The sequence below is a fragment of the Williamsia sp. DF01-3 genome, from assembly GCF_023051145.1.
Lineage (GTDB): Bacteria > Actinomycetota > Actinomycetes > Mycobacteriales > Mycobacteriaceae > Williamsia.
Genome location: NZ_JALKFS010000005.1, coordinates 57,341 through 168,003, shown reverse-complemented (window position 1 = coordinate 168,003; position 110,663 = coordinate 57,341). Strand labels below are relative to the sequence as shown.

Below are 110,663 nucleotides of genomic sequence, written 5' to 3'. Positions count from 1 at the left end.
TCCATCTGGATCTGGCACGACGTGGAGGGTCGAGCCCCTTACTTCGATGTTCCGGATGTGTTCGCCGACTTCGACGACGGCAAGAGCGCGGACGACTATTACCCATCGTTCCCCGTCGGTGTCCTCTACCGCGAGCGGCTCGAACTGCATCCGCAATACATCATGGAAAACGGCGTGGACTTCGCCCATTTCAAGTTCGTGCACAAAACGCCGTTCATCCCGGAGTTCACCCGGCAGGATTTCGACGAGCCGGTCTCGTATGTCGACTTCACGGTGGCCTTCGACGATGCGGTCTCCGAAGACGATGTCAGCAGCGGGGTGGAGGCCATCAACGGGGGACTCGGCGTGGCGGTCACCAAGAGCTGGGGCATGGTCGACAACCGCACTCTGTCCGCGGTGACGCCCGTCGACGACAGCACGTCCGATGTCCGGTTCACGGTGTGGATCGGGCGCAAGCCCGGTGACCAGTCCGCCGAGATGAACGATTACGCGAAGACGATGGCGAACTACATCATCGAACAGTTCGCGGCCGACATCAACATCTGGGCGCACCAGCGGTACTCCGACCCACCGGCCCTCTCGCGCAGGGAGTTCGAGGGCTTTCGAGCCCTGCGCGCCTGGGCCGCGCAGTTCTATCCAGATGAGCAGAACCGCACCCACACTCACACGTCGACAGTCGAGGCCACATCGTGATCGGTGGTCGAACCGCCGGTCCGAAGATCGGTACAAAAGCCGAGATCAACAGGGAGACAACACATGAGTACTGCTGAGAAGATTCGCGTATTCCAGGTGGCCACAGGAAATGTGGGAACCGAGATGATCAAGCGGATCGCAAGTCATCCCGACCTCGAGCTGATCGGCTTGCACTGCTACACCCCGGAGAAGGTGGGCCGGGACGCGGGCGAGATAGCGGGCCTGGCGCCAAACGGGGTCATCGCCACCGGGTCGGTGGACGACATCATCGCTGTGAAGCCGGATGTGTTGACCTTTCACGGGGTGTTCCCGGACGAAGAGCTATACGAGCGTGTGCTCGAAGCCGGCATCAACATCGTCACCACGGCCGACTGGATCACGGGGCACCACAGAAATCAGAACCATCCGCACCCGTCCGGTAAGAAGACCACCGAAGTGCTCGAAGCCGCCTGTCAGCGTGGAGGTTCCACCTTCTATGGCACCGGTATGAACCCGGGACTGTGCCAGATCCTCGGAGTCGTGCACTCCGCCGATGTGGCAGACATCGAAAACGTGACGGTCATCGAATCCGTGGATGTGTCGTGCCACCACTCGGTGGAGACGTGGAAAGAGGTCGGGTACGGACGTCCCATCGACGACCCGTCGATCCCCGGATCACTGGAGAAGTACACGAGAGTGTTCTCCGACAGCGTCTACATGATGGCCGACTGTTTTGATCTGAAGCTGGACGAGGTCAAGTTCTCCTATGAGCTCGGTGCGTGCACCAAAGACGTGGACCTGGGGTGGTATCAGATGCCGAAGGGTTCGCTGGGCGCCAATTACATCAAGTACCAGGGCATGGTGGACGGTGTGCCGCGAGTGGAGTCACACCTGGAATGGCAGATGACACCGCACACCGCGCCCAGCTGGGATATCAAGGGTTGCTACATCACCCATATCCAGGGCGACCCGAACATCTACAGCAAGCACATGATCTTTCCGAAACCGGGAGTGCGGCTTGACAACCCCGAGGATTTCGCATCCATCGGCATGACCGTCACAGGTTTGCCTGCGCTGAACTCGATCCGTTCGGTGGTCAAAGCGCGGCCAGGAATCCTCACGAGCGCCGACATGCCCTTGCGGGGCATGGCGGGCCGTTTCAAGCTGTGAACCCGCAGCGATCAGGACGCGTCCTGTAGGCCGGGGGCGCGGCGGATGTCGACGACCGGAGCGGGTGCTTCGGTGAGGAGGCGCTCGTCGGCGAACAGCTCGAGCACCTGACGGGCCGGCCGAACCGGTGCGAAGACCCTGAAGCTGTCGGGCCGGCGAGCGTACGCATCGAGCACCACATCGATGGCGGCAGAGGAAAAGAAGTTCACCTGAGACAGGTCGAGTACCACCTCTGAGTAATTGGTCATTGCTGCATTGATCACCGCCAACAACTGCGGAGAGGTGACCATGTCGGCGTTGCCACTCACCCGGACGACTGCGTGAGCGTCGGTGAACGATTCGACACTGATCTCGAACGGCCATTCGTGGTCGGAGAACTCGGTTGCCAGGAAATCTGTGCTCATTGTTCTGCCTTTCTCGTTCGATACGCCGAATCCACGCAAACTCGGGCGTCAGGTTGGTGGCTCTGTCTGAACACTAGAAAGTTGCGCTCACCCAAGCAATGCGCAACGAGCTTCGGCGCGCAATCGTGACGAACGGTAACGGACAGGTAACGGCGGTCGAGGTGCGCCCCGGATGTGCAACCGCGGCGCCGGCGCGCACCTCTGCCGGTCTCAATCGGTCACGGCGCGACGAATCCGCCACCGCCCGGCAGGGAGGGTTGGCCCGCATTCGGGTAAGCGGACGATCCCTTCAACGAAACCGTGAAGGCAACCGGCCCCGATCCGGTGTTCACCGTCTGGTGCGTGGGGGCGGGATCAAGGAAGTAGCGGCAGGGTTTGACCGTGCTGCTCCCGCGAATGCCGGTGGAGAGATTGATGTAGTTGATCTGTACGAGTGCGCCTGCTGCAGTGGTCGAACATGTCACCGGGCTCGCAGGGGCGGAGAATGTGGTGAGTCCGGGGGCTTGTGCACTTGCCTGGACCGATGCCAGGAGAGGGCCGCCGGTGAGAAGGCCACTGATCTGCAACCCGATTGCCGGAATCTGGTAGACGGTGACCGGCGCTGCGGTGAGCGTCGGTCCGATTGGAGCGGCACCTGCGGCCGGCGCGGTCGCCACCGAGATGGCAAGCGCTGTCGTCGCGGCCCCTGCTGCTGCCACACATTGTTTTACAAATCGCATTTCTGACCTCCACGCTGTTCGGGATTTTCAAACGGATCTTGATTTCGTCGAACAATCGCAAAAGCGGAAATGCAATGCGATTGTTTTGTCTTTATCGAAGAATCCCGGCCGCCGTGTTACCGACCGAACAAAGGTGGTCCAAGTGAATGACGTCTGTTCGATCGAGCCGTGTGGGCGAGCTTCCCGGATCGGGCTAACCGCGAAATGTCTCGACCACGTCCGCAACCCGCCTGAGTTGGCTGAGGTCTGAACTGGTCGGGATGAGGTGGATTTCGTCGGTGCCGATGGCAGCGAACTTCGCCAGAACCTCGGCAAGCTGATTCTCGTCGCCCGCCAAGCCTGTGGTGGGAGCGATGGCGTCGACGAAGTCGGCAGGTATCCAGTTCATGTACCGACGTAGGTGATGGTGGATCTGCGCACGGGCGGGTTCGGGGTCGCCGAGTGCGAACCAGAAGGATGTCGCCAGATGCGGTGGTTTTTTGCCTGCCTCCGCCCACGAGGTGGTGGCGACGTCGAACAACTCTGTCTGCTTGTCGACGTCCAGGTCAAGCGTGGTCCCGGCCAAGCCCTCGGCCCAATGCGCCGCAGAGCGAACCGTTTTCGGGCCGATGGTTCCCACCATCAGCCGAGGTCCACCGTCCTGCTCGGGTGAGGGGCCAACGGGGAGTACCGAATCGGTGATCCGTTCGCCGGCCCACACCCGTTTCATGATCGCGACGCGGTCGGCCATGCCGCGGATGGTCTGACTCTTCGGGTCGGCGCCGACTGCTCGATAGTCCTCGTGCCGTCCGCCTACCCCGAGTCCGACCGTCAACCGCCCGCCGGAGAGCATGTCGCCCGTTGCGAGCGCCTTCGCCAGCATGACCGGGTCGTGGAGCTGGGGCACGATCACCGTGGTGACCAGTTGCACCCGGTCGGTCCACGCCGCAACCGCACCGAGCATCGTGAGACTGTCGGGGTTGTCGAAAGCCATGCGCTCGCCCCAACAGATGGACGAAAAAGGCCCATCGTCAACGGCTTTCGCCCATTGCTTGAGAACAGTTGCATCGAGATCCGGTTCCATCACCGGCAACGTCATTCCGACCTGCACGAACCTGATCCTCCATGATCACCCCGGGCGGGGTGCCGGTTTCGCCGATCTTCAGATCAGTCCCTGCGCGAGCATGGCGTCGGCAACGTGGGTGAAGGCGCTGATGTTTGCTCCCGCGGTGTAGTTGCCGGGAAAGCCGTAGGCCTCTGCGGTGTGCAGGCACCGATCGTGGATCGAACGCATGATCTCGGCGAGCCGTTCCTCGGTGTGGTCGAACGACCACGAATCCCGGGACGCATTCTGCTGCATCTCGAGAGCGCTCGTCGCCACCCCGCCGGCATTGGCTGCCTTGCCGGGCGCGAAGCGCACACCGGCGTCAGAGAACAGCTTGATGGCCTCAGGTGTGGTGGGCATGTTCGCGCCCTCGGCCACGATGCGGCAGTCGTTGGCGATGAGCGCTTTCGCGTCATCGGCGTCGAGTTCGTTCTGCGTGGCGCAGGGCAGCGCGATGTCGACCGGAACGTGCCAGATACTCCCGGCCGTGCCGAGCTCGGCACCCCGGCCTCGTGCCTGCACGTAATCTGCGATCCGCCCGCGCTGATCGATCTTGACGTCTTTGAGAAGCTCCAGGTCGATGCCGTTGTTGTCCACCACGTATCCGCTCGAGTCAGAGCAGGCCACCGCGATCCCGCCGAGTTGCTGGATCTTCTCGATGGCATAGATGGCAACGTTGCCCGAGCCGGACACTGCGACACGTTTGCCGTCGAAGGAGTCGCCCATGGCGGCGAGCATCTCGCTCACGAAGTACACCGTGCCGTATCCGGTGGCTTCGGTACGGACCTGCGAACCTCCCCACGACAAGCCTTTCCCGGTCAGCACGCCGGACTCGTAGCGGTTGGTGATGCGTTTGTACTGTCCGAACAGATATCCGATCTCCCGTCCACCGACACCGATATCACCGGCGGGGACATCGGTGTGCTCGCCGATATGCCGGTAGAGCTCGGTCATGAACGACTGACAGAACCTCATCACCTCGTTGTCGGAGCGGCCCTTCGGATCGAAATCCGCCCCGCCTTTGCCGCCACCGATCGGCAAGCCGGTGAGGGCGTTCTTGAATATCTGCTCGAAGCCGAGGAACTTGACGATGCCGAGATACACGCTGGGGTGAAAGCGCAGACCGCCCTTGTAGGGGCCGAGTGCAGAGTTGAACTCCACCCGGAAGCCGCGGTTGACCTGTACGCCACCGTCGTCGTCGGTCCACGGCACTCGGAAGATGATCTGCCGTTCCGGTTCGCAGAGGCGACGGATGATCGCAGCGTCCGTGTAGTGAGGGTGTTTGGCCACGACCGGACCGAGACTGTCGAAGACCTCGCGCACGGCCTGGTGGAACTCACCTTCGGCGGGGTTGCGGGCGACGATGTCCTCATACAGGTCATGCAGCTTCTCATCGATCACGTGGAACAGTGCTCCCTCTGCGTTTCTTGTCGAGGCGTCGGACGGGCTGTGTTACCCGACCAGCCTATCGATCGACAGAAATTGCTTATCGCCGGAGATGTCCATCGCTCAGTGTCTATCCGCGCTCCGACCATCGTGAGAGAGTTGCGCCGACCATGTGACCGAGGGGGCGAGTGTGCCGTTGTACTACCCGTACTGGTGGGGGATGTATTGGTGGGGGCCGTACATGCCCTACGTGACACTCATCGTGCTGATCTTGATGATCGCCTCGCTTGTCGACATCGTCGGCGGTGAAGGTGAGCCGAAAGGCATGCCGCGGTGGGGCTGGCTGCTGTTGGTGATCATCCTTCCGTTTGTCGGACCCGTGGTGTGGTTTCTCAGCGGTCGCCCCCGCGCCCGCAATCGTCGCCGGCCCGCCGACCGCGGTGCCGGGTCATTGTTTCCTGAATATGACCGCAAGGGCCGGTTCGTCCCGCAAGACCCCGTCGCGGACGCGGAGTTCTTGCAGCGCTGCCGCGAACGAGCTGAACAGCAGCGGCGGGACGCCGATCTGGAATGGCGGCGCCGTCGGCGCGAGGAGCGCTGACAGCCCGTTCCGGTCACGCGAAACCCTTCGGACCTGCGAACCGGGGACGTACCGTTGGCAGAGTCGTCGAAGAGGGGCCCGATATGCGCTCACTGGTCAAGACATCCGCCGCCGCAGGTCTGGCAGCCGGCATCGGCGCGCTGGCGTCGCAAGATGTGAACACCCGCTGGTACCGCAAGCTGTCGAAGCCACCGTTCCAGCCACCGTCCGTCGCGTTCCCGATCGTATGGACCGCGCTCTACAGCGATGTCGCCATCAGCTCGGCGGTGGTGGTCGACCGGCTACATGAGCAGGGTCGGCACATCGACGCGGCTGCCTTCGAACGAGCGCTGTACCTGAATCTTGTCCTCAACGGATCCTGGACCTGGGTCTTCTTCAAAGCGCACCGTCTCGACGCTGCGACCGCGACCGCAGCTGCCCTCACGCTGAGCTGTGTTGACCTCGTTCGGCGCGCGCAGCCAGGGTCGCCGATTGCTTCAGCGGCGCTGGTTCCATACGCCGCGTGGTGCGCTTTCGCCACGGTTCTGTCGGCCGCGATCTGGCGGCGTAATCGCTGACCTGCGTTTGGGCGTCGGTATCATGTGCCGGTGCCCGAGGGTGACGACGATCTGACGGCCCGGCCCATGGAGTACCCCGGCCGAGCTGTCGCCGGCACCGGCGTGCTCGTAGGCGACGAGTACCGACAGCTTGCCACGGTCGAGGACACCGAGCGCGAACTGCGCAGGGCGGCGAAACCTGAACTGTCGCAACGCCGGCCGGTGGTCGCGGTGGGTTCAAATGCCTGTGCGGCAGTGATGAGGCGAAAGCTTGCGGAGGTCGATGGGTGTGTTCCCTTTCTCCGTGGCGCCGTCAGCGACATCTCGGTCGGCCACAGTGCTCACCGCAGCGTCGCCGGATTCATCCCCGCGGCCCCGTTCGGTCGCCCCGGCCCACCGATCTCGGTGGTGATGACGATGTTGACGCCGGAGCAGCTGAGCGCCGTCGACCGCACCGAGCCCAACTACCGCCGCGTCGAGATCGAGTGCGACATCGCCGGGCTCAGAGTCGGTACCGCCGAGGTGTACGTCTCGCTGTGGGGTGTGATCGCACCACCGGGCGAGGAACCGTTCGGGGTGACACCACAACAGCACTTGCACAACGAATTGCGAGCCCGCTGCCCACGATTCGGCGTCACCGAGCCTCCTTGCGCAACCGTCGCCTTGTCGAGGGTGCTGGCGGAGGAGGGCTGGGTGGCCGGCAGCAACTTGTGACTCGGGCGTCGTGCGGAACGACCTCAGCGAACAATCTCGAACACCGCGGCCAAACCCTGACCGCCGCCGATGCACATGGTCTCCAGCCCGTATCGCGCGCCTCTGCGGCGCATCTCCCGGGCGAGGGAGGCAAGCATCCGCCCGCCCGTCGCGCCGACCGGGTGACCGAGCGAGATCCCGGAGCCGTGAACGTTGGTGCGGTCGAGGTCACCGGCACCAAACCCCCACTCCCGCATCACGGCGAGGGCCTGGGCCGCGAAAGCCTCGTTGAGTTCGATCAGATCGATGTCGGACATCGTCAATCCCGCCTTGGCCAGCGCCTTCTCGGTCGCCGGGACGGGACCGATGCCCATCACTTCCGGCGCCACGCCGGCAATTCCCCACGACACCAGCCGGACCAGCGGATCGAGGCCGAGCGCGGCCGCCTTCTCGGGAGTGGTCACCACGCAGAGCGAAGCCGCATCGTTCTGTCCGCTGGCGTTGCCTGCGGTGACGGTGGCATCGGGGTCGTCAGCAGCCATGATCGGACGCAATGCACCGAGCTTCTCCATGGTGACGTCGGCACGTGGATGTTCGTCGGTGTCGATCACCTTCTCGCCGCCGCCGCGAACCGAGACACCGACCGGGATGATCTCTTCGGCCAGGACGCCGTCCTGCTGTGCCGCCACGGCGCGTGCATGAGAAGTCACCGCGAGCTGGTCCTGTTCGATGCGGCTGATGCCGTACCTGCGGCGCAGATTCTCGGCAGTTTCAATCATGCCGCCGGGCACCGGGTGGTGCCTGCCACCAGCCGTGGACCGGGCGCGGACGAGACTGTCGTGCATCCGGACGCCCGTTCGCGCGGCGCCCCAGCGCATGTCGACCGAGTAGAACGATGCGTTGCTCATCGATTCGGTGCCACCGGCGACCACGAGTTCGTTGTCGCCGTTGCCCACCTGGAAAGCAGCCTGGATGACGGCCTGCAGACCTGATCCGCACCGGCGGTCGACGTGCATTCCCGGCACGGTCACCGGTAGGCCGGCGTCGAGGGCCACCACGCGGCCGATTGCAGGGGCTTCACTGTTGCCGTTGCAGTGGCCCAGGATCACGTCTTCGATCAGGTCGGGTGCGATGCCGGTGCGATGGATCAGGCCGGTCATGGCGGCAACACCGAGATCGACGGCGGTCAGCGACTTGAACATTCCGCCATACCGACCGATCGGGGTCCGAATCGGTTCACAGATCACCACATCGCGCACACCGGCTCCTCTCAGCGGATCCATCATGCACGCTGAAGGCCGAAAACATGGTGGGTCGGTGCATATGGACGTTCGGGCCGATGCCGGGCAGGGTGTTCCCATGACCATTTGCCTGCATCCCGTGGACCGCCTGCGGTGACCGACGTGCCGACCTCGCCACTGAAGGGGCTGCGGATCGTGGAGGTGTCCAGCTTCGTCGCCGCCCCTCTCGCGGGAATGACACTGGAAGCACTTGGCGCCGAGGTCATCCGAGTCGACCCGATCGGCGGCGCTGCCGACTACCATCGTTGGCCGGTCACCGACGAAGGCGAGTCCATCTACTGGGCGAATCTGAACAAGGGCAAACGATCGGTCGCGGTCGACTTCCGCGACCCCGAGGCGGTCGCACTGATCCGTGATCTCATCACCGAAGCCGGTGTGCTCGTGACGAATGCGGCCGGACGAGATTGGCTCGACTACGATTCCCTCGCCGCGATCCGTCCTGATCTCATCCACGTTCAGGTCCTCGGCCGCGCCGACGGTTCGGGTGCCCTCGACTACACGGTCAACGCGGCCACGGGTTTTCCGCTTGTCACCGGCCCATCGACCACGGCGGGCCCGGTGAACCACGTGTTGCCGGCATGGGATGTGGCATGCGGTCTGTACGCGGCGCTGTCGGTGACCGCGGCGGTGATCCGTCGATCCGAGACCGGTGCCGGTGCACGGGTGGTGCTGCCGCTGGAGGATGTCGCGTTGGCCACCACTGGGCATCTCGGATACCTGGCCGAGGCGCAGCTCGGCGGCGACGATCGACCAAGGGTGGGTAACGGGATCTATGGCACGTACGGTTGCGACTTCTCGACAGCCGATGGTGAGCGGCTCATGGTGGTTGCCATCACGCCGCGGCACTTCCGCGACCTCGCCGAGGTCACCGGAACTGCCGATGCGGTCAGAGCGGTGGAAACTGCACTGCGCGTGGACTTCACGAAAGATGGCGACCGCTACCGTCATCGCCGGGTACTCGACGGTTTGTTCGGGGTGTGGTTCGCCGAACGGCACGCCGACGAAGCGGAAGCAGCCCTGGCGGAGACGTCGGTGGTGTACGAGCGCTACCGCACCTTCGCGCAGGTTGCCTGCGACCCAAAGGTAATGGACAACCCCATGTTCGGCCTGGTCGAGCAGCCGCGCATCGGCAGCTATCTGGCACCCACCACGCCGATGACGTTCGAGGGCGCACATCCACCCGCCCGTCCCGCACCGGCCAACGGCGACGATACGGCACACGTGCTGTCGGAGTACCTGAACCTCACCGACGCGCAGATCGACGACCTCCACAACCGCGGCGTGGTGCGCGCAACCACTCGACCGACCACGAAGGACACCGAATGACCCGACTCGCGCAAACCCCAGGCCTCACCGACGTGCAGAAGGAAATCCTTTCCACGGTGCGCGGTTTCGTGGAGAAGGAGGTGATCCCGAACGCCCAGGAACTCGAACACTCCGACACCTACCCTCAGGCTCTGGTCGACACGATGAGCGACATGGGACTGTTCGGGTTGATGATCCCCGAGGAGTACGGGGGACTCGGTGAGTCGCTGCTGACCTACGCCCTGTGTGTCGAAGAGCTGGCGCGCGGGTGGATGAGTGTGTCGGGTGTGCTCAACACCCACTTCATCGTGGCGTACATGATCCGGCAGCACGGCACTGCCGAACAGAAGTCGCACTTTCTGCCGCGGATGGCGACAGGGCAAGTGCGCGGCGCCTTTTCGATGTCAGAGCCCGAACTGGGGTCGGACGTGGCTGCAATCCGAACCCGCGCCACACGCGACGGCGACGACTATCTGGTCAACGGACAGAAGATGTGGCTCACCAACGGTGGAAGTTCTACCCTCGTCGCGGTTCTGGTGCGCACCGACGAAGGGTCGGCGAAGGCGCACGAGAACCTCACCACGTTCCTGGTCGAAAAGCCCGTAGGATTCGGCGAGGTGGCGCCGGGACTCACGATCCCCGGGAAGATCGAGAAGATGGGCTATCGGGGCATCGACACCACCGAGCTCTTCTTCGACGACTACCGGATCTCGTCGGACATGGTCCTCGGCGGCAGCCCCGGCCAGGGTTTCCGGCACATGATGGACGGCATAGAGGTCGGTCGCGTCAACGTGTCTGCCCGCGCATGCGGTGTCGCGTTACGCGCGTTTGAACTCGCCGCGCGCTACGCCCAGGAACGCAGTACTTTCGGCAAACCCATCGCGCAGCATCAAGCCATCGCGTTCTCGCTGGCGGAGATGGCCACCAAGGTCGAGGCAGCGCACCTGATGATGACCAACGCTGCGCGGCTCAAGGACTCGGGAGAACGCAACGACGTCGCGGCCGGTATGGCCAAGTACCTGACGAGTGAGTACTGCTCCGAGGTGACCCAGGCCAGTTTCCGTATCCACGGCGGGTACGGCTACTCGAAGGAATACGAGATCGAGCGTCTGATGCGAGAGGCGCCGTTCCTGCTCATCGGTGAAGGCACCAGCGAGATCCAGAAGACCATCATCAGCAAGGGTGTGATGCGCACGTACGCCCTGTGAATTACCTGTCGGACGCGTAAGCCGTTCAGCCGTGAGCAGATTGGCGTCGAGCCGAGCGTCTGCGGGCGAGTTCCCGGTACGTTCGCTGGAACAGGGACGAGGGTGCCTGCTCTGGATCCATCAGCTCGTTCTCGGCGAGGGGGTGCTCCTCGCCGTCGATGGCCTCCCGGTCGAACTCCACCAGCGTCTTGCCTTCTCCGCGAAGCGCATCGACGGTGGCCACCAGCGATTTGTGTTTCCCGAGCGCGTCCATGAAGCCCTCGGTCCCGACGTCCAGGTGCTCGCCGAGGAGGCGATCGCGAACGTGTCGAATGCTTGCCCGGTGTTCATCGGCGGTGGCATCGTCATCGCGGATCTCGACGGCGAGGTCGCATTCACTGTCGAAACCGAGCGAGCGGTTGTTGAGGTTGGACGAGCCGACCCGCAGGATGCTGTCGTCCATGATCAGGATCTTGGCGTGGACGTAGATCGGCTCACCGCCGGTGGTCACGGGATGGAACGCACGGAAACGGTTGTGCACGTCCGCATTCCACAGGAGCTTGAGCAGTCGGTGGCGGGCGCCGTCCATGGTCTGCTGTCCGAGCCAGCCTTCGGCGTTGCGCGGCAGCACCACCATGATCTCGGGTCCGTCGGACTCGCCGAGACGCTCGGCCATCGCTTCGGCGATGGTCCGTGATGCCAGATACTGGCTCTCGATATAGAGATAACGCCGCGCGCTCGCGATGGCCGCCAGGTAGAGCGCCTCGATCTCCCGCACCTCGTCGCGGCCCGGGATCTCCGGCAGTGTGCGTGCAACGGCCACGTCCACCGACTCCAGCGTGGGGACCAGCCCCTTGGGCCACTGGTCACCCTCGGAATCACCGGCTATCTGCTCGAGCGTTGTCCCGGTCGCGGCCTTCCACCGGTCGCGGGCCATCTCGCCGATCGCTCGTGCGGCATCCCCATCGACGGCAGTGGTCGCGTCATGCCATGGGCCGTAGGACTTTCCGCTGGGTTTGGTCCGGAAGTCGTTGCTGTCCTTGTGGTCTGAGGTGTCCCACCGGTCGACCGTCATGTCGATGCCGCCGCAGAACGCCAGCTGGTCGTCGATCACCAATATCTTCTGGTGATGTGCGGCCCCCACGGGGTGCGCACCGTCGAGTTCGAAGTGCAGGCTTTCGTCGGTCAGCCAGTTCTCGATGAAGATCGGGGCCATTCCCCGGGTCATCGCGGTCAGGGCGCCGAGATTCCACTTCAGCAGGTGGATGTCGAGGCCGGGCCGGTGCTTCGGCAACCACTTGAGAAAGTCGCCCAGACGATTGGGGCCTTCGAGGGTTTGGCCGCCCGGCTCGAGCTTGATGCGGGTGTCGAAATCCCAGCCGATCAGAATGATCCGATGGCGCGCCTCGAGCATCGCTGACTTGGCGTGAAAGAAATAGTCGGCGGCATCGATGATGCAAGCGAGGCGATCGGCTCGAGCGATCTGCCAGCAGGTGTCGCCGGGAACCAGCACGCGGCTGTCTTCGGTCACTGAGTCCTCGACTTCTTCGATGAATAGCGATGCTAAAAGTACATGGTCCCGTTGGACTCATCCATTCGGCGGCGCTGACCAGCGGCGCGAGGGTTGTGAGGGTGGTCAGTCTCCGCGATGGCGTCGGCGCCGGTCAACGACCCTTCTGCGCTACCCATGCAGGCTTTGTGTTCGAATGCCGGCGTTGCAGTGCCTGCGGGCAAACACAAAACCTGCATGGATCGGTGAGGTCGCGAGATCAGCGCTCGCTGTCGAGCATGGCCATCTGTGCCTCGGCATACCGATCGCCGGCGACCGCATCGGGCGGAACCGCCGATTCGATGGTGGCCAGTTCGTCGGCAGTGAGATGGATGTCGAGAGCCGCAACGGTCTCGTGTAGCCGAACCACTTTTCGGGCCCCGATGACCGGCACGATGTCGTCGCCCTGGGCAAGCACCCATGCGATGGCGAGCTGCGCCACCGTCACCCCACGTTCCTTTGCGATGGTGCCCAGGGTGTCGACCAGCGTCAGGTTTCTCGCGAGGTTGTCACCTTGGAACCGCGGGCTGTGCGCACGGAAGTCGTCGGCGGCGAAGGTGCTCGCCGACGAGACGCTGTCACTGAGCAGGCCCCGCGACAACACTCCGTATGCCGTGATCCCGATCCCGAGCTCGCGCGCGGTCGGCAGGATGTCGGCTTCGATACCCCGGGAGACGAGCGCGTATTCGATCTGCAGATCGGCGATCGGATGCACGGCTGCCGCGCGACGGATCGTCTCGCTGCCCAGCTCCGACAACCCGATGTGCCGCACGTACCCGGCCTGCACCATCTCGGCGATGGCGCCGACCGTGTCCTCGATCGGCACCGCGGGATCAAGCCGGGCCGGGCGGTAGATGTCGATGTGGTCGACCCCGAGGCGCGTCAATGTGTAGGCGAGGAAGTTCTTCACCGCCTCCGGTCGTCCGTCGAAGCCACCCCACCCGTTGTCGGGGGAGCGAAGTGCGCCGAACTTCACGCTGAGCTGCACGTCGTCGCGGCTACGGTCTCGCAGTGCCCGGCCGATCAGCATCTCGTTGTGCCCCATGCCGTAGAAGTCGCCCGTGTCGATGAGGTTGACGCCGGCGTCGATGGCGGCATGGATGGTGGCGATCGACTCGGCGTCATCGCTGGGGCCGTAGACGCCGGACATGCCCATCGCACCGAGGCCGATGCGCGAGACCGTGGGACCAGTTTTTCCAAGGGTTACCTGTTGAATGTTCATGCATTCACCTTCGGCCGGTTGCCGACCCGGCGGCAGAGACCGGTCATCGGGGGACGGCCGATCCCTGGTTCAGGTGGCGCGCGAACGGCACAGTGGTGGATGTGAGTCAACGAATGGATCGCGCCGAGCTGGCCGACTTCCTGCGCCGACGACGCGCCGCCCTGGTGCCGCGCGATGTCGGGTTGCCCGAGGGCGTGCGCCGCCGCACGCCAGGCCTGCGTCGCGACGAGGTCGCCGTGCTGGCCGGGATGTCCACCGACTACTACACCCGGCTCGAGCAATCTCGTGGTCCACATCCTTCAACCCAGATCGTCGCCTCGATGGCTCGGGCGCTGCGGCTCACCGATGACGAACGCGACCATCTCTATCTGTTGTGCGGGCATGCTCCGCCCCCGCGTATCGGCGGCGACTCCCACGTGGGTCCGGGCCTGCTGCACCTCCTCGACAAACTCGACGACATCCCGGCGTGCGTGATCTCCGACCTCGGCGAGACGCTGGCCCAGAACCGGATGAACCTGCTGCTGGTCGGCGATCAGTCGACGGTCACGGGTCTGGACCGCTTCCACACCTGGCGCTGGTTCACCGACCCCGCGACGAGGGAGCGGTTCAATTCCGAGGACTGGGCTCGGATGAGCCACAAACACGTCAGCGATCTGCGAGCGATCGCGGCCAAACGTGGCGACGACGCCACCGTCACCGAGCTGGTCGGCGCCCTTCACACAGCCAGTGACGAGTTCGCGGCTTTGTGGTCCGAGCACCACGTGGCCACGCGGACCAGTGCTCTCAAACGGTTCATCCACCCGGAGGTCGGCGAGATCGCGCTGTTGTGCGAGACGCTCGTGACGCAGAAGGAGGACCAGCATTTGCTGGTCTACTTCCCACAGCCCGGCACCGAGGCCAGGGAGCGACTGGACCTTCTCGGTGTCATCGGAACCCAGTCGCTCAGCAGTTAGAGTCGCTGGTGTGACTTCCACCTACACCGCACCTGTTGTCGCTGCCGGACTCATCGGTGGCTTTGCCGCCGCCAGGTACTCAGGACGCCGCGAACTCGGCGGGGTCGTCCTGGCCGCGGCCGGCGCCTGGAGCACCGCCCAGTGGTGGCAGACCAAGGGACCTGCCGTGGCGGCCCCGCTTCTCGGTGGCTATCTGTTCGCATTCGGGGCCTCCCATCCTCTCGCCAAGAAGATCGGCGCGTGGCCGTCGGTGCTGACCGTCACGGCGGCAACCTCCGCTGCCGCATACGCCCTCGGCGACCGCTAGTCGGGTCGCGAGCGTGATGACCCGCTGATGTCCGGCATCGCGCTCACCCTCGCGGTCATCGCCGTCCTGCTCGTCGTGGTGGCAGTACTGGCCCTGCGCGTGCGCACCCGGCCGACGCTGACCACTCCCGCCGAACGCGTCGTTCACGCGACACTTCACACGGCTTCACTCGCGGCTGTCCCGTTACGCCGCGGCCTGGGCGCCGATTCGGCGGCCGAAGCTGCGCCGCATCTACGGGAGCTGACGTCTGCGGATGCCCTCGGTCTCGCCGACGCAGACGGAACGCTCCTGGCCTGGACGGGACCACATGAAGCGCTGACCGACACCTTTGCCCAGGCTGCGGTGCGCGCCGCCGACGAAGGTCGCCGCATCCTCATCAAAGCTCCCGACCTCGACGAGCCCGGGGTGCGCGCGCTCATCGTGCAGCCGCTGCTGCTGGAGGATTCCGCGTCGGTGGGGGTGATGGGGGTGGTGACGCGCATCCAGCCGGGGCCGGGCATGTTGTCGGCGATCACGGAGGTCGCCCGATATGCGGGGAGCCAGATCGAACTGGCCGAACTCGACGCCTCGCGGGCCCGGCTCGACCGCGCCGAGGTGCGGGCTCTGCGCGCACAGATCAGTCCACACTTCATCTACAACGCACTGAACACGGTCGCGTCCTTCGTGCGCACCGATCCCGATCAGGCGCGCGAGCTGATCCTCGAGTTCGCGGACTTCACCCGGTACTCCTTCCGGTCGGCAGGTGAATACACCGTGCTCGCCGACGAACTCCGGAACATCGATCGCTACCTCACCCTGGAGCGGGCTCGTTTCGGCAGCGCACTGCAGGTCCGCCTCCAGGTGGCCCCCGAGGTGCTCAACGTGGTGCTGCCCTTCCTTGCCCTGCAACCGCTGGTGGAAAACGCTGTACGGCACGGTATCTCGAGCAAACCCGACGGTGGCACGGTGATCATCGTCGCCGCCGACGAAGGCACCGACTGCGTGATCAGTGTCGAGGACAATGGGGTGGGAATGGACCCGGATCTGCTGCGATCGGGTGACCTCGACGCCATCGTGTCCGGTGCCACCGCGACCGCGACCGAGTCCGCACACGTGGGTTTGGCCAACGTCGATGACCGGCTACGGGCAGCATTCGGCAACGATTACGGTCTGGTGGTCGAGACCGCGCCGGGAGCGGGAACCAAGGTGAGCATGAGGGTGCCGAAATTCCGGCCGGGCATCTCCGCGTGAGAAGAGCCGCGCGGACCGGTGTGCGTGGCACGATGGATGCGTTGTGACGCAGACACCGAACAGTTCAGGACGACCGGGCCGGCATGCGCTGACCGTGCTCGCCGTGGACGACGAATGGCCCGCGCTCGACGAGCTCAGCTACCTCTTGCGTGCCCAGGAGGCCGTCGGGGAAGTGCTGACAGCGGGCGATGCCACCACTGCCCTGAGATTGATCAAGGATCGACCGGGAGCGATCGACGCGGTGTTTCTCGACATCAACATGCCCGGACTCGACGGACTAGAGCTAGCGGGTGTGCTGGCCGCGTTCGCGCACCCGCCGGCCGTGGTGTTCGTGACCGCTCACGAGGACCGCGCCGTCCGGGCGTTCGATCTCGGGGCCGTCGACTATCTGCTCAAACCACTGCGCGCGCAGCGGCTGGCGGAGGCCGTCCGCCGGGTGCTCGAGCACAGGGAGCAGCGTGGGCCATCGACCCCCGCAGCTTCCCGGCCGGACTCTGCGGCGAACGGCGACACCGATGAGGTGATCCCGGTCGAGATGGGCGGGACCACCACGCTGGTGCCCCGATCGACGGTGAACTGGGTGGAGGCCGACGGCGACTACGCCCGGTTGCACACCGCCACCGGTTCGCACCTGGTCCGCATCCCCATCTCCACTCTCGAGGATCGTTGGCGCGACGCCGGATTCCTGCGTGTCCACCGGTCCTATCTCGTGGCCTTGCCTCTGGTCACCGGCATCCGCACGGTGGGGTCCGGGACCGTGGTGTGCCTGCGTTCGGTCCGGGACGGGCGGCCGGTCGAACTCCCCGTCAGTCGTCGGCACACCCGCGAGCTGAAGGACCGTCTGGTCCGGATTCCCCGGCAGACCCGGAACGCGCCGTGACGTCGCCCGCCGAGGGGCAGCCGCGGCCCCGTGAGCGGGTGGTACTCGCCAAGCGGCGCGGAGCCCGCCGGGTCCGGTCCCGGGTGGAGGTGCAAGAGCAGACCGAGGTCGGTGACGCCCTCATCCGCGGGTTGATGCGGGCGCAGCTGGGACTGGCTTTGCGGCTCGCCGGGTTCACTGTGGCGATGTTGTGTGCGATCCCGTTGCTGTGGGCGGTTTTTCCCGATCTGTCCGAGGTGACCGTGTGGGGGATCCGGCTGCCCTGGCTGGTTCTGGGAGTGGGTGTCTACCCGGTGCTGCTCGGGGTCTCGTGGATGTACAACCGGCTCGCCGACCGCAACGAACAAGAGTTCGCCGACCTGGTCGACGATTGACCGTCCGCCATGGAGACCATCACCGGACAATCGGTACCGACTGCGACCTTGCTGGCGCTGATCGCCGCGGCGGTGGCGACCGTGGCGATCGGGACGTACGGAGTACGGCTGGCCCGCACCACTTCTGACTTCCTGGTTGCCTCCCGCAGTGTCGGGCCGAACTGGAACGCCGCCGCGATCTCCGGTGAATACCTCTCGGCTGCATCCTTTCTGGGTGTGGCGGGCCTGATCGCGAAGTACGGAACCGACGCACTGTGGTATCCGATCGGATTCACCGCAGGCTACGTCGGACTGCTGTTGTTCGTCGCGGCACCACTGCGGCGATCAGGGGCCTACACCGTCCCCGACTTCGCCGAATTCCGGCTCGGATCAACACTGTTGCGCAAGCTCGCAACCGGCGTGGTGGTGTTGATCTGCATCCTCTACATGGTCCCTCAGCTCCAGGGTGCCGGGCTGACCCTGAACATCTTGCTCGGTACGTCGCCGTGGGTGGGGGCAGTGCTGGTCGGGGTCATCGTGATCGCCAACGTGATCGGCGGCGGGATGCGGTCGATCACCTTCGTCCAGGCATTTCAGTACTGGCTCAAACTCACGGCCATCGCGATACCTGCGATCGTGCTGGCGATCCACTTCTACGGAGAAGACCAGGAATTGGGGTCGGCCGCCCCTCCCACCGTCGCCGAACAGACCACCGTCGACGTCACCACCGACGTGGTGGTGCAGGTCAACAGCGACCTCTGGGTCACCGCGCACGGCACGGTCGACGGTGGGGAGGTGAGCGGCCCGATCAGGCTGACCGCCGGCGACCATGACGTCAGTGCCGGTACGTCATTGGTGCTGGCGCCGGGTGCGGCCGTACCGGTGGTGTCGGGTGCGCCGGCCACGCACGATCAATGGGCCACTCCCGGATGGGGATTCGGGGGCGACCACCCGATGTATCAGGTGTATTCACTGATCATCGGCATCTTCCTCGGCACCATGGGATTGCCGCATGTCCTGGTCCGCTTCTACACAAACCCCGATGGGCGGGCCGCCCGCGCGACCTCACTGGCGGTGGTGGGCCTACTGGCGGTGTTCTATCTGTTCCCCACCCTGCTCGGCGCATTCGCTCGGCTGTGGGTGCCGCAACTGCTGATCACCGGTGCATCCGACGCCGCGGTGCTGCTCCTTCCTGGATCGGTGGTGTCCGGGCTGGGCGGACAACTCCTGGCCGCGCTGGTGGCCGCGGGAGCGATCGCGGCGTTCTTGTCCACCTCGTCGGGGCTGCTGGTGAGTGTGGCCGGCGTGCTGAGTACCGATGTCTTGCGTGGTCGGGTACGGGACTTCCGGATCGCCTCGCTGCTCGCCGGATTGGTGCCGTTGCTCCTCGCGGTGGCCGTGACGTCGATCGATCTGTCGCGCACGGTGGGCCTGGTGTTCGCAGTGGCCGCGTCGACCCTGTGTCCACTGCTGGTTCTCGGCATCTGGTGGCGTGGCCTGACGGCGGCAGGCGCCGCAGCGGGGCTGATCGTCGGCGGGGTGGTCGCCGGGGGTGCGGCGCTGGCCACGTCGATCACGGGCATGGCCGATGTCCTGCAGGAAGGCTGGATCGCCACGATCATCGGCTATCCCGCAGCGGTGAGTGTGCCCCTCGCGTTCGCTTCGATGGTGCTGTTCAGCAAGCTCACCCCGCACCAGATCCCAGCCGATGTCGGCCGACTGCTCACCAGGCTCCATGCGCCCGAACGCCTTGGTGTCGGGAAGGACCGAGAGGCGAATCTGCGGCCGGAGTAGGTGCCGTTCGTCGCGCTCAACCGACCGTTCATCGCACAGTTCGACAGCTCGCCGTGTGACTGCGGCCACATCCTTCTGCTGTGACCGGCATCTCACTAATGTCCGATACGAGCTTTTCCCTTCACCCCAGGAGTCGTCATGACCACATCCGACCTGAGCCCGGAGGCGTCGCCACAGCGACCCGCGCCGGACGCGCAGGCATTCATCGACATGCAGGCCAGCCCTGAGTTCCAGGACCTGCGTCGCCGCCTACGCGTCTTCGTCTTCCCGCTGACGGCCTTTTTCCTCGCCTGGTACATGCTCTATGTCCTGCTCGCGACATACGCGAGCGACTTCATGGCCACCAAGGTCTGGGGGAACATCAACCTGGGCATCATCCTCGGTCTGGGTCAGTTCGTGTCGACGTTTGTGATCACTGCCATCTACGTCCGGTTCGCCAACCGTGACCTCGATCCCCGCGCTGCCGCGATCCGCGACGAGCTGGAAGGGCCGCTCAAATGACCTCGCTCGCTGCAGGCGCCGCCTCTGTCGGCAACCCCGCGCTGAACATCGCCATCTTCGTGGCGTTTGTTGTCATCACCATGACGATCGTGATCCGCGCAAGCAAGACCACCAAGAAGGCTTCTGACTTCTACACCGGTGGCGGCCAGTTCTCCGGACCGCAGAACGGCTTCGCGATCGCCGGTGACTATCTGTCGGCCGCGTCGTTCCTCGGGATCGCCGGTGCCATCGCGGTTTACGGCTATGACGGCTTCCTCTACTCGGTGGGCTTCCTCGTCGCGTGGCTGGTCGCTCTGCTTCTCGTTGCCGAATTGCTCCGCAACACAGGCCGTTTCACGATGGCCGACGTGTTGAGTTTCCGGCTTCAGGAGCGCCCCGTGCGGATGGCTGCCGCACTGTCGACGCTGACTGTCTCGTTGTTCTACCTGCTCGCCCAAATGGCCGGTGCCGGTGGACTCGTGGCGCTGCTGCTCAACATCGACGGCAAGTTCGGCCAGGGCGTCGTCGTCGCAGTCGTCGGTGTGCTGATGATCGCCTACGTCCTCATCGGCGGCATGAAAGGCACCACCTACGTCCAGATGGTCAAGGCGGTGCTGTTGATCGCCGGCGCCGGCGTGATGTTCTTCCTGGTGCTGTTCGCCGTGAAGGGCAACTTCTCGCAGTTGATCGCCGATGCCCAAGCCACCGTGAGTGGTTCGGCAAGCGAAGCCGTCGCCGGTCGTGACATCGCCGCGCCGGGCGCCAAGTACGGCATCAGTGACATGTCCAAGCTCGACTTCATCTCGTTGGGCATCGCCCTGGTCCTCGGTACCGCAGGCTTGCCCCACGTGTTGATGCGTTTCTACACAGTGCCGACCGCCAAGGAAGCTCGTCGCTCGGTCACCTGGGCAATCGCCCTGATCGGCGCGTTCTACCTGTTCACCCTGGTGCTGGGTTACGGAGCCGCCAAGTCGGTGGGACCGGACAAGATCCTCGCGGCGCCGGGCAAGGAGAACTCGGCGGCACCGTTGCTGGCGTTCGAACTCGGCGGAACCATCTTCCTGGCGGTGATCTCGGCGGTCGCCTTCGCGACGATCCTCGCCGTGGTGGCCGGCCTGGCGATCACTGCGTCGGCATCGTTTGCCCACGACATCTACGCCAGTGTCATCAAGCGCGGCAACGCCACCGAGGAACAACAGGTCCGTGTCTCACGAATCACCGTGGTCGTGATCGGCGTGGTCTCCATCGTCCTGGGTATCGCGGCCATGGGGCAGAACATCGCCTTCCTGGTGGCTCTCGCTTTCGCGGTCGCCGCGTCGGCCAACCTGCCGACGTTGCTGTTCTCGCTGTTCTGGAAGCGGTTCAACACCACCGGCGCACTGTTCAGCATCTACGGCGGTCTTCTCACCTGCATCGCGCTCATCGTGATCTCACCTGCGGTGTCGGGCAAGCCGACCTCGATGTTCCCCGACGCCAACTTCGACCTCTTCCCGATGTCGAACCCGGGCATCGTGTCGATCCCGGCCGGCTTCCTGCTCGCGGTGATCGGCACCTACATCGGCGGCCGTCGCAAGGAGAACGCTGCCAAGCAGGCCGAGATGGAAGTTCGATCGCTGACCGGAGTGGGCGTCGAGAAGGCAGTGTCGCACTGATCCTTCTGCTCGCTCCGCTCGCTTTGTCGGACGTGGCCATCAGGCGGTAGTTCTTCCCTTCTCCTCACATCGCTGCGCTCGCTCGTCGGCAGTCCAGAACAACCGCGGCCACATCCTCCGAAAGACTCGGCCCCACCAATACAGAAATGGTGGGGCCGAGTTGGTTTGTCCGCAGGCTCCGGTTGCAGTCGGAGGTTGTGTGGCCGTGGGGGTAGTTCCTCCGATTGCGGTCAGATGCTCCGGTTGCAGTCGGAGGTTGTCGCCGGAACCGGAGGGTGTGCGCTACCCAGCGCTCAGGCTCCGGTTGCAGTCGGAGGTTGTGTGGCCGTGGGGGCAGTTCCTCCGATTGCGGTCAGTTCCTCCGGTTGCAGTCGGAGGAAGTCGCTGGAGTCGGAGAGTGTGCGCCGTGTTGGTCAGATGCCGGGGATGTTGGGTTTCCATCCCAGTCGCACCGACCGCTTGCACGTGTCCGCTGCGTCGCCTGCACCGGTCAGCAGCGAGGTGAGCATCGCCGCACCGTGATGGATTGCCTGCGGCGGCAGCGGTCCGGTGACCACCAGCGACACCAGTCCGTGCCCAACCATCCAGCATTGCGTCGCAAGATCGAGTGGGTCGACGTCATCACGCACCCGTCCATGCTGTCGGGATCGCGCCACGGCCTGCACGAGATGCTCCAAGGTGTTGTCGGCGGCAGCGGGATCTTCCAGTGCGATGCCGTCTTCGAACATCACCCGGTAGAGGTCGGGGTTGTGTGCCGCATTGGTGACGTACGCCGCAGACAGTGCCACAAGGTCTTTGACCGGGTCGCGGGTGACCGGGACCTCTTGCAGAAGTGCCTCCAGCCGGGTGAACCCCTCCTGCCGCACTGCCATCCGCAGGCCGTCCATCCCGCCGAAGTAGGTGTACACCGCCATCGTCGAAACACCTGTCCCGTCGACGAGCGCGCGCAGGGTGATGGATTCGCGCTGACCCAACATCACCGCTGCGCGCTCGACCAACAGGGCACGTACTGCCGGATCTCTTCTTCTGACCACTTCTCCACAATACATAACACTGCTATGGTTTGAGGGACCGCAGGACCTCGAGAAGGAGATTGCCATGCCCGTGACACTGATGAACCCTGATGGCTTGCCGAAACCCGATGTGTATCGGCAACTCTCGGTTGCCACCGGATCCCGGATGGTGTTCCTCGCGGGGCAGGTCGCTCGCGATGCCGATGGCAAACCTGTGGGGGAGGGCGACCTCGCCGCACAGGTGGAGCAGGCGTACCTCAACATCGCCACGGGACTGGCCGCAGTGGGTGGCACCTTCGACGACGTCGCCAAACTGACTGTCTACGTAGTGGATTGGAGCGAAGAGAAGTTCCCGCTCCTGGGTGAAGGCGTTGGCCGCGCGGCGGCGAAGCTGGGGGTGGACCCCACCAAACCCATCACGCTCCTGGGTGTTGCGTCCCTGGGCGAGCCTGATCTGCTGGTCGAGGTGGAGGCCACCGCGGTACTGCCCTGAGCGCTGCAGCTGTGCGCTCGTGGCCTCGGGCCCGGAGCAACCAACTACAGGTCAGACGAGCAGTCGCCACAAACCGATCAGGCCGACCAGGACGATCACGCCCCGCAACGCCGACGGTGACAACTTCCGGCCGTACTTGGCGCCGATCACTCCACCGAGGAGCGAGCCGATGGCGATGAGACCGGCAGCGGCCCAGTTGATTCGGTCGAACGCAACGATGGTGTAGGTGACCGCGGCGACGACATTCACGATGAGGGAGAGCAGGTTCTTGGCGGCATTGAGGCGTTGCAGGTTGTCGGAGACGAGTACGCCCATCGCGCCCATCAACAAAATGCCTTGTGCCGCAGTGAAGTAACCGCCATAGACACCGACGAGCAGTGTCGCCCCGGTGACCAGCGCCAGGCGCGTGGGACTGAGCACAGTGTCGTTGTTGTCGTCGACGGGTGCCGAGGCCATCCGAGAGGCTGTCCAACGCTGGATCCTGGGCTGAAAGATCACCAGTGCCAGGGCGAGGACGAGGAGCACCGGGACAATCGTCTCGAATGCCTTTTCCGGTAGGTGCAGCAGCAGCCAGCTGCCGATGAGTGCTCCGACGAACGAGGCGGGGATCTGCCACCGCAGCCGCGGCCACTGTCCGCGCAGTTCACGCCGGTAGCCCCACGTCCCCGATACGCCACCGGCCACCAACCCCACGGCGTTGGTCATCGTCGCGGTCACCGGGGCGAACCCGAACGCAACCAGGGTGGGGAACGTGATGAGTGTTCCGCTGCCGACCACCGCGTTGATCGCTCCGGCGCCCACGCCGGCGATCAGGATCGCGACCACTTCCCAGACAGACATTGCTTCACCGTGCCACGGGCGTCGAAGCGGGTTGGTGGCGGCCTCGCGTAGATGTGGCCGGCGTGCGATGACGCGGACGGGCGGTCCCCGGCCACGCCCGTGCCTGAACTAACGTGGGCCAGAAGGTTGTGATCGTTGGGTCGAGGGGGTGATGGATGTGGCGTGGCTGATCGTCGTCGCCGCGGTGGTCGTCGCCGTGCTGATGCTGCTCGGGGGCCTGTGGTTCGCCTACGACTCCAACAAGCGGGTGCGACGGTTTGCCCGCTCCACCGACCTGGTCCCGGGCAAGCCTGGGCGGGCGCCCGCCGAATGGACCACAGCCACGGTGCCAGAGGCTGTCCTGCACCGACGTATCCGCTACGCGATGGGCCTGGTGTACGAGAACCCTTCGCTGCGCAGTGACGACGAACTCCTGGCCGCACGAGGACGCCTCGACGATGCGGTGTTCGAGCTCGATGACCGACTCATCGCTGCCGCGGCGATGCCGGAGAAGAGCAGCGACACGTTGCGCGACATCGGGTGGTCGGTGCGCTGGCTCGAGTTGCTTCCCGGCGAGATCTTCTACGCGTCGAAGACGAAGGCGCTCGCCGATATCGACGCGACGATCGCGAACCTGCGCCGTCCGGTCGAACCCCCGCCCGAGGAACCGGAAAATCCCGACGATCCGGACAACGACCGAATTCTCTAGCGATCATCCACGATCGACGCCACAGCCTCTGCGATCGACAGGCAGGACGTCAGGCCGGGTGATTCGATGCCGAACAGATTCACCAGTCCGGGCGTCCCGTGTGCGGCGGGGCCTTGGATGAGGAAGTCGCTGTCCCCGTCGCCTGGGCCAGACAATTTGGGCCTGATTCCGCAGTAGGCGGGTACCAGTGAGTCGTCCGGCAGGCCGGGCCAGTAACGCCGGATCGCTGCGTAGAACTGATCTGCTCTGGCGGCGTCGACGTGGTAGTCGATGTGGTCGGTCCACTGGACGTCCGGGCCGAACCGTGCCTGGCCGGTGAGGTCCAGTGTGAGGTGTACGCCGAGACCGCCGCCGACAGGTACGGGATAGACCAACTGCGAGAACGGAACTCGGCCGCTGTCGAGAACAAAGTAGTTGCCCTTCGCCAGAAATCGCCTCGGGATGGTCTCTGGTGGTAGACCTTCGATGCCTCGTGCGACATCCCAGGCGCCGAGCCCGGCGGCGTTCACCACGTTTCTGCAGCTGATCGCTGTGCCGTCTAGCTCGATGGCGAGCTGCCCGCGCCCGATGTGCCCGCGCGTCATCTTGGTGCGCAGAGCGGTTGTCGCACCGGCGTCTTCGGCATCGCGATGCAGGGCCCTCATCAGTCCGTGGCTGTCGATGATGCCTGTCGACGGGGAGTGGAGCGCGCCCGCACAGTCGAGCCCGGGTTCGATCGAGGCCAGGTCGTCCCCACTCAGTAGCCGAAGGTCGTCGACCCCGTTTACGGCCGCCGCAGCCGCGATCGCGTCGAGGCGGGCGAGCTGGTCGGAATCAGTGGCGACGATGAGCTTGCCGATCCGCCGGTGATCGATGCCCCGGTCGTTGCAGTAGCGGTACAACATCTGCCGACCGACCACACAGTGCCGGGCTTTGGCGCTGCCCCGCGGGTAATAGATGCCGGCGTGGATCACCTCGGAATTGCGCGAGCTCGTCTGTGTGCCGATCGCATCCGCCTCGTCGATCAGCACCACGTCCCGCCCGCCCAGGGCCAGGCGCCTCGCGACAGCCAAGCCGACCACACCTGCGCCGATGACCAGGCAATCGACGGTCACGGTCATGGTGACAGTCTGACGCATCGCTACCGTGCCGGCGAGACTGTTCGGCCAGGTCGGCGGACGAGGCGCTCTGGAATCTTCGTACCGTATGGTGATACGGTACGAACATGAGTGAAACTAAACCGGGTCGCAGCCGCCGAGCGGGCGGTTCGAGGCGCACGGCCGTGCTCGACCAGGTGATCGCGACACTCGCGGACCGCGGGTACGGCGGTACCCGCTACACCGACGTCGCCGTCGCGTCGGGTGTGGCGGTGAGCACGCTGCAGGGCTATTTCGGCTCCCGTGAGGACATGCTGATCGAAGCCTTCGATCGTGCCACTTCCATTGCGGTGGAAGCAATGAACGAGTTCGCGGCACGATTCGACGATCCGTGGGAGCAGCTCGTAGCGATGGTCGACCGCGGCCTGGCCACGGACGTTGCCACCTGGCGAATGCTGATGGAATTCTGGACCGCTGCCGCGCACGATGTCGAACTGCAGCAACATGCCGCCACGCTCGCAGAGCAGTACCGCAAGCCCTTCGCCGATGCTGTCCGGCGCGGGATCGATGCGGGTGACTTCCGCCCCCGCTTCGGCGCGGACGCCATCATCGAGGTGGTGGTGGCGAACATCGTCGGTCTGTTGTATCCGGTTGTGCTCGAACATCTGTCACCAACGGACGCTGACTACCGCGAGGTGGTTCTCGCTCAACTTGCATTCGCCCTCAACACAACAGAGCACAACCCGACCGACGTCTGAAGGACGTCTCGATGAGAAACAGGTGAAGTCATGTCCCACACCATCGTCAACCCCGAGGGGCTGCATGACCCGGTTCCGTTCGGGTACAGCCACACTGCGAGCGTTCCGTCCGGCGCAGAGCTGGTGTTCGTCGCGGGCCAATACGGATCGGGCCCGGACGGCATGGTCACCTCGCCAGACTTCGCCGGACAGGTGAAGCAGGCCTTCAGCAACCTCGGTGTCGCTCTCGCCGCCCACGGACTCGATCTCGGCAACGTTGTCCAACTCAGGACCTATGTGGTGGATCCCGACTTCGAGAAACTCGGGGTGATAGGCCAGGCAGTGCAGGGCAGCGGCGCCGCACCGCCCACGCAAACGGTCATCGGAGTTGCAGGACTTGCAATGCCGGACATCCTGTTCGAGGTCGAGGCGGTGGCTGCCCGGCCCCTGCCTGACCAGACCTAGCCCAGCCTCCCGCGCGAAAGTGTCGACACCGCCTCGCCTTTGCGGTCGCGGGCCACGGACTTCACGATCTCCCCGGTGCGAACGGCGATGTTCGACAGCAGTGACGACGAGATGCCGTGCGTGTGTTCGGTTCCGCCCTGCAAGAAGATCCCGCCGGGCAGGGGTGAGGTGGTGATGAGGCGGTAATCGCGAGCGACCTGGGGGCCGGCAGCGTCGTAGGCCACGCTGTCCGTCAGATCCCCCAAGATCTCCTTGAGGTCGAGCGGATCGAAACCGGTGGCGCACACCACCGCATCACAGACGATGTCCTCGGTGAGGCCTGTCGGCTCGTGACGAACGGTCACCGTCACGTCGGTGTCCGATTCGACCACCTGGGTCACCTCGGAGGCGCCGTGGACGAACAGGCGCCGTTGGCCGCGCACTCGTTCGTCGTATTCGCGGGCGTACAACTCCTCGATGAGCGGGAGGTCCACCGCTGAGTAGTTGGTGCTGCGGTGATAGTTCTGCAGCCGACGGCGGAACTCGGGAGCCGACGAGTGGAAGTCGTTGACCGCGTTGGGATCAAAGATCCGGTTCGCATAGGGACTGTCGTCGGCGGGCGTGTATCCGTACTTGGCGAACACCGCGTGTACTTCCGCACCGGGATAGTTGGTGTGCAGGTACTCCGCGACCTCGGCTGCGCTTTGGCCGGCGCCGATCACCAGGAAACTGTTGGCGGTGGGCTCGGGCAACTCGGCGAGGTGTGGCAGTAGTTGGTGGTTGTGGAAGACCCGCTGCGACGCTGTGATCCCGAGGGGGAGCCTGGCCACCAACCCGGCTGCGACAACGATGTTGCGGGCCCTGACGATCCCCGCGTGCCGCCCTTCCACGTGGATCTCGAAGCAGTCTCCGGAGTTCTCGATGAGCACAGCCCGGGTGCCGTACGAGACGTCGGCATCGACCTTGCGAGCCGCCCATTCCAGGTAGTCGTGGAACTCGTGACGGGTAGGAAAGAAGGTCTGGAAGTTGACGAACTCCGTGAGCCTGTTCACCTCCGCGAGATAGTTCAGGAAGGTGTACTCGCTGCGAACGTTGCGTTGTGTCGCCAGGTCTTTGAGGAATGACACCTGCATCGTCGTGCGAGGCAACAGCATTCCGGGGTGCCAGCGGAACTGTTCTTTGCCCTCCACGAATCGGGCGGTGATCCGCTGGTCTGGGTCCAGTCCGGAGTTCAGTTCCTCCACTGCAATGGCGAGTGCGAGGTTCGACGGACCGAAACCGATTCCGAGGACGTCGACGACCTCCGTGTTGTGGTCATTCATTGCTCCGCGTCCCTTCCGTGTCCTTGGATCGTCCATGCCGCCCACATCCGGGCGAAAAGTCCTTCAGAAGCCAGCAGTTGAGCCGGCGTTCCCTGTTCGATGACCGTGCCGCGATCGAGCACGACCACCTCGTCGCACTGCATCGCCTGACTGAGCCGGTGCGCCACCACCAACGTCGTTCGTCCGGCCGTGGCAGCAGCCGCCGAGCGCTCCAGATCTCGTGCGCCGAGACTGCCCGCCTCGGCGGTGGCCTCATCGAGTACGGCGATCGGCGGGTCCACCAGGACCAGCCGGGCGAGTGCTATCTGCTGAGCCTGCGCATCGGTGAGCTGATGGCCGCCCTCGCCAACCACTGTGTCCAGACCACCGGGCAGCTCGCGGACCCACTCGAGTGCCCCGATGGTGTCGAGCGCGGCACAGACCTCGGCCGTGCCGGCCGACGGCCTGGCCAGACGGAGATCGTCGATCAGTGGTCCGGCGAAGACATGGACCTCTTGACTGACGGTGGCCACGTGTTGCCGGACGACGTCGGTAGGCAACGTGTCCAACGGGACGCCGCCGATCATCACCGATCCCGATGTCGGGGTGAGGTTTCCGGCGACCATGGCCGCCAGCGTCGACTTGCCCGCGCCACTCGCTCCGATCAGCGCCACTCGGGTGCCCGCCTCGATGCGAAGATCGATCCCCCGAAGAACGGGCCGGCGTGCGTCGTAGCCGAAATGAACGGCGCGCACTTCGACGGTGCCTTCCCGAGGTGTCGCGCCGCCGATCAGCGTGTTGTCGATCTGGGTGTCGGCGGGGGCGTCGGAATCGACGTCGGTCGAGATGGCCACGCCGATCAGCCGGGACAGGCCGGCCGCTGCGAGCTGGAGGTCGGCGAAGCTGTACAGGATCATGCCGATCGGATTGAAGAGGCGATGGAACAGCAGCGCGGCGGCTGTCGTTGCACCCACCGACACGGCACCGTCCTCGACGAGCATGAAGCCCACCACCAGAACTGCTGCCAGACCGACGAACTCGGCACGGTTGACCCGGCCGACCATGCGGGTGAACACCGTGAATGCGGCAATGGAGATGTCGCGGGCCGCAGCGGACTTGGTCTCGACGATGCTCGCCTGCGATGCCTCGAGTCCGTACGCGTGCACGGTGCGAAGGCCGGTGAAACTTTCCACCATGGCCTGGGAGCGCTCGCCGACTGCACGCCGTTCGGCAGCGTAGCGCGGGGACGACCGAGGCAGGTACCAGTGCAGAGCCAGCCCGTAGAGCGGCAAGGCGGCAGCACCCGCGAGGCCGAGGCGCCAGTCGAGACCCACCATCGTGGCGATGCTCACCGCGGTGAGGATGGTCGCGATCACCACGGTGGGCAGCACGGTGATCACGGCTTTGGTTACGGCCGCAACGTCATTGGTGACGCGCGACAGCAGGTCGCCCCGCCCGGTTTCTTCGATCACCCGGGTGGGCATGCGGAGCGCCCGCCGGACCACGCTCTCACGGAGGTCGGCAAGCAGTCCGGCCCCCAGAGAGGCCACGGAGTAGACCGACAGTCCCGCAGCCACTCCGCCGACCAGCGCGGCGGCAGCGGCAACCGCGGCGATGGACAACAGGACGGAGGTACCGGCACCGGCGACCACACGATCGACCAGCACTCCCAGGGCCAACGCCGGAGTCACCGATGCGATTGCGGCAAGGGCGGATACGGCGATGACACGGGCCACCGCCGCGCGATGGTGGGCCAGGGCAGCGGCGAGCCACGACCTGGTCTGTCGTCCGGTAGCGACCGGGAGGACCCGAGTTTCCTCGTGCAACTCAGGAGTCATCGCAGGACCGCCTCGCGGTACCGGTTGTCCATGGCGGTCAGATCGGCGTGCGCGCCGTCGCGTTCGGCCCGGCCTCCGTCGACGAGCACAACACGGTCCATCACCGACAGCAGGGTTGGGCTGCTGGTGATCACAACAGTGGTGCGGTCGGCCCGTCGCTGATGCCGAAGACGATGGACATGGTGCGCCACAGTGCGTTCGGTGACGGCGTCGATCGATGTGGTGGGGTCGTGCAAGACCAGTACAGCGGGGTCGGCGAGCAGCGCGCGGACAAGTGCCAATCGCTGTCGCTGCCCTCCCGACAGGGAGTAACCACGGTCCGCGACCACGTGATCGAGACCGTTCGTGTGGGCGGCGGCCACGTCTTCACCGGCCACCGCCCGTAACACCTCGGCGACCGCGCTGGGGTGGAGGTTGTCGTCACCGGCGCGGAGGTTGTCCATGACGGATCCTGTGAAGAGGTCAGTCGCATGCGGAGCGATCAGCAGCGGTCGCGGCCGTTCGGATGTGTCGGTGCATTCGGCGGGCACGTTCGACACCCAAACGCCACCCGCCGACCGTGTGGCAACGCCGGACATCAGGGCGAGTATCGCGTGGGCGTCGTGGGCGCTGGTGGCGACGATGCCCACGCATTCACCGGGTTTCACGATGAGGTCGAGGCCGCGCAGGCTGTCGTACTCGACGCCCCGGAACTCGATGCCGTGGGGTCCGGGTCCGAGCGGCATGGTCGCCCGGGACTTCACCACGTCGGCGTCTGAGATGAGCGCGAGTCGTTCGGCTGATGCGCGGGCGGTCGACACCTTTCCTGGCAACATCGAGAGCACGGCGAGGGGCTCGAGGAAGAACTGCGCGATCCCCAGCACGGTCACGAGCTCGCCGACGCTGATCCGGCCACTGAGCGCGAACCATCCGGCAGCCGTGGCGACGCCCACCGCGAGGATCGCGCTGATTCCTGCGGCCGCCCCCATGAACATGCCCTGCCCACGCGCTGCGCGCCGCATCGCAACCAGCGCATCTTGGCTCGACGTCTGGTAGCGCGACGCGGCCGCTTCCTCGGCCCCGATACCGCGCAGCGGTCTCAGGCCGGCGATGAGGTCTGCCGCTGATCCCGACGTCTCGGCCACGCCCTGTTGCTGAGTGATCATCTGTCGCGTCAAACCTGGTGCGGTGAGCTGTAATCCGAGCAGCAGCACCGGAACGCCGACGAACACGGCCAGTCCGAGTGGGATGTCGATGACCAGCAGCGCGCCGCCGCACACCGCGACGGCGGCCAGGGCACCCGCTGCCTGTGGCAGGTACCGGAGCAGTGCCGCGGTTTCGTCTGTATCGGTGCCCGCCACCGCCATCAGTTCCCCGCTACGCAGATCGGTGTCCAGCATCGCGCGGTCGAGCACACGGCGGGTGGCCTGAACACGTAGCCGATGCGCCTGATCGAGGGCGGCACGCATCGCGAGCCGTGCGCCCAGTCGGTAGCAGATCGTCAGCGCCACGAACACCGCGGCGAGCCAGGTGATTCCGGTGGCGAGAGAACCAAGATCGCCGTTGGTCACCGCCCGGTCGATGATCACGCCGATCAGCACGGGGACCGCAACCTCACAGGCCTGATGGAGGCACAGCAGAAGTGCTGCGCCGGCCAGCAGCGGGGCGTTGCTTCGCACACTGTCGCGGAGAATGGTTGCACCGGACCGTGTGTGCCGAGGCCTCATGTCAGTGTTCTCCGCCGACGAGTGTCACGTCGGACCGGCGGGCGAGATGACGTGCGATGAAGGGGCCGGCGAGACGAAGCGCGGCGGGGCTGCACATCTGCCAATGGGTGAACGGGATGGCAAGCGTGGAGATCTCACCTTTCACATGCGACAGCCACGAGTCGGCAGCAGCCGTGGACCCCGGCGAATCACCGTCAGCAGTGACGAAGAACAGGTCTCCGGTGTAGATGCCCGGTGAATGCTCCCGCAGCAGTGTGCTGTTGTGCTCGGCGAAGTCGACCAGGCGCTGAACCTGATGACGCTCGATGCCGTGTGGCAGATCCTCGATCACCGCGAGTACGTCGTTGAGGGAATCTGCGGACGTTGCTCCCAGTTGCTCCAGTACGGCACCGCCGAATCCGAGTCCCGCCAGCAGATCTCCCGCGTGGACGGATTCGTCGGCTGCGGGCACCGGTGGTGATGCAAAACTGTCCAGCATCACCAAGCTGGCCACTTGGCCACCCTGTTCTTCGATCAGCACAGCCATCGCATGCGCGAGGACGCCGCCGAGGGACCAGCCGAGCAGATGGTAAGGGCCGTCGGGCTGTATACGCCGGATCTCCGCGACGTAGCGTGCGGCCGTCGCCTCTATGGACCGTGGTGGCTCGGTGTCGTCGGTCCCGGGTACCTGGATGCCGTAGATCGGCCGATCCAATGGCAGATGCTGCACCAGAGGTCGATAACACCAGGACAATCCGATGATCGGGTGTATGCAGAAGAGCGGTGCTGCCGAGCCGGTGCGGCGGATCGGCAGCACCACGTCGAGGGCGGCGTCGTCCTGAACGGGATCGGTCAGGTCGATCCGTCTGGCCAACGCCATCGGGGTGGGGTCGGCGAACAGCCACTGCAGCTGGACTCGTCGGCCCAGTTGCTCACCGATCGCGCCGACCATGGCGATGGCCGACAGGGAGTTGCCGCCGAGTGCGAAGAAGTCATCGTGCACGCCGACTTGCTGTCGTTCGAGTGATCGAGCGAAGGCAGCCGCGACGACGACTTCGGTATGTGTGTTCGGAGCTCGGTACGGAGTCCGAGATTCGAAAGTTGCTGCGGGCAGGCGTTGTTCGTCGAGCTTTCCGGTCGGTGTGACCGGGATGGCGGCCACCGCGACTATTGCGGCAGGCACCATGTGCCGGGGAAGGAACTCGCTGACAAACCCCACGAGGTGCTCGGTGTCCGGCGGGTTGGAGTGTGTCGATGGCACCACATACGAGACCAGGGCCGGCTCGCCGGTGGGGGTGGCGGTGCCGACGGTGACGGCTTGTCCGACCGCCGGATGTTTCAGCAGAACCGCGTTGATCTCGTCGAGTTCGATGCGGTGTCCGCGGATCTTGACCTGGCTGTCGGTGCGTCCGTGATAGCGCAATTCCAGTTCTGCAGTCCAGGCGACCGTATCGCCGGTGCGGTACATCCGGTCGCCCGGTGCACCACATGGATTGGCGACAAACCGTTCTGCTGTCAGGCCGAATCTGCGGTGGTAGCCGCGGGCCAGGCCGGGGCCGGTGAGATAGAGCTCGCCGGGCACCCCGACCGGGACCGGATTGAGGCGGCCGTCGAGCACGAGGAGCGTGAATCCGTGCACTGCAGCGCCGATGGTGACCGGTTCGCCCGGCCGCAGATTGCCGACGGTGGCTATGTCGGTGGTTTCGGTCGGCCCGTATCCGTTGCGCATCTGTCGGCCGGCAGCCCACCGGTCGACCAGCGCTGCGGACACTGCCTCACCGCCGACACCCAGCACCCTGACATCGGGAAGGTCGTCGGAAGCGAGCGCGGCAAGCATCGTGGGTGTCATCAGGGCGTGGGTCACTCGCTCCGACCGGATGAAGTCGCCGAGCGAAGCCGGTGACAGGTGCGGGGGTGAGATGACGAGGGTGGCGCCTGCGGAGAGTGCGGCGATTTGTTCGCCGATGGCCATGTCGAAGCTGGGTGAGGTGTTGTGGAGGAATCTCGAGTGGGGTTCGACGAGGTAGTTGTGTTTTCTTTCGGCGGCGAGGTTTGCCAGTCCGCGGTGGGTGATGACAACACCTTTGGGGGTCCCGGTGGAGCCGGAGGTGTAGATCATGTACGCGGGATGGTCCGGTGAGACCTGGGGTTTCGGCCCGAATGGGATGCCATCGCCGGGGGCGGCGAGCTGTTTGTCGATCACCAGCCACTGCACCGTGTCGGGTAGCTGTGAGCGGAACTCGCTGGTGGTGATGCCCAGTCGGGCGCCCGAGTCGGTGAGCATGTGTGCGATGCGGTCGGCCGGATAGTGCGGATCCACCGGGACAAACGCCGCACCGGTCTTGGCAACCGCCCACATACTGCGCACCGAGTCCGCAGACCGGGGAAGTGCGATGGCGACGAAACGTTCTGGTGCGGCACCATGTTCCTGCAGGACTCGGGCGCAGCTGTCGGCCCAGGCGTCGGCCTCTTGATAACTGTGCGCACGGCCATCCCAGATGACCGCGTCGTCGTCGGGGCGTTGCCGCACGGCCGTGTCGATCAGTTGGGCCATCGACGCTGCCGGTACAGATGCCGGGCCGCGTACGGGTACCAGCTTCGCGTTCTCCTCGGCGGTCAACAGCGGCAGGTCTGCCAGGGGCGCGGCGGCGTCAATGGCCACCGCATCGAGGATCTGAACAAGACGGTCGGCGAAATCTTGTGCCGAGCGGCGATCGAAGAGGTCGGTTGCGTAGCGCAGGGACCCACGCAGGCAGTTGTCATCCGGGGCCGGCTCGGTGATGGAGAACGCGAGTTCGAACTGGGCGATACCTGGGTCGAGGGGGACGGGAGTCACAGTGAGGCCCGGGAGCTCGAAGCTGTCGGGTAGCCCGGGTTCGAAGTTCAGAACCACTTGGAACAGCGGCGAATACGCCTGGGTGCGCGGCGGTTGCAAGATGTCGACGAGACGCTCGAATGCGACATCACCGTGGGCGTACGCACCGAGGTCAACGGCTCGGGTCTGGGTGAGAAGGTCGGCAAAACCGGTTTCGAGGTCCACCTGTGTCCGCAGGACAAGCGTGTTCACGAACATGCCGATGACGTCGTCGAGCTGTTCCTCGCCACGACCTGCGATCGGCGTGCCGATCGCGATGTCCTCGGTACCGGACAGCCTTGCGAGGAGGGTGGCCAGTGCGGCGTGGACGACCATGAACATGGATGCACCACGTTGTCGCGCGAGTTCACGCAGCGCGGCGCCGGTCGAGCCGCTGATCTCGAAGTCGACGGACGCTCCGCGGTGTGAGGCGACGGCGGGCCGTGGGCGGTCGGTGGGCAGATCGAGCACCGCGGGCAGGCCTTCGAGTGTTTGTAGCCAGTATCGGACCTGCTGTGCGGCAACAGAATCGGGATCGTTTTCCGAGCCGAGGACACGATGTTGCCACAGCGTGAAATCCACGTACTGGACGGGCAGCTCGGGCCAGCTCGGCGTAAGCCCTTCGGTGCGTGCGTTGTAGGCGAGCATGACGTCGCGAGCGAGTGGTCCCATGGAGACGCCGTCGGCGAGGATGTGGTGGATCACCAGTACCAGCGTGTGGTCGTCGGCGGCGCTGCGAAGCAACCGGCTCCGGATGGCGACCCCCGCCGCGACATCGAAACCGTCACGGGCGAGCGTCAGCACGGCCGCGGCGATATGGTCGGCCTCGATCGGTTGCGGGGTGAGGTCGAGCGACACCGCAGTCGGTGGCAGAACCACCTGCCTGGGTCCTCCGTCGTCACTCGGGAATGTGGTGCGCAGCGACTCGTGGCGGCGGATCACGTCATCGACAGCTGCCGTGAGGGCACTCGTATCGAGTTCTCCGGTCAGTCGGACGGCCAACGGAAGATTATATGTTGCAGCCGCAGTGTCGAACTGGTTGAGGATCCACATGCGCTGCTGCGCCGGGGACAAGGGTAAGCGGGCGGGGCGATCGCCCCGTCGCAGAGGCGGACGCGCTGTCTGCCCGGTGGTTCCCGCCGCCGCGGCGATGCCGGACACAGTCGGACTCTCGAAGACCGTGCGAACGGTCAACCCGGTGCCCAACTCTGCATTGACGCGGGAGACCACCCCCATCGCGGACAGTGAGTTGCCGTGCAGGTCGAAGAAGCTGTCGTCAGCCCCTACGTCCTCCTGGCCGATGTTCAGCACCTCGGCAAACGCTGCTGCGACAACACGTTCGGCGTCGGAACCCGGCGCACGGTAGGCGCTACGGGTGAGTTCGGGTAGAGGTAACGCCCGTTCGTCCAACTTGCCGGTGGGGGTCAGTGGTAGCGCGTCGATCAGCACGACCGCCGCCGGTTGCATGTGGCGGGGGAGGTTGCGCGCGGCCAACTCACGAAGACGGTCTGCCGAGCGCGGGTCACCCACCACATACGACACCAAAGCCAGATGGCCGTCGGCGAGTTCGCGTACCGCTGTCCGGACGTGCCGGACATCCGGAGAGGACCGGAGCACCGCGTCGATCTCGCCCAGTTCTATTCGATGCCCACGAATCTTCACCTGGCTGTCGGCTCGTCCGTGATAGCGGAGCTGGTGGTCGGCAGCCCAGCTGACGACGTCCCCGGTCCGGTACATGCGATCGCCGGGGCTGCCGAACGGATTGGCTACGAACCGTTCTGCGGTCAACGCATGTCGCCGGTGGTAACCACGGCCGAGGCCGGGTCCGGCGAGATACAGCTCGCCGGGTACACCGGCAGGCACAGGTTGTAGGCGGGCGTTCAGTACCAACAGTTCGAAACCGTGCACGGCGGTACCGATCGACACCGGTTTGTCTGCCCGCAGGATGGAGACGGTGGCGATGTCGGTGGCTTCGGTCGGTCCGTATCCGTTGCGCATCTGTCGTCCGACGGCCCAGCGGTCCACCAGGTCACCGGTCACCGACTCGCCTCCGACCCCGAGCACCTCGAGGGAGACCAGCGCGTCCGGATCGAGCGCCGACAGCATGGTCGGGGTGATCAACGCGTGGGTGATCCGTTTGGCGACAATCCAATCGGTCAGCTCTGAAGGGCTCAGGTCAGGGGGTGAGATGACGAGGGTGGCGCCTGCGGAGAGTGCGGCGATTTGTTCGCCGATGGCCATGTCGAAGCTGGGTGAGGTGTTGTGGAGGAATCTCGAGTGGGGTTCGACGAGGTAGTTGTGTTTTCTTTCGGCGGCGAGGTTTGCCAGTCCGCGGTGGGTGATGACAACCCCTTTGGGGGTTCCGGTGGAGCCGGAGGTGTAGATCATGTACGCGGGATGGTCCAGCGAGACCTCGACGTCCATTGCGCCGGTCGTCGACGCGGTTACCTCGCTGTCGATCTCCAGTTCGTCGATCACCAGCCACTGCACCGTGTCGGGTAGCTGTGAGCGGAACTCGCTGGTGGTGATGCCCAGTCGGGCCCCCGAGTCGGTGAGCATGTGTGCGATGCGGTCGGCCGGATAGTGCGGATCTACCGGGACAAACGCCGCACCGGTCTTGGCAACCGCCCACATGCTGCGCACCGAGTCGAGCGACCGGGGCATAGCGATGGCAACAAACTGCTCGGTGGATGCGCCGGCATCGTGTAGCTCTTGGGCCAGTTGATCGGACCAGGCGTCCACCTGGCGATAGGTAAGCGTCGTGTGCATCTCCAAGGCGACGGCATCCGGGCCGGTCAGCACTGCGGCCCTTGTCATTTCGTTCAACGTTGCCGGAGGCACGGCCGCCGGGCCACGAGATGGCACAAGCGCGCGGCGATCGTCGGCTGTCAAGACATCGAAGCCGTCGACGGCAGCGTCGGGTGGGGCTGTGGCCATCGTCTGCAGGAGCGTGACGAACCGGCGGTGGTGTGCGCGCAGCTCATCGTTTCCGTAAGCGTGCCGGTTGGCCTCGAAGTCGACGCGGGTGTTGCCGTCGGCACTCGGGTAGAGGTTCACCGACAAGTCGTGGACCGGACCGGTCGACAGGATCTGGAACCGCCCGGTGACCGGCCCCAGACGGATGTCCGACGGGAAGTTCATGATGTTGATGACCGGCCCGTAGAAGCCGCGGGAGTCCTCACCTGCACCGAGGTCGCGTCGCAGATCCTCGGCCCGATAGCGCTGATGGCGCAGGGCCCCGGTGAGCTCGAGCTGGATGTGCGAGACGAGGTCCCCGACTGTTGTCGTCGGCGTGATCGACGCGCGGATGGGCACGATGTTGGACACCATCCCGCCGGACTTGCGAAGCACCGCGTTGGTCCGGCCCGACACCGGCAGGCTCAGGACCACGTCCGCCGAACCGGTGGTTCGGGCGATGTACACGGCGAGGGTTGCGATCAAGAGTGGTGTCTCGAAGGTCTTCAATCTCGTCGAAGCGGCCTCGAGTTGCCGGGTGACCTCGGTTGAGAGGAGCTCACCGACTCGCCGTGGTCTGACGTCGGGCGCCGATTCGAACGGCGACAACGATTGCGGCTCGGGGAGATTCGCGGCCTTGGCCAGCCAGTAGTCGCGGTCGCGCTGGAAACGGCTGGACGACCGGTAGTCGTTCTCGGAGGTGATCAGCGCCTGCAGTGGAGGGACAGCCTGGGTGTCGGCCTCGCGTCCGGCCAGCTTTGCGGTGTACATCTCGGCGGCACGATTGATGAACAGGATGGCGCCGTAGCCGTCGATGACGATGTGGTGGATGCAGGAGTACCAGAGGTAGTGCTCGTCGCCGACGCGGAGCACCGCACCCTTGATCAGCCGATCGGAGAGCAGATCGATCGGCGCCGAGTAGTTCGCGTGAATCCATTCCTGCGCGGCCAGTTCGGGATCGTCCTCGCCGCGCAGGTCGATTCGCTCGAATCGATCCGAGAGGGTCTGGTCGACCACCTGGAACGGCTCACCGTCGATCTCGACGAGGCGGAGCATCCCGCAGTCGATCTCGTGCATGCAGGCGCGGACCACGTCATCGAGCAGATCAACGTCGAGTGGGCCATGGATCTCCGCGTAGTTCGCGATGACGATGGGCGTGTGGGGCATCAGGTGCTGGGCGAACCAGATACCGCGTTGGGCTGCGGTCAGCGCAAACGGTGCCGATCCGGCAGCTGGAGTGGTCGGGGAAGGCGCCGAGGGGGTGGGGTTCCCGGTCAAGGTATGTGCGGAATCCACCTGAGGATCTCTTCTGTCCGGAGCGCGCTGACCCACTCGGCGAGGCCCCGTTGCATCGCTGGGTGAGTTTAGGGAATGCTGCACTAACTTCAATGGTGAATGTAGGTTTGCATAACCTATCTCTGTCGGTCAAGCTGAACGCACATTTGTGGTGCACTCGCGGGCGCCACGTACTTCCGACGACTGAAGAGGCCAGTTTCATGCGAGTAGCGACCTTTGGCTACCAGACCTGGGGACACAAGACTCTCGAAGCACTCATCGAGTCGGATCACGAGGTGGTCCTGGCCGTCACCCACCCGCCGAGTGAGCACTCGTACGAGTCCATCTGGTCGGACTCCGTCGAGGAACTGGCCCGGGCCAACAACATCCCCGTCCACCTCGCGCAACGACCCGACAGCGAACTGATCGAGCAGGTCAAGCACGCCGAGCCCGACATCATCGTCGCGAACAACTGGCGCACCTGGCTACCGCGTGAACTCTTCGATCTACCGCCGCACGGCACCCTTAACCTGCATGACTCATTGCTGCCCAAGTTCACCGGTTTCTCGCCGGTCATCTGGGCGCTGATCAGCGGGGAGAAGGAGGTGGGCCTGACCGCCCACCGCATGGATGACGACCTCGACACCGGTGATGTGGTGGTGCAGCGGGCCGTGCCGATCGGGCCTCGTGACACGGCCACCGATCTCGTGCGCGCAACCATCGACATCATCCCCGAGGTCCTGATCGAGGCCCTCGACCTCATCGAGTCGGGTGAAGCCGTCTGGAAGCAGCAGAACCTCGCCGACCGCACCTTCTTCCACAAGCGCGCGGACATCGACAGCCAGATCAACTGGAACTGGCCCGCCGAGGACATCGATCGCCTCGTCCGCGCCCAATCGGATCCCTACCCCAACGCCTTCACGCACTTCCGTGGCGAGCGCATCCGGATCACCAAGGCCTCGGTCTCGGCAGGCATCTACGGCGGCACCCCCGGCCGGGTGTTCATCCACGAGGGGGACGGCATGGTGATCGTGGCCGGAGCCGACGCATACCGCGGAAAGAACCACGGACTGGTCGTGGAACGACTGCGGACCGAAGACGGTGTGGAGCATGCGGGCAAAGACTTCTTCCCACGCGGTGGCGGCTATCTGACGTGACGCCGCGCGCGGCCATGAGTCAGGCCCGGTCATGACCCGAACCGCATAACATGATTCGAGTTGTGAACAAGCGGGTATCGCTGCGCCGTCTTGCAGCGAAAGGAGTTGACACCGAATGACTGCACCCGGCCGGCCCCATGTGTTGATCGTGGGTGGAGGATTCGGAGGTCTCTACGCGGCAAAGCGCCTCAAGCGCGCCGATGTCGCGGTGACCGTTGTCGAGCGCGGCACCAGTCACGTGTTCCAGCCGCTGCTGTACCAGTGCGCCACCGGCCTGTTGTCGGAAGGCTCCATCGCAAGTCCTCTGCGGCACCTGCTGCGCAATCAGGACAACGCACACGTTGCGCTCGGCGAGGCGAACGCCATCGACACCGAGGCGCGAGTGCTCACAGCGAGCCGCTTCGACGGATCGACCTTCGAGCTGAAGTACGACTACCTCGTGGTCGCTGCAGGAATGCAGCAGGCGTACCACGGTCACGAGGAGTACATCCAGTGGGCGCCGGGTATGAAAACTCTCGACGACGCGCTGACCATCCGCCGAAAGTTGGTGGCCGCCTTCGAGATGGCCGAATCGCTGCCCACGCCTGAAGAACGTAAACCCTGGCTGACGTTCGCTGTCGCGGGCGGGGGGCCGACCGGTGTCGAGCTCGCCGGGCAGATCCGCGAATTGGCCACGCGCGCACTGACACACGAGTTCCGGTCGATCGACCCGGGTGAGGCGCGAGTGCTACTCCTGCACGGTGGTGAGCGAGTCCTGGAGTCGTTCGACAGCAAACTCAGCGACAGCGCGTTGCGCACACTCGACAAGGTGGGCGTCGAGACTCACCTCGGCGTGCACGTCACCGACGTGACCGCGACGGACGTGGAGATCACCACCAAGGCCGAACCGAAGACCAAGACCCGGTTCGACACCCGAACGGTGTTGTGGACGGCAGGCGTGGAAGCGGTACCGTTCGCACGGACGCTGGCCACCGCCTTGGGCGCCGAGCAGGACCGGTCAGGGCGAATCGCAGTCGAGGCGGACCTGTCCGTTCCGGGCCACCCCAACGTGTTTGTTGTCGGAGACATGATGTCGCGCAACAAACTTCCCGGCGTCGCCGAGGTTGCCATGCAGGGTGGGCGGCACGCCGGGGCGGTGATCGCCGCCGCGGTGGAGGGCAAGACCAAGAAGAGGCGGCCGTTCAAGTACCGAGACCTGGGCAACGCGGCGTACATCGCACGGCATCACGCGCTGGTGCAGGCCGGTCCGCTCCACATGTCCGGGATGATGGGCTGGCTCTCGTGGGGAGTCATCCACATCGCGTTCCTCTCCGGTGCGCGCAATCGCACCGGCACCCTGATGAACTGGGCGGCCACGCTGGCGACCGGATCGAGACGTGAACGCGCGATCACCTATGGCGATCCCGAGACGGCTCGTAAACCGTATACATGACGGGCCGGTCGGATCGCGTGAGATGAGCAGCAACACTGAGGTCACCGTACTGACGGCGACAGACACGGTGGCGCCGATCGACTTCTACAGCGATCCGCCGGACGGTGTGCGCGTCAACATGGTGAACACGCTGGACAACGAGGCGGCATTCGACGGCCGCGTCGCCGCGATCTCCGATCCGACCGACCACCAATTGCTCCTGGATCTACGTGCTTTCGCTGATGTGTTGCTCGTCGGAGCGGGGACAGTGCGTGCGGAGTCGTACGGTCGAGTGATCCTGACGGAGAGACAGATAGAGCTCCGCCAAGCCAAGCTGGGTCTCACCGGCCGGCCACCGGTTGCGGTGGTCACCTCCAAAGGGCGACTGCCGAAGGAATCTCGGTTGTTCGGTGTCGAGCCCCGGCCGTTGCTCATCACGACCGCGGTGGCCGCCCAGGAGGGTGCGCCTGATGACGCTCAGGAGACGATCGTCGCCGGCCACGACCGAGTGGATCTTCCGCAGGCGATAGATGCTCTGCGGGAGCGTGGATTTCGGCGGATCCTGTGTGAGGGTGGGCCGTCGCTGCTGCATACCCTGGCAGAGCACGACCTGATCGATGAGATGTGCGTGACTGTGTCACCCATGATTGCCGGCGCGCAGGGTGGATCACCGAGGCCGGGGACCACTCTGGATGGACCTCGGCGGATGAAACTGGCACATGTGCTCTCGCACAACGATTTTCTCTATCTGCGGTACACCCGCTGATCTTTGAAAGCCGTTTGGCGGGCGGTCAGTAGGGCGGGTATTGTGCTGACCTCAGCTGCGCGGCCAGATGGGCCGCGTTCCTCGCCACGGTGGCAGTGGTGGTGGCCACGGGCTCAGGTGTGTCATCCAGGTCGTTGTAGTCCGTCCCCTGCATCGCCTCACCGTTCCAATAGGTTCCGCCCTGCGCCGGAATCGTGAAACCGATGTCGTTCAGCCCCTGGAAGAGATCTGCTGTGATCTTGTGTGCGCCGTCTTCGTTGCCGACCACCGCCGTCACCGCGACCTTGCCCACCATGGCCGGCCGCCCCTGATCGTCGGTTTCCGACAGTTCTGCGTCCAGGCGCTCGAGGACACGTTGGGCGACACTCGACATGTGACCGACCCAGGTCGGGGTCGCCACCACGAGGATGTCGGCTTTCCGGATCGCGTCGCGGATGACCGGCCACTCATCGCCGTCGCCCATGTCGCCTTCCACTCCGGGCTTCACGTCGTGGTCCACCACGCGAATCTTCGAACCCGACACCCCATGGGTCTCGAGTTGGGCGAGCACCTGTCCGGCGAGCAACTCCGTACTCGACGGCGCCGGTGACGGCTTGAGGCTGCAGATCAGGGCGAGGGCACTCAGTTCAGACATTGCTCTGGGATAGCCATCGCCGACGTACCCAAAACATGGAGACGGCCGGTCGGGCGGCTACTCGCCGGACGACTTCGCCCGATCGACGAGTATGCGCACCGACGCAGCAACTGTGGCGGCCAGAACGTCGGGCGGGTCGCCTTCGAACACCCGCTTTGTGGCCTCCACGGAGCCGTGGTCGAAGACGCCGAACCAGACCGTACCGGGTTCCTTGTCCTCCTGCGGTTCGGGTCCGGCCTCTCCGGTGACCGCAACTGCGAGGTTGGCACCCATCAGCTCTGCCGTACTCCGTGCCATCGCCAGAGCCGCTTCTTCACTGACGACCGGCCCCTCGGGCACCTTCAGCAGCGAGTACTTGACCTCCTTGCGATAGGCGATCACGCCACCGCAATACCAGTCGCCGGAATCTGTTGCCCGCCCGAGCTGCGATGCCAGGTTGCCCGCCGTCAACGATTCCGCGGTGGCAATGGTCAGCTCCTTCTCGCCGGCCAGCTTCGCCAGTTGCTCGCACATCTCCTGCACCTCGTCCTCGGTGGGGACGCGGTCGTCTGGGTCGGAAATCATGTTTCTTCACTCTCCTCGAGCATGGTGGATGGCCGTTGCAAACATATTGCAACAGTTGCCATTCGGTTCGCGGGAGTGGTCTGCCCCGGTTACGGTTGAGCTATGTATTCCCTCAAAGACACAATCCGAAACGAGTTGGATGTCCGCGCCGACATCGATGTCGCCGCGGAGGTCGAGAACCGGGTGCAGTTCCTGGTCGACTACGCGCAGAACGCCGGAGCAAACGGTTTCGTCTTGGGTATCAGTGGTGGGCAGGACAGTTCGCTGGCCGGCCGCCTGTGTCAGTTGGCAGTCGACCGGATCAACCAATCGGGAGGTTCAGCCGAGTTCGTGGCGGTCTTGCTTCCGTATGGCGTACAGGCTGACCAGGCCGACGTCGACACCGCTATCGACTACATCAAGCCGAGCCGCACGATCAGCGTGAACATCAAGGACACCGCCGATGCCGCGGCAAAGGCCACCGCCGCTGCGCTGGGTATCGATGAGCTCACGGACCTGGTCCGTGGCAACGTCAAGGCTCGGGAGCGGATGATCGTGCAGTATGCCGTGGCCGGCCAGTTGAACCTCATCGTCGTGGGCACCGACCATGCCGCCGAGGCAGTGACCGGATTCTTCACCAAGTACGGAGATGGCGGCGCTGACGTGGTTCCCCTCTCGGGATTGACGAAGGGGCAGGGAGCGCGGCTCCTGGAACATCTGGGGGCACCCGACAGTCTGTGGACCAAGGTGCCTACCGCCGATCTGGAAGACGACCGGCCCGCCATCCCGGACGAGGAAGCCCTGGGCGTCACCTACCGCGAAATCGATGCGTACCTGACCGGAGAGGCCGTCTCCGACGAGGCGGCCAAGACCATCGAGCAGGCCTTCGTCAAGACCAGACACAAGCGCACCGTTCCGGTTGCCCCCACCGACCTGTGGTGGCGGGATCCGACGGGCTGATCGGCGCCGATCCGGGAGATGGTGTGCGAGTGCACAACTCGTCGGAAAAAGTACTTGGCACTCCCCGGTGATGAGTGCTAAAAAAGTAGTGCACAGTGATTGGCTGCCCGCCAGGGTGGCGGGCCGAAGTGTCGAGCAGGAGGTGGGTTGCTGTGCTTCGGTTTGATCCTTTCAGTGATGTGGACACGTTGACGCGGGGACTGTTGACCGGCCAGGCGGTGGGGTCATCTCGAACGCCGAGGTTCATGCCGATGGACCTCTACAAGGTCGAGGACCATTACGTTCTCACCGCCGACCTACCGGGCGTGGACCCCGGCTCGGTGGATGTCAGTGTGGACAACGGCACGCTGACCCTGACCGCCCATCGGACGGCACGGTCGGAAGATTCCGTGCAGTGGATGTCGAGTGAACGGTTTTACGGCACATATCGCCGCCAGCTGACGCTGGGCGACGGAATCGACGCAGCGGGCATCACGGCGAGCTACGAGAACGGTGTGCTGTCGGTGACGATTCCGGTAGCCGAGAAGGCCAAGCCTCGCCGCATCTCGATCAACCACACGGACTCGCAGAAGTCGATCGAGACGAGTTCCTCCTGAGAACCACTGACTGACATCGCAATTGGTCGACCGCGAAAGAGGGGTGATGCTGTGGAGTTGGATGAAACCGTGATCTGGCCCGAGCCCAGTCCGTTGAACGACTGGTGGGCGAATGTCATGACAACCTCGAAATAGTGCAACACGCTTGTGCCCCCGGTCATTTGGCCGGGGGCACATGCGTGAGAACTCGTCAGTGCACAATATCAATCGGCGGTGACGGGCAAGCTGAGGGTCAGCAGCATCAGAACGAACAAGAACCACCCAGCTCCTTGCCACACGGGCCATCCGCCCCCGCGCTTCCATACGCGGTAGGTCTGGATGAACGCACCCAAGCCGCCCAGGAGCAAGATTGCCGGCACTCCGATCGCCCACACCGAACTGTCCGGGTCGGTCACCAGGTAGATGATCAGCCAGCCGAATGCCGCAGCGATCACCGCAAGGTCATAAAGGACGGCAGCGCGGTAGGCCGTTCGGTCATTCCAGCGCTTTTCGACGTCATCGGTCATCGACAAGCCTCGGGTCCCTGAATGGTCAGCGGTTCTTTCGCGGGTACTTTGCGCGATAGCGCACCCGGTCACGGCGTGCCTTGAGCTCAGACACGTGATTGTCTTTGAGACTGTCAGTTGCGCGGAATGCGAAATATGCCCACCCGAACAACACGACTGCGCCCACCGCAAGGATGACGGCAGCGATCATGTGGCCGCCGGCAAGTGTCAAGATCGCCATTGCGACACAGGCCGCGCCACCCGCGAGGGCCACAAATCCCGACCAGCCGACTGGCAAAGACAGTTTGTTACGAGTTTCGTCTTTCGTGCGCTGATCCATGTCGTCCTCCAAGTTGACGCCAGTCCTTCGGATGCCGGGTACCCGGCGCGGCGCCGCCCGAAACACCCCCTGCTGGCCGTTTGCCGCGATTGACGCGGAGGTACCTCTCAGTGAGGTGCCGGTCGAGTCTCGTGAGCGGGCGCCGTCGGGGTGGAGGGGCCTGAGGAGGTGCGCGGTGGCGAGTACAGGAATGGATGTCCCGACCTTCGGGGTCGAGGAGGAGTTGCTGCTCGTCGAAGAGTCAACGGGTGAACCGTTCATGGAAAGCGCTGCGGTTGCCCACGTCGCGAAAACCCTGGGACTCGACCTGGATCTCGAATTGACGCCGTGCCAGATCGAGACCGCCACGCCGATACTCGACTCCATGGCTGACCTGAGGGGGCACCTCGTGGAGAGTCGAGGCAAAGCCGGTGTCGCGGCTCGGGAGATGGGCGGACAAGTGCTCGCGGCAGGTGTGCCGCCGATCGTCGGAGACCGTCAGCCGGTATCGAAAACCGACCGCTACCAGCGCATCGCGCAGAACTTCGGCATCATCGCTGCCGAGCAAGGCGTGTGTGGATGCCACGTGCATGTGGCGGTGCCCGACCGCGCACGGGCAATCGAGGTGAGCAACTCGTTGCGACCGTGGTTACCCGTTCTGGTTGCGCTGACCGCCAATTCGGCCATCCACCGATCATCGGACAGTGGGTACAGCAGCTGGCGGACCATGCTCTGGTCGCGATGGCCGAGCGCGGGCGCTCCTCCTCATCTCGCCTCGGAGGAGGAGTACGACGCCGCCATCGCTCGGCTCCTCGAGGTGGGCGCTGCGCTGGACGCAGGCATGATCTATTGGGATGTGCGGCCGTCCAGCAACTTTCCGACCATCGAGGTCCGCGTAGGCGACGTTCCCGCCACGGTGGGTGAGACGGTGCTCTACGCCACCCTGGTGCGAGCGCTGGTGATGACGGCGCTTGCCGAAGGCCCCACCGCGGCCGGGAGTGCGATCAGTTCGGACGACGTTCGCCTGGCAAAATGGCGGGCAGCACGCGACGGCCTGACCGGTGAGTGTCCGGACCTGCTCTCGGGGAGGATGGTCTCGACGCGCACCGCCGTGGACAGGATGCTCGCCTACATCGGTCCCGCGCTCGACGCCCTGGATGAGCGTGTGGCAGTCGAGGATGCGCTGAACAGTCTGTTCCGCAATGGGAACGGTGCGATGCAGCAACGCGAGGTATTCGAGCGGTGCGGCGCTCTGGCGGTTGTCGAGCATGTCGCGGCGCGCACCTGAGGGTGGCTGCGATGGTCACCCGGCGCGGAAGGTCGCCCGGTACTGGCTTGGCGTGGTGTTCATCAACCGGGTGAAGTGATGTCGAAATGTCACAACAGATGCGAATCCCACCAGCGCCGCAACGCGTTCCACCGGTTCGGATGATGTCTCCAGCAGTTCCAGGCTCACATCGATCCGGCGAGCGATCAACCACTTTATGGGTGTGGTGCCGGTGGTCTTGGTGAACTGGCGCAGATAGCTGCGCCTCGACATCTTCGACTGGGCTGCAAGGTCGTCCAGGCTCAGCGGACGGTCGATGTGTGCGAGCGCCCAGGCCATGCTGTCGGTGATGGAGGTGTCCTCCTCGACGGCGGGAAGGGGATTCTCGATGAACTGGGCCTGGCCGCCGGAACGATGCGGCGCTATCACCAGGCTTCGCGCCACCTCGTTCGCCACGGACGGGCCGTGGTCGTTGCGCACGATGTGCAGACACAGATCGAGCCCGGCCGAGCAACCGGCACTGGTGAGTACATCGCCCTCGTCGATGTAGAGGGGTAGGCGATCCACCTCGATGTCCGGATGCCGCTGCTGGAGCTGCTCTGCATATCGCCAGTGGGTGGTCGCCCGTCGCCCGTCCAACACCCCGGCCGCGGCCAGCACGAAGGCACCCGAACAGATGGAGACCAGACGTGCCCCACGCCCCGCGGCGTGTCTGACCGCGGAGATGACATCGGGGGAGATGGGGGCATGTATGTCGCGGATGCTGGGGATGATGACCGTGTGTGCGGCAGCCAGCTCATCGAGTCCGAAGGCCGCCTTCAGGGTCGCCCCGCCGACAACTCTCACCGGATCGGCCGTTTCCGTGCACAGTTGCACCGAGTACCAGGGCCGCACCATGCCCGGCCAGAATGCTTCGGACAGCTCGGCGAGGCCGAATATCTCGGCGGCGATGCCCATTTCGAAAGCGGTCATCCCGTCGTAGGCAAGGATGGCCACCGTGCGTGCTGACCCCGGACGGGATCGCTGCGAAGACATGGCACTATCTTAACGAAGATCGGCGTCAGTGCCACTTTTCGTTATCGGCCCTGTCCGCGACCCTTGGTACATGGACAAACAGAACGTGACTGTGGTGCAACGATTTTGGCGAGCTGTCAAAGAGTTCGCGGCAGGGGTGGACGCGGCCAGCGCGTTGGCCCACAACAGGGCCCCGTCCGAGGAGTCGGTGGCCAGGATTCGTCAACGGGAGTTCTGGGAGGTCGAGGTCGGTGACATGGTCGCTTGCGGGGACATCAGCACACGCTGACCGAAGGGCAAGTGATGAGCGAGTTCAGCCCCTGGCGAGAGGCCGGCACGGGTATCCAGGTTGTCAGTGAATCGGTGCGTCGGCGTGACTGATCTGGTTGCCCCCGGCGCGTTTTGCCTTGTACATCGCGGCGTCAGCTGCGGCGACCAGACCGCTGATGAGTTCACGGGTGTCACCGGTGACCTCGACAAGGCTGATACTCGTGACGCCGAGGCTGGCTGTCACATTCCACGACATCGTGGCGATGGCTGCGCGGAGGCGTTCGGCGGTGTCGTCAGCTTTGCCGCCCGGCGTGATCTCGGCTACCAGGAACTCCTCGCCGCCGATTCGGCCCACGACCGCGTCCTCGGGACTGGCCCTACGCAAGCTGTCGGCGACGGCGATGAGGGTCATGTCACCGACGGCGTGGCCGTAGGCGTCGTTGACCGCCTTGAAGGCGTCGAGGTCGATCATCACGACGGTGATACTTCTCTCGGGGTCGCCGGCAGCGTTAATGATGAGATCGGACGCGGCACGGTGGAAACCGCGACGGTTGCGCAGTCCGGTCAGAGCATCGGTGGACGACCTCAGCGCGTCAACGGACAGCCAGTGAACGACTACCTGACCGCAGAATGGCACCGCAAGGATGCCGCCGCCCATCACCAATAGCTTCGACAGCGCCATGGCCGGATCGCCGGCGACCGCGATGCGGACAGCACAGATGATGGCGGTCACCAGCGAGATGATCAGCGTGAGCGACAGGTAGCGAGCACAGTGGAAGAAGCCGATATAGCCCGCAAGACCGATGAACGCCGTGCATCCGAGCATGCCTGCACGCGGATCGGAGTCAGCCAGGCAGGCCGCCGCGATGAAAAGGGTTCCTGCGACGGAAGCGAGTTGCGACTGTCTGCGGTTCGGCCAACGCCATGCGTAACCGGCGGCGATTGCGGATAGACCGACTATGACGGCGATGGACACGACTGTCTGGGACGTGTTCTGTGGACCCGAGGGGCTCAACATCATCAAGAATGTCGCCATCGCCAGCATCGACAAGATCGCCGCAAGGACGTATCTGGTCGCCGACGTCAGGCTGCGGGCGGCCAAATAGTCAGAGAGCCAGTCAAAGTGGTCTGGCTGCCGCCACCACAGGAGGAGTTGGCGCACTTGACAACCCCCCGTAGCAGGACGGTTCGGATGGCCGACTTCAGCGTTGATGCTACCCGTGCACGCCGGGATAGATGCGGCCTTCAGGGAACCCAGCCAGCCGGACAGCACATCGGCACCGGTGTCCCGAAAGCGACGCCGTCCTCGCGTGTCAAAGACACTGAACCGGTCCTGCGCCGCAAGACGGGCGTGGACTGCTGTAGACGGCTATTGACCTGTGAGGCGCGATCAGGCGGGAACGAGGTCGAATTCGTTGCCCTCGGGATCGGCAAAGCTGACCCACTGATTGTTGTTCTGGCCGAATGAGCGCAGTTCACGCGCACCGAGCGCGATCAGACGGCGGGTCTCGGCGTGCACGTCATCCGCCTTCAGGTCGAAGTGGACCCGATTCTTGACCGTCTTTCCTTCGGGGACCTTGTGAAACATGAGCAGGGGGCCCGAATCGCCTTTGCTCGGCGCGATCGAGGCGAACTCCTCCGTGGCGTCGTCGCCCAGGTCGCGTTCGAGTACGCGCGACCAGAAGCCGGCTAGGGCCGCGGCGTTTTGCGCATCGAAACTGATACCGAGTACTTCCAGCGACATGGCGGCCTCTCTCCATTTGGGTAGTTGGGTTATACCGCGAATGAGCTGGCACCGGCGGATGAGCGCAGAGGCCTGGCTGCGTGGGGCGCGCTCAGTTGTCGTTCTTCTTCTCGCCGTTGCCGTTCCCGTTGCCCGGTTTCTTCTCTTTCTCTTTCTGCTTTTCGTTTCCGGTGTCGGTGGGCACCTCGACGACAGGGGGAGCCGGCTCTCTCGGTGCAGGTGCGGCTGCGGTGGTCGTGGTGGTGGGCACCGTCGCCGTGGTCGCCGGTGCCGGCGCGAGCGGCGGGACGCCCGAGGTGGAGGTGTTGGTGGTGCTTGGTGTGGTCGCCGGGGCATCGGACGAATCGGACCCGAGTGACACCGCCAGAATCCCGGCCACCACCGCGAAAATCGCGGCAGCGACGATCGCTGCTACCACCAGCGGCCGACGCCGCGACCGCGACGCGGGTACTGGTTGTGCTGCGTAGGCAGCGGACGGCGGGATGGGCGAGGTGAACGCCCGGGTCGCCAGCGGAACGCCCGCGGGCACCGGGGGCGCAGCGGGGGATGCACTGGTTGAACCAGCAGTGCTCGCCGCATGCTCTCGGCATCGGGGAAACGTGCAACGGGGTCAGGTGCCATCGCTCGTTCGATCGTCCCGACGAGCATCGGATCGGCAGAAGGCGACAGCGCGCGAAGCGGAGTCGCGTCGTGCTGCAAGATGGCCCGCGCCACCGACAAGATGTTGTCCCCGGCGAACGGACGGAACCCGGCAACCATCTCGTAGCCCATGACGCCGACCGCGTACAGATCGTCGGTGACACCGGCCGGTTTGCCCTCGATCCGATCAGGACTCAGATAGGCCACTGTTCCCAGCACTTCACCGGTCGCGGTCTGGTTCGACTCAGCCGTTTTTGCGATGCCGAAGTCGGTGACCTTCACAGCGCCCGCTGTACTGAACAGCACATTCCCCGGTTTGATGTCGCGGTGCAGGATTCCGGCTGCGTGCGCGGCGCCGAGGGCGGCCAGGACGTCGGCGAGCACCACCCGGACCCGGTCCGGGCCCACGGGAGCCTCGGCGATCTCGTCGGCCAGGGTGCGTCCCGGTAGTCGCTCCATGACGATGAACGGGCGTCCACCGTCCTCGCCGCTGTCGTACACGGCCACCACATTGGGATGATTGATGGTGGCAGCGGTACGGGCTTCGCTCTCGAATCGCAGCCGGATATCGGCGGCTGCGGCCAGATCCGAGCGCAGCACTTTCACCGCGACCGGACGTCCGAGTCGCAGATCCCACCCGTCGTACACGTCACCCATGCCGCCGTGGCCGAGCAGACCGCGCAGTTCATAGCGGCCGGTGAGCGTTTCGGGGGCGGGCATCCCCTTACGCTAGCGCCCTTTGTTTCGGGTTTCGCGATCGCTAGTGGTTTCATCTGCCGGCCGAGCTGTCGAGACCCGCTTCGAGTGGCGAGGCCCCTTGCCCTGTGGGAGCGTGAACGCTCCTGAGGACGGGATGGAAGACAGTGTCAGAGCAAATCGTGGACAAGGCTGCCGCGGGACGCGGTGCCCGGCAGTACCACATCGGGATAGCGCCCGGCGAGGTCGGAAGCGTGGCGCTGCTGCCAGGGGATCCATTTCGGGTGCCGTTTGTGGCGGAGTTCCTCACCGACGTCACCGAGGTCGCACACAACCGCGAACATCGGACCATGACGGGCATGTATCGCGGGAAGATGATCACCGCGACCTCCACCGGAATGGGTTGTCCTTCCACGGCGATTGCGGTGGAAGAACTGGCCCGCGTGGGCGTCACATCCATGATCCGGGTGGGCAGCTCGGCCGCTCTGCAGTCGGGTATCGAGCCGGGTGATCTTCTTGTGAGCGAAGGATCGCTCCGCAATGACGGAACCACTGCCGCGTACGTGAACCCGGGGTTTCCCGCGGTCCCCGATATCGGGATCGCAGCCGAACTGCGTCGAACCGCCGAGTCAATGAGTCAGCAGCGCGGCGGATTCGGCGTCTATTCGGGTATCAACGCCACCGACGACGCCTTCTACGCCGAAGGTCCCGAGTGGATAGCGCAACTGACCGCGATGGGGATTCTCAACGTAGAGATGGAGAGCTCCGCGCTGTTCGTGGTGGCGAAACTGCGCGGTCTGCGTGCTGGGATGGTCTGCGCCTGCTCGAGCAATCTTCTCGAGGGCGTGAGTGTGTATGACAAGAAGGACTCCGCACTCAAGGACGGTTGGATGCGCAGTATCGAGGTAGCGCTCGATACCGCTGTGGCCCTTGACTTGTGACTAGGTGTCCAGAACCTCCTCGACCCGGTCTCGGAGGCCGTTCACGCCGTCGAGGTTGATACCGAAGTCGCGTTGCAGCACCTCGATCACCTCATCGGCCGACCCGAGCCGGGTACGGGTCGACAAGCCATCGCGTCCGTGTACCGCCAAGTTGCGGCCGCGTAGATTCCAGCGCGCGTCGTCGGTGACCCTGGCCGCACTCAATCCGACCACGAATATCGACTCCGGATGTGTTGAGACGTACCAGCTTCCCACTTCCAGATCGATCTGCGGCTGCGGATCCTCGGTGAACCGGTACAGCGGCTGCCATTCGTCGCGGATCAGCGCTTCGAGCACCAACTCCTGATCGCGGCGTCGGATCCGGTAGGGCTCGTGACGAGTCGACTGCACTTCGTCGGTGACCATCTGGATGGGTGATGACAACGTCTGGCCCCCGAAGCCGACGTCGACGAGGTACCTGTCGGCGACACCGGGAATGGTGACTGCGCAGACCTGGTGAGTCCGCGCCGGTAGGTGGTCGTCGGCCTGCATCCACACCACGCGCCCGGTCAATGCGTCAACCTCAAAGCCCAACTCCGACAGTGCGTATCGCATCATGCCGTTGTGTTCATAGCAGTATCCCCCGCGCCCCCGGTGGACCAGCTTGTCGGTCAACGCCGCGGCGCTGAGGTCGGCGACGGGCACGCCGAGTAGGGGATCGATGTTCTCGAACGGGATGGTCCGGGTGTGCGCTGCAACCAGCGCGTGCAGTGTTTCGATCGTCGGTGTCGACGGCCCGGTGTGATGGATGCGCCGAAAGTAGGCGTCGATGTCGAGGCCGGATGAGTCCGTGACCGTGGGTGCCGGAAGTGTGCTCATGGCAAGAATGGTCCAACTTCAAGTACGGGTGAAGTCAAGGGGTCTCGATCTTCCACTGAAAACTGTCGGATAGCGGCCTTCCGAGGGCAATACTCCCTCGGTGTTCTCGTACACGGCAGATGTGAGGGAGCAACGGTTCTCGCTCGACGCGCCAGAACAAAACTCTTGCTGAGACAAACCCGTGGCAACGGGCCGTTCGTGTCGTAAGGTCACCGGCGGTCGATCCCGACCGGCGCCGTCATGTCTGGAGTGAGTCACGTGAAAGTCTCTGTAGTCGTCGGAAACCCCAAACCGCAGTCGCGGACCCGCACTGTGGCGGAGGCGCTGGTGCCGGCGCTGCTGACTCCGGGCAGCTACGACCTCGAGGTGATCGAACTCGCCGACTACGCATCGGAGTTGTTCGAGTGGTCGTCAGAGCGACTGAAGGCGGTGACCACCGTTGTCGCCGACAGTGACCTGGTGATCTTTGCGACGCCCACTTACAAGGCGTCCTATACGGGTCTACTCAAAGCGTTCCTCGACCGCTACGGAACCGACGGACTGCAGGGTGTGGTCGCGATCCCGGTCTTCACCGGCGGCGATCTCACGCATTCGCTCGCTCCCCAGACCACACTGTTGCCGCTGCTCGCCGAACTGGGTGCGGTGGTGCCGGGCCGCGGGCTGTACTTCGTGATCGACGACCTGCCCCGACTCGACGAGTTCATCGCCGAAGCTGTTGCTCGCTACGCGAAGGTGTTTGCCTCTCTGACCGCAGTGGCAGGTGCGGTTGTGGAGGTCGAAGCTGCCGACGTGTCAGGGGAGTAGCGAGGTCTGCGGGCAGCGATCGAACCGGTCGTGGACAAAAATCCGCTGTGTTGCGGCCAGTTAAGCCGCGCGGCCGACCGGGCCGTGAGCATTGGACCGGATGGATTAAAGAATGAAAGCAACACCGGCGACTGCGGCTGAGAGGAGCGCGAGGCCGGCGGCGATCGGAATGGAGCGCGGTTGAGGTCGCTCACCGCCGAGCCGTTCATAAACGCGTTGCAACCGAACGGTGATTCGCTCGCGCCAGAGCAAGCCCATGGCGAGCAGGGCCAGGCAGGGCGTGCAATAGACAAGCGCGTAGAGGCTTAGGACCCCGATACCTGCACCGATCGGCACATCGGCGGCGCTCAATCTCTCGATCGCGATCAGGTAGGGAAACGCGTTGGGAAGATCTGCACCCGTCGCGGCGATACCCAAAGGTGCCGCAGTCCACGGACCAAACCACGACGGCAGGATCACTGCGGCACGTACTCGCGGACGAAGCCGCCGGATCGCACTGACCAGCAGAATTCCGGCCGCGAGAAGCAAGGCGGCCCTGCGAATCCAGGTGGCGCTCGATTCGATTACACCACCGAGCGCATCGGAGCCGACGTACAGTCCGGCGCCAACGGTCAACACGACTGCGTAGGCGCCGGCGACGTAAGCCGCGGCAGTGACGCCAGGCCGGCGTATCGGGGCAAGAAGAATCAAGGTCACGCCGGCAATGGTGGCCGGGTTGAGGGAGTCTGCCGCAGCGAGTCCCGCGATCGTCCCGAGCAATTCCGCGGTGAACATGAGGCAACCGTATCTCATATGAGACTCACACGTCTCATACGTGTACGATATGCCTGTGGCCAGCAATCAATACGTGACACCGCCCGGGACATCTGAAGTCTTCGAGGACGCCGTTTCGGCAGCGGTCGCGCAGCACCTTGCTTTGTCCCCCGCTGCCTCCATGCAAGAACTGGCCGCCGCGGCCGGTGTCTCCCGCGCGACGTTGTTTCGTAGATTCCCCTCGAGGGAGGTGCTGGTGGCCCAATTGTGCGAAGCAGCGGTGCGAGCATTCGTCGGTGTCGTCAATGCCGCGGAACCAGAGGGCGATTCACCTTCGGCGGCCCTGCGTCGAGTTGTGTCCGGGCTGGCTCGCCTCGCGCCCGTAGTCGGCCTCCTGGGCCTACAGCCTCTCGATGAACACGTCGAATCGACTCTGCTCGAACAGATTTCGAACGCCGAGGAGCGACTGCGTCAGTTGATCCGCAGAGGGCAAGAGGCCGGCGATTTCAGGGTAGAGGTCGACCCTGAGTGGGTTCTGACGATGCTGACCTGGTTGATGGTCGGTAGTGCTGACGGTGTGCGGTTGGGACGGTTGACGTCGTCGAGCGCCCAACGGCATCTGGCTGCGACGATCGAGACAACCGTGCTGCGCGCGAGACAATGAATGGGGGAGCTTCGTCCGCCAAGATGCGGCCCACAGAGCAGTAGATCGCGGTAGGTGGAACATCTGCACGTGCGCAGTATTGACTTCATGCTCACTTGAAGTCTTAGCGTCGTGTCATGACTCAACAATCAGACCGCATCGTCGCGCCAGAGACCGCTGATCTCAACGCAATCCGAAGAATCATCATCGGTGTTCAAGAGGGGTTCAACAACAACGACCCTGTTCAGATGAACTCGCACCTTGCCGACGACGCGGTCGTCGTGAACGCCCGTGGGGTGGTCCTCGAAGGTCGCCGGGCAATCGAGGAGTCCACGAAAGATGGCCTGGCGTCAGGGTTTCTGAGAGACGCGACTGCTTACTACGAATTGGCCGATGTCACGCTGTTGGCCCACGACGTCATTGTCGCTCGCAAGAACGCGTGGTCCACCTCGGAGGACGCCGGCGCCGGCAGGCCACCGGAGATGAACGCGTTGTATGTCTTTGTCCGTCGCGAGGGCCGTTGGGCGATTTGGCGTCGGCAGAACACACTCGTCGTATGAATCGATCGACGAGCTAGAGGGCTCGCGGTCCGGTCACAGCAACACGCCGCCGGATACTTCGATGCGTTCACCTGTCACCCAGCGGAACTCGCGGGACACCAGGGCTGAGATCGCGTCGGCGATTTCAGCTGGGTCGCCCACTCGTCCGAGCGCGGTTTGCCCGGACAATCCCGCGCGCATCGCTTCGTCGTCGCGCATGGCTCCGCCGTTGAAGTCGGTTGCGGTGGGGCCGGGCGCGATCGAGTTGATCCGGATGCCCCGACGGCCGAGTTCGGCAGCGAGGCTGCGGGTAAGCGCTTCGAGGGCCTTCTTTGACGCCGCGTAGACAGAGGTTGCCGGGCTGACGTGTCGGCTGAGTGAACTCGATACGTTCACGATGCTTGCCCCTTCCGATAGGTGGGGCAGGAAAGCCTGGGTGACAAAGAGCGGACCGCGGACGTTGACGGCGAAGGTGGCGTCGAAGTGATCGGCCGTAATGGCGCCAAGCGGCGCGAACAGGCCCACCCCGGCGTTGTTGACCAGCACGTCGAAGGTGCCGGCGTTCCACTCGCGCTCGATGCCGGCGAGCGCAGCGACACGTGCCGCCTCGATGGAGGCGAGGTCCGCAACATCAAGGTGGACCGCGATGGCTTCGCCGCCCAAATCGGCGATTTCATCCACGACCTCGCTCCCACCGCCCCGCGAGGCCGCGACAACCTTGATCTTGTTTCTGGCCAGAGCGAGCGCGGTCGCTCGTCCGAGTCCACGGTTGGCGCCGGTCACGAGGGCAATTCGGGTCATGTCATCTCCTGTAGATAAGTAAATGAATACTTACTTGTAAGGTAGATCGTGTTGGAATGCCCGTCAACACGAAGGAGGGAGTGAACCATGGCCCGCGACGCCGAAGCCACCAAAGAGCGGATTCTCGCTGCGGCAACCGACGAGTTCTCCGCGCACGGATTTGCGGGCGGGCGGGTAGAGCGGATCGCTGCCAAAGCGCAGAGCAACGTTCGGATGATCTACGCGTACTACGGCGGCAAAAGCGGCTTGTTCGATGCGACCCTCGCGGCGGCGCTACGTCGGATGGCCGAGAACGTCCCGCCGCGTCCTGAAGACCTTGCCGGTTGGGCTGGTGACGTGTTCGACCATCATCAGCGGTTCCCCGAAGTGCTTCGGCTGAGCATGTGGGCTCAGCTCGAGCGGCCAGAAGCAACTGCTGAGCCCAGCGATATCTATCGGAACAAGGCGCTCGCTGTCGCGACGGATGCGGCCCAACCACTGTCGGCCGTCGACGTCCTGGTCTTCATCTACGCCATCGCGCAAGCCTGGCAGCTGTCACCCAAAGGGCTTACCGGACTTGACGAATACGAGAACGATGGAGATGGAGACGCTGCTCGCCGGCAAGCGGTGGTCACCGCAGTCGAGCGGATGTTGCAAGCCCAATCTTGAGCTGGAGACGTCTCAGATGCCGCACACCGACCTGCTGCTGAACCCAGGCGTCTAATTGATGTTGTACGTGACGGTGTTGTTCGCTGGGGCGGGGTCGCCGGTGGTGGACAGCGCGAAGTACGTCAGGGGCGCCCCGGCGATAAAGCCGCAACCTCCAAAGTATTCGGTCAGTGACTGGCCGGCGGCAATGTTGCCGAGATACCGCGGCGGCCCACCTGCCAGCAGCGCGACCAGGCTGCTGGGCCCAGCGATGACGTTGTAGGCGGTGTCGGGGCCGCGGTTTGTGACCGTCAGATGGCAGGTGTCGAAGCTCGAGGAAATTGTCACAGAAAGGTCAGCGCTGCCCCCACTCGCTGATCCGGTATCCGGTGCGGCAGCGGCGGGGCCGACACCGATCACCAATGCCGCAGCTCCGGCTGCAACGGCCCCAACGCCGATTGTCCGAACAGTTGTATTCATACGCATGGATTCGCCCCCTTGGCCTGTCACTACGCTCTGAACCCGGACTGTACGCCGCACTGCGAACGCAACAACGGTGAAATGGCGAAGATGTCAGGCGGCACCCTTGTGGACTTGGTGTACCCACACGGTAGCAACGTAACATTCGTTGATTCACGTAACGGATTGCGGCACCATAACTTTCGTGTCGCTGACGAAAGGTCACGTGGTTCCGTCGCCGACAGCCTGCATGTTGCGGCGCCCGCGCAGGTGTGTCACGCCCGTGTTTGGGCAGGTGCGTGGCGCACTTCCGTGGGCGTGGGGTCTACGCGCCCGATGCGATTGATAGCGCCTGACGGATCCGATCAGGAACCCGACCTTTGCGCGAGGCTGGCCTCCAGCATCTCGAGGAGCGATTGCAAAGCGTCGGGGTCGCCATCGATCTTGACGAGTCCGTTTTCGATGGCTTCGGTCACGGTCATTCGATTGCCGGCGATGGCAGCCATTGTCGGCGGCTCCGTCCAAATGACCGCGTCCGCGGGCGTTTCGGGCGGCCCCGCTTGAACGTTGGGAGACCCATCTTGAAGTTGTAGTGTCGCAACGCTGTTACCGACGTTGAACTCGAACCTCGTAGTCACTCCTCGAAGAGAATCCTTGTCGAGCATGCGCGCGAGGAACAGCAGTGACCACTCGGCGTGAAAGCTCTCATCAGACTTTGGATCTTCGCTGGTGTGATGACGAGCCCCCCACAACGCCAACGGCACCATCGCGTCAGCGAGTTCTTGGCCGGGGTCGGTCAGTTCATAGACGGTCGAAGCGGCAGGCGGGCTCAGGTACCGCCGCCGGACAATCCCGTCGACCTCGAGTTGTTTGAGCCGCGACGCCAACAAGCTGGTGCCGATGCCGGTCAGCACTTCCGAAAGGTCGGAGTACCGCTTCGGCCCCGACATCAGCTCGCGCACGATCAGCAACGTCCACCGCTCGCCGACCACATCGAGCGCACGAGAAAGCCCACAGAACTGGTCGTAGCTACGTCGCGCCATGGCCACCACCGTACCCCAGGACAGTGGTTACAAAAGTGAAGACTTCAATTTGTTACTTGTGCACTTCTAAATCTTATGTAAGAGTCGAATCAGCACGACGGCCCGCGAGGCAACGTCAACCATTGGCGCCCCCTCGGGCTTCACGCAAACCCAGGACCCCTGACACTGTGAGGCGATTGGCCATGGCCGACAAGATGCTGTCCCACTTCTATCGAGGCCAGTTCGTGGCCCACACGACAACCCGCCAGGACGGACCAATTGTTCTCGGCTGCAACGGTTCAGAGGCATCGATTCGAGCAATCACAGCAGCAAGCCGATTGGCGGGTGGGCCCGCGGACGTCATTCTCGTGTGCGCGATCAGAGCGCCCTCCCCACCGCCGCGCCCGACCCGACTGCACGACGCTTTAAAGGCGGAGGCATACCTGCTCACCGACCGGGCAACTGTCGATGAAGTCCTGCGCCGAAGTACTGAGGTGGCACTTGTAGCCGGTCTGCGGCCCCTCGCCGCGCTCTACCTCCACGGCGATCCCGTCCGCGTGCTGCTCAGCACCGCCGAGCGGTATCAAAGTCCGACCATCATCGCCGGTATGTCCGGGCAGAGTCCGAGCCGATTGGTACGTCGTCTGGCTCGACGACTACCCAGCGACGTTGCACTCATCGCCACTGACGGAACTACACATCTGCGAAGCCGGCGGGTGTCAACCACACGTATGCGCAACCAGGCGAAGGCATGGCGTGCAGTGCACAGGCCTGCGAGCGCGTGAAAACCCGAACAACGCCTCGTCAAAAACCGGAACCAGCAGGAGGAATCATGCACGCGCCATCGATGATGAAAGCCCTTGCCGCCGGACGGATCATTCTCGGCGTGACGTCTCTGGTCGCGCCACGAGCGTTCGCCACTGCCGTCGGAGTTGTATCCCCCAGCGACGAACTGTCATACATGACGCGCGTCTACGGCGCCCGAGCAGTTGCAATGGGAACCGGCTACCTCACCGCCACTCCACACGAGCGGGCACGCTGGGCCAAGCTATCGCTTGCCATCGACATCTCCGACACCATCGCGGGCATCAGTCAGGCGTTCCGACAACCGAGTTCGCGCCGACCTGCCACCCTCATGATCGTTCTCACCGCGACCTATGCCGCCGTGGGCCTAGTTGCATCACGTGCCCAAAGTGTGTCTACGTCTGCCCCGGTGGGCCGCAGTTTATCGTCGTCGTAACTAGCTGAAATGCAGGGTGTTGGGGTCACCGGTGGGACGCAGATTTGTAGACCCAGGTCGTTAAGAATTGCCTTCATGCGGCTGCGGCTGCGGCTGCGGGTTTAGTGAAATAGGTTGTGCGCGCCCCTCCTTCCCAGCCACCGCGAGGCAATGCTGCATACTTCCTCGTAGCCACGTCATCAGGGGGACCACATGAGAACAGCAGGTGTCGCCGCGCTCACCGTTGCCGCATGCATACTCGCCGCCTGCACACCCAGCGATTCTGACACGGAGTTTCCCAACGCCTCCGAAGTACGGCAGGTCGTCACACCATCAAACGTCGGCCCACCTGTTCTGATTGATCCTGCGGCCCCCGACGACACCGTCCCTCCACTGCCGATCACCCTCACGGTCGACGGTCAGACCTTTACCATCACGGAACGCGACGGCGGGCACGACTACAACTGGGACAACGGCCCCAACCCCGGCTACGGATTCTCGGAAGGTGCGCTGGGCACCGCTGGAGTTCCGGCAGACCAGGCCACCGATCGGCCGCCGCCGCGGCGAGTCGACACACTCGGTCACTACCGCAGCTCCATTCGAGACTTTCTCAGCTCGATCGACCCCGATACCGGATATCTGGAGGACTAGAGCGCGCCGAGACCGCATGGTTCATTCAATTCGATGCTCCCCCGGCCCAACTGACAGTTGACGCGCCCAAATGCCCCTGAGGTGGGACCATCACTGGTGTGACCGAACTGATCGAGGCCCGCGGCAGCAGAGAGAAGCGGGACCTCGCCCCCCACGTCGTTGTACTGTTCGGCGCCACAGGTGACCTGGCCCGGCGAAAACTGCTGCCGGGTTTGTTCCACCTGTTCTTGTCGAAGCTGGCACCTGAGTTGCGGATCGTCGGAACGTCGCTGGACGACCTCGACACCGAGGGGTTCCGCGAGGTCGCGATCAAGGCCTGCAGCGAGTTCTCCAGCCGGATGTTCACCCCCGAGGCTGCCGCCGAGTTCGCCGAGCACCTGACCTATGTGCCGCAGGGTGAAGGCGCGGAGGCGCTCGCGGCGGGTGTGCGCGTGCAACTCGATGCGCTCGGCAGTGAAGCCCGCATGTTGCACTATCTCAGCGTCCCGCCCAAGGCGGCGATGGCGGTGCTGGAGATGCTGCATGCGGCCGACCTCGTCAAGCGATCCCGCGTCATCATGGAAAAACCCTTCGGTACCGACCACGAGAGTGCGGTCACTCTCAACGCCTCCATTCACCGGTGGTTCAAGGAAGAGCAGGTCTTTCGTATCGACCACTTCCTCGGCAAGGAGTCGGCGCAGAACATCTTGGCCTTCCGGTTCGCCAACGGATTGTTCGAACCGATCTGGAACCGCAATTTCATCCACTACATCCAGATCGATGTGCCAGAGAAGCTGTCACTGGAGGGCCGCTCGCACTTCTACGAGTCCACTGGCGCGTTCCGGGACATGGTGGTGACGCACCTCTTCCAGATCCTGGCGTTCGTCGCGATGGAACCACCGACGGCCCTGGCGCCAGGACCGATCGGCGAAGAGAAGAACAAGGTATTCCGATCCATGCGACCGCTCGATCCACGCAATGTGGTGCGCGGCCAGTACGCCGGCTACCGCGACGAGCCAGGTGTGGCGCCGGAGTCCGAGACCGAGACGTTTGTGGCGCTGAAGGCCGAGATCGACAACTGGCGTTGGGCCGGTGTGCCGTTCTACCTACGTACTGGCAAGAGCCTCGGTGAAGGCCAGCGCATCATCTCCATCGCCTTCCACGAGCCCCCCAAGAGCATGTTCCCGCCGGGTTCTGGTGTGGGACAGCAGGGTCCGGACCACCTCACATTCGATCTCGCTGACGCGTTCAAGGTGTCGCTGTCGTTCTACGGCAAACGACCGGGGCCGGGTATGAAACTCGACAAGCTGAGTCTGCAGTTCGCCATGCAGGAGACCGATCAGGTGGGCATGGTGCTGGAAGCGTACGAGCGCCTCATTCTCGACGCGATGAAAGGCGATCGGACGCTCTACACAACCGCTGAAGGCATCGAGCGTCTGTGGGAGGTATCGGCGCCGTTGCTCGAGAATCCGCCGCCGGTGCGCAGTTACGACCAGGGGTCGTGGGGCCCCAACGCCATTCATCAACTCATCGCGCCCCACGCCTGGCGTCTGCCGTTCGAGAGGATCTGGCGCAACAAGAAGGAAAGCTAAGACCCCTCGCGCGCATACTCTTTCATGAGTCGGCGTTCGTCATCGACCTTCGGATAGCCGAAGAACACCACCAGTGCGCCGCCCAGCACCACGGCGATCGCCGCGGCGTAGGCCAGGTGGTCGCCGTGAACAAACGCATCGCGGGCGCCGGCGATGATCTCCTTGCCGTACTCGGGATAGCGCTCGGCCAGCACCTCGGCACTCGAAAACGACTTCGTCAGAGCAGCTTCCGTCTCGTCGGTGACCTTGGCCGCGTCGGGCGAATCCGAGATCGACTTGGTGAAGTCGCGTGCGTATCCGGCGGTCAGAATTGCACCCAGGATGGACTGCATGATGGCCCCGCCGAGATCGCGCTGCAGGTCGGACATGCTGGAGGCCATACCTGCGCGCGAGCGTGGCACCGATCCGGTCAGCGACCGCGATGCCGGTGTGCCGGCGAAGCCGACTCCGATTCCGACCAAGGCGTACGCCACCGCGATCTGCCAGTAGTGTGCATCCTCGGTCCACATCGTCAACGCCGCAACGAGACCGGCGAGGATGAACACGAATCCCACCAGCAGGGTGATGCGTGAACCACGCGCCTCGACCATCCGGGCGGACAACGGCGCGAAGAGCACCATTCCGATCGCGGCGGGAACGATGGTGGTGCCGGCCTCCAACGTCGAGTACTCCAGCACGTTCTGCAGATACTGCTGGCCGATGAACATCACACCCATCAGCGTGCCGAACACGACCACACCACCGAACGCGGCCACCCAGAAGGTGCGGCGACTGGCAATCGAGAGATCGAACAACGGTGTGGGGGCATGACGTTGCCGCACGAAGAACGCGATACCGGCGGCGAGAGAGATCGCGGCCAGTACACCCACCGCCGATCCGGCGCCCGACATCGGGATGAAGTTGAGGGCCAGGATCATTGCGCCCACGAACACGATGGACAGCACGCCGCCGAGATTGTCCACCGACTCGGATGCATCGCCGGAATCGGATGGTACGAGGAATATCGCGGCCACCAGTGCCACGACGGCGAGCGGCAGTGTCACGAGGAACACCGAGTGCCAGCTGAACACCTCGAGCAATGCACCTGAAACGATCGGCCCCAGTGAGGAGATCGCGCCGCCAAGCGCTGACCACGCGGCGATGGCGCGAGTGCGACTCGGGCCCGACCAGAGAGCGGTGATGACCGCCAGGGTGGTCGGAAAGGCCAGTCCGGCAGCGATTCCGCCCACCAGACGCGCAGCGAACAAAACCTCGATCGACGGTGCGAAGCCGGCCACCAACGAAGCCGGGATCGACAACATCATGCCGAAGACGAGCATCCGTTTACGGCCGTGCCGGTCGCCGAGAGCGCCGAAGTACAGCACGGACGCGGCCAATCCCAGTGAATATCCCACTGCGACAAGGTTCAGTCCGGTGGCGCCCGCGTCGAAGGCTCTACCGATGTCGGGAAGTGCGACGTTGGCGACCGCCAGGTTGATGTTGGCCACCCCGGCGACGAGTATCAGGGTGCCCAGCACCACCTTCGCGCGTGGTGGTGCTTCCGGTGTCACGGTGGCCGTCAAGGGTGGCTCCCTTCGTCGGTGCTGGGCACCAGACAAGCAATTTGACTCGATGGTGATCGAACGAACTTCCACATGAAAACAACAGGGTGCGCAAAGAGTATCCCGCGACCGAGCGCGCAGCTCAGGGTTTGATCGTCGAACTGTTCCGCAGTCTTCGGGCTGTGTTCATCGAACGCAACCCAGCGAAACCGCCTGCGATCACAACCCCAGCGTCGATCGGATGATCGCGGCCAACTCCAGTGGGGCGTCGCTCTGCACCGAGTGCCCCGCTCCGGGTACCGAGATCACTTCGGAGCCCGGCCGTCGACGGACGATCTCGGCGGCATCGGTGTCGGTGACAAAAGCCGACGCACCGCCGCGGACCAGGGTGAGAGGAATGGTGCTGGCCGACAGGGCATCCCAGAGCGGCCCGGGTTCGATGCTCTCGCGCATCTTGTCGTAGCGCCACTGCACACGGCCGTCGTCGAGTTCGCGGGTGTTGTGGATGACCCCGCGACGAATCGACGACCTGCTGCGTCCGGGTGCGGCTGCGGCGGTGAGCTCGATCAGTTCGTCCCGGCTGTCGTACGTGTCGGGTCCGCTGACCAGCGCGACCGTGCCTCGATCGGCTCCGCTCAGTTGCTCTACCCGTTTCGGTGATTCGGGGCTCACGTCGACGATCAGGGCCCGTCGAATGAGGCGGGGATCGAGCGCGGTGATGGCGATGGTGGTGAGTCCGCCCAACGACATACCGACAACCAGTTCGGCGTCGGGGGCGAGGTCACGGATGACCGGAGCGACGGCGACGGCATTCGGTTGCGGACGGTAGTCGTGGTCTTCTCGCCAGCCGGAGTGGCCGTGCCCCGGCAGATCGACGGCGAGCGCCGGTAGGCCCAGCGCCAGGATCACGCTGTCCCAGGTGTGAGCGTTCTGTCCGCCACCATGGAGGAAGACGATGCGGGGGGACTCGGCGGTCCACTGCACGCTGCTGACCACGTTGCCGTCCACATCGGTGTCGATGCGGGTCACCTCGGGGATGCGATCTAGATCGATATCCAGTTCGGCAGCGTTCTCGGTCAGGAGGTCGAACTCCGAAGCCATGGTGCCCCTTCCACATCGATGGTGATGTGAAGGCTACGGGCCCGAGACATCGGGCCGCCACCGTTCCGGGCCGCCACGAGAGCCCAAACCCGGTCAGTCGGTCCGGTTTTTCAGCCGGCTCATCCAGTCGGCAGGCACGCGATCACTCGGACCCGGCGTCGCCTGATCGACGGGGTGCGCGTGCGGCGGAGCGAGTTCGGGGCCGCGGTAGTAGTCATTGGTGGCGTAGTTCCAGAACCAATCCTCACCAGGTTCGAACGACTGGATGACAGCATGACCCGTGTCGGCGGCATGGTGTGAGGCGTGCCGGGACAGCGAATCATCGCAGCAGCCAACGTGACCGCACGTTGCGCACCGGCGTAGATGGAACCACCAGCTACCCGTCTGGTCGCATTCGACGCAACCGGAACCGCTGGGTGGCACCGACGGGTTGATGTCTGGAGTTGTCATTCCGGGCCCTCTCGCTCATCGATCGTTACTCGACCACAAGATCAGTGTTCGATCGTTTGCGCATCTTGTCCACCGCGGGTCGCGCCCACCGCGCAGGCCCACCAGACCGCCTCAGCCGCCATTGCGCCCCTTGCTACCTCGATCGAGCAGGTCGAGTTCGAGCTCGGTGCGTGCCCGGCTCATCCCAGATCCGGCGTCGAAAGACGCCCGCGGCGACGTGCGATTTTGATACGTCGCAATCAATCCGGCAACCACGGCCGGCCCCAAGATCACCACAATGTCCATGGCAGCAACTATCCGTTCGAATACATCGCGCCAACAGTGTCTGAATTGACAGTATTGGCAAATATCCTGCCAAGCGATCGCTCGACAGTGTTTGTGCAGGCCAGGACAGTGTTGGCGGTTCAGGCGGCGCGGGGCAACCGATTTTCCGTGCGTGAGCCGCTCGGAGTAGACCGTTCGAGGGACAGGCGGCTAGGTGCTCGGCCGTCCGAGCGGGGACTCAGCGAACGGCTCAGCAGCGCCGTACATCAGCTCGAGTTCGCCGAGATACGCACACGTGCCGATCAGTGGTCGCGCAGTGGCCATGTCCAGTGGGCGATCGGCGGTGTCCGCGCGCAGAGCCGACACGGCATCCTCGGCGATCCCGACTCCGACGTCGGTGTGCGTCGCATGGCCGGCCCGGATCTTGTCGGTGTGGCGCCTGACCACCGCCCGAAGTCGGGGATGGCCGTCCGGGTCGGGCGGCAGCGGGAGGTCGGCGATCGAATCGGCGACTACGCGGAGGCGAGTGGCTTGCCCGAAAGCTCGGAGCATGGGCGTTCGCTCGTCCGTGGGCCCACCACTTTCTGAAAGATATTGGCGCGCCGCGTCATCGGCAGTGCGATAGGCAATGACACTCAGGTTGCGGTGGTTGGTGACGTCGGCGCTCGCCGAGCGCTCGGTGCCCCGGAGTAACCGGCCGACCACAACATCGAGGTACTGCAGGTACTGGCCGGTTGCGCTGTCGATGGCCGCGCGTGCCGTCGCTGCGACACCCCGTGGCCAGAGGAGAAACGAGACCACCACTGCCACTGCGCATCCGATGGCAACATCCTCTACGCGAATCAGGCCCACGTGCCAACCGCTGGGCTTGAGAATGTTGAACATGGTGATCACCAGCACCGTGAACGCGGCTTGACCGGCGGCGAAGGAGAATACCTTGGGAATGTAGGCGGCTCCGAAAGCTGCAAAGGGAAGCAGAATCCACAACAGGGTGCCGTTGGTACCCAACACGACGACGATGGCTCCGCCGATGACAAACCCCGCGGTGGTTCCCGCAACTGCCCGTACGACTTTCGAGCCCGTGGTGAGGGCACTGCTGCGCAGAACCGACATCGCGCCCAGCACCACCCAGAACCCGTGCTGCACCGGCACCATCTGAATGAGGGCCACTGCGGCAGCGAGGCCCACACCGGTGCGCATGGCGTTGCGGGCAATCACCGACCGGGCGATGACGACCGGTGACGCGGCTTTTCGGGTGGCCTCGAGTTCGGACAGCACGAGATCTGCTGCGCCGGTCGGTGGCAACTGCCTGCCCAGCACCTTGGCGATCATCGGCCGCGCATCCGCAGCAGACGACCACGCGATGGTCCGCCCGACGAGAGCCACTGTTGTGCCGACGGTGTGAACCGTGAGCAACCGGGCGCCAGTGGCCTCCGCCTCGGGCTCGCTAGCCTCGGCCACGATCTGTTCGACGTTGTGACCGAATCGGTTTCGCAATACCGAGGTCAGGTCCGTTGCTGTGGAGACGAGTCGTTGCCGGTACAGGTCATCGTCGTCTGGTGACCTGCCTTCGCGGAGCACCTCGACGCAACGACGCAGGACCGCCGAGGCAGGGTCTCGAACTTCTTCGGGTAACCGGGTCTGGCCGTGAGTGGTCTGAGCGGCAAGCCATTCGAGGTCGTCCACCACGCGCGCGAGAGCTCGACTGCCGGCCGTGAGCCCCGTAGGTCGGCTGTCGGTACCCAGGTACGCCTGACGTAGGTTGCTCATCGCGTCCATGACTCGCGCGGTGGACGCGGTGTCGGTGTCGCTCATGGCGATGTATTCGGCAAGAGTCTCACAGACTTCCCGGACCCGGCGGCGCAGCGCATCGTGGTGATCGGGGGGCAGGAAATATAGCGCAGCCGGGACGCAGAACACCAGTGCCAGAGTCCAACCCAACAGTCGGTCGGAGATCGGGCCGACATCGGGAACTGCCACGGGCAGGACAAACGCGAGGAGAGCAGCGCGCTGGCCCGCGGCGAAACTGGAACTGAGAATGGCCAGGTAGGACACCACCACCCCGACCACCAGCATCGAGATCACGCCCACCCAAGCAGGCGTCGCCAGAACCGTTCCGACGGTGATGAATACGTACCCCACCACAGCGAGACCGGCTAAGCTGACGGCACGTCGAGTGCGGTTGCCCGGGAAGTCGACCAGCACCAGTAGCGCGATGGTGCCGAAGATGGCGAACAACGGAGTCTGGGGGCCGCCGACATGCACGGCGAGTGCAGCCACGATCGGGACGATGATCGCGGTGCGTACCGCCCTCCGCAACGCATCGAAACCGTGGTCGCGCGAACGCACGGCCGCAGGCAGTGAGCGCAGTCGACGCGGGACGGGCAGGCCCATGGCGTGATGGTAACGGCAGGCGTTCGATCCCACGGGGCAACGGCGACCGACGTCGAGATCGATGTCGTGCGGCGCCGCGATCGCCTAACGTGGGTTGGGCGAGAGATCAGAAGTCCGCACCGAGCAGAACGAGAATGGAGATTCGCATGAGCGACAACGTCTACCGCGTCACCGAGATCGTCGGGTCGTCGACAACAAGTACCGACGATGCGATCAAGACCGCGATAGCCCGGGCCAACAAGTCGCTGCGCAACGTGGATTGGTTCGAGGTGGTCGAGACCCGAGGGCACGTGGAGAACGGAGAGCTCGCGCACTTCCAGGTCACCCTGAAGGTCGGTTTCAAACTGGAGGACTGAGGAGGTCCGTCATCAGTCGAGGTCGTCGAGTATGCCGATGAACTCGGTGGCGTACTCGACGTGGGTGAGCAGGCGTTCGTAGCGGTTTCGGGCGTCGGCTCTCACCTCGTCGATGACGATGCGGGCAGCGGGATCCGGATTGTCGGAACCGTGCAATGCATCCACGGCGCGTAAGAACGTGCGCATCTCGTCGAGGCTGTAGCCCAAGGGTTTCATCCGCCGGATGATCAGCAGCCGTCGCACATCGTCTTCGGTGTAGAGCCGGAAATTGCCTTCGGTGCGGGCTGTCGGCGCCACCAGATCGATGTCTTCGTAGTGGCGAAGGGTCCGGACCGACAGGCCGAGCCGGTCGGCAACCTCGCCCACCTTCATGCGGTCGCCGGCCATCAGCCGGATGCGCCGAGTCGGCCCGACAACCGTTCCAGGCGCGCGAGCCCCGCGCCCTCTAGCCCGACGATCGTGGCCTGTTTGCCTCGCGCCCGGTACTTGCCCAGTACGGCATCGAGACTGGCGACCGTCGACGCATCCCAGACGTCGGCATCGCTCAGGTCGATGATGACCCTGTCGGGATCGCCCGCATAGTCGAACTGGTAGACGAGGTCGTTGCTCGACGCGAAAAACAACTGTCCGGTGACCCGGTAGCGACGCATCTCGGCGAAATCGGCACTCTCGGGGTCGGTTTCGGTGACAGGCGTGACCGTGGTGAGATGTGCGACCCGGCGGGCGAACAACACCATCGCGGTGAGCACGCCGAGAACGACGCCGATTGCGAGATTACTGGTGAGAACCGTTGCGACAACGGTGACCAGCATGACAAGGGTTTCCGGAAACGGCATCATCCGCAGGATTCGGGGATGGACGCTGTGCCAGTCGAACGTACCGACCGACACCATGATCATCACGGCGACCAGGGCGGCCATCGGGATGACACCGACGATGTCGCCGAGAACCACGACAAGGATCAACAGGAACAACCCCGCGAGGAACGTCGACAGTCTGGTGCGGGCGCCCGATTGCTTGACGTTGATCATTGTCTGACCGATCATCGCGCAGCCACCCATGCCGCCGAAGAACCCGGTGACGACGTTGGCCACTCCTTGGCCCCACCCTTCGCGGGTCTTGTCGGAGTGTGTGTCAGTGATGTCGTCGACCAGCTTGGCTGTCATCAGCGACTCCATCAGTCCCACGAGGGCCATCGCCAGTGCGTAAGGCGCGATGACCGACAGGGTGTGCATCGTGAACGGCACATCGGGGATCAACAGGGACGGTAGCGAATCGGGCAATGCGCCTTCGTCTTCCACCGATGGGACATCCCAGCCGAACGCGGTGACCACCACCGTCAAACCCACGATCGCCACAAGTGGCGAGGGAATGGCCGTGGTGAGCCGGGGCAACAGCACGATGATCGCCAAACCCGTTGCCACCAGGGGATAGACGAGCCAAGGGATGTCGTCACCGATGAGATGCGGCAGCTGGGCTCCGAAGATGAGAATGGCCAACGCGTTGACGAACCCGGTCATCACGCTGCGGGGGATGAAGCGCATCAACTTGGCGATACCGATCACGCTGAGCGCGATCTGGAAGATGCCGGCGAGGATGACCGTGGCGATGAGGTAGTCGAGTCCGTAGTCGTCGACGATCGGCGCCACGACAAGCGCAACAGCGCCGGTGGCGGCGGAGATCATCGCCGGCCGGCCTCCGACCACGGCGATGGTGACGGCCATGGTGAACGACGCGAACAGCCCCACACGCGGGTCGACCCCGGCGATGATCGAGAACGAGATGGCCTCGGGGATAAGCGCGAGCGCCACCACCAGACCTGCCAGCACCTCCCGCCGGAGATCGCGTGGTGAACTCATGAGCGCGCGCACCGTCGCCGGCGGGTTCTGAGAATGGGTGACGGAGTTCGTGCTGGGCACGCGCGTCCTTTCGAGCTGATGTGGGCAGTCGGGTGTGGTGGCCGGCAGACGTGGTCGGAACGCCCGCAAACCTACCGTAACGAGAGGTTTGCCCCAAGTCGTGCTGGCGCGTTCGCCGTTACAGGGCCAGGTGAACGGGGCGGCCGCGGACGATGGTGGCGGCGACTCCGAGTGCGCGCAGACGAGCGCCCATCTCTGTCGACGTACCTGATGCGATCGGATTGTCGTCGAGCAGCACCACATCGCCCCGACTGCCCACTGCCACCGTGGTCTGCCCGTCAGTACTGGCCGAGAGGGCTTGCGCCGGGGTGAGCGCCTCATCGGCGTTCCATGGCTCGGTTGTCGCGTCGGCGCCCCGATCGACGGCTGCTGCCATCGCGATTCTCGGATCGAGCGGGGCAACCGGTGCATCGGAGCCGAGCGCGAGTGTGACACCGCCCCGCAGCATCGAACGAAGGGCGAAACAACGGTCGGTGCGGTCGGACCAGCATTGCCGGGCCACCTCCCGGTCGTCGATCAGATGGGCCGGCTGGACACTCGCCCGTACGCCCAGAGCTCGCATCCGCCGGATGTCGTCGTGGCGGATGAGTTGCATGTGTTCGATGCCGCCGCGTGCGCCGGTTGCCTCGAACGCGCTCAGTGCCTGATCCACCGCAGCATCACCGATGGCGTGCAAAGCGATGTCCATGCCGCCGCGGTGTCCACGGGTGAGCAACTCCACGAGGGACTTTTGGTGGTACGCCTGGTGGCCGAGTGTGTGGTGTTCGGTGTCGGTATAGGGCTCGCAGCAGAACGCGGTGCGGGTGTTCAGTGACCCGTCCGAGAAGATCTTCAACGGGCCCATGGTCAGCAACCCTCGTCCGTCGGCGAGTTCGCTGCCCGTTCGCAGACCTGCCGCTAGGACATCGTCGAGTCTGTCGGGGTACGTGACCGGCCGGATGCGGATCTGGTCGATCCCGCGGGCAAATCGCTCCGGCCACTCCAGGTAGCCCGCAGCCATCTCGAAGTCGACGACACCGACAACACCTTTGCTCGCTGCGTCCGAGATGGTCGCGCGCAGCAGGTCGTCGATGTTCTCCGATACGGCGGTCAGGGCACTGACATGGTGTTGCAGGTCGAACCACTCGGACTCGAGAAGTGGCCCGTCGCGAAGCGGAACCCCCAGAAGTGCAAGAGCTTTGGTGTTCAGCCAGCCGGTGTGACCGTCGCCGCTGGCCAGGATGACCGGATGGGATCCGCTGACGGTGTCGAGCATGGCAGCGGTTGGCTGTTCGGGCCAGGTGGCCGTTCGGAATCCGTAGCCGATGATCGCGCCGGACCGCCAGGGGTGGGGCAGTGACGCCACGTGGTCGGCGACGATACGCAGCACGTCGCCAGGACCTGATGTGCCGGATACGTCCAGTTTGGAACGGCTTTGGGCCCACCAGGTCAGGTGAGCGTGCTGGTCCCAGAGTCCGGGGATGGCCCAGCGGCCGTCGGCGTCGATCACCGTCTCCGCGCCGGTCGGGCGAAGCCCGGGAGCGATCTCGGTCACCGTTGCGCCGTCGATCCGGATGTCGACGGGGAGATCTGTGGGGGTTGGTCGGCCGACCGGAACCAATCGCGCACTGCGGATCAGAGTGGATGAGACGGTCATGGCGCCCAGCTTCTCACGACAGATATGCGGTCGAGATACTTGGACTTCCTATAAAGTTTGTTCCCATGAGCACAATGTTTCGTGCCAGTACCGTCGACGGCATCCTCCGGCGGAGCGCGGCCAATTCCCTGATCGGATCGCACTCCGGTTCGCCGATCGCTCGTGGTCCTATCGCGATCTCGATGCCGCTGTCAGCAGGGCCGCGGGACACCTCCGGTCGATCGGCCTGAGCGGAGGTGATCGGGTCGCGGCGTACGGCACCAACTCCGACGCCTACCTCATCGGGTTCTTGGCCTGTGCCCGCGCCGGATTGGTCCATGTACCCGTCAACTATGCGCTGAAGGGTGGCGAGCTCGAATACCTCGTCGGCCAGTCGGGAAGTCGTGCGGTGCTGGTGGACCCGGCCCTTCAGCCCGTCCTCACGCCTGTCGCCGAATCGCTGGGAGTCGAGCACGTCATTCCTTTACGCGACGATACGGATTCGCTACTGGCGCGATGCAGTTCGGGAGAAATCCCGGACATCGACGACCCGGTCGACGAGACCAGCCTCGTGCAATTGCTCTACACCTCGGGAACCACGTCGAAACCCAAGGGCGCGATGATGACCCACGGCGCAATGGTCCACGAATACGTGTCTTCGGTGATGGCGCTCGCCTTCACCGAGTCGGACAATCCGCTCATCTGCATGCCGCTCTACCACTCGGCGGGCATGCACGTGTTCATGCTCCCGTACCTATCGGTGGGAGCAACGATCAGCCTCATGGAGACCCCGGACATCCCGGAGATCCTGCGGCGCATCGAAGCCGAGAAGATCGGGTCGCTGTTCCTTGCGCCGACCGTGTGGGTTCCGCTGGCCGGTCATCCCGATCTCGAGACCCGCGATCTCTCGACCCTGCGCAAGGCGCAGTACGGTGCCTCCATCATGCCGGTGACCGTGCTCAATCGGCTACGCGAACGCTATCCCGACATCGCCTTCTACAACTGCTTCGGCCAGTCCGAAATCGGCCCGCTGGCAACGGTTCTGCAACCCGAAGAGCACGCAGATCGGCCGGCATCGTGTGGCCGACCTGTGTTCTTTGTCGAGACGCGAGTGGTGGACACCGACGGCAACGACGTTGCCGACGGCACCCCCGGTGAGGTGCTCTATCGCTCTCCGCAACTCTGCCAGGGCTATTGGGACAACCCGGCGGCCACCGAAGAGGCCTTCCGGGATGGCTGGTTCCATTCCGGTGACCTGGTCACCCGCGATGCGCAGGGCTACATCACCGTGGTCGACCGGATCAAGGACGTCATCAACACCGGCGGGATCCTGGTCGCGTCCCGCGAGGTCGAAGATGCGCTGTACACCCATCCCGGTGTCGCGGAGGTCGCAGTGATCGGTACACCGGATGAGAAGTGGATCGAAGCCATCACCGCGGTGGTGGTGCTGCGTCCGGACGCGGGCGACGTGTCGCCCGATGGACTGATCGCCCATGTCAAGAAGCAGATTGCTCCTTTCAAGGTGCCGAAACGCGTTGTGTTCGTGGAGGAACTGCCACGGAACCAGAGCGGGAAGCTGCTCAAGCGAGAACTGCGCAGCGGATTGCAGGACTAGACTGCAACCCATGGCCAGAACAGTTGCGACCACCACAGACGTTGAACGCGAAGCGCTGCTGGACTTCGTCCGGCCGCGCCACCACATGCTGCTCAGTACGGTCCGATCCGATGGCAGTCCGCAGTTGTCACCGGTCACCGGAGGAGTCGACGAGGAAGGCCGCATCGTCATCTCGACATACCCCGGCCGCGCCAAGACAGCCAATGTCCGCCGCAACAGCTCGGTGAGTGTGTGCGTGGTGTCCGACGAATGGAACGGTGCCTGGGTTCAGATCGATGGGACCGCCGAGGTGCTCGACATGCCGGAGGCCGAAGATGCGCTTGTCGACTACTTCCGCAGCATCTCGGGTGAGCACCCCGACTGGGACGACTACCGCAAGGCGATGCGTCTGCAAGGTAAGTCGCTGATCCGGATCACCCCGTCACGCTGGAGTCCCATTGCCACCGGTGGATTTCCGGAAGACGTGGCGGCCCGCCTCGACGCACAGGACTGAAGCCCGCAGGAGGTCGCCCACGCACCGTCTCGTGCACCGCGCCCGGGTTTGAACCGGTGCGCGGAGATCGAAACGATGCGTCAGCGACGACGGCACGCATTTTTCTCACGGGGTAGGTGGTCGCACGCCGACGTAGACACCCTGCGGCCGGAACCGCAGTCTCGGCTCCTCGTACTCCTCGATGGCGTGAGCAACCCATCCTGCGATTCGTGCGATCGCAAAGATCGTCTCGGCTGCGTCAGGCGCCATGTCGAAGCGCACCGCGATTGCGGCCAGAGCCATATCCGAATTGAGGAACGCGGCATCGGTCTGGCCGGCCAAACCCCGCAACTCTTCGATGGTTCGGATGACTTTTCGGTTGCCGCCGGTGGTGGTTGCCATCAATGCGAACAGGGCCTCGGCGCGCGGATCGTGGTCCCGATACACCACGTGGCCGAATCCGGGTGTGGCCTGGTCTGGCCCCGACCACAGCGCCAATGCGCTCGAAGGGTTCTCCAGGGCATCGGCCAGGAACCGTGACGCCCTGGTGGCGGCACCTCCGTGCAACGGCCCATCGAGCGCACCGAGTCCCGCGGTGACCACGGAATAGATGCTGCCGCGGGCGCTCGCGGCCACCCTCGCCGCGACCGTGCTCGCAGTCAGGTCGTGGTCGGCCAGCAAGACCAGCGCGGCGTTCAGCAAGCGGACACGGCCGCGATTGGCCGGGATCGAGGTGAGCCGCGGCCACAGCCTCGCCGCGAGTGATGGCCCGATCGCGTCCTGACCCGAGGCGACAGGTAGACAATCGACCACCGTGTCGAAGATGCCGGCGGCCTTGCGGGTCACCACATCGTGGGTGAGTTGGTGGCGGAGGTTGTCGCGGGATCCGAGTACGTCGATGACCATTCTGACCATGTCGACACGGCGACCGGCGGGGTTGCCAAGGGCCCTCAACTGCTTGATCACACTGCGGGGCAGCATGTTTCGACCCCAGTCTGGTCCGCTCTGCCACAGCATTGCGGCAACTGCCTCGAAGTCCACCGAGGTGGAGAGCACGGCAGCGTCCTGGCCACGGTAGTAGAGGTGATCATCGTCGAGCAGTGTGATCTGGGTTCGGATACGTTCGACCACGCCGGCCGGAGGTCGGCCGGCAGAACGCCGGGTCAGTGCGTCCACCTCGTCGACGGCGAACACGCTGCCCCGGACCCCGTCGACGGCAGCGCTGGTCAACAGCCCCCTACTCACGTAGGCGTACACGGTTTGCGTTTTGACGCCGAGCACCCGGGCGACTTGCGCGGTGGTGAGGTAGTCGCGTCCATCGTGTCGCAGCGGTGTGGGCCGGCGCCGACGGTGATGGGCCACGTGGTCGGTCGATCGATCTGCCATCTCGAGGTCCCTTCACATTGATTCGATCAACATTGACACATAGCAACTGTCGGTCGAATGTGATTGCCAGACAACCACACTTATGGATCGGAGATTCACATGTCGGTGATGGTCGCCCCGCCGGGGTTGAGCAACGTCGTGGTCGCGAATACCGCGATCGGTGATGTACGTGGTGACGAGGGCTTCTATCAGTATCGCCAGTACTCGGCGATCGACCTGGCCAGGACGAAGACGTTCGAAGAAGTGTGGTTCTTGTTCGTCTACGGTCGCCTTCCTGACCCCGACGAGCTGGACGCGTTTGTCGTCACGACCCGGGCCCTTCGCACGATTCCAGCGGAACTGTCCTCGCTGTTACGCACGATCGCCCTGGCCGGCAACGAACGGCAGATGCTCGCGCGACTACGCACCGTGTTGTCGGCGGCCGCGGCAACCACATCGGTTGTACCGCTGTGGGATGCCGGTCCGGATCAAAGGATTGCCGACTCACTGGCCGCCACGGCGATGACGCCGACCATCCTTGCCGCTTTGCACAGGATTCGAGCGGGTGAGGATCCGCTACCACCGCGCGACGACCTTTCGACCGCAGAGAACTGGCTGTACGGATTGACCGGCAAGCAACCCGAGCCGGAGCGCGCACGAGCGATCGAGCAGTACCTGATCGCCACCGTCGACCACGGATTCAATGCATCGACGTTCACCGCCCGGGTGATCGCGTCGACCGGCGCCGATGTCTTCAGCGCGGTGTGTGGGGCACTCGGCGCATTCTCCGGACCCCTACACGGCGGCGCGCCGGATAGGGCACTCGATGCGCTCGACGAGATCGCCGAGACCGGCGATGCGACCGCCTGGGCCAAAGCCCAGCTGGCGGGGCGTAGCCGCATCATGGGTTTCGGTCACGCGGTATACCGCACCAACGACCCGAGGTCGGACCTGTTGCGCGACATCGCGTCCCGACTCGGCGGACCGCTGGCCGAGTTCGCCATCGACGTGGAGAAGGATGTGGTCGCGGTATTGGCCGAGGCCTATCCGGATCGTCCTCTCTACGCGAACGTCGAGTTCTATGCCGGGGTCGTCATGGACAGTTGCGGAGTGCCCCGACAGATGTTCACACCCACCTTCGCGGTGAGCCGGATGGTGGGCTGGTGCGCCAATATTCTCGAGCAGGCCGAGGACCGCAAGATCATTCGGCCGAGCGCCCGATACGTCGGCCCACCGGTTGTCCGGTGAGCCCAGTGGACCCGGCGAGGTGATCTCGCCGGGTCCAGGTGTCGGGTGCCATCGTTGTGGTCAACGCACCAACGGCATGATCGAACGAACCGTTGCGCTGCGCAGCCACAACCCGGCCCACACTGCGATGCCGACGGCGATAGGCAGGAAAATGCTTGCACTGAGCGACTTTTCATCGATCATGTGGGAGGTGGTCGCGCCGCCGAAGTAACCGGTCAGAAGTACCGCACCGAGAATCGCGGTCCGCGGGTACAAGTACAACGCAAGGCACCCCAGCATCACCACGCCCATGGCAACGATGTCGCCGTCGGTGAAGCCGAGCTCGTACGACGCCTTCGTCACCTCTTCCGGCAATGCCAGGTGCGAGATCGCGTCGACAAGCAGCAAGATGCTGACGAGTCCGGTCACCACTCGGCCGGCGATCTGAGACCTCCGGCTGATGGGGGACGTGGTCTGGGTGGAGGTGGCTGGGTTGTCGGCGATGGCGGTCATGATGCGCTCCTGGGGTTGTGGCGGTTTGTCGGTCTTGTGAAGTGAGACCGTGCCGGAACACAGAAGTAATCGCCGGGAGCAGCGCCGGTGCGGCCGCAATCAGACGCGATCAGGCGTGGCCCGTCGGAAAATGACTTAGCTTTCGGCTCCCGGAGCAGCACAATGGCCGGATGCAATCAGAAGTGTCGGAGCGCCAGTGCCCAGCTCGGTTTCACGTCACGTCCGCAAAGAATCGTGCGTCCATCTCTCGAAGCGGGTTGGACTGGCGCCTCATGGGCGCCGCACGTGGAATTGCCGGTTCGGATCGGCCGGAGCAAGAAGGGTGCTTCCTCGCTGCCAATGAGTACGAGTGCGACTGGTTTGTTCGAATGAACAACACCGGTGGGCCTGTTGACGTGTGGGAGGTGAGTGGCGTTGACGCCGATTCTCTGGTCGAGTCACCTCAGGGGTACTACTTCTTCCCCGGTGTGGTCGACTGCGATCGGGTTCGGCTGGTCCGGCGCGACATCCCGCCCGTCAACCACCGATGAAGTCCTACCCGACCGGGGTCGGAGACTCAGCCGGTGAAGGGTGGGACGAACTCGCATCCCACTGCCTGGGGGTGTGCCGGGTCCAGCGCGTTCAGGACGAACTGCGCCGCACGGCGAGATCCTGCGATGCCGGTGTGCTCGGAGTAGTCCAGTGAACATCCATCTTGCACAACGATGTTCGTGGCGTTCTCGGCCCGCAGCTCGCCGCTCGTGTACGGAACAACGAGTTCGTCGAAGCGGGTCATGATGTTGGTGTAGGTGATGTCGGGGTCATAGAGGCCATCACGCTGCAGCTTCTTGAGCATGTCCGAACCCTTGGTCATCTGCAGGCACGCCGCGCAGATGGCCCCGATGGTCTGCTGCTGAACCTGGTCTATCCCAAGCGCTTTGGCATAGGCTGCGATCTCACCGGCCGCGGCAACGTTGGTGCCGTTCCACAACGGCGCCAGGGAGATGTACTTGTCGACCTTGTCGGCTCCACCCAGGAACTTGATCCAGTAGGTGGGCATCAACGTGCCCTGCGAATGCCCCACGATGTCGACCTTGGCCGCGCCGGTCGATGCGCGCACCCTGTCGACAAAGGCGGCCAATTCGGCGGCACTCTTGTCGATGGATGCAAAGCCGCCGAGCGCGCTGATCGGCCACGGCGCCCACGGGATGGCGCCATAGGTCAACGCGAAGACGCAGTAGCCGTTGTTCGCCAGCAACGGTGCATAGGTGCCCCAGTTGGTCTGCGCACCCCCGCCCGTACCGTGCACGAGAACGACGGGCCGCGGATGCTCGGGAGTCGGCTTGCAGTTCCAGTCGTTGGATCCTGGCAATGAGCCGCCGGGCCGAGTGAGTTCGCTGGGAATACCGGCGAAGAAGTTGTAGTCGACGGGCAATGGATCCCTCGCCGCCACCGGACCGGTCCCGAACACGGTCCCCAGGGTCAACACGAGAGCAGCGATCACCCCGGCGATCTTCGCTCGTTGCATTCTGCTCCCACTGCCCATCGCAACTGGTTAGCTACGCTTCGAGGATAACCGGCAGTTCAGGCGGGGAGTCGGGATCGGTGAATCTCGCAGGAGTTCCCGACCGGTGGGACGGTCACTGGTTGTCGTAGGCGGCGCGGGCGGCATAGACGACGTCCATGTTCGATTGCACCAGTTCGATCAGGCCGTGCAGCCGTTCGGCGATCTCCCGGCCCAACGGCGTCAGCTCGTATTCGACCTTGGGCGGGATGGCCTCGAGCACCGTGCGGGTTAGCATGCCGTCGCGTTCGAGATTTTGCAGAGTCTGCGACAGCATCCGTTCGCTGACTCCGTCGACTCGCCGACGGAGCGCGTTGAATCGATAACTGCCCTCGGCGAGTGCCGCAAGAACCAGCAACCCCCAGCGACCGGTGACGTCCTGGAGCGTCTCGCGGGATGAACAATCGCGCGCGAAGACGTCTGCTTCGAGAGAGTTGTCCACCTGGTCGGCCATTGCTCCACGATAACTCAGCTGTGACCAGGATGGTTACTCATCGGCTTGCGCTTACTTAAAGTAAGTGCATACTGAAACGGTAGCGCTGAGAACGGCGCTTGGAGACGGAGGATTTGAAATGCCAACAGCGGTCACCGGTGCCACCGGCCAACTGGGAACACTTGTCATCGACATCCTTCTCGATCGAGGTGTGCCATCGACCGAGATCGTGGCAGTGGTGCGAGACGCCTCGAAGGCCGCGGCCCTGCAGGACAAGGGCGTCGAAGTTCGATCCGCCGACTACGACGATCCGGCGGCGCTACGGGCGGCGCTGACGGGAGTGGACAAACTGCTCCTCGTGTCGGGCTCGGAGGTCGGCCGACGGGTTGCTCAGCACATCAACGTCATCGATGCGGCCGAACAATCCGGCGTCCAGCTGATCGCGTACACCAGTCTGCTGAACGCTAACCGGAGCAGCATCTCCCTCGCCCCTGAGCACCAGGCCACCGAGGCTCGCCTTGCCGAGTCGTCGGTGCCCACCGTGCTGCTGCGGAACGGTTGGTACTGGGAGAACTATGCCGCAGCCATCCCTCAGGCGGTCGAGTCCGGGAAACTGTACGGCGCCGCGGGCGAAGGACGCCTCGCCGCTGCGACCCGGGGCGACTTCGCCGCCGCCGCAGCCGCAGTTCTGACGCTCGACGATCAGGGCGGCAAAACCTACGAACTCGGAGGTGGCGAACGCCTGACCTACGCCGAGTTCGCCAAGGCCATCAGCGAGATCTCCGGCGCAGAAGTGACCTACCAGGACCTCCCGCAGGCCGACTACGCCGCCGCACTGGAGCAGGCCGGCCTGCCGGGTCCGGTCGCCGCCATGCTTGCCGACGCGGACGCCGGTATCTCGCGCGGCGAGCTGGACACGGCAAGTGGTGACCTGCAAGCACTCATCGGGCGGGAGTCGACCCCGGTCTCCGAGGTCATCAGGTCGGTTCTCAACTGAGCTCCACCACAGAGTCGCTCAGCGGATGATTCGGGCGTAGAGGTCAGCCAGCTCGTCCACTGCCTGCGCCACATCCATCGCCGCAGAACCCGATCGGCGTAGAGCCGCCGTGAGGGCAGTGGTGTCCAACTCGGACAACACGTCGATCGGCGGTGGATGTGGCAGTCCGGGCATTTGTCGCCCGTCGCCGTAGAAGTCGATATCGACCGGTGGTGCAGGGGCTTCGTCAGGCTCGGCCGAATCGGCTGATGGTGCGTCCCGCAGGTGGGCCAGCAAGACGCCGAGTTCAACCCCCATCACGGTGAGCAGGGTGCTGGGCTCCTTGTCGATCGACGCCGCGATCTCGAAACACACCGACAACACGTGGATACAGCGGTCACTGTCGTCGGGGCACGTGCAGTCGACTCGCAGATCCGACGCCTCCGTCGGGATCACGAGCGAACCGAGCAACTGCGGTTGCTTGCCGCGCGTCAGGGCGACAAGATCATCCGTCTTGCCTTCATGACGCAGCATGGAGACGACAGTCGCCGGATCGGCCGCGAGCGTGTTGATCTCCACCTCGAAGGGGTCGAGCTGGCTACCCTGGACCAGGGCGCTGACCCGGCTCGACCGCATCACCAGGTCGATGACGTTGCGGTCCCGAAAGTAGCTGCGCGCCTTCACGATCTTTCGCTGTTCGGCAGACGGCTCGACGACCAGGAGGAAGGCCTTGGACCACGGCGTGAGGCCGTAACCGCGTTCAGGTGCCTTTTTCTTGCGGCTCATTCGCTCACCGCCTCGTCGTGCAAACGCATCAGCTCATAGAGCTCATCGTCGCCGGTGTTGGCGAGCCAGTTCTCGCCGGTGGCCACGGTCAGCTCCGACAGCTCACGTTTGTCGGAGATGAGCTGGTCGATGCGCTCCTCCAGGGTTCCGACGCAGACGAACTTGCGTACCTCCACACGGCGCTCCTGGCCGATTCGGTACACGCGGTCGGTGGCTTGGTTCTCGACAGCGGGATTCCACCAACGATCAAAGTGCACAACATGATTGGCGGCGGTGAGATTGAGACCGGTGCCCCCGGCCTTGAGCGACGCGATCATCACAGGTGGCCCGTCCGCCTCGCCGAACTCGGCGACCAGTTTGTCACGCGCCGGGCGGCTGAGGCCCCCGTACAGGAACGACAGGGGATGGCCCAGTCGGTCGGACAACCATGGTTCGAGCATGGTGCCGAATGCGGTGAACTGGGTGAAGACCAGGGCCCGCTCGCCGTCGGCGACGATGTTGTCGAGCATGTCCGCCAGCAATTCGACCTTGCCCGAGCGGTGTTCGTTCCGGCGAAGGATGGGGGAGCCGTCGCCGAGGTAGTGCGCGGGATGGTTGCAGATCTGTTTGAGCCGTGTCAGGGCTGCGAACACTGTTCGGCGTCGCTCACTACCGGGCTGTCGGCTCTCGCCCTTTCCGAGCGCATCCATCAGGTCGTCGATGACGGCGCGGTAGAGCCCGGCCTGCTCGACGGTGAGGTTCGCCCGAACGGTCAGCTCGGTCTTCTCCGGTAGATCGGAGATCACGCTGGGATCGGTTTTGACCCGCCGCAAGATGAACGGCGAGGTGACCGCCGACAGCCTGCGTACCGCATCCCGATCACGTTCACGCTCAATGGGTTCGGCGTAGCGGTTCTTGAACACCGACGCGGTTCCCAGCAGTCCGGGGTTGACCAGGTCGATGACCGAACGAAGATCCTCGAGCCGGTTCTCCACCGGGGTGCCCGTGAGGGCGACACGGTGCCGGGCCGACATCGCCCGCACCGCTTTGGACTGGGCGGTGTTCACGTTCTTGATGTGCTGGGCTTCGTCCACCACGAGGCGGTCCCACTTCACCGCACCCAGCAGCGCCCGGTCGCGCGAAGCGATCGCAAACGTCGTGATGACAACATCCACCTTTGCCGCCGCTGGTTCGAAGTGCCCCTGGGTCAGACGTCCTGGGCCGTGATGGACCAGCACTGTGAGGTGGGGTGCGAACTTGGTGATCTCTCGTTCCCAGTTACCCACCACCGACATCGGGCACACCAAAAGCGTTGTGCGCGAACCGGCATCATCTGGTGCTCTCTCGCCGCAGATCAGCGCGAGTACCTGGATGGTCTTACCCAGGCCCATGTCGTCGGCGAGCACCGCGCCGATGCCGAGCGAACTCAGATGCCTCAGCCACTCCATCCCACGGTGTTGGTAGGGCCTGAGTTCGGCACGCAACGATGCGGGAGCCTCGAGACGCGGTGGGGCCAGTTGCCCACCGCGCTTGATGTCGTCGAGCCATGACAGACCTTCCACCCGCCCGACCGGTAGCGGCAGCCGGTCGTCTCCGTCGGTGACGAGGTTGAAGAGCTCACCCATGTCGGCCGGCTGACCTGACTCGGCTAATGCCTGCTGAGTCTGGATGAACGCTGCCGACCTCGACAAGGCCGCGTTGTCGGCGCGCACCCACTTGCCGCGGATCCTGACCAGATCACCTTTCTGGCGCGCCAGTGCCTCGAGTTCGGACGCGTCGAGAATGTCGTCGCCCAAGGCCAATTGCCATTGGAAGTCCCGGATCTCGCCGAGCCCCACCATGACAGCGCGAGAACGCGGCCCACCTTCGGGCTTGCCCCGCAGCGTCAGGGTCGGCCTCACATGGGCGATGGACCGGGGGAGCAGTACCTCGAACCCGGCGTCCGCCAACGCGGCGACTCCGGTGTCGAGCAGAGCCAGCACCGTGTCGGTGGAGAGCAGGAAATCCAGGGAATGGTGGTCGTGGTGGGCGGCCTTGAGGTCGGGAAAAGCGCGAACGGCTCCGGCGACTTCGGTGGTGATCTCATCGATCTGATGCGGATCCAGCCGACGAAGCTCCACGGGTTGATCCGGGCGGTCCATGGTTCGCCGGCACACCTGCAGGCGCCACCGGGTCACCAGGTCAGAGTCGTCGTTGTCGTCTTCCTCGGGCTCGCACAGCCGCAGTACCAGCGCGGACTCGCCCTGCCGGAGGCCGTCGGCCCAATTGGCCCACGCAGCCGCGGCGGACGCGGCCCGTTCCGCCGACATCTCCGGTGAGTCGGTGTCCGGCAGCAGGCCTCGGACCAGGCTGGACCGCACTGAATTGGGGGCGATGTCGGAGCAGCGGATGCGGCAGAGGTGGTCGGTCATCTCGCCGCAGAAGTCCATGATGGCGGTGGAATCGCCGTTCTCCAGGATCACCGGTGGCGCGGACGCGATGGCCGTGGAGAGCCACGCCCGCCAGCCCGCCGTGGTGAGCGGAGCCCAGCGTACTGCCCACTCGCCGGCGACCCGATTCACCGCCGGAGCGACGGCCCCGGCGCTGACGAAACGCTCGGTGGATTCCAAAAGGAAACGGTAATAACGTAATTCGCCACCGACGGCAGGGTCATCGTTGACCGACCGCAGCAGGTCGCAAGAGGCCGCCGGGCCCAACGTCAGCGATGAGACGTCGCGACGGGTGGGCCCGGGGCCGGCAACGGTGATGGTGCGCCGCAGTGACCGTCCCGACACTGCTGTGGCGATCGGCTCCGGTAGCCCGTCGGGCACGTAACCGGTGCACGGTTGGCCGTCTGCGTCGGTGAACCACAGCGACAACCCCACCCCTGAGCGCCACAAAGCGTGCGCCGCCGCTGTCGCAACCACGTCAACATGGTGGCACGCCGGTGCGACAGGCGACGCCGAGCGGGCCGCCGATCACTTCCAGCGTGCGAGTACCTCGCCTGCGCGTTCGGCCAAGACCATCTGCAGGATCGGACCGAAGCTGACCCGGGCGACGCCGAGCGCGGCCAGGGCCGCCTTGTCGTCGTTGGCGGGGTGACCGATCGCGTTGACCGGGAGAGGAAGCTCGGCGGTGAGGCGCTTGTGGACGTCGTCGGAGTGGAAGCCGACGGGGTAGAGCACGTCGGCACCGGCGGCGGCCGCCAGTTTCAATCGGTCGATGGCGCGGTCGACGCGGTCGTTCTCATCGCCGACCTGTTTGACGAACAGGTCGGTGCGGGCGTTGATCACCACGTGCGTGTCGGTGGCGTCCGATGCTGCACGCAGTGCTCCGACGAAGTCGGCATGCTCCTGTGCCTCACGCAGACGGCCACCTTCGCTGTGCACTGTGTCCTCGATGTTGAGACCGACGGCGCCGACGCTGAGCAGGCCATCGATCAGGCGCTTGGGGTCTTCGCCGTAGCCGGACTCGATGTCGACCGAGATCGGTACATCCACAGCCTCGGTGATCTGCTTGATGCGGGTGATCAACTCGTCGAAGGTGATGCCCTCGTTGTCGGCCTTGCCGATCGAATCCGATACCGGGTGACTGCCCACGGTCAGGGCCGTGAAACCGGCGGACACGGCGAGATTCGCCGACCACGCATCCCACACCGTTGGGAGGATCACTGGATTTCCTGGCTGGTGGAGTTCGAGCAGAGTGGTTGCCTTGCTTGCGAGATCAGTCATGGTTCCTACAACTACGCCCGTCCGAGCAGCCATTCCATCAGTTCCCACATGCTGGACGCCCGAACCGACGCCGCCCGTTTTGATGTGGCCTGCATCTCACCGAGCAATCCCGCGGCGCTTCGATGCCGAATCGACAGAGTGACATTTACGCGGCCCGTTCACCTATTGGTTCGTACCGCCCACTAACTTCTTGGAGAGACCGCATGCACTTCATCCGGAGGTGGTGGCGGCAACCGTTCGATTACCAGTGGACGCTGAATTACCACCGCTCACGCGGATCCCTGGTCATCAATCGCCAGGCCGTCGGGATGTGGTCGTTCTTCTACGGGGTGGCCGCGCTGCTGTCGCTGGGGTCGCCGGCCGGTCCACGCGAGACCATCGCTGCCCAAGGTGCGGTCTCGGTTGCTGCGGTCAGCAGCATGGTCGTCGGCCTGGCTTGGCTCCGGGGCCCGTGGCCGTCCAGACGAGGTGCGCAGCTGTTCCTGGTCTACTCCGACGTGGGTGTTGCGGTGGTGCTGTTCACGTTCGCCGACCCGTTCATCGCGATGACCGGCTGCGTGTTGTTCGCGGTGACCGCCGCCCATATCAGCGCATTCCACAGCCCACGATGGCTGGCCGCGCACCTGGTGTTCGCGACGTCGACCACGGTCGCGTTGTACCTCAAGGTGCTGGTCACGCCCGGGCAGGATCTGTTCATCGCATCCGCTCTGCTTGCCGTCTTGCTGTCGGTTCTGTTGTCGGCGCCGATCATGATGCAGTCCGGCCTGCTGAACCTCGGCCACGACGCCAGCGATGCGTTTCGCGATCACCTGACGCAGCTCCGCAATCGTCGCGGCCTGGAAGTGGACTTCCCCCAGCTGCGCTTCGACGGTCCTCGGACCTTGCTGGCCGTGCTGATGCTGGACATCGACGAGTTCAAGACTGTGAACGATCAGCACGGGCACCAGGCGGGAGACACCGTCCTCGAACTCGCCGCCTCCAGACTTTCCGCGACGGCGGGTCCGGCGGCGCTGGTGGCAAGGGTGGGTGGCGAGGAGTTCGCGGTTGCTGTCACGGGCTCGCCCGAGCAGCTGGTCGACCTGGCCGAACGGCTCCGGATCGTGCTGCGCAACCCGCATGATGCCTACCCGATCACGGTGAGCGTCGGGGTTGCCGTGGCGGCGCACTGCATGACCAAGTCCGGACGTCTTCGACCGACCATCGCTCTGCTGAGTGCACTCGCGCCGTCGGCTGACGCCGCGATGTACCAGTCGAAGAAGGGTGGCGGGGATGCGGTGACGTTCGCGCCACCCGCCGTCGAACATGATCTGCCGCCGAAGAACGCCGGGATCGACCGATGAGTTGAGGGCACACCGGTGGTCGGTATTGGCAAGGCGATGACCATCGGCGGTGACCGTCGGCGAAGGAGGATCGACATGCTCGACATCAACAACGCGTTCAGTGGGTTCGCGGTCAAGGACATCGAGGAGGCCCGGAGTTTCTACGCCGAGACACTCGGCCTCGATGTCGAGGACGGTCCGATGGGGTTGCTCAACCTGCACCTGACCGGCAGCACCAACGTGCTGGTGTATCCCAAGCCCGACCACGAACCGGCTGCGTTCACCATTCTCAACTTCGAGGTCCCCGACATCGACGCTGCGGTCACCGCGCTGACCGAACGAGGGGTCGAGTTCGCGCGCTACGACGACTTCGACCAAGACGAGCATGGGGTCTTTCGTGGATCTCGAAGCGACCAGGGGCCGGATATCGCATGGTTTCGGGATCCGTCAGGGAATGTGCTGTCGATCATCGGGGCGTGACGGTCGTCGGTGAGGCTGTCGCGCCGACACGCCCGCCTCTGGGTGAGGCTCATGAGTCGAACAGATGAACATTCCGCGATAGGCGACGCAAGTTTGCGATAAGCGGCAGAATGTACAGGGTGACTTTTCTAGAGCGGCCGAGTCGCCATTCCCGGGTCCGGCCAGTGGTGGTCCGTCGTGACGCGCGGCAGACGGTGCCTCGCGAGATGACCGGGGTGCTGTGGGACCCCACTGCCGGGGGCCACCTGCCGACGCGGCCTTCTGTCACGCGCGCGACCCGCAACGACGCGCGCCGCGAGACTCCGCGCATCTCGATCACAGGCAGCGACCTGACGATGTTGCTCTCGATGTCGGGGCTGCTGGGCGGAGTGCTCGGGGTGGTCGGCCTGATCGAACTCAACTCCTGAGCGCGTGCTCAGTGGTCTTCCAGGTCGAGGGTGCGCAGGTTCATCCGTCGGGCGACCACATCGTCGGCGACGTCCTTGAGTGGGCGATCGTGGCGGAACGAGAACGCGCGCAACCTGGCTAGCCCCTCATCGGCGGACACAGCCAGTTGGGCGGCCACCATGCCGGATGCGAGGTAGACGTCTGACCGGGAGAACCTGTCCGTCGTGTGGTCTTGTGCATGACTCATGTCGGCTGCAGCCGTGGCAACCCGATCGTCGTAGTCGCCCTGGGTGGCGAGGTAATCGTGCCAATTGCGGGTCACCGTGTACCCGGCAGCGGCGGCTGCAGTGGTCGCGGCCTCGTGCTGATCGGGACTGAGCTCGCCGGCGGTCCGCCGGTACAGCTCGAGCACAGCAAGGGGGTGCCGCCTGCGGCTACCGGGAAGGCGAACAGCGCCCGTGCGCCCAGTCCGATCGCCTCCCCGATGAAGGTTGGCCACCTGCTGCCGCTGTGATTGTCCAGGTCGGCGAGCAGGCGGGCGTCATCGTTCTCGTAGGCATCCAAGCAGGGGCCTTCGCCCAGCGTGAACTGGAGGTCGTCCAACCGTTGAGCCACCGAATCCGTGGCGTACACCAGGTCGCGGACTCGGCTGGAGGTGGTCAACAGTGTCAGGGCGGCGCCATCGACACCTGCGGCATCTACGAGCCGCTCGCACAGGGGGCCAGACCAGTGGAGACCGAACCGCGTCCAGCGGGGGTGTCATTGCCGCGACTCTGCCAGCTGCCCATCGGTCTCCCTTCCCGCAGGACTCAACATGTGCGACTACGGACGCCGTGCCCGATTGCGCCGTGATTAAATCCGTGTCTGTGTCAGACACCCATAGCGAATAACCGCGAGTGCGGACGGTCAAACATGGCCGAAAGCGCTGCATTGCAGTGCTTTCGGAAGGCGGTTTCTTCGGGCGTCAGACAGACTGCACTGTCACCCGTTTTATCCGGTCGTCGCCGACTCGGGCGTCCCCACGACCGTCGGTGTTGTTGGTGAGCAACCAGAGCGACCCGTCGCGCGCATCGGTGACATCTCGCACCCGCCCGAATTCGCCGACGAAGAGGTCGCGCCCGGTCTCGGGGGCGGCCACCGGAACGGCGCGGATGCGTTCACCCCGCAGATTGGCGATGTAGATCGTGTCGCCGGCGATTGTCATCCCGCTCGGACTCGCATCGTCGGGACTCCATTGCTGAACAGGATCGATGTAGATGCTGTCGAACTGTTCGCTCTTGCCCTCCACGCGCGGCCAACCGTAGTTGCCGCCCTTTCTGATGACGTTGAGCTCGTCCCAGGTGTCCTGGCCGTACTCGGATGAGAACATCGTGCCGTCGTCTGCCCAGGCGATTCCCTGAACATTTCGATGTCCGAGCGACCACATCGGGCTGCCGGCCGTCGGATTGTCAGCGGGCACATCTCCATCCGGGGTGATCCGCAGGATCTTGCCGGAGAGGCTGGCGGGGTCCTGCGCTTTCGGCCGGTCCTGCGCGTCGCCGGTGGAGATGTAGAGCATGCCGTCCGGACCGAATGCGATACGGCCGCCGTTGTGGGTTCGTCCGCCCGGTATACCTGCAAGAACGGGTTCGACGGGGCCGATTCCGAGACTCCCGGTTATTCCGGTCAGGCGATATCGCACGACGCGGTTGTCGCCGTCGTCGCTGGTGAAGTAGACGTACAGGAACTCCTCCCGCACGGCGAGACCGAGCAACCCGCCCTCGCCTGCGGGTGCGACATCGGCCACCGCGCCCACCACCCGGGTGCGGTCGCCGACGACTTCGAGGATGTTGCCGGAGTCGCGTTCGCTGATGAGCGGTGCATCTCCGGCGAAGACGATCGACCACGGCGCGTCGAGCCCGGTGACGACATCTGCGGGTTCGTCCGCAGGAGCGATACTCGCCGACGTCTGACTCGAATCGACTGACCCGGAAGACTCAGAGGAACCGGCCGACTGCGCGGGTCCGTCGTTGTCAGAGGCGCTGCATCCGACGAAGAGCACGGCGCCCGCGAGTACCAACGCGGCGAGTCTGTGTGTCATGAGCGTCTCCCGGTCGGTGGCGTTTGGCCGGTCGCACGCGACGATGCCGGCGGCGGGCGTGCACTTTCCGTTCGAGTCCGCTAGAAAACGGTACCCGGACGCCGCGCCGCCGACCTGTCCGCGCAGGTCAGTCGGCCAGCTTGAAACCGACCTTCACAGTCACCTGGAAGTGGGCGATCTCGCCGTTCTCCACATGGCCACGGGTTTCGACCACCTGGAACCAGTCGATGTTCTTCAGGGTTTCAGCGGCGCGGGAAAGTGCGGTCTTGATCGCGTCGTCAGAGCTGGTCGTCGAGGAACCGACGATCTCGGTGACCCGATACACGTTGTCGCTCATACTTCTCGATTCTGTTGAAGGGCGGATCCGGCTGTGGCTCAGCCTCGACACCGGGAGATGCCGACTGTCTCAGCCTTGCCATGCCGGTGAGACAACGCAACCATTACGGCGCGGGAGATTCCATCAGCGCGCCGCATACTTCGCTGCCGGTCGTCGGCGCCGCCGCACTCCAGCGCTGCAACTAGTAGTCGGCACCGGGCCGGACCACCGCGAGCATGTCGCCGCCTGCCGCAAAGCGGCGTAGATTCTCGGCGAGCCACGGCGCCATCGTGCGGGTCAGACCCGCGGACGGATTGGCCACGTGCGGGGTGATGATCACATTCGGCAGATCCCACAGCGGGTCGTCGGCGTCGGGCGGCTCCGGATCGGTCACGTCGAGGGCGGCGCCTGCGATCTCTCCGGCCACCAATGCGTCTCGGAGGGCGACTTCGTCGACGAGTGGACCGCGCGCCACATTGATCAACCAGGCATGTCGGGGCAGCGCGGCAAGCGTGCGTGCGTTGATGAGAAGACGGGTCTCGTCGGTGGCCGGAGCCGCGAGGACCACGTGGTCGACCAGGCCCCAGACTTCGTCGATCCTGCTCGCGGGCAGCGTCGTCGACGCGCCCTCGACGGGCCGGCCGGATCTGTTGACCGCGATCACCTGGGCTCCGCAGGCGTTCAACCGGGGGATCAGCGACCGGGCGATGCCACCGGCACCGATGATCCCGACCGTGGAACCGTGTAGCGACCGCACAGCCGGGTCGATGGCCTTCTCATCCCAGTGCCGTAGGACGGCGACGTTGATCTGGCGAAGGCCGGCCAGCAAGAGCGCGAGGGCGTGCTCGGCGACGTTCTCGGCGTAGAACCCCGACGCATTGGTCCAGATCCGCCGATCGTCGAGCAACCCCGCGCGCAGGAATGACTCGATGCCCGCCAGCCGCAGCTGCACCCACTCGATGGTGTCGGGCAGCGGATCGGGGAAACCGTCGACGTTGCCGATCCACACGAGGGCACGCGCCTCGGCGAGGTCGGCGAGGGTGCCACCGGCGGACGCGATGGCTTCGGCGAGGTGGGGATCGGAATGGGGCAGCAGAGCCACCGGGATGGGGGCGTTCATCCGGCCACCTGGCCCGTCGGGCCGCCGTCGCGCAGTGCCCGAGCAGCGGTGGTGGCGAGTTGGTCGGCGATCTCGTTGTAGTGGTCGCCGGCGTGACCCTTGACCCAGCGCCACTCCACATCATGGCGAGCGCACTGGGCGATCAGTTCACGCCAGAGCTCGCTGTTCTTGACCGGCTTCTTGTCCTTGGTGAGCCAGCCGTTGTTCTGCCAGCCGGTCGCCCACTTCATGATCCCGTTGCGCACGTAGGTGCTGTCGGTATAGAGGATGACCTTCGATGGCTTCTTGAGCGCCTCGAGTCCCTTGATGGCCCCGGTCAATTCCATCTTGTTGTTCGTGGTCGCAGGATCGGCACCCGACAACTGTTTCTCGTGGTTCTTGTACCGCAGCACCGCGCCCCACCCGCCCGGCCCGGGATTGCCGAGGCATGCTCCGTCGGTCGAGATCTCGATCGGAGTCGCCATGTCGATGTCGTCGGCCATGGCGAAGAGGCTACCGTCGCGTCGAGACCGAATGCAGCAGCCCGGCTGCCGCACACCCGAGCCGGTGACCGCAGGCTCAGATCCCCGGGAGGTAGCACGTGCCCACCTTCGACCTTCGTGACCTGGACGCCCCCGTGATCGGCGCCCCGATGGCCGGTGGGCCCAGCACGCCGGCGCTTGCGGCTGCGGTGACAAACGCTGGGGGTATGGGTTTTCTGGCGGGAGCCCTGTTGAACGGCGAGAAGCTGGCAGCGGACATCGAGGAGGCGAGGTCTCTGACGTCGGGGCCGTTGGGGGTCAATCTCTTTGTCCCGCAACCAAATGCTGGTGATCCGGCGCAGATCGAGGCTTACGCAGCAGAACTCGCGCCACTGGCAGACAAGTTCGGTGCTTCGCTCGGTGAGCCGCGATACGACGACGACGCCTGGGCGGAGAAGATCGAGGTGTTGCTCGACCTCAAGCCCGACGCGGTGTCCTTCACCTTCGGATGTGCCACGGCCGACGAGATCCGGCGACTGGCCGATGCGGGCATCTTCACGCTCGGCACCGTGACCACGGCGACCGAGGCGGACATCGCACTCGGCCGTGGAGTCGACGCGCTGGTGGCGCAGGGCCCGGGCGCCGGTGGGCATCGCGGGACCTTCGACCCCACCGCGGAACCCGCACCGGGCAGCCTCGATGAGCTCCTCGCCGATGTGGTCGGGCGGGGAGTTGATGTGGTCGCGACCGGGGGGATCACGACTTCTGCGGAAGTAAGTCGGGTACTCGCCCTCGGCGCACGGGCGGTCCAGGTGGGCACGGCGTTCCTGCTCGCCGACGAGGCGGGGACCAACGCCGTGCACCGCGCCGCCCTGGTGGATCCCGAGTTCACGACGACGGGAGTCACGCGAGCGTTCTCGGGCCGCTACGCGAGGGGTCTTCACAACCGGTTCATGCACGAACACGATGCTTCCGCGCCGTTCGCGTACCCGCAGATCCACCATCTGACCGGGCCCCTGCGGAAGGCTGCGGTCGCTGCGGGTGATCCGCACGCCACCAACCTCTGGGCCGGTACAGACTTTCGTAATGCCACCTCCGGTACGGCTCAATCCATCGTGGCCAGGCTCGTCTCGGCCCTTTGAGGTTGTCCGGGCCGTTCGTCGATCCACCTGAATGACCTGGTGGTCTGAGTTCGAAGCCCAATGGATCTTGACACCCGGCGTTGTAACGTACAAAGTCAGGTGAACGCATGGTTACAGACGGCGGAGCCTGACGGCCTCCTCAACGTTCAGTGTACGTCTGTGCACTGAAATAACTCGGCATTGCTCCCGCATTTTTGCAGGCAGCGGAAGGCTAGACCCCTTGTGGGTGCACGTGCGTTTACTGTATTTTTGCTGAGAATCTTCAGTTCGGTGGATTCGGCCCAGAGCGGTGTGAGGTGGCGGGGAGTCGATGTTGACACAAGGTGAGAACGTGCTGGCGGCGTCCGAGGGCGGCGGAGCGGCACTGGATCAAGTCTTCGGCATGAGTGCGGCCGCCGGGGTGGTGTCGGTGATCCTGCTCTGGGTGGGTTATCTCCACCGCGCCCGGAAGATCACCTGGCTCGCGTCTACGGCCGAGTGGGCCGGTCGCCGCCTGAACCGACCACCATGGGCGGCACTGCCCATCTTTCTGTTCACCAGCACCATCATCTGCGCCCTGTTCGGGTTCATCTGGGACGTCAGTCTGCACATCGGCAAAGGTCGCGACGAGGGTCCGTTGGCAAACCCGGCGCACTACTTCATCCTGGTGGGGCTGTTCCTTCTCTTCATCGCGGGAATGCTGGCCGTCTTCCTGCCGTACGACAAGCCCGGTCCGGCAGCCGTTCGGATCACCCGCACCTGGTACGCACCCGTCGGTGGCATCCTGCTGGCCGGCTGCGGCTTCTACGCCCTGGTCGGTTTCCCCCTCGACGACATCTGGCACCGCATGTTCGGCCAAGACGTCACCCTGTGGGGCCCCACCCACCTGATGTTGATCGGTGGCGCGGGGTTGTCGCTGATCGCAGTGGTGCTGCTCGACCGTGAGGGTCGCGCCGCGATGGGCGAGAACGCGCCGGCCGACGGGTGGGGCAACTGGCTCACCCGGTGTATGGCGTTCGGCGGACTTGTCATCGGGCTGTCGGTCTTCCAGATCGAATACGACTTCGGCGTCGAGCAGTTCCGGCTTGTCCTGCAGCCCATGATGATCGCCGGCGCGGCAGCGTTTGCCCTGGTCGCGGTCCGGATGACGCTCGGACCCGGATCGGCCATCGCCGCAGCGCTTTTCGCGGTGGCCATCAGGGGGATCGTCGCACTGATCGTCGGTCCCGCACTCGGAGCACCGATCAACTTCTTCGCGCTGTACCTCGGCCCGGCAGTGGTGGTCGAACTGCTGGCCCTGACGCCCTTGGTGAGACGACCGGTGCTGTTCGGGGCTGTCTCCGGACTCGGCGTGGCCACCCTCGGTCTCTGGATCGAGTCGTGGTGGATCGATGCGGTGTACCACTACCCATGGCCGACCGGGATGTGGGCAGAAGCCTTGGCCATGGCGATCCCGGTCAGCATCGCCACCGGTGTGTGCGGCGCTCTGTTGGCCGTCATCTTGCGAGGCGAGCCGCTGCCGCGTCCCCGCCTCAGTGCTGTGGCAGTGGTGCTCACGGTCCTGATCGTCGGTGGTGCCGTTGCCAACGGGTTGCGCACCGAGGTGCCTGAGAATGCCAGCGCCACAATCACACTGACCGATGTGCCGAGCACTGACGGTCGCATGGTGACGGCCGAGGTGACAATCGACCCGCCGGGGCTGGTCAGTGACGACCCAGAATGGGTGTCGATCCTCTCGTGGCAGGGCGGCATCGAGAACGACCGCGGTCTCTTCATCGATCCGCTCGAACGCGTCGGTGCCGGAATCTACCGCTCCACCGAGCCGGTGCCGGTGTCGGGGACGTGGAAAACGCTTCTGCGCGTGCAGGATGGCACAACGATGACCGCCGTGCCGATCTTCTTGCCCGCCGACCCGGGCATCGGCGCCCCTGAGGTGGCTGCGGAATCGACGATGACACGTGAGTTCATGCCAGAGATCAAGATCTTGCAGCGGGAGCGCAGCTTCGACTACCCGAGCTGGCTGTTCACGGTCGCCGGCCTGGTGGTGTTGGCGTGCTCGTTGATCTTGATCGCAGCGTTGTCGTGGGGTGCCGGCCGGATCAACAACAAGCAGCAGGAGACCGGGGCCCGTACGGACACGCGACCGACAGTGCAACCGCAGACCTGATGGGCGACAACAACGTACAGTATCTGGCCGGCCACTCGCTGCTGTTGGCCGCGCCGGCGTTCTTCCCGGCGCTCATCCTGGTGATCGTCATCGTGGTCATCGCCGTCCGGGATCGACGGCGCGGCGACGATGATGGCTCCGGTCTCGAAGGTGACGTCGAACGCGACTCCATCGAGCAAGACGGCGACGAATACGTTCGCGACGACGGAAACGCCGGAGACGCCCGGGGATGATCGTTGCGCATGGCCTGGGCGGATCCGAAGACCTGCCCATCCCGTACACGTCTGTGCTCATCGGTGGGGCATGGGCCCTGACGTTCTCGTTCGCGGTGGTGGTTTTCGCATGGCGTACACCGAGGTTCGGCCCGGACAAACCAGGGCGGCCGGCACCGCTGTGGATTGGCCGCCTCGTCGATTCTCCGGGCACGCGCACCGTGGCGGCGGTACTGGCTCTGGTGTTCGCGGTGTGGGTGATGATGGCCGGGGTCTTCGGGCCGGATTCGGACGACAACCCCTTCGCGGGAAGCTTTTACGTTCTTCTCTGGGTGGGGCTTGTTGTTCTGTCCGTGTTGGTCGGCCCCGTGTGGCGTGTCCTCTCGCCGATCCGCACCGTCTATGGATTCGGTAGCCGGATTGTCGGCCGATCGCGATCCGACCGCACGCGCGTCTACCCCACGACATGGGGTTACTGGCCCGCAGCCATCGGGTTGTTCGCTTTCGTCTGGCTCGAACTCGCCTCACCAGAGCCGGATTCGGTCCCGGTCATCCGGATCTGGCTGCTCTGCTACGTGGTGCTGATGGTCGCAGGCGCTGCCGTCTGGGGAGACCGCTGGCTCACCAGGTCCGACCCATTTGACGTCTACAGCGTTGTGGCTTCCCGTCTTTCGGTATTCGGCCGTGACCGGGCAACCGGGCGGATCGTCGTCGGGAACCCGATGAACCACCTGACCACGCTCCCGATTCTGCCCGGCACGGTGGTTCTGCTGTCGGTGCTGCTCGGCTCCACCGCTTTCGACAGCTTCTCCGACTTCCCCCAGTGGAAGGACTATGTGGAGTCGATCGGCGGCGGAGATGTGGGCTCCTCGGCGGCACACACCCTTGCCCTTGTCGTTTTCATCGCGGTGGTGTTCGGAACCTTCACGCTCGCCACCCGCGCCACCGGTGGCGTGAGTTCGGCGCAGCGACAAGCGCTTCCGGGTCAACTCGCACATACGCTGATCCCCATCGTGATCGGGTACGTCCTGGCCCACTATTTGCAATACCTGGTGGAGAAGGGGCAGGAGACGTTCCTGGCTCTCGGCGATCCGCTCGGCCGAGGGTGGAATGTGCTGTGGCTCCAGGACGCCCACCCCGGTTATGTTCTCTCACAACACCCGACCGTGGCGGCCACGCTCAAGGTCGGGTTTGTCCTCGGCGGTCACATCGCCGCAGTCATAGCCGCGCACGATGCGTCGTTGCGACTTCTTCCGGCACGTCATCAGCGCACCGGGCAGTTGGCGCTGTTGCTGACGATGGTTGCGTACACCTTCCTCGGTCTGTACCTGCTGTTCGGCGGATGACCGCCCGGTCAGGCGTAGCCGCGAAGATGATCGACCACCATTTCTGGCACCAGATCATCGTCGGCGCCGTTGGATCGCTCCGGGAAGTCGAAGACGGCCAGCATCATCTGCATGGGATAGGTCGGGGGATTGATGCATCGCCGTACAAACGTGCCGTCGACGTAGAACTCGACTGCATCGGGGGTCCACTCGACCGCGTAGTCATGGAAGTCGCTCACATCGATGGGCAGCACCGTCGTCGTGAAATCGTCGACCACCGACGGATCGCGAAACGGATGCAGACCGGTACCCACCGCGGCGGAGGTCGACGAGGTGATGGTGTCACCGAAGATCTCGGCCACACAGATCTCGGCGCTGCGCTCGGGAACGTCTTCAAGACCCACCATCCACCAGGCGAACATGGATCTGGGCGAGACGGTGGCACGCATCCGGATCTCCAGGTAGCCGCCCGCCGGTGTCCAGCCGCGAAACTCCGGTTGGTGCTCTCGCACCACGGCCCCGTCGAAAGGCGGTTGCTGTCCCAGAGTGCTGCCGACTGCTCCGGATCCGTTGCCCGACTGGATACCCGAGACCCGCAGCGCGGAGTGCTCGCCTGCCAGCCACAGCGGCTGCTCCGGCGGGATGGACAGATGCAGACAGGAGTCGGAGATCCTGTAGGTGGCCGCGGTGTGCGCCCGCGAACTCCAGGCGGGCAAGTAGTGCGGGGACCACACGGCCGGGTCCAACTCGTGGTTGTCGAACTCCTCGGAGAAGGTCAGGCGTCGACCGCCGATGTCGGTGACCACGTGAGTTACTGCCCGTCCGTGGAACCTTCGGTTCCACCCAGAGCATGACCGCGGTTGATCTCGTGGCCGTGTTCGCCGGCCTCGTAGACCGCGGCTTGTCTGCGGAGCTCATCGGTCTCACCGATGGGCTCTTCGTCTTCGAATGGAAAGGTCATCGATCCTCGCTGGTGATGGTCACGTGCTGATCCCACCGTACGTCGCGACCTCCTGTTGCCGACCGAAAAGCATTCGAAGGACCGAGTCAGGCGAGGACCACTGTTCCGTCGGCCTCGACGTGCCAGCCGGGGTTGTGCGCGATCTCCCAGATGAGGCCGTTGGGATCACGCACCTGTGCGTGGAAGATGCCACCGAAAGCGCCCGGTTGTGGCGGTTTGAGCACGGACGCGCCGGCCGCGACCATGGCGTCGGCGACCGCCCGGACAGCATCCCGACTGTCGACGTTGTGGGCAACTGTTGCACCGGATATCGATGGGGCATCAGCCACGCCGATGTCTTCGGCGAACTTACCGGCCTCGAAGAACCCGAGGACAACGCCGGGCGCGATCTGGAAGAAGATGATCTCGTTCTCCACGTCCATCAGCGGTTTCCATGCGAGTCCGTTCACATAGAACTGCCGTGCGGCGTCGAGGTCGGCGGTGGCGAAGGTCAGGAAGTGGATCTGCTGGTCGAGTTGCACCCTTCTCACGCTAGGTGAGGGCGGCCACGGTCTCGTGAACGTTTCGGACAATTGCGCTGGCGATGTCAACGGGAAGGGATCAGGTACGGGATCACCCGGACGTAGACGACCATGCCGACCACTTCGACCAGGGTCTGCGTGACCACCACGGCCGCTGCCAGTTCGTAGCCCGCCGGTAGGGCGAGGGCCAGGGGGAGCACCACGAGTGAGTTGCGGGTGGCGCCGCTGAAGACCAGTGCGCGGCGACCGGGGTTGTCGAACGCGAATTTCGATGCCACCCAGCGACCTACAAAAGCCATCACGACCAGGAAGAGAACATAGAACGGCACAACCGCGACGACGTCACCGAGGCTGCCGGACACCTTCGGTATCTGCGACGCGACAACAACGAGCAGCACGATGACCATCAGCGGCACCATGGTGGCTGTTGCGCCTGAACGAACTCGACGCGCGAGCAGGAAACGCACCGCGAGCGTCTGGGTGGCCCACGCGAGCAGCAGTGGCACCACGATGAGGATCACAAAAGCCTCGACGAGAGGTCCTACCGCGATGATCTGGGCGAGGTCCGAGCCCAGGAACACGGCGAGGTAGACCGGTAACAACAGCATCTGGGCCAACAGCAGCAGCGGCGTCGCAGCCAGCAACCGATGTGCGCTGCCCCCTGCGAGCCCAGAGAACACGATCACGTAATCGATACAGGGACTGAGCAGCACGAGCAGCACCCCGAACCGGACTGCCTGGTCGTCCGGCAAGAAGACGAACATCGCCGCGACCACCAACGGAACGATGGCGAAGTTGAGTACACCGACAGCGACCAGGAACCGGCGGTCTCGCAGAGACCGGGCGAGGTCACGGGTGGGGATCTGCAGAAACGTCACGTAGAGGAGCGCGCCGAGAGCCGGGTTGATGGCCCAGTCCAGCGACTCGCCGGCGCCCGGCGCGACGAGGCCGAGAACGATGCCGGCACCGATGGCCGCCACGTAGACGATCACCTGCCGGCGGTCGAGGACCTCGACCAACGTCGACAGTCGATGACGCACTGCCCCTCGCTTTCTGGTCCCCGCGATCTTCTCAGGGCGACCGGCCGGGTCCTCTGTCGGATGCGAAATTCGGTCGCAGGATCGATAATTGGACCATGACCACTCTGAGCAACATCCCTCCGGACGAGGTGGAGCGAATGCTCGACTTCGCGCGGCGGTGGTACCCGTACGGCGGAGGGTCGGCCGACGACATCCTGGTGGAGTTCGGCATCGGGGAGCGGGACTACTTCGAACGCCTCACCGATGTGCTCGACACCGATCAGGCCGGTGGCCACGACCAATCTGTGGTGACCGCGATCCGTCAGGTGTGCACCCGCCGCCTCGCATGACTCTTCGGGTGTGACCTGGGCTTCCCATCTTGGTCGGTCAGGAACTATAGAGCGGCTACAATTTTGCGCCATGACCTCCGGGCAGTGGGAGCAGGACTCGAACGAGGCGCAGGCAACGTATTTCGCCGCCCAGCTCGAGTTGTGGGCAACACAGATCGAGGACGAGCTGACCAACAACAAGGTGTCGGCGGAGACTCACTCGCGCAAACGGTTCGAGCTGTACGAGGTCCGTCGACAGATCGATGCACTTCGCCGACGATTTCCGACCGCCTTCAGCGTCTGAGGCGTCAATGGTGCTCGGGCGAGCGGGTTTTCGTGACACGCGGTCGGTGCCTCCTTCGGTTGCACCGAGGTGGTGCCGATGGGCGATTTCTCCACACGGCCGGTGAAACGCCGTCGGCTCACGTACGATTGCGCCGCCAGGAAGTCGAGACGACGCGCTTCGAGTCACGTCGAGGTGTGGCCCGAGCCGGCCTGCCCGTGATTCCACCGCGTGACGACGAGTAGGAGCCGGCGATGACCGCCGAAGCAACGACAACAAACAACGCCGCAACGGTGATCATCGGTCAGAAGGTCAACCCCGGAACCGAACGTGCATTCGCCATCTGGCAGGACGACATGAATGCCGCGGCCGCCCGCTACCCGGGATTCATCGCCGCCGAGACGGCTCAACCGACAGACGTGCAGCCCGACTGGGTGGTGGTGTATCGCTTCGACTCGGTGGCTCACGTGCAGGCCTGGATCAACAGCGCCACACGGCAAGAACATCTCGACAGGGGCCGGGAGTACTTCGACGGCCCCGCGACGCAACAGGTCATCACCGGTGGCGCGGCCCCGGTGGATCCGCTTGTCACCGTGGTGGTGACTCACCGCGTCTCGCCGGAACACACCGACGACTTCCTCGAATGGCAGGGCCGTATGCGCGAGGCCGAGTCCGGGTTCAAGGGCTTTCGCGGTACCGAATTGTTCCGTCCCATCGAGGGCCTGCAGAACGAGTGGACGGCGTTGTACCGCTTCGACAGTGCCGCCGACCTGGATGCGTGGCTCACCTCCCGTGAGCGGCAGGTCCTGCTCGAGGAGGGCAAGAAGTTCAACGAGTTCGAGTTGCGCACCATCGACAACTCATTCGGTAGCTGGTTCGCGTTCGACCAAGACGGTCACCGTGCGCCGATACCGTCGGACACGAAGATGTCCACTGCCGTCTGGGTAGGTCTCTACCCGACCGTGGTGCTGCTGTCGCTCGCCCTTTCGCCCCTGGGAATGCCGCTGTGGCTGGGGCTTTTGATCGGCAACCTGCTGTCGAGCTTCGTGATGACGTTTTTCACGATGCCGTTCTACGTCAACAAGATCCTCGGTCACTGGTTGTACCCGTCACCGAACACTCCCAAGAGACAAACGAACTTGCGGGGGTTCGCTGTGATCCTCGGGGTGATGGCTCTGTGGACCGTGGTGTTCTACCTTGTCACCGTGGTGTTCTGGACACTGCCTTGATGATCGGCTGACTCAGAACTGCCGGTCAGAACTGGGTACGTTCGAGCCAGGTGTCCCACACCTGACGGTCGCCGAGGATCTCGATGTCCGCTTCCTCCGCCGTCTTCCTGCGGCTGATCGCCAGCAGTAGGTTCGTTGCCTGTCCCCGCACGGCTGTGTCTGCTTTCGCGTGGCGGTGGTCCCACACCACCGCTCCTTCGTCGCCGCGGATGAACCACTCACCGGCTGAGCCGAGATCGGCCTCGGCAGCGTGCAGGTGCAGCGTGGCCCCGTCGTTCAGCGGAGAGGCCGGGTCTGCCGGTCGCGCCGCCATTAGACCCAGCCATTCGGAAATTCCGTCGGCGGCGAGATCGGCAGAGAGATCGAACCGAACACCAAGCGCCAGTTCGGCATCCGCACGGTGCACGGTGGTCTCATGCAAACGTCGTCGAATCCACCAGGCGGCCGGCTGGGGCCCGGTGAACGTCCACACCGGGGTGTGGGCACCGGTCTGTGCGACTGCGTCGAGGAGCGTCTGCACCCCGCCGTTGAACCACTCGATTGCCCCGTCGATGTCTTCCGGCGGTTTGCCATTCGGAACCTGACGCGGATCGGCCGGGCTGTCACGTTTTTCGCCCACGATCTGCGCCGCCCAGCGATCTCCACGTCCGACGTGCCGGAACAACTGCTGGATCGTCCACTCGGGGCAAGTGGGCACGGGCTGCGTGAAGTCGGCATCCCGGATCGCCTCGCCGAGGAGCCGGTTCTGTTCTACGAGTGCATCGGTGTAGTCCACGATCGGACAGTACCGCCCGAGGCGTCGACGAGACAGGATCAACCGTCGAACAGGTCGAATTGCCTCGTGGCGTTCTGTCGAGCCGCTGCGTGCGGGTGCTGGTTACCCGGAGCCGGTGGGCTCCAGATAGGGCGAGGAGAGCCATGTTCCGGTTTCACGGCTGATGGAGGTCGTCCCCGATACGCCGGTGACCCGCAGTTCGTCGGAACCGGTGACCCATTGCAGGGTGTCATCGGCTGCTGCGGGTGTGCGGAATTCCTCCACATTGCTCGCGTTTCGGATGACCACCGCGGGGCCGGTGGCGGTCTGCATCAACTGTGCTGAGTAGCTGCCCGATGACGAGGTGGTTGCCGCTGAGATGGGTTGTTCCGTCGCGGTTGTGGTGGTTGTCGTCGTCGTGGTGGGTGCGGCGGTGGTCGTTGTTGTTGTGGTGGGTGCGGCGGTGGCCGTTGTTGTGGTGGGTGCGGCGGTTGTGGTGGTGGTTGTGGGTGCGGCGGTCGTTGTCGGCGGGGGGCTGGTTGTAGTCGTGGTCGCTGTCGTCGAGGGAGCCATGCGGAGGCCGCTCGGCGCGGCCACAGCGCAGGCGACACCGGTCGAGGTTGAGGTAATTCCTTGCGTCACAAATTCCGTGGACTGGTGTGCGTTGTCCACGCGGGTACGGACTTCGACGTTCGCAGCTGTGCCGGAGAGACCACTGACCTCGAATACGGAGACAGTTCTACTCACCGGCTGACCCGCGGCGGTGCCAGTCGGTGCGGACACATCCACGGCGTTGATGACGTTCCCAGTCGCCGGATCCCGAACGATCACCCGGTAGGTGTAACCGGACAGGTGAGGCCACGACACGGTGGCCGTGGTCCGAGAGCCACTGTTGGTAATGCAACTGACGGACGCAGGAGGGGGGACGTAGGTGCCGATCCCGGACTGCTCCCCGCCCCCGCTGCACGTCAGGTTCTCGCGCCACGCCAATGTCGAATCCTGATACACACGGAAGCCGCGCCAGGTCGAGGAGACGGCTCCACCGGGGAGCATGGTGTGAATCTCAGCGTTGTACTGCCAAATAACGCCACCGCGATACGGAAACCCGCTCGCGCCGAACGTCGTCGAAATTATTGACCCTGTAGTACTCGAGGCCGGGGGAGTGACGTCCACGGTTCGCCAAATATTGCCATCGAGATCCCGCAAGATGACGCGGTACTGATAGGGCTGCCCAATGTGCGCCCAGTTGAGAGTGACCACGCGTAGGTTCGATGGGCCGCTGGTGGCGCAGGTGACGTAGTTCAACCCCGAAACATATGTGTCGATCCGCGGGGCAAACTCGGCTCGAGATGCGAATGACCCGGTGGTCGCGGTGGCGGAACTGCTATATACGGCAGCCGTACCTTCGGAATTTGCGAGAGTGACCAGCATGGCCGCTGCCAGTCCCAGGGCGATGAGAGGCGGCGCAGCAGTGGCCGCATGTTTGGGTTTGTCGGCGCGTGGCGTCTTGCCGGCGCTGTCTTTTCGATTACGGCCCGTGGGAAAGACCACCAACCAGAGAAGGCCGACCACAAACAGGCCGCCGATGACTTTCGCGGCGGGTGTGTCCAGCCACGCGGCCACGTAGCCCAGGCCGTTGACGTGGAACAACACCCTGTCGGCGGAGTCGACCACGTAGGGGAGGGCATCTGGCACGTTGTTGGCGTCGCCTTGCAGGGTCAGTGCCACAGCGTCGCCTGCGGTGGAGTCGACCGACACCACGCGGTGAGTGATTCGGATTCGCTGAGCGTTGTTGACGCTGATGACATCACCAGCACTGATGTCGGTGGCGGACACGTCTTTTGCGATGGCCAGCGCACCTGTGGGGATGGTGGGCTCCATCGAGCCGGACCGAACGATCAGCGGCGTGATGCCGAGGAACATGGCTGCCGCTGCCGCGATGATGCAGAGCAGGCCGAGGGCGGCACCGGCCGTCAGCGCGATCTCGCGAAGGATCCTGGCGCGACTTCGATGCTCGGTCGGATGGGCAATTGTGTGCGTCATGTTGATGTCGCAGTGAACGTGGCGGTGATGGACGAGAGTGTCTGACTCTGGACGCTGAGGGGAGCGGCCGGCACGAGTGCCACAACAAAACACAGCGCTCTTGTATTGGTGCCCGCGGTCGCGCTCAGCGTCTGCGCGGTGGTGACGACGGACACTGAGTTGCCAGCCCGCAGAACGGCTGTGCCGATCTGGGTGCCGGTGCAGCTTCCGGTGGTCAGGCCGTTGGCGGTTCCGTTGGTGGGTGAGGCACTCGCGAAGACCGTCATCCGAAGATTGTTGGCGAGTGCAGGGCTACCCACCGGGGTACTTGCTGCCATCGTGTAGCTGACCGGAAGTGTTGAAAGGCTGTTTTGCACCTGCAGTGTTGCCGCTCTGCTCTCGCCCGGGAGCATGTTGGTCATGGTGAGACCCGTTGCGCCGGTATACGAGTACTCCTTGACTGCGTTGACGCGGAGGTCGACCACGCCGGTCTTGAAGTCTCCCGACGTTGCCGCCACGGAATTGCTCCACAATGCCATCGTCCCGACGGCGCCGAGTCCCAGGACGATGCCGATGGCCAGCATTGCTCGCAGTCGGACACCGAGTGGCCCGGTGAGCGCCTCCCGGAAACGGGTCGAGTCAAAGCTGTGCGACATGATGTGACGTCTCTTCTGATCCGGGCTCCTGCCGACGTGAGCGTCGTGCGTCGCGAACGCTGCCGACAGTCAGCAGGAGGGCGTAGGAGAACAATCCGATCACCAGTGCGCCGATGGTCCAGGCGCGCTGCTGTCCGGTGAGCCAGTTGTTGACATAACCGAGATAGGGAATGCTGTACCAGACCTTTCCATTGACCTGTTCGGCCACAACGGGTTCGGTGTCGGGGGTGTCGTTTGCGTCACCCTGCGTGGTGTATGTCCGCTCACCCCTGGCGTTTTGAGAGCTGGCGACGATGCGGTGCGTGACGACCGCGGGCTCACCTGGCCGCAGTTGGTACGTGATCGCGTCACCGAGCCGAAGGTCTTTGGAATCTACGGGTTTGACGATGATCAACGTTCCCGGCGGATACGTCGGCTGCATGGACCCCGTCAGCACTGTGAACCGGTCGGCACCGGCCGCGACCGGGATCACAATGGTGACCACCAGGACCGCCGACATCGACAGCAGCAACGCCCAGCTCAGTGCGGAACGTATCCACCATAGGGGCCCGGTGTGCTCGTCTGCGGATTCTGAATCGGTCATAGCTGTTGATCCGCTCGGAAATTGAGAGTAACGGAGCTCGTGCTGTTCTGTGGTGCCCCATTGCCGACAGTTGCCCGTAAGCACCAGACCTCGGAGGTGTTGATGGGGACAGTTCGGGCAGCAGACGGGAATGCAGTCCACGGTCCGGCCACGATGTTTGTCGGATTTCCACTGGTCGGGCAACCGGCGATGCTGCCGACGACCCAGGCGGAGAAGGTCAGTGGAACCCCGGACGTGGTCGGCGAGATCGACTGGAGTCGGTAGCTGACCTTGGTATTGCCCACCACCGAAATGGTCAGTGGGCGTTGAACCACCGAGCCCGGGCTGAGGTTGATCCCGCCGAAGGCCGTCCACGGGTACGTGTTCGAGCCGCCGGCGAGAATCCTCAACTCGCCTGATGTGAGGGTTGCGGCGCCGATCTGATCCTGGCCACGCCAGGTCGCGCTGGTTTGCTGCGTTGACAGCAAAACCAGCACGGTGATCGTCACGGCGGCCGCAGCCCCCAACCAGAGCTTCTTCACCTAATTAGGGAGTAACTGGATTGGTGTTCTGGACCAGGGTGAGCGTCGTGGCAGAGAGATTGATCGTCTCGTTCTGCGCGGTCGTACCCAAGGTGCCTGGGTCGAATGTCATTGTCACCGTGACGACGATGGGCTGAGCTGCTCCTGTGGGAACAATCTGTACTCCCGTGGGGCCGCCCGGGAGTGTGACGCCGTTTGAGGTTGCCGACACCACCGGGTTCAGCGCCGCCTCCAGCGCTGTATCTCCGGTGACGTCGCCGAGGTCGACGGACAGAGTTGCAGTGAGGTTGTCTCCGGTGGCGTTGACGGCGGTCTCGCAGGTGTACGAAACCTGGTCGCCGGGGACGATGCGGAAATCGGTGATGCTCGCGATCGGGGTGCCGTTGTTGACATCGGTCCAGGTTCCGCCGTCGGTGCAGTCCTCGAGCGACAGCTGGCCGGAACTGATCTCCCCGCCAGGAGAGGTGCCCTCGTCATTCCAGTAGGCAAGGCTGCCGGCACCGCCGAGTAGAAGGATGGCTCCCGCGCCGGCGGCAACTGCTGCTTTGGTTTGCTTCTTCATGGTCAATCTTCCTGTAGTGGGCCCGCTTGGACCCGCTGAGATGGAACGATGGACGCGGCTCAACCTCGAAAACCCGAAATGAAACTCGAGAGGTCGGACGAATTCATTTCGCCCTCAGCGCCGACTGGCCCGAAACAAGTACCTCGAAACAGGTACATCACCCAGCGCTCATCTAGTATGTCGCATTTTTGAGCTTTCCGTTACGGATATTTTTTCACCCGCTAAATGGGCAGGTCAAGGCGTCGCAGCGCGGGCCAGGCTTCCTAAATATCGCAAATATGTCTCCGATTTTGCGCATTTCGTGTGGCCGACAAGATCAAATTGGACCGATATTCGCATTTGCTTGTATTCGTTTTGCGGCCACACTATTATCGTTTAATGGATAGTCGCGAAATAAAAGCATCTGCCGCCGGCACTTTCGGCCCAAGGGACGGACTGTCTGCTGTGCGCACCGGTGACGTTGATGAGGCGCGTGAGACTATGGAGCGCATCTATCTGGCAACTGAGCTCACCGTCCTCCGGGCGGGGGTACTCGATGCCCACCTGCAGGCGCTGGAGCTGCCGGCGCTGACGTTGGGACGCCTCTCTTTCGGGGCCGCGGTCAGAACCGAGGTAAGGGAGATCGCCGACTACTACATCAACATCGTGCTGGCCGGCCGTGCGGTGAACACTTGGGATGGGGGTGCGGGGGCAATCATCACGCGGCCGGGTTTTGCTGCGGTGTTCGCTCCTGGGTCGGCGGGTGCCATCGCCTGGTCGCGGGACTGCAGCCAGCTCTACCTCAAGATTCGACCTGGAACGCTTCATCGCGAGTTGGAGATGATGCTTGATCGACCGGTTCGATCGAGCCTGGTGTTCCCATCGCTGTTGAACGTATCTACACCAACCGCATTCACCTGGTTGGCCCTGGTCAAGGTGTTGGCACAGGACGGAGTGCGGCCCGACGGAGTCTTTGGTCACCGTCTTGCAGTAGCAAATGTGCAGCATCTTCTGATCCAGGGTCTGCTTCTCACGCAGCCACATACATTTGCCGACGAAATGGTGGGTCGGAGAGCGAGCAGTGCGGGCGGGAAGGCGACGAAGCAAGCAATCGATTTCATGCACGCTCAACCGGAACGGGCGTGGACCACTGGCGAACTGGCAGGCGAGGTGGGTGTCAGCGGGAGGACGTTGCAACAGGCGTTCGCCGACTCCGATCAACCCTCCCCCATGACTTATCTCCGGGAATTACGACTTCATCGCGTTCTTGCAGAACTGAGTGATGAAGCCGCCGAATCGACAACGGTGGCAGCGGTAGCCCGAAAATGGGGCTTCGTCCACCTGGGTCGTTTCGCGCAGCAGTACCGGGAACTGTTGGGTGAAATGCCCTCACAGACAATGCGATCGACCCGTGGTCGACCTCACCTGATCAATACATCGACCAAGAGGTCGGCCGTCGCCGCGCCCGGCACCCGCCCGCCCAGTTGAGCGGCGAGTTCCCGTCAGTGCACCACGAGCACCGAACAATCAGCATGGTGGATCAGGCTCTGGCTGACCGAACCCAGCACGGCCCCGGCGAGTTTGCCGTGCCCACGGCTGCCCACGACCACGAGTTGTGCGGATCGGGAGAGTTCCTTGAGCCCCTTGGCCGCCCGGTGTCGGTGTAGACCTTGTTGACGTGGGCCCCGGGGAAACGCGCGCGCAACGGTGCGACCAATTCGTCCAACTTCTGTTCCTGGTTGGATTGCAAGAGGTGCAGCAGGTTCCAGTCGACCGGCCCCTCGCCGTAGCCGAGCCCGACCGCGGCGCCGGTCTCCCACATGTGCGCAACCGTCACCGGTGCGTGCAGCGTGTCGGCGACTTCGAACGCCGACTCCAGCGCGCGCGTCGAGTTCTCCGACTCGTCCACTCCGACAACAACGGGTAGCGCCTCGTCGGTGTCGGGGCAGGCCGTCCTGCGCCACACCAAGACCGGGCAGCGCGAGTTGTTGACGATCCGGATCACATGGCCGCCGAGGATGAGATCGCTTGCAGCGCTGGTCCAGTGAGATCCGATGACCACCAACCTCGCAGTGGCCGAGACCTTTTCGAACGCCGGACCGACGGCCTCGTTCACGATGTGCCGCTCGACGGTCAGATCAGGATGCACCGCCCGGATGGCGGATTCCGCCTCGTCGATCTTCTTGCGGCCCTCCTCGGCGAGTTCGGTGGCCAAGGCCTCGGGCGTGAACACCATCGCGTTGGCGAAGTACCAGTCGATCCGAGGTATCGCGTGGAAGAGGGACAGAGGCGAATGGCTTGCTGCGGCATAGTCCGCCGCCCATCGGGCGGCGCCGAGTGCGGCCTCGGAGCCATCGATCCCCACGACGATGGCCGGTGCGTTGCTGGCGTCGGTGTTCATCTCACATCCTCGGTCCGGTGAACCGGATGATCGAGGCCAGCGGATCGCTGGAAACAGTGCCCGGCTCGCTTCGAACCCTATGTCGGCAGTGTCGGCGGCATCAACGTCCTCGAGTCCGCGCCGCGGTCATCTACTGACCGTCGGACGTGCCCTCGCTGCCACCGAGCGCATGGTCGCGTTCTTCCCCGGTGCCTTCTTCGCCTGCCTCGTACGTCTTCTTCTGCTCGGCTGTCTCGTCGGTTTCGCCGACGGGCTCTTCGTTTTCATGCGGAAAGGTCATGGGGTCCTCTCATCGGTGACACGTCGTTCTGTGGTGACCACCGTACGGAAGGGGTGGGCCGCGGACCGAAAACTATTACCCCGGAGGTCATCGCTCCAACCCACCGCCGCGCAGCAGCATGGTCATCACAACACCAACGCAAGACGAAGGAGACGCGATGACCGAGATGACTGCCCTGGTTGACGACTACCTGAACGCCTGGAACGAAACCGATCCAGGCGCACGGCGGGCGATCGTCGAGAAGGTCTGGGATCCCGAGGGTGTCTACACCGATCCGCTCGCTTCGGTGGCGGGCACCGAAGCGATCGATCAGGTGCTCGCCGGGGCTCAGCAACAATTCGCGGGGATGCGGTTCGTTCGGGGTGACGTGTTCGAGACGCACCACAACGTCGCTCGTTTCACCTGGGAACTGGTACCGGCGAGCGGAGGAGAGGCAGTGGTGATCGGCTTCGATGTGGTCGCGGTGAACGACGAGAAGATCACCAGCGTCTACGGGTTCATCGACAAGATGCCGGGTCAGACCGCTATGTGATGGTGAGGCCGCCGTCGACGACGATGGTCTGACCGGTGACATACCCGCCGGCCGGTGAGGCGAGCCAGACCGCGGTGGCCGCAAGTTCTTCGGGGTCGCCACTGCGGGGCAGTACCTGCCGCGCAGCCATCTGTTGCAGATAGCCGTCGGGGTACTGGGCGGTCATCTCGGACTCGAAGAACCCAGGGGCGATCGCGTTCACCCGGATACCTTTTCGCGATCCCCACTGCTGCGCGAGGTCGCGGGTGAGACCCGAGATGGCGGCCTTGCTCGCGGAGTATGCGGCCTGCGGAAGGCCTGCAGTGGTGATGCCGAGGACGCTCGAGATGTTGACGATCGAGCTTCCCGGCTTCATCACCCGGCCGCAGGCCTGCGCGGCCCAGTAGGAACCGTTGAGGTTGATGTCGATCACCGACCGGAATTGCTCGGGAGTCTCCCGGGTGGCCGGCACGGCCGTTCCCACTCCGGCGTTGTTGATCAAGACATCCACCTGGCCGAACTCGGTCATCGCAGCCTCGACCATCGCGGTGGCCTGCTCGACCTGCGTGATGTCGGTGACCACCGACAGGGAGGTGCCTCCCACGGATTCGACCAACGCTGCTGTCTTTTCGAGCTTGTCGGCGCGGCGGGCGGCGAGCACCACGCGGGCTCCGGCCTCAGCGAACCCCTTGGCGAAGGCAACCCCCAAGCCGGACGAGGCGCCGGTGACGATCACCACCCGGTCATCGAGCCGAAAGCGGTCGAGCACGGTCATGAGAACTCCTCTTCGATCGTCGAACACCCACCCACGGGCAGCAGTCGAACTTGAGCTCGGTGCAAAACCCGCAGTCCATAATGCTGACAGATCAACCCGGGAGATCAGTACATGACCGAAGAACAGCGTTACCTTTTCGGTGACCTGCTGCGGCAGTGGCGCACCACCCGCAAGGTGCCGCAACTGGATCTCGCGTCAGCGGCCGACGTCTCCGCGAGGCATCTGAGTTTCCTGGAGACCGGCCGATCGGTGCCGAGCCGCGCCATGGTGCTCAGACTGGCCGAACATCTCGATGTGCCGCTGCGTGAGCGCAACCAGATGTTGCTCGCCGCCGGATACGCCCCGTCCTACGGTGAGACGCCGCTCGACGGTTCCCGAATGACCATGGTGCGGAGCGCTTTACGTCAGGTGCTGGCCGCGACCGAACCGTACCCGGCCTTGGCGGTGGACCGGCACTGGAATCTCGTGGACGCCAACGCAGCGGTTGCCGCCTTCACCGACGGTGCTCCCGACGACCTGCTGGAACCTCCGTTCAACGTGCTCGAGTTCAGCCTCGACCCGCGGGGGCTCGGGTCCAGGATCATCAACCATCGGCAGTGGCGCAGGCACTTGTTCGAACGACTCGACCGGCAGATCAGGGTGACCGGCGACCCGGAACTGAAAGCACTGCTGGCCCGCCTCCAGCGGTACCCGGTCCCCGACAGCGACGAGGATGCCGACGCAGATGCCGCACTCTCCGGCGATGTTGCGATCTACCTGAGGCTGCGCAGCGACCAGGGTGAGCTGTCGTTCTTCAGCACCGTCACCACGTTCGGTACCCCGCTCGACGTGACGGTCGACGAACTCAGCGTCGAGAGCTTCTATCCGGCCGACGACAAGACGGCGGAGTTCCTGCGACTTCGCTGATCGGTGACGCGGGGAATGCACGGCTGCGGTGAGCGTTGGCATCGAGGGAGAGAAAGAGGCGAACCATGTCGAGAACGCAATTGATCCCTGGCCCCGACCATCCGATCACGGTGGAACCGAGCACCGACTCGGTGACCGTGACCGCAGGCGGCACGCTCGTCGCCGACACCGACAAGACGCTCACCCTGCGTGAGGCGTCCTACCCGCCGGTGGCGTACGTGCCGCTGGCTGCGGTCGATCCAAAAGTGCTGCAACGCAGCGACACCGAGAGTTACTGCCCGTTCAAGGGCAGTGCCTCCTACTTCGATGTCGTCACCGACGAAGGCGTCATCAAAGATGCGGCCTGGACGTACGAGGAGCCCTACGATGCGGTCGCGCCGATCGTCGGGCACCTCGCCTTCTATCCCGACCGGGTCGACATTGCTGTTGACCCTGCGAGCTGAGTCCTCAGAACCCGCCGGCCACCCGCACCACGGCCCGGCCTGAGAACTCTCCCGCGCGAACCTGGTCGATCACGCCGACCACGTCTTTGACGTCGACCTCCGACACGATGTGCGCGAGGTGCTTGGGGGCAAGCGGTCCGGCAAGTGCAGCCCAGATGGTTCGTCGAGGCTCGATTGGCATCTGCACCGAGTCCATGCCGAGCAGGGCGACACCGCGCAGGATGAACGGCAGCACGGTGGTGGCCAACGCGGGTCCTCCGGTCAGGCCGCTGGCCGCCACGGCGCCGCCGTACTTGATGCCGCTCAGCACGTGGGCGAGCGTCTTGCCGCCGACACAGTCGACGGCGCCCGCCCACTGGGCCTTGCCGAGCGGGCGGGGTTTGGCATCCAGGTCCAGTGGCAGTCGGCCGATGACGTCGGCGGCACCGAGTTGTCGCAGGCGATCGCCAGCGTCTGTCTTACCCGTGGACGCGACCACCTCGAAGCCCTGACCCGCAAGGATGTCGACGCTGACCGAACCGACGCCGCCGGTTGCGCCGGTCACCAGTACCGGGCCGTCGGCGGGGGAAATCCCGCGATCGAGCAGTGCTTGCACGCTCATCGCCGCGGTGAACC

118 protein-coding genes, 1 pseudogene and 1 CRISPR repeat array (2 of these 120 running past the window's edge) are annotated in these 110,663 nt (G+C 64.5%); of the genes and pseudogenes, 56 read left to right on the top strand and 63 right to left on the bottom strand.

Translation table 11 applies throughout. From position 1 onward, the window contains the following. Together MVA47_RS02620 and MVA47_RS02615 are read left to right on the top strand one after the other, a co-directional pair. Positions 1–693 carry the 3' portion of a Rieske 2Fe-2S domain-containing protein gene (locus MVA47_RS02620; protein WP_247206553.1) on the top strand. Its footprint begins 336 nt before the window's first position, so 693 of the gene's 1,029 nt are visible here — the last part of the coding sequence; its start codon lies beyond the left edge, outside the window; it ends in the stop codon at positions 691–693. 63 nt (positions 694–756) lie between these two features. Continuing rightward, positions 757–1,842: a dihydrodipicolinate reductase gene (locus MVA47_RS02615; protein ID WP_247206552.1), complete on the top strand. Its 1,086-nt coding sequence runs from the start codon at positions 757–759 to the stop codon at positions 1,840–1,842. Between the two features lie 11 nt (positions 1,843–1,853). On the opposite strand, the gene MVA47_RS02610 is transcribed toward MVA47_RS02615, so the two are convergent. The 4 genes from MVA47_RS02610 to gdhA form a co-directional block, all read right to left on the bottom strand. Then, on the bottom strand, positions 1,854–2,246 hold the full coding sequence (locus tag MVA47_RS02610; protein ID WP_247206551.1) for an STAS domain-containing protein: 393 nt from the start codon (positions 2,244–2,246) through the stop codon (positions 1,854–1,856). Between the two features lie 218 nt (positions 2,247–2,464). After that, on the bottom strand, positions 2,465–2,965 hold the full coding sequence (locus MVA47_RS02605) for a hypothetical protein (RefSeq protein ID WP_247206550.1): 501 nt from the start codon (positions 2,963–2,965) through the stop codon (positions 2,465–2,467). Positions 2,966–3,158: 193 nt separating this feature from the next. Further along, positions 3,159–4,043 (bottom strand): LLM class flavin-dependent oxidoreductase, encoded by an 885-nt coding sequence (locus MVA47_RS02600; protein WP_247210538.1) that lies wholly within the window; start codon positions 4,041–4,043, stop codon positions 3,159–3,161. Between the two features lie 63 nt (positions 4,044–4,106). After that, positions 4,107–5,450 (bottom strand): NADP-specific glutamate dehydrogenase, encoded by a 1,344-nt coding sequence (gene gdhA, locus MVA47_RS02595; RefSeq protein WP_374474042.1) that lies wholly within the window; start codon positions 5,448–5,450, stop codon positions 4,107–4,109. 175 nt (positions 5,451–5,625) lie between these two features. Between gdhA and MVA47_RS02590 the strand changes: the two genes are divergently transcribed. From MVA47_RS02590 to MVA47_RS02580, 3 genes are all read left to right on the top strand, one after another. After that, the gene (locus MVA47_RS02590; protein ID WP_247206549.1) at positions 5,626–6,036 is read left to right on the top strand and encodes a PLD nuclease N-terminal domain-containing protein; all 411 of its coding nucleotides are present in this window, start codon (positions 5,626–5,628) and stop codon (positions 6,034–6,036) included. An 83-nt stretch (positions 6,037–6,119) separates the two neighbouring features. Beyond that, positions 6,120–6,593 carry a TspO/MBR family protein gene (locus MVA47_RS02585; RefSeq protein ID WP_247206548.1) on the top strand — a complete coding sequence of 158 codons (474 nt, stop codon included), beginning with the start codon at positions 6,120–6,122 and terminating at the stop codon, positions 6,591–6,593. Between the two features lie 30 nt (positions 6,594–6,623). After that, on the top strand, positions 6,624–7,286 hold the full coding sequence (locus MVA47_RS02580; RefSeq protein ID WP_247206547.1) for a hypothetical protein: 663 nt from the start codon (positions 6,624–6,626) through the stop codon (positions 7,284–7,286). Positions 7,287–7,309: 23 nt separating this feature from the next. Here MVA47_RS02580 and MVA47_RS02575 read toward each other — a convergent pair whose 3' ends face one another. Continuing rightward, positions 7,310–8,524 carry an acetyl-CoA C-acetyltransferase gene (locus tag MVA47_RS02575; protein ID WP_247206546.1) on the bottom strand — a complete coding sequence of 405 codons (1,215 nt, stop codon included), beginning with the start codon at positions 8,522–8,524 and terminating at the stop codon, positions 7,310–7,312. A 135-nt stretch (positions 8,525–8,659) separates the two neighbouring features. Between MVA47_RS02575 and MVA47_RS02570 the strand changes: the two genes are divergently transcribed. Continuing rightward, positions 8,660–9,892, top strand: coding sequence for a CoA transferase (locus MVA47_RS02570; protein WP_247206545.1), 1,233 nt, complete (start codon positions 8,660–8,662; stop codon positions 9,890–9,892). Continuing rightward, positions 9,889–11,079 carry an acyl-CoA dehydrogenase family protein gene (locus MVA47_RS02565; protein ID WP_247206544.1) on the top strand — a complete coding sequence of 397 codons (1,191 nt, stop codon included), beginning with the start codon at positions 9,889–9,891 and terminating at the stop codon, positions 11,077–11,079. Before MVA47_RS02570 ends, MVA47_RS02565 begins: the two co-directional genes overlap by 4 nt. A 25-nt stretch (positions 11,080–11,104) precedes the next feature. Here MVA47_RS02565 and MVA47_RS02560 read toward each other — a convergent pair whose 3' ends face one another. Both MVA47_RS02560 and MVA47_RS02555 read right to left on the bottom strand, forming a co-directional pair. Continuing rightward, positions 11,105–12,589, bottom strand: a complete 1,485-nt coding sequence (locus tag MVA47_RS02560; protein WP_247206543.1) for a phospholipase D-like domain-containing protein — start codon at positions 12,587–12,589, stop codon at positions 11,105–11,107. A gap of 238 nt (positions 12,590–12,827) precedes the next feature. After that, the gene (locus MVA47_RS02555) at positions 12,828–13,829 is read right to left on the bottom strand and encodes an aldo/keto reductase (RefSeq protein WP_247206542.1); all 1,002 of its coding nucleotides are present in this window, start codon (positions 13,827–13,829) and stop codon (positions 12,828–12,830) included. A gap of 113 nt (positions 13,830–13,942) precedes the next feature. Between MVA47_RS02555 and MVA47_RS02550 the strand changes: the two genes are divergently transcribed. The 8 genes from MVA47_RS02550 (at position 13,943) to MVA47_RS02515 (ending at position 21,478) form a co-directional block, all read left to right on the top strand. Further along, complete coding sequence (locus MVA47_RS02550) at positions 13,943–14,782, top strand: helix-turn-helix transcriptional regulator (protein ID WP_247210535.1); 840 nt, start codon at positions 13,943–13,945, stop codon at positions 14,780–14,782. A 10-nt stretch (positions 14,783–14,792) separates the two neighbouring features. After that, entirely contained in the window at positions 14,793–15,089 is a 297-nt protein-coding gene (locus MVA47_RS02545; protein WP_023954574.1) for a hypothetical protein, read from the top strand. Between the two features lie 27 nt (positions 15,090–15,116). Further along, positions 15,117–16,319 carry a sensor histidine kinase gene (locus MVA47_RS02540; protein WP_062796396.1) on the top strand — a complete coding sequence of 401 codons (1,203 nt, stop codon included), beginning with the start codon at positions 15,117–15,119 and terminating at the stop codon, positions 16,317–16,319. Positions 16,320–16,362: 43 nt separating this feature from the next. Further along, complete coding sequence (locus MVA47_RS02535) at positions 16,363–17,199, top strand: LytTR family DNA-binding domain-containing protein (RefSeq protein ID WP_247206541.1); 837 nt, start codon at positions 16,363–16,365, stop codon at positions 17,197–17,199. Then, positions 17,196–17,573, top strand: coding sequence for a hypothetical protein (locus MVA47_RS02530; RefSeq protein WP_247206540.1), 378 nt, complete (start codon positions 17,196–17,198; stop codon positions 17,571–17,573). Before MVA47_RS02535 ends, MVA47_RS02530 begins: the two co-directional genes overlap by 4 nt. 9 nt (positions 17,574–17,582) lie before the next feature. After that, positions 17,583–19,346, top strand: a complete 1,764-nt coding sequence (locus MVA47_RS02525) for a cation acetate symporter (RefSeq protein ID WP_247206539.1) — start codon at positions 17,583–17,585, stop codon at positions 19,344–19,346. A gap of 138 nt (positions 19,347–19,484) precedes the next feature. Beyond that, on the top strand, positions 19,485–19,847 hold the full coding sequence (locus MVA47_RS02520) for a DUF485 domain-containing protein (RefSeq protein ID WP_247206538.1): 363 nt from the start codon (positions 19,485–19,487) through the stop codon (positions 19,845–19,847). Continuing rightward, entirely contained in the window at positions 19,844–21,478 is a 1,635-nt protein-coding gene (locus MVA47_RS02515; protein ID WP_247206537.1) for a cation acetate symporter, read from the top strand. The genes MVA47_RS02520 and MVA47_RS02515 overlap by 4 nt, the downstream gene beginning before the upstream one ends. 175 nt (positions 21,479–21,653) lie before the next feature. Continuing rightward, a CRISPR array of direct repeats spans positions 21,654–21,860; the repeat unit is 24 nt; unit sequence GCTCCGGTTGCAGTCGGAGGTTGT. Between the two features lie 31 nt (positions 21,861–21,891). Here MVA47_RS02515 and MVA47_RS02510 read toward each other — a convergent pair. Beyond that, positions 21,892–22,512, bottom strand: coding sequence for a TetR/AcrR family transcriptional regulator (locus MVA47_RS02510; RefSeq protein ID WP_247206536.1), 621 nt, complete (start codon positions 22,510–22,512; stop codon positions 21,892–21,894). A 64-nt stretch (positions 22,513–22,576) separates the two neighbouring features. Here MVA47_RS02510 and MVA47_RS02505 point away from each other — a divergent pair, with 64 nt between their 5' ends. Continuing rightward, positions 22,577–22,984: a RidA family protein gene (locus MVA47_RS02505; protein ID WP_099382623.1), complete on the top strand. Its 408-nt coding sequence runs from the start codon at positions 22,577–22,579 to the stop codon at positions 22,982–22,984. Positions 22,985–23,035: 51 nt separating this feature from the next. Here the strand turns inward: MVA47_RS02505 and MVA47_RS02500 are convergent, their stop codons facing one another. Then, the gene (locus MVA47_RS02500; protein ID WP_247206535.1) at positions 23,036–23,824 is read right to left on the bottom strand and encodes a sulfite exporter TauE/SafE family protein; all 789 of its coding nucleotides are present in this window, start codon (positions 23,822–23,824) and stop codon (positions 23,036–23,038) included. Between the two features lie 151 nt (positions 23,825–23,975). On the opposite strand from MVA47_RS02500, the gene MVA47_RS02495 reads away from it, so the two are divergent. Continuing rightward, entirely contained in the window at positions 23,976–24,512 is a 537-nt protein-coding gene (locus MVA47_RS02495; RefSeq protein ID WP_247206534.1) for a hypothetical protein, read from the top strand. Here the strand turns inward: MVA47_RS02495 and MVA47_RS02490 are convergent. Then, positions 24,509–25,612 (bottom strand): NAD(P)/FAD-dependent oxidoreductase, encoded by a 1,104-nt coding sequence (locus tag MVA47_RS02490; protein ID WP_247206533.1) that lies wholly within the window; start codon positions 25,610–25,612, stop codon positions 24,509–24,511. The genes MVA47_RS02495 and MVA47_RS02490 overlap by 4 nt on opposite strands. A 104-nt stretch (positions 25,613–25,716) precedes the next feature. Here MVA47_RS02490 and MVA47_RS02485 point away from each other — a divergent pair, with 104 nt between their 5' ends. Both MVA47_RS02485 and MVA47_RS02480 read left to right on the top strand, forming a co-directional pair. Beyond that, positions 25,717–26,346: a TetR/AcrR family transcriptional regulator gene (locus tag MVA47_RS02485; RefSeq protein ID WP_247206532.1), complete on the top strand. Its 630-nt coding sequence runs from the start codon at positions 25,717–25,719 to the stop codon at positions 26,344–26,346. Between the two features lie 30 nt (positions 26,347–26,376). Then, complete coding sequence (locus MVA47_RS02480; RefSeq protein WP_247206531.1) at positions 26,377–26,790, top strand: RidA family protein; 414 nt, start codon at positions 26,377–26,379, stop codon at positions 26,788–26,790. Here MVA47_RS02480 and MVA47_RS02475 read toward each other — a convergent pair. Genes MVA47_RS02475 through MVA47_RS02460 form a run of 4 tightly spaced genes read right to left on the bottom strand, consistent with a single transcriptional unit; the run spans position 26,787 to position 38,698 of the window. Continuing rightward, the gene (locus MVA47_RS02475) at positions 26,787–28,091 is read right to left on the bottom strand and encodes a lysine N(6)-hydroxylase/L-ornithine N(5)-oxygenase family protein (protein WP_247206530.1); all 1,305 of its coding nucleotides are present in this window, start codon (positions 28,089–28,091) and stop codon (positions 26,787–26,789) included. The genes MVA47_RS02480 and MVA47_RS02475 overlap by 4 nt on opposite strands. Beyond that, positions 28,088–29,908 carry an ABC transporter ATP-binding protein gene (locus tag MVA47_RS02470; protein ID WP_247206529.1) on the bottom strand — a complete coding sequence of 607 codons (1,821 nt, stop codon included), beginning with the start codon at positions 29,906–29,908 and terminating at the stop codon, positions 28,088–28,090. The genes MVA47_RS02475 and MVA47_RS02470 overlap by 4 nt, the downstream gene beginning before the upstream one ends. Beyond that, on the bottom strand, positions 29,905–31,566 hold the full coding sequence (locus MVA47_RS02465) for an ABC transporter ATP-binding protein (RefSeq protein ID WP_247206528.1): 1,662 nt from the start codon (positions 31,564–31,566) through the stop codon (positions 29,905–29,907). Before MVA47_RS02465 ends, MVA47_RS02470 begins: the two co-directional genes overlap by 4 nt. Positions 31,567–31,615: 49 nt before the next feature. Next, positions 31,616–38,698: a non-ribosomal peptide synthetase gene (locus MVA47_RS02460; protein WP_247206527.1), complete on the bottom strand. Its 7,083-nt coding sequence runs from the start codon at positions 38,696–38,698 to the stop codon at positions 31,616–31,618. Positions 38,699–38,898: 200 nt separating this feature from the next. On the opposite strand from MVA47_RS02460, the gene MVA47_RS02455 reads away from it, so the two are divergent. From MVA47_RS02455 to MVA47_RS02445, 3 genes are all read left to right on the top strand, one after another. Further along, complete coding sequence (locus tag MVA47_RS02455) at positions 38,899–39,834, top strand: methionyl-tRNA formyltransferase (RefSeq protein ID WP_247206526.1); 936 nt, start codon at positions 38,899–38,901, stop codon at positions 39,832–39,834. A gap of 115 nt (positions 39,835–39,949) precedes the next feature. Beyond that, entirely contained in the window at positions 39,950–41,266 is a 1,317-nt protein-coding gene (locus MVA47_RS02450; protein ID WP_247206525.1) for an NAD(P)/FAD-dependent oxidoreductase, read from the top strand. 22 nt (positions 41,267–41,288) lie between these two features. Beyond that, positions 41,289–42,011 (top strand): pyrimidine reductase family protein, encoded by a 723-nt coding sequence (locus tag MVA47_RS02445; RefSeq protein ID WP_247206524.1) that lies wholly within the window; start codon positions 41,289–41,291, stop codon positions 42,009–42,011. A 25-nt stretch (positions 42,012–42,036) separates the two neighbouring features. On the opposite strand, the gene MVA47_RS02440 is transcribed toward MVA47_RS02445, so the two are convergent. Beyond that, positions 42,037–42,645 (bottom strand): flavodoxin family protein, encoded by a 609-nt coding sequence (locus tag MVA47_RS02440; RefSeq protein WP_247206523.1) that lies wholly within the window; start codon positions 42,643–42,645, stop codon positions 42,037–42,039. A 57-nt stretch (positions 42,646–42,702) separates the two neighbouring features. Next, positions 42,703–43,209, bottom strand: coding sequence for a CinA family protein (locus tag MVA47_RS02435; RefSeq protein WP_247206522.1), 507 nt, complete (start codon positions 43,207–43,209; stop codon positions 42,703–42,705). 102 nt (positions 43,210–43,311) lie between these two features. Between MVA47_RS02435 and nadE the strand changes: the two genes are divergently transcribed. Both nadE and MVA47_RS02425 read left to right on the top strand, forming a co-directional pair. Beyond that, the gene (gene nadE / locus MVA47_RS02430; RefSeq protein ID WP_247206521.1) at positions 43,312–44,148 is read left to right on the top strand and encodes an ammonia-dependent NAD(+) synthetase; all 837 of its coding nucleotides are present in this window, start codon (positions 43,312–43,314) and stop codon (positions 44,146–44,148) included. A 152-nt stretch (positions 44,149–44,300) separates the two neighbouring features. Then, a complete protein-coding gene (locus MVA47_RS02425; RefSeq protein ID WP_247206520.1) occupies positions 44,301–44,744 on the top strand; it encodes an Hsp20/alpha crystallin family protein in 444 nt (147 codons plus the stop codon). A gap of 203 nt (positions 44,745–44,947) precedes the next feature. Here MVA47_RS02425 and MVA47_RS02420 read toward each other — a convergent pair whose 3' ends face one another. Continuing rightward, positions 44,948–45,250 carry a hypothetical protein gene (locus tag MVA47_RS02420; RefSeq protein WP_247206519.1) on the bottom strand — a complete coding sequence of 101 codons (303 nt, stop codon included), beginning with the start codon at positions 45,248–45,250 and terminating at the stop codon, positions 44,948–44,950. 25 nt (positions 45,251–45,275) lie between these two features. Beyond that, positions 45,276–45,569, bottom strand: a complete 294-nt coding sequence (locus MVA47_RS02415; protein WP_247206518.1) for a hypothetical protein — start codon at positions 45,567–45,569, stop codon at positions 45,276–45,278. Between the two features lie 190 nt (positions 45,570–45,759). Here MVA47_RS02415 and MVA47_RS02410 point away from each other — a divergent pair, with 190 nt between their 5' ends. After that, on the top strand, positions 45,760–46,836 hold the full coding sequence (locus MVA47_RS02410; RefSeq protein WP_247210534.1) for a glutamate--cysteine ligase: 1,077 nt from the start codon (positions 45,760–45,762) through the stop codon (positions 46,834–46,836). A 15-nt stretch (positions 46,837–46,851) separates the two neighbouring features. Here the strand turns inward: MVA47_RS02410 and MVA47_RS02405 are convergent, their stop codons facing one another. After that, complete coding sequence (locus tag MVA47_RS02405) at positions 46,852–47,850, bottom strand: helix-turn-helix domain-containing protein (protein ID WP_247206517.1); 999 nt, start codon at positions 47,848–47,850, stop codon at positions 46,852–46,854. A 70-nt stretch (positions 47,851–47,920) separates the two neighbouring features. Between MVA47_RS02405 and MVA47_RS02400 the strand changes: the two genes are divergently transcribed. Beyond that, a complete protein-coding gene (locus MVA47_RS02400) occupies positions 47,921–48,118 on the top strand; it encodes a hypothetical protein (protein ID WP_247206516.1) in 198 nt (65 codons plus the stop codon). A gap of 63 nt (positions 48,119–48,181) precedes the next feature. On the opposite strand, the gene MVA47_RS02395 is transcribed toward MVA47_RS02400, so the two are convergent. After that, positions 48,182–49,075, bottom strand: coding sequence for a GGDEF domain-containing protein (locus MVA47_RS02395; RefSeq protein WP_247206515.1), 894 nt, complete (start codon positions 49,073–49,075; stop codon positions 48,182–48,184). Here MVA47_RS02395 and MVA47_RS02390 point away from each other — a divergent pair. Then, positions 49,068–49,205 (top strand): hypothetical protein, encoded by a 138-nt coding sequence (locus MVA47_RS02390; protein ID WP_247206514.1) that lies wholly within the window; start codon positions 49,068–49,070, stop codon positions 49,203–49,205. The two genes, MVA47_RS02395 and MVA47_RS02390, sit on opposite strands and share 8 nt — an antisense overlap. A gap of 284 nt (positions 49,206–49,489) precedes the next feature. On the opposite strand, the gene MVA47_RS02385 is transcribed toward MVA47_RS02390, so the two are convergent. The 3 genes from MVA47_RS02385 to MVA47_RS02380 form a co-directional block, all read right to left on the bottom strand. After that, the gene (locus tag MVA47_RS02385) at positions 49,490–49,843 is read right to left on the bottom strand and encodes a VOC family protein (protein WP_247206513.1); all 354 of its coding nucleotides are present in this window, start codon (positions 49,841–49,843) and stop codon (positions 49,490–49,492) included. Positions 49,844–49,934: 91 nt separating this feature from the next. Next, on the bottom strand, positions 49,935–50,261 hold the full coding sequence (locus tag MVA47_RS26915) for a hypothetical protein (protein ID WP_308280460.1): 327 nt from the start codon (positions 50,259–50,261) through the stop codon (positions 49,935–49,937). Continuing rightward, the gene (locus MVA47_RS02380; protein ID WP_308280459.1) at positions 50,255–51,202 is read right to left on the bottom strand and encodes a serine/threonine-protein kinase; all 948 of its coding nucleotides are present in this window, start codon (positions 51,200–51,202) and stop codon (positions 50,255–50,257) included. The genes MVA47_RS26915 and MVA47_RS02380 overlap by 7 nt, the downstream gene beginning before the upstream one ends. Before the next feature lie 143 nt (positions 51,203–51,345). Here MVA47_RS02380 and MVA47_RS02375 point away from each other — a divergent pair, with 143 nt between their 5' ends. Next, positions 51,346–52,119 carry a nucleoside phosphorylase gene (locus MVA47_RS02375; RefSeq protein WP_247206512.1) on the top strand — a complete coding sequence of 258 codons (774 nt, stop codon included), beginning with the start codon at positions 51,346–51,348 and terminating at the stop codon, positions 52,117–52,119. Here the strand turns inward: MVA47_RS02375 and MVA47_RS02370 are convergent, their stop codons facing one another. Next, positions 52,120–52,977: an arylamine N-acetyltransferase gene (locus tag MVA47_RS02370; protein ID WP_247206511.1), complete on the bottom strand. Its 858-nt coding sequence runs from the start codon at positions 52,975–52,977 to the stop codon at positions 52,120–52,122. It lies immediately after the preceding gene. Between the two features lie 258 nt (positions 52,978–53,235). Here MVA47_RS02370 and MVA47_RS02365 point away from each other — a divergent pair, with 258 nt between their 5' ends. Then, positions 53,236–53,781 carry an NADPH-dependent FMN reductase gene (locus MVA47_RS02365; protein ID WP_247206510.1) on the top strand — a complete coding sequence of 182 codons (546 nt, stop codon included), beginning with the start codon at positions 53,236–53,238 and terminating at the stop codon, positions 53,779–53,781. 105 nt (positions 53,782–53,886) lie between these two features. On the opposite strand, the gene MVA47_RS02360 is transcribed toward MVA47_RS02365, so the two are convergent. Continuing rightward, positions 53,887–54,555 carry a GAP family protein gene (locus MVA47_RS02360; protein ID WP_247206509.1) on the bottom strand — a complete coding sequence of 223 codons (669 nt, stop codon included), beginning with the start codon at positions 54,553–54,555 and terminating at the stop codon, positions 53,887–53,889. 55 nt (positions 54,556–54,610) lie between these two features. Between MVA47_RS02360 and MVA47_RS02355 the strand changes: the two genes are divergently transcribed. Both MVA47_RS02355 and MVA47_RS02350 read left to right on the top strand, forming a co-directional pair. After that, positions 54,611–55,198 carry a TetR/AcrR family transcriptional regulator gene (locus MVA47_RS02355; RefSeq protein ID WP_247206508.1) on the top strand — a complete coding sequence of 196 codons (588 nt, stop codon included), beginning with the start codon at positions 54,611–54,613 and terminating at the stop codon, positions 55,196–55,198. Between the two features lie 116 nt (positions 55,199–55,314). Continuing rightward, complete coding sequence (locus MVA47_RS02350; protein ID WP_247206507.1) at positions 55,315–55,737, top strand: SgcJ/EcaC family oxidoreductase; 423 nt, start codon at positions 55,315–55,317, stop codon at positions 55,735–55,737. A gap of 33 nt (positions 55,738–55,770) precedes the next feature. On the opposite strand, the gene MVA47_RS02345 is transcribed toward MVA47_RS02350, so the two are convergent. Further along, complete coding sequence (locus MVA47_RS02345) at positions 55,771–56,517, bottom strand: SDR family NAD(P)-dependent oxidoreductase (RefSeq protein WP_247206506.1); 747 nt, start codon at positions 56,515–56,517, stop codon at positions 55,771–55,773. 87 nt (positions 56,518–56,604) lie between these two features. On the opposite strand from MVA47_RS02345, the gene MVA47_RS02340 reads away from it, so the two are divergent. Beyond that, positions 56,605–57,165 (top strand): TetR family transcriptional regulator, encoded by a 561-nt coding sequence (locus MVA47_RS02340; protein ID WP_247206505.1) that lies wholly within the window; start codon positions 56,605–56,607, stop codon positions 57,163–57,165. Positions 57,166–57,216: 51 nt separating this feature from the next. Here the strand turns inward: MVA47_RS02340 and MVA47_RS02335 are convergent, their stop codons facing one another. Both MVA47_RS02335 and MVA47_RS02330 read right to left on the bottom strand, forming a co-directional pair. Then, a complete protein-coding gene (locus MVA47_RS02335; protein ID WP_247206504.1) occupies positions 57,217–57,624 on the bottom strand; it encodes a hypothetical protein in 408 nt (135 codons plus the stop codon). A 344-nt stretch (positions 57,625–57,968) separates the two neighbouring features. Then, the gene (locus tag MVA47_RS02330; RefSeq protein WP_281504612.1) at positions 57,969–58,646 is read right to left on the bottom strand and encodes a winged helix-turn-helix transcriptional regulator; all 678 of its coding nucleotides are present in this window, start codon (positions 58,644–58,646) and stop codon (positions 57,969–57,971) included. A gap of 182 nt (positions 58,647–58,828) precedes the next feature. Here MVA47_RS02330 and MVA47_RS02325 point away from each other — a divergent pair, with 182 nt between their 5' ends. The 4 genes from MVA47_RS02325 to zwf all read left to right on the top strand — a co-directional run bounded on the left by MVA47_RS02325 (position 58,829) and on the right by zwf (position 62,066). Then, positions 58,829–59,410, top strand: coding sequence for a universal stress protein (locus tag MVA47_RS02325; protein ID WP_247206503.1), 582 nt, complete (start codon positions 58,829–58,831; stop codon positions 59,408–59,410). Between the two features lie 47 nt (positions 59,411–59,457). Further along, a complete protein-coding gene (locus MVA47_RS02320) occupies positions 59,458–59,865 on the top strand; it encodes a hypothetical protein (RefSeq protein WP_247206502.1) in 408 nt (135 codons plus the stop codon). 192 nt (positions 59,866–60,057) lie between these two features. Beyond that, entirely contained in the window at positions 60,058–60,495 is a 438-nt protein-coding gene (locus MVA47_RS02315) for a hypothetical protein (RefSeq protein ID WP_247206501.1), read from the top strand. Between the two features lie 98 nt (positions 60,496–60,593). After that, positions 60,594–62,066 carry a glucose-6-phosphate dehydrogenase gene (gene zwf, locus MVA47_RS02310; protein ID WP_247206500.1) on the top strand — a complete coding sequence of 491 codons (1,473 nt, stop codon included), beginning with the start codon at positions 60,594–60,596 and terminating at the stop codon, positions 62,064–62,066. On the opposite strand, the gene MVA47_RS02305 is transcribed toward zwf, so the two are convergent. From MVA47_RS02305 to MVA47_RS02285, 5 genes are all read right to left on the bottom strand, one after another. Next, positions 62,063–63,628, bottom strand: coding sequence for an MFS transporter (locus tag MVA47_RS02305; RefSeq protein WP_247206499.1), 1,566 nt, complete (start codon positions 63,626–63,628; stop codon positions 62,063–62,065). The two genes, zwf and MVA47_RS02305, sit on opposite strands and share 4 nt — an antisense overlap. A gap of 198 nt (positions 63,629–63,826) precedes the next feature. After that, positions 63,827–64,708: an alpha/beta fold hydrolase gene (locus MVA47_RS02300; RefSeq protein ID WP_247206498.1), complete on the bottom strand. Its 882-nt coding sequence runs from the start codon at positions 64,706–64,708 to the stop codon at positions 63,827–63,829. Between the two features lie 93 nt (positions 64,709–64,801). Continuing rightward, positions 64,802–65,158 carry a UBP-type zinc finger domain-containing protein gene (locus MVA47_RS02295; protein WP_023954512.1) on the bottom strand — a complete coding sequence of 119 codons (357 nt, stop codon included), beginning with the start codon at positions 65,156–65,158 and terminating at the stop codon, positions 64,802–64,804. 111 nt (positions 65,159–65,269) lie between these two features. Continuing rightward, the gene (locus MVA47_RS02290; RefSeq protein ID WP_247206497.1) at positions 65,270–65,443 is read right to left on the bottom strand and encodes a hypothetical protein; all 174 of its coding nucleotides are present in this window, start codon (positions 65,441–65,443) and stop codon (positions 65,270–65,272) included. Positions 65,444–65,632: 189 nt separating this feature from the next. Further along, positions 65,633–67,816: an FUSC family protein gene (locus MVA47_RS02285; RefSeq protein ID WP_247206496.1), complete on the bottom strand. Its 2,184-nt coding sequence runs from the start codon at positions 67,814–67,816 to the stop codon at positions 65,633–65,635. A gap of 146 nt (positions 67,817–67,962) precedes the next feature. Between MVA47_RS02285 and MVA47_RS02280 the strand changes: the two genes are divergently transcribed. Further along, positions 67,963–68,172 carry a dodecin gene (locus MVA47_RS02280; RefSeq protein ID WP_030165955.1) on the top strand — a complete coding sequence of 70 codons (210 nt, stop codon included), beginning with the start codon at positions 67,963–67,965 and terminating at the stop codon, positions 68,170–68,172. 12 nt (positions 68,173–68,184) lie between these two features. Here the strand turns inward: MVA47_RS02280 and MVA47_RS02275 are convergent, their stop codons facing one another. From MVA47_RS02275 to MVA47_RS02265, 3 genes are all read right to left on the bottom strand, one after another. After that, positions 68,185–68,559: a MerR family transcriptional regulator gene (locus MVA47_RS02275; protein ID WP_247206495.1), complete on the bottom strand. Its 375-nt coding sequence runs from the start codon at positions 68,557–68,559 to the stop codon at positions 68,185–68,187. Further along, positions 68,559–70,031 carry a SulP family inorganic anion transporter gene (locus tag MVA47_RS02270; protein ID WP_247206494.1) on the bottom strand — a complete coding sequence of 491 codons (1,473 nt, stop codon included), beginning with the start codon at positions 70,029–70,031 and terminating at the stop codon, positions 68,559–68,561. The genes MVA47_RS02275 and MVA47_RS02270 overlap by 1 nt, the downstream gene beginning before the upstream one ends. A 178-nt stretch (positions 70,032–70,209) precedes the next feature. Beyond that, the gene (locus tag MVA47_RS02265; protein WP_247206493.1) at positions 70,210–71,727 is read right to left on the bottom strand and encodes an amidohydrolase; all 1,518 of its coding nucleotides are present in this window, start codon (positions 71,725–71,727) and stop codon (positions 70,210–70,212) included. A gap of 65 nt (positions 71,728–71,792) precedes the next feature. Here MVA47_RS02265 and MVA47_RS02260 point away from each other — a divergent pair. Then, positions 71,793–73,321, top strand: a pseudogene (locus MVA47_RS02260) (acyl-CoA synthetase). 10 nt (positions 73,322–73,331) lie between these two features. Continuing rightward, the gene (locus tag MVA47_RS02255) at positions 73,332–73,814 is read left to right on the top strand and encodes a PPOX class F420-dependent oxidoreductase (RefSeq protein WP_247206492.1); all 483 of its coding nucleotides are present in this window, start codon (positions 73,332–73,334) and stop codon (positions 73,812–73,814) included. Between the two features lie 105 nt (positions 73,815–73,919). On the opposite strand, the gene MVA47_RS02250 is transcribed toward MVA47_RS02255, so the two are convergent. Further along, the gene (locus tag MVA47_RS02250; protein WP_247206491.1) at positions 73,920–75,179 is read right to left on the bottom strand and encodes a citrate synthase; all 1,260 of its coding nucleotides are present in this window, start codon (positions 75,177–75,179) and stop codon (positions 73,920–73,922) included. A 99-nt stretch (positions 75,180–75,278) separates the two neighbouring features. On the opposite strand from MVA47_RS02250, the gene MVA47_RS02245 reads away from it, so the two are divergent. Further along, the gene (locus MVA47_RS02245) at positions 75,279–76,406 is read left to right on the top strand and encodes a citrate/2-methylcitrate synthase (protein WP_247206490.1); all 1,128 of its coding nucleotides are present in this window, start codon (positions 75,279–75,281) and stop codon (positions 76,404–76,406) included. 60 nt (positions 76,407–76,466) lie between these two features. Here the strand turns inward: MVA47_RS02245 and MVA47_RS02240 are convergent, their stop codons facing one another. Continuing rightward, a complete protein-coding gene (locus MVA47_RS02240) occupies positions 76,467–76,898 on the bottom strand; it encodes a DoxX family protein (RefSeq protein ID WP_247206489.1) in 432 nt (143 codons plus the stop codon). A 272-nt stretch (positions 76,899–77,170) separates the two neighbouring features. Here MVA47_RS02240 and MVA47_RS02235 point away from each other — a divergent pair, with 272 nt between their 5' ends. After that, on the top strand, positions 77,171–77,428 hold the full coding sequence (locus tag MVA47_RS02235; protein ID WP_247206488.1) for a hypothetical protein: 258 nt from the start codon (positions 77,171–77,173) through the stop codon (positions 77,426–77,428). A 26-nt stretch (positions 77,429–77,454) separates the two neighbouring features. On the opposite strand, the gene MVA47_RS02230 is transcribed toward MVA47_RS02235, so the two are convergent. Further along, positions 77,455–78,405 (bottom strand): triacylglycerol lipase, encoded by a 951-nt coding sequence (locus tag MVA47_RS02230; RefSeq protein ID WP_247206487.1) that lies wholly within the window; start codon positions 78,403–78,405, stop codon positions 77,455–77,457. Positions 78,406–78,517: 112 nt separating this feature from the next. After that, the gene (locus tag MVA47_RS02225; protein ID WP_099382587.1) at positions 78,518–78,895 is read right to left on the bottom strand and encodes a helix-turn-helix domain-containing protein; all 378 of its coding nucleotides are present in this window, start codon (positions 78,893–78,895) and stop codon (positions 78,518–78,520) included. A 118-nt stretch (positions 78,896–79,013) separates the two neighbouring features. On the opposite strand from MVA47_RS02225, the gene MVA47_RS02220 reads away from it, so the two are divergent. Continuing rightward, positions 79,014–79,871, top strand: coding sequence for an SDR family oxidoreductase (locus MVA47_RS02220; RefSeq protein WP_247206486.1), 858 nt, complete (start codon positions 79,014–79,016; stop codon positions 79,869–79,871). An 18-nt stretch (positions 79,872–79,889) separates the two neighbouring features. On the opposite strand, the gene MVA47_RS02215 is transcribed toward MVA47_RS02220, so the two are convergent. The 3 genes from MVA47_RS02215 to MVA47_RS02205 are packed head-to-tail and all read right to left on the bottom strand — an operon-like array spanning position 79,890 to position 84,325. After that, on the bottom strand, positions 79,890–80,636 hold the full coding sequence (locus tag MVA47_RS02215; protein WP_247206485.1) for an SWIM zinc finger family protein: 747 nt from the start codon (positions 80,634–80,636) through the stop codon (positions 79,890–79,892). Beyond that, positions 80,633–83,521 (bottom strand): DEAD/DEAH box helicase, encoded by a 2,889-nt coding sequence (locus MVA47_RS02210; protein WP_247206484.1) that lies wholly within the window; start codon positions 83,519–83,521, stop codon positions 80,633–80,635. The genes MVA47_RS02215 and MVA47_RS02210 overlap by 4 nt, the downstream gene beginning before the upstream one ends. 51 nt (positions 83,522–83,572) lie before the next feature. Further along, on the bottom strand, positions 83,573–84,325 hold the full coding sequence (locus MVA47_RS02205; RefSeq protein WP_030165905.1) for an isocitrate lyase/phosphoenolpyruvate mutase family protein: 753 nt from the start codon (positions 84,323–84,325) through the stop codon (positions 83,573–83,575). A gap of 203 nt (positions 84,326–84,528) precedes the next feature. Here MVA47_RS02205 and MVA47_RS02200 point away from each other — a divergent pair, with 203 nt between their 5' ends. The 3 genes from MVA47_RS02200 (at position 84,529) to MVA47_RS02190 (ending at position 86,531) form a co-directional block, all read left to right on the top strand. Beyond that, entirely contained in the window at positions 84,529–85,665 is a 1,137-nt protein-coding gene (locus MVA47_RS02200; RefSeq protein ID WP_247206483.1) for a GGDEF domain-containing protein, read from the top strand. A 75-nt stretch (positions 85,666–85,740) separates the two neighbouring features. Further along, entirely contained in the window at positions 85,741–86,124 is a 384-nt protein-coding gene (locus MVA47_RS02195; protein WP_247206482.1) for a VOC family protein, read from the top strand. A 119-nt stretch (positions 86,125–86,243) separates the two neighbouring features. Then, positions 86,244–86,531 (top strand): hypothetical protein, encoded by a 288-nt coding sequence (locus tag MVA47_RS02190; protein ID WP_247206481.1) that lies wholly within the window; start codon positions 86,244–86,246, stop codon positions 86,529–86,531. Positions 86,532–86,539: 8 nt separating this feature from the next. Here MVA47_RS02190 and MVA47_RS02185 read toward each other — a convergent pair whose 3' ends face one another. The 5 genes from MVA47_RS02185 to rnhA form a co-directional block, all read right to left on the bottom strand. Continuing rightward, positions 86,540–86,923: an ANTAR domain-containing protein gene (locus MVA47_RS02185; protein ID WP_247206480.1), complete on the bottom strand. Its 384-nt coding sequence runs from the start codon at positions 86,921–86,923 to the stop codon at positions 86,540–86,542. Positions 86,924–87,475: 552 nt separating this feature from the next. After that, entirely contained in the window at positions 87,476–88,591 is a 1,116-nt protein-coding gene (locus tag MVA47_RS02180) for a sorbosone dehydrogenase family protein (protein ID WP_247206479.1), read from the bottom strand. 127 nt (positions 88,592–88,718) lie between these two features. Beyond that, positions 88,719–88,928: a dodecin gene (locus tag MVA47_RS02175; protein WP_099382577.1), complete on the bottom strand. Its 210-nt coding sequence runs from the start codon at positions 88,926–88,928 to the stop codon at positions 88,719–88,721. Between the two features lie 181 nt (positions 88,929–89,109). After that, positions 89,110–90,027, bottom strand: coding sequence for a D-isomer specific 2-hydroxyacid dehydrogenase family protein (locus MVA47_RS02170; RefSeq protein WP_247206478.1), 918 nt, complete (start codon positions 90,025–90,027; stop codon positions 89,110–89,112). After that, positions 90,024–90,509, bottom strand: coding sequence for a ribonuclease HI (gene rnhA / locus MVA47_RS02165; RefSeq protein WP_062796499.1), 486 nt, complete (start codon positions 90,507–90,509; stop codon positions 90,024–90,026). The genes MVA47_RS02170 and rnhA overlap by 4 nt, the downstream gene beginning before the upstream one ends. A gap of 98 nt (positions 90,510–90,607) precedes the next feature. Between rnhA and MVA47_RS02160 the strand changes: the two genes are divergently transcribed. The 4 genes from MVA47_RS02160 to MVA47_RS02145 all read left to right on the top strand — a co-directional run bounded on the left by MVA47_RS02160 (position 90,608) and on the right by MVA47_RS02145 (position 95,334). Beyond that, on the top strand, positions 90,608–91,630 hold the full coding sequence (locus MVA47_RS02160; RefSeq protein ID WP_247206477.1) for a nitronate monooxygenase: 1,023 nt from the start codon (positions 90,608–90,610) through the stop codon (positions 91,628–91,630). Between the two features lie 310 nt (positions 91,631–91,940). Beyond that, positions 91,941–93,776, top strand: coding sequence for a hypothetical protein (locus MVA47_RS02155; protein WP_247206476.1), 1,836 nt, complete (start codon positions 91,941–91,943; stop codon positions 93,774–93,776). Further along, complete coding sequence (locus MVA47_RS02150; RefSeq protein ID WP_247206475.1) at positions 93,776–94,009, top strand: hypothetical protein; 234 nt, start codon at positions 93,776–93,778, stop codon at positions 94,007–94,009. Before MVA47_RS02155 ends, MVA47_RS02150 begins: the two co-directional genes overlap by 1 nt. Continuing rightward, entirely contained in the window at positions 94,006–95,334 is a 1,329-nt protein-coding gene (locus MVA47_RS02145; protein ID WP_247206474.1) for a hypothetical protein, read from the top strand. The genes MVA47_RS02150 and MVA47_RS02145 overlap by 4 nt, the downstream gene beginning before the upstream one ends. Positions 95,335–95,342: 8 nt before the next feature. Here the strand turns inward: MVA47_RS02145 and MVA47_RS02140 are convergent, their stop codons facing one another. The 4 genes from MVA47_RS02140 to MVA47_RS02125 form a co-directional block, all read right to left on the bottom strand. After that, positions 95,343–96,119, bottom strand: a complete 777-nt coding sequence (locus MVA47_RS02140) for a glycoside hydrolase family 16 protein (protein WP_247206473.1) — start codon at positions 96,117–96,119, stop codon at positions 95,343–95,345. Positions 96,120–96,124: 5 nt separating this feature from the next. Continuing rightward, entirely contained in the window at positions 96,125–96,274 is a 150-nt protein-coding gene (locus MVA47_RS02135) for a hypothetical protein (RefSeq protein WP_247206472.1), read from the bottom strand. A gap of 86 nt (positions 96,275–96,360) precedes the next feature. Then, entirely contained in the window at positions 96,361–96,795 is a 435-nt protein-coding gene (locus tag MVA47_RS02130; RefSeq protein ID WP_247206471.1) for a VOC family protein, read from the bottom strand. Positions 96,796–96,860: 65 nt separating this feature from the next. After that, entirely contained in the window at positions 96,861–97,835 is a 975-nt protein-coding gene (locus tag MVA47_RS02125) for an arsenic resistance protein (RefSeq protein WP_247206470.1), read from the bottom strand. A 95-nt stretch (positions 97,836–97,930) separates the two neighbouring features. On the opposite strand from MVA47_RS02125, the gene MVA47_RS02120 reads away from it, so the two are divergent. The 3 genes from MVA47_RS02120 to MVA47_RS02110 all read left to right on the top strand — a co-directional run bounded on the left by MVA47_RS02120 (position 97,931) and on the right by MVA47_RS02110 (position 99,655). After that, positions 97,931–98,164 carry a DUF3263 domain-containing protein gene (locus tag MVA47_RS02120; protein ID WP_247206469.1) on the top strand — a complete coding sequence of 78 codons (234 nt, stop codon included), beginning with the start codon at positions 97,931–97,933 and terminating at the stop codon, positions 98,162–98,164. Between the two features lie 70 nt (positions 98,165–98,234). Continuing rightward, a complete protein-coding gene (locus MVA47_RS02115) occupies positions 98,235–98,447 on the top strand; it encodes a hypothetical protein (RefSeq protein ID WP_247206468.1) in 213 nt (70 codons plus the stop codon). Positions 98,448–98,680: 233 nt separating this feature from the next. Next, positions 98,681–99,655 carry an antibiotic biosynthesis monooxygenase gene (locus tag MVA47_RS02110; protein WP_247206467.1) on the top strand — a complete coding sequence of 325 codons (975 nt, stop codon included), beginning with the start codon at positions 98,681–98,683 and terminating at the stop codon, positions 99,653–99,655. Positions 99,656–99,680: 25 nt separating this feature from the next. Here the strand turns inward: MVA47_RS02110 and MVA47_RS02105 are convergent, their stop codons facing one another. The 6 genes from MVA47_RS02105 to MVA47_RS02080 all read right to left on the bottom strand — a co-directional run bounded on the left by MVA47_RS02105 (position 99,681) and on the right by MVA47_RS02080 (position 104,753). Continuing rightward, positions 99,681–100,430 carry a maleylpyruvate isomerase family mycothiol-dependent enzyme gene (locus MVA47_RS02105; protein WP_247206466.1) on the bottom strand — a complete coding sequence of 250 codons (750 nt, stop codon included), beginning with the start codon at positions 100,428–100,430 and terminating at the stop codon, positions 99,681–99,683. 102 nt (positions 100,431–100,532) lie between these two features. Further along, positions 100,533–102,452, bottom strand: coding sequence for a signal peptidase I (locus MVA47_RS02100; RefSeq protein WP_247206465.1), 1,920 nt, complete (start codon positions 102,450–102,452; stop codon positions 100,533–100,535). After that, positions 102,449–103,087 carry a SipW-dependent-type signal peptide-containing protein gene (locus MVA47_RS02095; RefSeq protein WP_247206464.1) on the bottom strand — a complete coding sequence of 213 codons (639 nt, stop codon included), beginning with the start codon at positions 103,085–103,087 and terminating at the stop codon, positions 102,449–102,451. Before MVA47_RS02095 ends, MVA47_RS02100 begins: the two co-directional genes overlap by 4 nt. Beyond that, positions 103,071–103,670: a signal peptidase I gene (locus MVA47_RS02090; RefSeq protein ID WP_247206463.1), complete on the bottom strand. Its 600-nt coding sequence runs from the start codon at positions 103,668–103,670 to the stop codon at positions 103,071–103,073. The genes MVA47_RS02095 and MVA47_RS02090 overlap by 17 nt, the downstream gene beginning before the upstream one ends. Next, on the bottom strand, positions 103,667–104,191 hold the full coding sequence (locus MVA47_RS02085; protein ID WP_247206462.1) for a hypothetical protein: 525 nt from the start codon (positions 104,189–104,191) through the stop codon (positions 103,667–103,669). The genes MVA47_RS02090 and MVA47_RS02085 overlap by 4 nt, the downstream gene beginning before the upstream one ends. Before the next feature lie 4 nt (positions 104,192–104,195). Further along, positions 104,196–104,753 carry an alternate-type signal peptide domain-containing protein gene (locus tag MVA47_RS02080; RefSeq protein ID WP_247206461.1) on the bottom strand — a complete coding sequence of 186 codons (558 nt, stop codon included), beginning with the start codon at positions 104,751–104,753 and terminating at the stop codon, positions 104,196–104,198. Positions 104,754–105,056: 303 nt separating this feature from the next. Between MVA47_RS02080 and MVA47_RS02075 the strand changes: the two genes are divergently transcribed. Further along, positions 105,057–106,220, top strand: a complete 1,164-nt coding sequence (locus MVA47_RS02075; RefSeq protein ID WP_247206460.1) for an AraC family transcriptional regulator — start codon at positions 105,057–105,059, stop codon at positions 106,218–106,220. 14 nt (positions 106,221–106,234) lie between these two features. Here MVA47_RS02075 and MVA47_RS26910 read toward each other — a convergent pair whose 3' ends face one another. The 3 genes from MVA47_RS26910 to MVA47_RS02065 form a co-directional block, all read right to left on the bottom strand. Next, entirely contained in the window at positions 106,235–106,300 is a 66-nt protein-coding gene (locus MVA47_RS26910) for a universal stress protein (RefSeq protein WP_308280617.1), read from the bottom strand. After that, the gene (locus tag MVA47_RS26590; protein ID WP_308280458.1) at positions 106,273–107,133 is read right to left on the bottom strand and encodes a universal stress protein; all 861 of its coding nucleotides are present in this window, start codon (positions 107,131–107,133) and stop codon (positions 106,273–106,275) included. The genes MVA47_RS26910 and MVA47_RS26590 overlap by 28 nt, the downstream gene beginning before the upstream one ends. 130 nt (positions 107,134–107,263) lie before the next feature. Next, entirely contained in the window at positions 107,264–107,413 is a 150-nt protein-coding gene (locus MVA47_RS02065; protein ID WP_165842475.1) for a hypothetical protein, read from the bottom strand. Positions 107,414–107,570: 157 nt separating this feature from the next. Between MVA47_RS02065 and MVA47_RS02060 the strand changes: the two genes are divergently transcribed. After that, entirely contained in the window at positions 107,571–107,945 is a 375-nt protein-coding gene (locus MVA47_RS02060) for a nuclear transport factor 2 family protein (RefSeq protein WP_247206459.1), read from the top strand. Here MVA47_RS02060 and MVA47_RS02055 read toward each other — a convergent pair. Beyond that, positions 107,938–108,699: an SDR family NAD(P)-dependent oxidoreductase gene (locus MVA47_RS02055; protein ID WP_023954463.1), complete on the bottom strand. Its 762-nt coding sequence runs from the start codon at positions 108,697–108,699 to the stop codon at positions 107,938–107,940. The two genes, MVA47_RS02060 and MVA47_RS02055, sit on opposite strands and share 8 nt — an antisense overlap. Before the next feature lie 111 nt (positions 108,700–108,810). On the opposite strand from MVA47_RS02055, the gene MVA47_RS02050 reads away from it, so the two are divergent. Both MVA47_RS02050 and MVA47_RS02045 read left to right on the top strand, forming a co-directional pair. Beyond that, positions 108,811–109,605 carry a helix-turn-helix domain-containing protein gene (locus MVA47_RS02050; RefSeq protein ID WP_247206458.1) on the top strand — a complete coding sequence of 265 codons (795 nt, stop codon included), beginning with the start codon at positions 108,811–108,813 and terminating at the stop codon, positions 109,603–109,605. Between the two features lie 65 nt (positions 109,606–109,670). Further along, positions 109,671–110,048, top strand: a complete 378-nt coding sequence (locus MVA47_RS02045) for a DUF427 domain-containing protein (RefSeq protein ID WP_247206457.1) — start codon at positions 109,671–109,673, stop codon at positions 110,046–110,048. Positions 110,049–110,052: 4 nt separating this feature from the next. Here MVA47_RS02045 and MVA47_RS02040 read toward each other — a convergent pair whose 3' ends face one another. Beyond that, on the bottom strand, positions 110,053–110,663 hold the 3' portion of the coding sequence (locus MVA47_RS02040; protein WP_247206456.1) for an acryloyl-CoA reductase. 412 nt of this gene lie beyond the right edge of the window; 611 of the gene's 1,023 nt are visible here — the last part of the coding sequence; its start codon lies off the right edge, out of view; the stop codon is at positions 110,053–110,055.

Excerpts from the sequence above, each read along its gene's own strand:
- MVA47_RS02495 (WP_247206534.1), top strand. The coding sequence starts at position 23,976 with ATGGATGTGGCGTGGCTGATCGTCGTCGCCGCGGTGGTCGTCGCCGTG.
- rnhA (WP_062796499.1), bottom strand. The coding sequence starts at position 90,509 with ATGGCCGACGACATCGACATGGCGACTCCGATCGAGATCTCGACCGAC.
- MVA47_RS02585 (WP_247206548.1), top strand. The coding sequence starts at position 6,120 with ATGCGCTCACTGGTCAAGACATCCGCCGCCGCAGGTCTGGCAGCCGGC.
- MVA47_RS02255 (WP_247206492.1), top strand. The coding sequence starts at position 73,332 with ATGGCCAGAACAGTTGCGACCACCACAGACGTTGAACGCGAAGCGCTG.
- MVA47_RS02235 (WP_247206488.1), top strand. The coding sequence starts at position 77,171 with ATGGGCGCCGCACGTGGAATTGCCGGTTCGGATCGGCCGGAGCAAGAA.
- MVA47_RS02410 (WP_247210534.1), top strand. The coding sequence starts at position 45,760 with ATGGATGTCCCGACCTTCGGGGTCGAGGAGGAGTTGCTGCTCGTCGAA.
- MVA47_RS02450 (WP_247206525.1), top strand. The coding sequence starts at position 39,950 with ATGACTGCACCCGGCCGGCCCCATGTGTTGATCGTGGGTGGAGGATTC.
- MVA47_RS02600 (WP_247210538.1), bottom strand. The coding sequence starts at position 4,043 with ATGACGTTGCCGGTGATGGAACCGGATCTCGATGCAACTGTTCTCAAG.
- MVA47_RS02170 (WP_247206478.1), bottom strand. The coding sequence starts at position 90,027 with ATGAACGCCCCCATCCCGGTGGCTCTGCTGCCCCATTCCGATCCCCAC.
- MVA47_RS02480 (WP_247206531.1), top strand. The coding sequence starts at position 26,377 with ATGTCCCACACCATCGTCAACCCCGAGGGGCTGCATGACCCGGTTCCG.
- MVA47_RS02065 (WP_165842475.1), bottom strand. The coding sequence starts at position 107,413 with ATGACCTTTCCGCATGAAAACGAAGAGCCCGTCGGCGAAACCGACGAG.
- MVA47_RS02435 (WP_247206522.1), bottom strand. The coding sequence starts at position 43,209 with ATGATTTCCGACCCAGACGACCGCGTCCCCACCGAGGACGAGGTGCAG.
- MVA47_RS02230 (WP_247206487.1), bottom strand. The coding sequence starts at position 78,405 with ATGCAACGAGCGAAGATCGCCGGGGTGATCGCTGCTCTCGTGTTGACC.
- MVA47_RS02360 (WP_247206509.1), bottom strand. The coding sequence starts at position 54,555 with ATGTTCACCGCGGAATTGCTCGGGACGATCGCGGGACTCGCTGCGGCA.
- MVA47_RS02110 (WP_247206467.1), top strand. The coding sequence starts at position 98,681 with ATGACCGCCGAAGCAACGACAACAAACAACGCCGCAACGGTGATCATC.
- MVA47_RS02080 (WP_247206461.1), bottom strand. The coding sequence starts at position 104,753 with ATGAAGAAGCAAACCAAAGCAGCAGTTGCCGCCGGCGCGGGAGCCATC.
- MVA47_RS02155 (WP_247206476.1), top strand. The coding sequence starts at position 91,941 with ATGTTGACACAAGGTGAGAACGTGCTGGCGGCGTCCGAGGGCGGCGGA.
- MVA47_RS02455 (WP_247206526.1), top strand. The coding sequence starts at position 38,899 with ATGCGAGTAGCGACCTTTGGCTACCAGACCTGGGGACACAAGACTCTC.
- MVA47_RS02370 (WP_247206511.1), bottom strand. The coding sequence starts at position 52,977 with ATGAGCACACTTCCGGCACCCACGGTCACGGACTCATCCGGCCTCGAC.
- MVA47_RS02550 (WP_247210535.1), top strand. The coding sequence starts at position 13,943 with ATGGATCGCGCCGAGCTGGCCGACTTCCTGCGCCGACGACGCGCCGCC.
- MVA47_RS02475 (WP_247206530.1), bottom strand. The coding sequence starts at position 28,091 with ATGAATGACCACAACACGGAGGTCGTCGACGTCCTCGGAATCGGTTTC.
- MVA47_RS02195 (WP_247206482.1), top strand. The coding sequence starts at position 85,741 with ATGCTCGACATCAACAACGCGTTCAGTGGGTTCGCGGTCAAGGACATC.
- MVA47_RS02520 (WP_247206538.1), top strand. The coding sequence starts at position 19,485 with ATGACCACATCCGACCTGAGCCCGGAGGCGTCGCCACAGCGACCCGCG.
- MVA47_RS02330 (WP_281504612.1), bottom strand. The coding sequence starts at position 58,646 with ATGGCGCGACGTAGCTACGACCAGTTCTGTGGGCTTTCTCGTGCGCTC.
- MVA47_RS02150 (WP_247206475.1), top strand. The coding sequence starts at position 93,776 with ATGGGCGACAACAACGTACAGTATCTGGCCGGCCACTCGCTGCTGTTG.
- MVA47_RS02290 (WP_247206497.1), bottom strand. The coding sequence starts at position 65,443 with ATGGACATTGTGGTGATCTTGGGGCCGGCCGTGGTTGCCGGATTGATT.
- MVA47_RS02045 (WP_247206457.1), top strand. The coding sequence starts at position 109,671 with ATGTCGAGAACGCAATTGATCCCTGGCCCCGACCATCCGATCACGGTG.
- MVA47_RS02470 (WP_247206529.1), bottom strand. The coding sequence starts at position 29,908 with ATGACTCCTGAGTTGCACGAGGAAACTCGGGTCCTCCCGGTCGCTACC.
- MVA47_RS02350 (WP_247206507.1), top strand. The coding sequence starts at position 55,315 with ATGACTCAACAATCAGACCGCATCGTCGCGCCAGAGACCGCTGATCTC.
- MVA47_RS02200 (WP_247206483.1), top strand. The coding sequence starts at position 84,529 with ATGCACTTCATCCGGAGGTGGTGGCGGCAACCGTTCGATTACCAGTGG.
- MVA47_RS02315 (WP_247206501.1), top strand. The coding sequence starts at position 60,058 with ATGAGAACAGCAGGTGTCGCCGCGCTCACCGTTGCCGCATGCATACTC.
- MVA47_RS02275 (WP_247206495.1), bottom strand. The coding sequence starts at position 68,559 with ATGGCCGGCGACCGCATGAAGGTGGGCGAGGTTGCCGACCGGCTCGGC.
- MVA47_RS02325 (WP_247206503.1), top strand. The coding sequence starts at position 58,829 with ATGGCCGACAAGATGCTGTCCCACTTCTATCGAGGCCAGTTCGTGGCC.
- MVA47_RS02540 (WP_062796396.1), top strand. The coding sequence starts at position 15,117 with ATGTCCGGCATCGCGCTCACCCTCGCGGTCATCGCCGTCCTGCTCGTC.
- MVA47_RS02610 (WP_247206551.1), bottom strand. The coding sequence starts at position 2,246 with ATGAGCACAGATTTCCTGGCAACCGAGTTCTCCGACCACGAATGGCCG.
- MVA47_RS02280 (WP_030165955.1), top strand. The coding sequence starts at position 67,963 with ATGAGCGACAACGTCTACCGCGTCACCGAGATCGTCGGGTCGTCGACA.
- MVA47_RS02270 (WP_247206494.1), bottom strand. The coding sequence starts at position 70,031 with ATGAGTTCACCACGCGATCTCCGGCGGGAGGTGCTGGCAGGTCTGGTG.
- MVA47_RS02250 (WP_247206491.1), bottom strand. The coding sequence starts at position 75,179 with ATGGCAGATCGATCGACCGACCACGTGGCCCATCACCGTCGGCGCCGG.
- MVA47_RS02215 (WP_247206485.1), bottom strand. The coding sequence starts at position 80,636 with ATGAGCCGCAAGAAAAAGGCACCTGAACGCGGTTACGGCCTCACGCCG.
- MVA47_RS26590 (WP_308280458.1), bottom strand. The coding sequence starts at position 107,133 with ATGAACACCGACGCCAGCAACGCACCGGCCATCGTCGTGGGGATCGAT.
- MVA47_RS02265 (WP_247206493.1), bottom strand. The coding sequence starts at position 71,727 with ATGACCGTCTCATCCACTCTGATCCGCAGTGCGCGATTGGTTCCGGTC.
- MVA47_RS02565 (WP_247206544.1), top strand. The coding sequence starts at position 9,889 with ATGACCCGACTCGCGCAAACCCCAGGCCTCACCGACGTGCAGAAGGAA.
- MVA47_RS02515 (WP_247206537.1), top strand. The coding sequence starts at position 19,844 with ATGACCTCGCTCGCTGCAGGCGCCGCCTCTGTCGGCAACCCCGCGCTG.
- MVA47_RS02405 (WP_247206517.1), bottom strand. The coding sequence starts at position 47,850 with ATGTCTTCGCAGCGATCCCGTCCGGGGTCAGCACGCACGGTGGCCATC.
- MVA47_RS02050 (WP_247206458.1), top strand. The coding sequence starts at position 108,811 with ATGACCGAAGAACAGCGTTACCTTTTCGGTGACCTGCTGCGGCAGTGG.
- MVA47_RS02380 (WP_308280459.1), bottom strand. The coding sequence starts at position 51,202 with ATGCCCGCCCCCGAAACGCTCACCGGCCGCTATGAACTGCGCGGTCTG.
- MVA47_RS02285 (WP_247206496.1), bottom strand. The coding sequence starts at position 67,816 with ATGGGCCTGCCCGTCCCGCGTCGACTGCGCTCACTGCCTGCGGCCGTG.
- MVA47_RS02390 (WP_247206514.1), top strand. The coding sequence starts at position 49,068 with ATGGACACGACTGTCTGGGACGTGTTCTGTGGACCCGAGGGGCTCAAC.
- MVA47_RS02225 (WP_099382587.1), bottom strand. The coding sequence starts at position 78,895 with ATGGCCGACCAGGTGGACAACTCTCTCGAAGCAGACGTCTTCGCGCGC.
- MVA47_RS02335 (WP_247206504.1), bottom strand. The coding sequence starts at position 57,624 with ATGAATACAACTGTTCGGACAATCGGCGTTGGGGCCGTTGCAGCCGGA.
- MVA47_RS02135 (WP_247206472.1), bottom strand. The coding sequence starts at position 96,274 with ATGACCTTTCCATTCGAAGACGAAGAGCCCATCGGTGAGACCGATGAG.
- MVA47_RS02220 (WP_247206486.1), top strand. The coding sequence starts at position 79,014 with ATGCCAACAGCGGTCACCGGTGCCACCGGCCAACTGGGAACACTTGTC.
- MVA47_RS02090 (WP_247206463.1), bottom strand. The coding sequence starts at position 103,670 with ATGACCGATTCAGAATCCGCAGACGAGCACACCGGGCCCCTATGGTGG.
- MVA47_RS02400 (WP_247206516.1), top strand. The coding sequence starts at position 47,921 with ATGGACAAACAGAACGTGACTGTGGTGCAACGATTTTGGCGAGCTGTC.
- MVA47_RS02420 (WP_247206519.1), bottom strand. The coding sequence starts at position 45,250 with ATGACCGATGACGTCGAAAAGCGCTGGAATGACCGAACGGCCTACCGC.
- MVA47_RS02385 (WP_247206513.1), bottom strand. The coding sequence starts at position 49,843 with ATGTCGCTGGAAGTACTCGGTATCAGTTTCGATGCGCAAAACGCCGCG.
- MVA47_RS02145 (WP_247206474.1), top strand. The coding sequence starts at position 94,006 with ATGATCGTTGCGCATGGCCTGGGCGGATCCGAAGACCTGCCCATCCCG.
- MVA47_RS02175 (WP_099382577.1), bottom strand. The coding sequence starts at position 88,928 with ATGAGCGACAACGTGTATCGGGTCACCGAGATCGTCGGTTCCTCGACG.
- MVA47_RS02555 (WP_247206542.1), bottom strand. The coding sequence starts at position 13,829 with ATGAACATTCAACAGGTAACCCTTGGAAAAACTGGTCCCACGGTCTCG.
- MVA47_RS02605 (WP_247206550.1), bottom strand. The coding sequence starts at position 2,965 with ATGCGATTTGTAAAACAATGTGTGGCAGCAGCAGGGGCCGCGACGACA.
- MVA47_RS02345 (WP_247206506.1), bottom strand. The coding sequence starts at position 56,517 with ATGACCCGAATTGCCCTCGTGACCGGCGCCAACCGTGGACTCGGACGA.
- MVA47_RS02440 (WP_247206523.1), bottom strand. The coding sequence starts at position 42,645 with ATGTCTGAACTGAGTGCCCTCGCCCTGATCTGCAGCCTCAAGCCGTCA.
- MVA47_RS02060 (WP_247206459.1), top strand. The coding sequence starts at position 107,571 with ATGACCGAGATGACTGCCCTGGTTGACGACTACCTGAACGCCTGGAAC.
- nadE (WP_247206521.1), top strand. The coding sequence starts at position 43,312 with ATGTATTCCCTCAAAGACACAATCCGAAACGAGTTGGATGTCCGCGCC.
- MVA47_RS02120 (WP_247206469.1), top strand. The coding sequence starts at position 97,931 with ATGACCACTCTGAGCAACATCCCTCCGGACGAGGTGGAGCGAATGCTC.
- MVA47_RS02300 (WP_247206498.1), bottom strand. The coding sequence starts at position 64,708 with ATGGCTTCGGAGTTCGACCTCCTGACCGAGAACGCTGCCGAACTGGAT.
- MVA47_RS02490 (WP_247206533.1), bottom strand. The coding sequence starts at position 25,612 with ATGACCGTGACCGTCGATTGCCTGGTCATCGGCGCAGGTGTGGTCGGC.
- MVA47_RS02180 (WP_247206479.1), bottom strand. The coding sequence starts at position 88,591 with ATGACACACAGACTCGCCGCGTTGGTACTCGCGGGCGCCGTGCTCTTC.
- MVA47_RS02320 (WP_247206502.1), top strand. The coding sequence starts at position 59,458 with ATGCACGCGCCATCGATGATGAAAGCCCTTGCCGCCGGACGGATCATT.
- MVA47_RS02615 (WP_247206552.1), top strand. The coding sequence starts at position 757 with ATGAGTACTGCTGAGAAGATTCGCGTATTCCAGGTGGCCACAGGAAAT.
- MVA47_RS02245 (WP_247206490.1), top strand. The coding sequence starts at position 75,279 with ATGTCGGTGATGGTCGCCCCGCCGGGGTTGAGCAACGTCGTGGTCGCG.
- MVA47_RS02100 (WP_247206465.1), bottom strand. The coding sequence starts at position 102,452 with ATGACGCACACAATTGCCCATCCGACCGAGCATCGAAGTCGCGCCAGG.
- MVA47_RS02240 (WP_247206489.1), bottom strand. The coding sequence starts at position 76,898 with ATGACCGCCATCGCCGACAACCCAGCCACCTCCACCCAGACCACGTCC.
- MVA47_RS02115 (WP_247206468.1), top strand. The coding sequence starts at position 98,235 with ATGACCTCCGGGCAGTGGGAGCAGGACTCGAACGAGGCGCAGGCAACG.
- MVA47_RS02415 (WP_247206518.1), bottom strand. The coding sequence starts at position 45,569 with ATGGATCAGCGCACGAAAGACGAAACTCGTAACAAACTGTCTTTGCCA.
- MVA47_RS02205 (WP_030165905.1), bottom strand. The coding sequence starts at position 84,325 with ATGACTGATCTCGCAAGCAAGGCAACCACTCTGCTCGAACTCCACCAG.
- MVA47_RS02500 (WP_247206535.1), bottom strand. The coding sequence starts at position 23,824 with ATGTCTGTCTGGGAAGTGGTCGCGATCCTGATCGCCGGCGTGGGCGCC.
- MVA47_RS02055 (WP_023954463.1), bottom strand. The coding sequence starts at position 108,699 with ATGACCGTGCTCGACCGCTTTCGGCTCGATGACCGGGTGGTGATCGTC.
- MVA47_RS02525 (WP_247206539.1), top strand. The coding sequence starts at position 17,583 with ATGGAGACCATCACCGGACAATCGGTACCGACTGCGACCTTGCTGGCG.
- MVA47_RS02485 (WP_247206532.1), top strand. The coding sequence starts at position 25,717 with ATGAGTGAAACTAAACCGGGTCGCAGCCGCCGAGCGGGCGGTTCGAGG.
- MVA47_RS02505 (WP_099382623.1), top strand. The coding sequence starts at position 22,577 with ATGCCCGTGACACTGATGAACCCTGATGGCTTGCCGAAACCCGATGTG.
- MVA47_RS02445 (WP_247206524.1), top strand. The coding sequence starts at position 41,289 with ATGAGCAGCAACACTGAGGTCACCGTACTGACGGCGACAGACACGGTG.
- MVA47_RS02340 (WP_247206505.1), top strand. The coding sequence starts at position 56,605 with ATGGCCCGCGACGCCGAAGCCACCAAAGAGCGGATTCTCGCTGCGGCA.
- MVA47_RS02295 (WP_023954512.1), bottom strand. The coding sequence starts at position 65,158 with ATGACAACTCCAGACATCAACCCGTCGGTGCCACCCAGCGGTTCCGGT.
- MVA47_RS02095 (WP_247206464.1), bottom strand. The coding sequence starts at position 103,087 with ATGTCGCACAGCTTTGACTCGACCCGTTTCCGGGAGGCGCTCACCGGG.